Here is a 112,857-nt window from a genome sequence, read left to right on the forward strand (position 1 = left end):
GTTTCGCCCCTCTGCCCGGCCGGCCGGCCCCGGCCCCCGTGTCCCTCCCCCCCCCCCCGGGGCCCCCCCCGGGGGGGGGGCCCCGGGGGGGGCCCCGCGGGGGCCGGGGGGTGCTACGTGACGCCGTGTGGCAGCGCCTGTGCCTACAGCGGGCCGGCGCCACCCGTGTGCCCGTAGTACGAAGCCACCTGATCGCGGTAGGCGACCTCGTCGAGGTGCTTCTCGCGGTGGAACTCGGGGGCGTTCTCGATCTGTTCCTTGGTGAGGTCCAGATGGATCCTCTCGGCCTCCGCGTCGATGCGCGAGATCGTGTTCGCGGGCAGGAGGACTTCCTTGCCGAAGATCCACACACCGGTGTCGACCACGACGTAGGCGTCGTCGACCTCCTCGGAGTGCTTGTCGACCTTGCCGATGCTCCCGTCGAGCGCCTCCACCTTGTAGCCGGTGAGGTCCGTGCCGACGGCGTAGTTGAAGGACGGCCGGTAATTCCACGCGTTCTCAGTCACGTACGAACAACTCCTGGTTCGGAATCGATGGCGGTCCGGTCCGACCGGGCCGGGGCGTGGTCTCCTGACCTTCTTCGTCCCGCCCCGGCCCTGCGGACCGACCGCTTCTTCCTTCGTATCGATCTCTGGCATTCGGGTGCCCCGTTCCGCTGCCCGTATGCCTGGCGCCCTGTGCACGCGGGCTCCCGTCGCCGGGTCCCGGGCGGGGCCGTCTCGTGGGCGACGCGGATTCCGTACAGGGCAAGGAGGTGTGAGTTCTCCGGTGCGGGTTACGCGGATCCCCGTAACCCGTCCCCGAACGAGAAAGGCATTCCCATGTCGAAGGTCGAGGAGTCCGTCGAGGTCGAGGTCCCGGTCCGCACCGCGTACGACCAGTGGACCCAGTTCGAGACGTTCCCGCGTTTCATGGACGGCGTGGAGAGGATCGAACAGCGTACGGACACGCTCATCCACTGGGTCACGGAGATCGGCGGGGTGCGCCGCGAGTTCGACGCCGTCGTCACCGAACAGATCCCGGACGAGCGCGTCGCCTGGACGACCGTCGAAGGTGAGGCACGGCAGGCCGGCGTCGTCACGTTCCATCGTCTCGACGAGACCCGGACGAAGGTCATGCTCCAGATGGACTTCGCCCCCGAGGGACTGACGGAGCAGGTCGGTGACAAGCTCGGGTTCGTCAAGCGGAAGGTCACGGGCGACCTCAAGAGGTTCAAGTCGTTCATCGAAGAGCGCGGCGGCCAGGAGACGGGCGCCTGGCGCGGCTCGGTGTGAGGGACCGGCGAACGGCGTCGTGCGCGGGCTCGAGGACGCCACCGTCGCCGCCCCACCCGGACGCACGTCACGTCGGCTCGGTCATTCACGTACACGTACGTGCGGCGACGGCACCGTCATGACAGCGCCCTCCCCTGCCGGACCACTGGCCGCCGGCAGGGGAGGCGTCCGAGGAAGCGCTCACGGACGCATACGGGCCCAGCCCCTCGCCCGTACCGGGGGTCGGACGGCTCCCGGAGCGGACCGTCGTCTAGCGGATGTGCTTCTTGACCTCTTCGTAGACCGCCTGGTCGGTGTGCAGCTCGCTGTGGCCCAGGCAGGTGGTCATGCTGTTGGCCGCTCCGGAGAGAGCCACGCTGTCCCTGGGGCTGATGACCACGTCGCACGGCGAGCGCCAGGTGGCGTAGCGGAGGGATCCGGGAGTCTCGTCACCGGCGTTGAGCACGTTCAGGAAGTCGGATCCCGGCCGCATCTCGACACAAGGGGCGCCTCCGCACAGGCGCGCGACGTCGGTTCCGTGGTTGGGCCCCGCCAGGGAGACCCATGCGTCGACCTTGGAGGTGCCGCCGAGGTTCTTGAGGTAGTGGCGGGAGGACAACGCGCCCATCGAGTGGGTGACGACGTCGACCTTGGCGGCGCCGGTGGTGTCCAGGACGCGCTCGATCTCCTCGGCGAGCTGTTCGGCGGTGGTGGCGTTGGACTGGGTGGCGTTGTAGGTCCACTGGTCGAGGTGGCCGGTCGGCCAGCCGTCCGCCCGGAAGCGGCCGACCATGGTCCGCCAGGTGGAGCCGTCGGAGTTCCAGCCGTGGACGAAGACGACGGGGTCGGGCTGGACGGCCTCGTGTCGGCCGTCGGCCGCGAACGCGGACTCGGGGGCGGAAAGAAGAGGCATGAGCGCGAGGAGGAGCGTGGACAAGCTCCGCGACAGGTTCCTGATCACGCTCGGTTTGTAGCGCGCCGGCCACAGGAACGGCAGGGCCTGACAGGCGCGCTCACCCGCCCGGAGGCAGCGTTTCACCGCAGAAACGTGACAGCACCGCTGTCGGGCACACAATCCGGCAGCGTTCGGGCCGTTGTTCATCCCGGCATCGGCGGACCGGCGGAAAGCATGGGGCGGAAGGCGTTGCCGCGTGGCGCGCACACCCAGCCGGTGAGGGCGGTGAGGGCCACGAGGAACAGGGGCGGGGGCGACCACTCGGCCATGTCGCCCAGGCGAGCGCCAGGGCGAGGGCGCCGGACAGCAGGAGCGCGAGGGCGGAGCCGTCAACCGGCGCCTCGTCCGCGGGGCGTACGGGCAGAGCACCGTCGACCGCGTCGGCGAAGACGGCACCGGAGGCCCGGCTCACGCCCTCGATCCGGCGCGGCGTGGACTCGGCACCGTCCGGGGCGGTCGGCTCCACGGCCGCCGAACCGCCCACCGACGTGGGCCCGACGGCAGGGGTCGGGGTTCCGGTCGGTGCTCCCGTGTCGTACGGTCCCCGCTGTGGACACGGTGATCGGAGTGCTCGGCCGTTTCGCCTCGCGGGTGGCGCGCCGCCCTTCTTCGACCTGATGCGGTGGGCGTGATGGGCATCGCCGCCGCGGTCGTGGCATTCGCGGCCGACTGCCTCCTCGACCGGACCCGCCCCTGGCGGCGGACGGGCCAAGCGGTTTCCGGTGCGGGCTGCCTGCCTGCCGGTAAGCGGTCCACACCTCGGAGCAGGACCGCCTGATCCCTGATCGTCGTCCGCGGTCCTTACCCGTCCGGCTCGCTCTGATGGCGGTGGGACCGGAGCCGGGCGAGGGTGGTGTTCGACGACCGCATCGGTCAAGCCCCTCCCACCACCCAGAAGGAGCACCATCATGTCCGACCGCAACACTTTCGTCCGCAGCCTGCACGATGTGGGTCTGGCCGCCTGGTTCGGTGGCTCGCTGATGGGTGCGATCGGCCTCAACGGCGCGGCCGCGGACGAAGGCGGCACGGCGACGGCCACGGACCGGATCGCGTCCGCCGGCTGGGCGAAGTGGACACCCGTCAACGCCGCCGCCATCGGCGCGCACCTGTTCGGCGGCGGCGGCCTGCTGGCTGTGAACGCCCACCGTGTCGCGACCCAGCAGGGCGTGGCCGCCTCCACCGCGGCCAAGACCGTCGTCACCGTCGCGGCTCTGGCCGCCACCGCCTACGCCCGTGTCCTGGGCAAGAAGGTCGAGTTGGCCTCCTCCTCCGATCCGCAGGACGCCGAGAAGGCGCGGGAGCACCCCGTCGACCTCGACAAGGCCCGGCGGCAGCTGGCCTGCGCGCAGTGGGCGGTTCCGGCGCTCACCGGATGCCTGGTGGTGCTCAACGCCCTGCACGGCGAACAGCAGCGTCCCGGCGAGCAGATCCCGGGCATGTGGGAGCGGGCCCAATCCGTGAACCCCTTCATGCACCGGTCGTGATGAACAGACGAGCAGTGCCTCCTCTCAGCGGTGAGGCTCTTCCGTAGCACCTGAGAGGGCCCTCGCCGAGGAGACACGTCGTCACCGCTTGGCTTCGTTCGCTTCTGAGGAGTTCGTGGACGGCGAGGCGCTGGTGCCGGCGTCCGGATCTCGCTGATGCCTTCGAGGTTCAGCCGACCGGAGGCCCGGCGGAGCGCTTCGTCGCCGGAGTGGTCGCGGCCTGTGCGTTCGGGCCCGGTCAGGGCGTGTGGTGAGCCGGGCCGGGTGCGCGTTCCGTACGGCACGAGCACGACGGGGATCACGCGGAGCGCGACATCAGGGCCGTTCCCGCCGCCCGGCGGCGAGGGCCGCGGCAAGCGGACGAGGAGCTGCGGGCAGCGGGGAAGAGTCCCTCCCGGGCTGTCGAGCGGGGGTGGGGCCGGGCGGCGCGACGGCCGCGGCTTCGGGAGGTCGTGGTGGGCGGTGCGGCCGGTCGGTGACAGTGCCGCTTCCGCCGTCGTTCAGTACTGTACGGAGCGGCCGTTCTGTGCCGTACAGAGCGCTGGAAGGGGGCTCGTGATGGCCGGGTTGAGGCTGGGACCACTCCTGCGGCACGTGGACTGGGACTCGGGCACGAGCGCGACGGTCTGGGTCGAGACCGACCGGGCGTGCACGGCGGAGGTCCGGTGCCCGGGCGGCGCCGGGGGCTCGGCTCCGACGTTCCGCGTCGCCGGCCACCACTACGCGCTGGTGGTCGTGACCGGACTCGTCCCAGGGTCCGCCACGGCGTACGAGGTGCTGCTCGACGGCGAGCGGGTGTGGCCCCTCGCGGACTCGCCCCAGCCGCCCAGCACCATCCACACGCCGCCGGTCCCGGCGACGGGCGCGGTGGTCGCCTTCGGCTCGTGCCGGTGGGCGGCGCCTGCCGTGGGCGAGCCCGATCCGGTGGGCCCCGACGTCCTCGACACCCTCTCCGCCCGGCTCGCCGCGGACCCGGAGGCCGAGCGTCCGGACGTTCTCCTCCTCCTCGGCGACCAGGTGTACGCGGACGAGACGTCCGACGACACCCGCGCCTGGATCGCCCGGCACCGGCGGGCCGCCGGCACCGGCTCCGCCGCCCCGCCGGACCAGGTCGCCGACTACGAGGAGTACACCCACCTCTACGACGAGTCCTGGGGCGACCCCGAACTGCGCTGGCTGCTCTCGACCGTGCCCAGCTGCATGATCTTCGACGACCACGACGTCATCGACGACTGGAACACCAGCGCCGCCTGGGCGGCCGACATCCGGGCGACGCCCTGGTGGCACGAGCGGATCACCGGCGGCCTGATGTCGTACTGGGTCTACCAGCACCTTGGGAACCTCTCCCCCGCCGAGCTCGCCGAGGACGAGCTGTACGCGGCGGTGCTGGCGGCCGACGACGGCACGGAGGTGCTGCGCGCGTTCGCCGAACGCGCCGACGCCGACCCTGCGACGGTGCGCTGGAGCTACCGCAGGGACTTCGGTCGCACCCGGCTGCTGATGGTCGACACCCGGGCCGCGCGGGTGCTGGAGGAGCAGCACCGGGCGATGCTGGACGCCCAGGAGGCGGACTGGCTGCGGACGCAGGCGTTCGACGATCCCGGCGGCGTCGACCACCTGCTGATCGGGACCTCGCTCCCGTGGCTGCTGCCTCCGATGGTCCACTTCGCGGAGGGCTGGCACGCGGCGCTCTGCCGGGGCGAACACGGGCCGCGCTGGGCGCGCTTCGGCGAGTGGCTGCGCCGACGGGCGGACCTGGAGCACTGGGCGGCGTTCCCCTCGTCGTTCGGGAGGCTGACGGAGACGGTCGCCGAAGTGGGGAGGGCCGACGCCGCCCCGGCGACGGTGTGCGTGCTCTCCGGGGACGTGCACCACGCGTATGTGGCGGAGCCCGTCTGGACCACCGGGCGGCAGCCGCACTCCCGCGTCTTCCAGTTCACCTGCTCGCCGCTGCACAACTCGGTGCCCCCGGCCATACGGGCCGGATTCCGTTTCGGCTGGAGCCGGTTCGCCAAAGGAATCGGGCATCTCCTCGCCCGCCACGGACGGGTCGCGATGCCGGCGGTCCGGTGGGAACGCACCGGCGGACCGTGGTTCGGCAACCAGCTGATGACGCTGACACTGCGTGGACGTACAGCGCGGCTGCGGCTGGAGAAGGCCTCGGCGGGTGCGAAGCGGGGGCGCCGCGGGACCGACCGCGCGGGAGCGCGGCTCATCGGCGTCCTCGACCGGATCCTGACGGACGGAAGGTGATGGATGGAAGATGGCGCCCCGCCGGACAGTGTCCGCCCCGCCCCCGCCGTCCGGACCCTCGCCACCCGGATCCGCGCCCTGATGACCTTCGGCCGTCACCGGCTGCTGATGAGCCGTCCGTCCGACCGACGGTCGGACGCGGGCACCTCGTACGGTCCACTCGGCGGACGATGCCTGTTCGACGGAGGACGTCGGCCCGTCGGCAGCGGGGGGCGTCTCAGGAGCGGGGCTCCAGTACCTCCAGGGCGCCGGTCTCGGTGTCGTAGCTGCGCAGGGTGATGAGCCGGGCCGACAGCGGCGGCGCCGGCAGCAGTTCGGGGACGCGCCGGCCGGCGAAGGCACCCGCCCGCCGGGTACGGCCGAGGGTGACGTGCGGACTCCATCGCCCAGGTTCATGAAAAGGGCTGAGGGTCCCGGGCGGGCTGTCCGAGGCCACCGCCTCCCACACCCGGCGGTGCAATCCGGTCAGCGCGGAGTCGAGGTCCAGCGCCCAGGCCAGCACCGAGGTGGGCCGCTCGAAGCGGACCACTCCGGTGAACCTCACCGGCAGCGGCAGGACGGCGGCCGCCTCGACGAGCTCCCAGCGGATCGGGGCGGTCAGCTCCGGGCAGGCGGCCAGGGTGAGGTGCGGGCTGTTGGTCGGTGAGCGGTGGCGCGCCCGACTGGGCAGCCCCGCGTCCGCGAGCCGCCGCCAGGCCTCCCGAACCGCCAGCTCCGCCGCCTCGTCCAACAAAAGCTCGACCGTGCGCACCGCCGCAGCCTACCGGCGAGACCGGCGGAACAGGAGATCCGGCCCTGTGCGGCAGCGCCACGTCGAAGCGGCTGGTCAGCGGGGTGGTGCGGCCTCGTTTCGGGATGCTCGTGGTGGTCGTGGGCGGCGGTCCGGGGTACAGATCGTCCGGCGGGGCGGTTCCGCCGATGAGTTCACCGTCCTCGAACGGTCCACCCGGTGACACGACCGTTCTCGACAGGAGTGCCATGTCCACCATCCAGCCAGTGATCGTGACTGCCGACCAGGACGTCCTGCTCGGCTTCTACACGGCGTTGTTCGGCGCTGAGGAGATCTTCCGGGTACCGGCGGAAGGCCCGGCCTTCTACCTCGGCCTGCGCATCGGAGACACCGACCTCGGGTTGGTGGCCAAGGCGGACCCGGGGGCCGGGGCGTCGCGGATCCTGCTCAGCATCGGTGTCGACGACGTCGACGAGACGCTCGGCCGGGTGGAGGCGCTGGGCGGCTCGGTCCGCGGCGGCCCCGCCGACATGCCGTGGGGACAGCGTGTCGCCCACATCCGGGACCCCGACGGCAACCCGGTGAACCTCACTCAGCCGATCCCGGCCCGGTGACGCTGTCAGCGGTAGGACTGCCTGTCCTCAACGGCCTGTCCTCGGCGGTTTCCGGACGGGCGGCCATGGGTCTCACCGTCGCGGGGGCCTGTGCCGGAGGGGTGGCCGGGGAGGTGGTCCGTCCGGTGCGGTCTCCGGGCGGTCCGTCCTGTCCGGAATCGCCCTTCCGGTGCGGTCCCGGGAAAGCGGCCCAGGAGGGCCGGGACGACCCGGGCGGCGGTACGAGCCCGACGTGGGCCCAGGCGGCGGGCGTCGCGACCCGCCCCCGGGGCGTCCGGGCCAGCAGCCCCTCCCGAACGAGGAACGGTTCTGCGACCTCCTCCACCGTCTCCCGCTCCTCCCCCACGGCGACCGCGAGGGTGGCCAGGCCCACCGGTCCGCCGCCGAACAGCTTCAGCAGGGCGTGCAGCACGGCCCGGTCCAAGCGGTCCAGGCCACGGCCGTCGACCTCGTAGACCCCCAGGGCCGCGGACGCGATCTCGCGGGTGACCACGCCGTCCGCGGTGACCTGGGCGTAGTCCCGCACCCGGCGCAGCAGGCGGTTGGCGATGCGGGGCGTGCCGCGGGAGCGGCGGGCGATCTCGGCGGCGCCGGCGGGATCGATCTCCACCTCCAGCAGCCGGGCGGAACGGTGGACGACGCGCTCCAGGTCGGCCGGGTCGTAGAACTCCATGTGGGCGGTGAAGCCGAAGCGGTCGCGCAGCGGCGGGACCAGCCTGCCGGCCCGGACGGTGGCGCCGACGAGGGTGAACGGCGGCAGCTCGAGGGACATGGCGGTCGCGTCGAGGCCGGTGCCGATGACGATGTCGACGCGGAAGTCCTCCATCGCCATGTAGAGCATCTCCTCGGCGGGCCGGGACATGCGGTGGATCTCGTCGAGGAAGAGGACCTCGCCCCCGGTGAGCGAGGCCAGGACCGCCGCCAGGGCCCCGGGGTGCTGGATGGCGGGGCCGGAGGTGATGCGCAGCGGGGCACCCATCTCCGCGGCGATGATCATCGCCAGGGTGGTCTTGCCGAGCCCCGGGGCACCGGAGAGCAGCACGTGCTCGGCGGTGGCGCTCCGCTGCCGCGCGGCCCTGAGGACGAGGTCGAGCTGCTCGCGGACCCGTTCCTGGCCGATGAACCCGTCCAGGTCCTTGGGGCGCAACGCCGCCTCGGTGGCCCGGTCCTCACCGTCGGCGGGGGCTGCGACCAGCCGGTGGGCCGGCTCCGCCGCGGTGGGCCGGCCTGCGGCGGTCCTGCCCGGGGCCGGCGTCTCGTCCCGGGGTGTGGCGGCGCCGGGGCGCATGGCACCGCCCCGGTTCACCGGCGTTCGGCTCGCTCCGGGGTGAGGGAGCGGCGGGCTGGTCTTCACGACCCGGCCGGGGTGCCGTCGAGGAGGACACGGGGGACCGGACCGCTCGGGGCCGATGAGGTCGGCCCGGTGGAGCGCCGACCGGCCGCGGCCGAGTCGAACGGCACGGTGCCGGGTGCGGCCACTCGGTTCGCCGTATCCGCCCAGGGCTCCGCCGGGGCCTCCGGCTTCGCCCCGATGCCCAGTTCCTCCCTGATCTTCTTCTCGATCTCGTCGGCGAGGTCGGGGTTGTCCTTCAGGAAGGCGCGGGCGTTCTCCTTGCCCTGGCCGAGCCGGTCGCCCTCGTACGTGTACCAGGCACCGGCCTTGCGCACGAAGCCGTGCTCCACGCCCATGTCGATCAGCTCGCCCTCGCGGCTGATGCCCCGGCCGTAGAGGATGTCGAACTCGGCCTGCCTGAACGGGGGCGCGACCTTGTTCTTGGCCACCTTGACGCGGGTGCGGTTGCCCACCGGCTCGGTGCCGTCCTTGAGGGTCTCGATACGGCGGATGTCGAGGCGGACCGAGGCGTAGAACTTCAGGGCGCGGCCACCGGTCGTGGTCTCCGGCGAGCCGAAGATCACGCCGATCTTCTCGCGCAGCTGGTTGATGAAGATCATCGTGGTTCCGGAGTGGCCCAGCGCTCCGGCGATCTTCCGGAGCGCCTGGCTCATCAGCCGGGCCTGGAGGCCGACGTGCGGGTCGCCCATCTCGCCCTCGATCTCCGCACGCGGCACCAGCGCGGCGACGGAGTCGACGACGATCAGGCCCAGGGCCCCGGAGTGGATGAGGGTGTCGGCGATCTGCAGGGCCTGTTCGCCGTTGTCCGGCTGGCAGACCAGCAGGGCGTCGACGTCGACGCCGAGCCGCCTGGCGTACTCGAGGTCGAGGCCGTACTCGGCGTCGATGAACGCCGCGGTCCTGCCTGCCTTCTGCGCGTTGGCCATGGCGTGCAGGGCCAGGGTCGTCTTGCCGGAGGACTCCGGGCCGTAGATCTCCACCACGCGGCCGCGCGGCAGGCCGCCGACACCGAGGGCGAGATCCAGGGCGATCGAGCCGGTGGGGATGACCTCGATCGGAACCCCCGGCTCATCGCCCAGGCGCATCACCGAGCCCGCGCCGAACCTTTTTTCGATCTGGGCGAGGGCGAGCTCGAGCGCTCCCTCGCGGTCCTGTTCCTTCATGGGGTCCGCCTCGGATGGGTGCGGTGTGTGGTCGCGGCCGGCGCACGGGTGCGCCGGCCCGTCAGAAGGGCTCCGTCTCCTCGCGGGGGGCACGTCGTCCGCCCCCGGCGGGGACCGGCTGCTCGCCGCCGTCGGACCGGTCGAGCAGGCCCTCGGCGGGAGGACGGGGGCCGCCGCGGGAACCGGCGGGGACGCCGGTGTGCGGGGGCTTGGAGATCGTCGCGGCGGCGAACCGCAGCGACGGGCCGATCTCGTCGGCCTCCAACTCGATGACGGTCCGCCTCTCGCCCTCCCGGGTCTCGTACGTCCGCTGACGCAGCCGCCCCTGGACGATGACGCGGGTGCCGCGGGTCAGGGACTCGGCGACGTGCTCCGCCTCCTGCCGCCAGACCGAGCAGCGCAGGAACAGCGTCTCGGCGTCCCGCCATTCGTTGCTCTGCCGGTCGAAGGTGCGGGGCGTGGACGCGACGGTGAAGTGCGCGACCGCGTCGCCGGACGAGGTGAGGCGCAGCTCGGGGTCGTCGGTCAGGTTGCCGACGACGGTGATGACGGTTTCACCGACCATGGCGGTTTTCCTCTCGTGCGACGGGTGATTCCTCACCCGTGCCTGTTCGAGTTCGACGGGCGGCCTCGTACCGGTGGTGATGGCGCCCGGAGGGAAGGCCGCGCCGCTCCGGCCGGGTGTGAGGGGTGAGTCGGGCGCCGCGGGTCTCCGGGGGAGTCGCGGTGGCGAGGGGCGGCAGGGCTCCGGTACGGCGGCCTTCTCGCGTCGGGGCGATCACCGGGGTCACCTCGCTTCGCCCTCCTGCCTCGGCCCGGGCTCGGCGATCCCGGCTGCGAGGAGCCGTGCCTGGTGGGCAGGGGCCCTCCTCAGCGGGATTCCGAGCCGGGGGACGGTGCAGGGACGGCCTACGGCAGCCCCGCACCAGGGACAGGGCACGCGGAGGGAGCGGACACGCGGGTCGCGCTTCGAGCCGGTGAGGCCGGTGGGGTGGGAGGGCGGACCGCCCGGGGCGGCGGGCACGCGCCGGCCTCCGGGTATGCGCTGAACCCGCTGTCCTGAGGCGATCGCGGTCACCAGCTCGAGGAGTTCCGCACGATAACGGCGCGGGTCGTCAGGGTCGCTGTCCGGGAGCGGCAGCGGGTTGCGGGCGAGCCGCTCCTCCCGGATCGCGCGCACCTCTGCGCGGATGTCGGCGGCGGCGATATGGGACCGCTGCCTGCCCAGCCGGGTCACGGCCGCCCGCACATCGGCGACGTCCAGGTCGGCGAGCAGCAGGTGCCAGGCGTCCGTCGTGGTGTCCTCCAGGTGCATCGACGGGCACATCGCCGCGACCAGGGCGACGAGTTGGGCCGTCTCGGCCGGCAGCATTCGCTCTTCCCTTCCGCGGGGGGACGTCCCGGCCGGCGCCGGTGCGCCGCTTCCCGCCGCATCCGCCGACTGCTGGTACACGTACAGGACGGCCCCGCAGGCGCACCGCAGCCGCTTGTCGTCCTCGAACGTCCAGCGTCCGCAATCGAGGTGACCGGCTTGGGAGACCAGGAACCACACCGTGCCGAGCGCGTCCCGGCCGGGGTGGGCGACGACAGTGGTCATGGATCCTCGCCACCTTTGAGGGGGAGCAGACGGCGCAGGTCGAGGGTGCCGGTGTACAAGGCGCGGGCGATCCGTTCCCGCCCGCCGGGCAGGGGGCGCAGGCTGAACGACCGTGGTTCGGAGACCGACAGCACCCCAAGCCCCGGGATCGCCTCGCCGGTGTACGGGTCGGCGACCGGGTCGAGGCAGGTCAGCCGGGCGAGGAACTGCCGCTGCCAGCTGGGGCGCACCCGGACCAGCGTCTCCACCTCGCCGGGGTGGTTCTCGGCCACCCAGGCGGTGAAGGCCTCCTCGTCGGCGACCACGACCGTCGGTCTGGGGTCGACGAGGGTGAGGGTGGCGACCGGTGTGTCGTCCGGCAGGGCCACCCGGACCGACTTCAGGTTCAGCTCGGCGCGGGCCTCGAGCAGCCCTTCGAGGACCTCGTGGCGTTCGGTCTGGTACTCGGCTTCGACGGCGTCGCGCAGCACCCGGAGCACGGCGACCCGGGTGGCGTGCTCCTTGAGGCTCATGCGGCCTTGTCCTTCCGCTCGGTCCCGTTCTCCCGCTTGGCCCCGGCCCCGGAACCGACGTCCTCGGCGACCCTGTTCCTCGCCGCCGCGGTGCCGTGACGCACTATCAGCTGGCCGAGCGTGCAGGTCTCCCCGGCGTCGTCCAGGACGGCGGCGCCGAGCAGGTTGTGCCGGCGGGCCTCCTCGTACAGGGCGCGCAGCTCGTCGTGGCTGGCGCCCGGCGCGGTGGCCGCCGTGACGTAGTCGGAGACGGAGAGGGCGGGCTTGCCGGCCTCCAGCCAGCTGAGGACGGCCTCGGCGAACTCCGGGCCCGGCTTGCGGAGCACCGTCCCGGACAGCGGCTTCGCCCGGGACTTGGAGATCACCAGGGTGTTCTCGTGGTCGAGATCGCCGACGATGTCGAATTCGTACTCGATGCCCTCCCGCTGCTCGGGCTTGAGCCCGATCTTGCGCGGTACCTTGCGGCCGCGCTCGTCGGCCTCCACGACGTACTCGGTCTTGGTGCGCATGGTGACGATGAGGTGGCCGGGGTAGGCGAGCAGGGCGTCGATCATCGCCCGCTCCTGGGGGCGGGCTTCCTTCCAGCCGGCGAAGCTGCCGCCCGATCCGAGGCGCTTGGCCGCGTTGTCGACCTGCTCCAGCATCCCGCCGGTGCCGGACCAGAAGTGACTCAAAGAATCGACGATCATGACGTCGTAGCCCTCGTGGGCGGCCACCGCGAGCGCGTCGACGAGGGTGGTGGGCTGGAACGTCGTGAGCGGAAGGGTGTCGAAGGCGAACTCGTCGGCGTACTTGGCGGCGCTGCCGTGCTCGGTGTCGATCAGGGCGACCCGCTCGCCGAGCCCGGCGGCGGTGACCAGGGCGGTGTAGGTCTTGCCCGACCCGGTGGGGCCCGCGAGCGCGATGCGGGCCTTGGCCTGTTCCTTGGTGGCGGTGGTGAAGGTGAGGTTCACGCCGTTCTCCTGGCGTCTGCGACGGCGGTTCCGGGTGGGCCTGACCGGCAGGGGACGCGGTCCTCGACCGGCAGGACGTGCTCCCGCGCAGCCGTCACTCGGATCGAATATGCATTCGAATTACTGTCTGCATCCACGTTAGGCGCACAAGAGGGAACAATCCAGCCTTTTTCGTCAGAAAAATACAACGAGGGAGGAAATGTCCGCAATAAGGCGTACAATGCCCTCCCGCATGTGCGGGTGTCGGACACTCCGGCCTCAGTCGGCGTCGGCGGCCGGGCGCTCGCCCTCCCCCGCGGCCGGGTCCGTGGCGACGGCCAGGGGATAAGGCGGCGGGGTGCCGCCCCAGGCAGGGCACAGCGCTCGATGGGGACACCAGTCGTACAGCCCGGCTCGGGCGCGGGAACCAGTCACCCGTCCGCGTCGCCTGCCCGATCGCGTCCCACAGCGCCAGCAGCTTGCGCTCCACGGTCCGCAGATCAGCCTCCGCCGGGTCGTAGGTGAGCACGTCCCCGCTGCCCAGGTAGACCAGCTGCAGGCGGCGCGGCACGGTGCCACGCAGCCGCCACAGCACCAGGGCGTAGAACTTCAGCCGGAACAGCGCGTCCGCCGCGTACTCGGGCCGGGGCGCCCGGCCGGTCTTGTAGTCGACGATCCGCACCTCGCCGGTCGGCGCCACGTCCACCCGGTCGATGATCCCGCGCAGCCTCAGCCCGGAGTCCAGCGTGGTCGTGACGGACAACTCTCGTTCCGCGGGCTCCAGCCGGGCCGGGTCCTCCAGGGTGAACCACCGCTCGACCACCTGCGGGGCGAGCCCGGACACGGTCCGCCGACGGCTCGGCCGGCTCTTCGCCGCCGGCATGCTCCAGACCCGCTGCGAGGTCGCACGCCCCCTGTCGGAGTGGCCGGTCACCGTGATCCAATGGGGGCGCGCGGCCGCGGGGGAGCTGGAACGCGTCTCACGCGGAGTCACCGGGGCCCGGGAGGTACGGCTGTGCGCCGGCGTCACCGGCCGGAACAACGTCCTCATCATCGCCTGGGTGAAGTCCCTCACCGACGTGCAGCGCTTCGAGGTACGACTCGCCCAGCGCGTTCCCGGCCTGGGGATCACCGACCGGGCCGTGGCCCTGTGGCCGCTGAAGCTCAGCGGCCATCTCCTCGACGAACAGGGCTACCGCATCGGCGGCGTCCCTCTGGATGTCCGCACCGCCGGAGCGAGCACCCGGCCCTAGTACTGCAACGGTCTTTGACCTGATGGTTCTGCGGTTTCGGGTGGTGTGTGGCCGCGTCGTTCGTAGTGGCTGACGCGTGCCTGGTGTTGTCGTCGGCGGCGCCAGTTCGACCGGTGCGGGACGTGGTCGAAGGGTGTGGGTCGGCGGCGGGTGAGGCGGTGGATCAAGCGTCGGAGTTCAAGAAGGCCGAGGGGGACGAGGTGGGAGGATCCGTTTCTGCTTTGCCGGCGTCGAGCTCGCGGGCCCGCAGGAGGGAAGTACGCGATGCTCCGCGCGCCGCGCTCCCTGCCGAGTCCGATCGTGGTCGCGCGCTGACCGGTCAAGGCGAGTTGGTCCCCAACTGGTCCGCCACTCATGTCCGGGCCGGGAGTACAGCACCACGACGCCGCTGCCGGGGGCCGCAGGCCGTCGTACCTGCGGCCCCCGCTCGGGGTGAGGGTCAGGACGGGTCGCCGTACTGGAGGCCACGTCCGTTGGTGCCGATGTAGACGCGCCCATAGGTGTCGGGGTCGCCGGTGACGACGCCACCGCCGCTGATGCTGCCCCACTGGTGGGCGTCGTCGTTGACGCGCACCCAGGTGGCGCCCTTGTCGCTGGAGCGGAAGACTCCGGTGACGTCCTTGACGGTGCCGATCAGGTACAGGGCCTGGTAGGAGGCGCCCGGCGCGGCCTTGCCGAAGCCGAGGGCGGAGGCGGACTGCACCGTCGTGAGCGCGGTGAAGGTGTGGCCTCCGTCGGTGGAGTGCAGCAGCCCCTTGGCGCCGCCGGCGATCCACAGGTCCCCGGCGATGCCGGGGACGGCCGTGAGCCGGCCGGCGGGCAGGTTGGTGGCGCGGGCGGTGAAGGTCGCGCCACCGTCGGTGCTGGCGTGGAGCGTGCCGCCGGCCAGTGAGTAGAAGGTCCTGGCCGAGGAGCGGTCGGCGACGACCACGGCGCCGGTGCCCAGGCCGCCGACCCTCGACCAGCTCGTTCCCTTGTCGGTCGAGCGGTACGGCGCCTGCCCTTCCTCGGTCCAGACGATGGCGGAGCCGTCCGCGGCGAGTGCGACCTGCCCGCTGTCGGCGCTGCCCACCGGCTCCGACCTGAAGCCGCTCCAGTTGCTGCCGCCGTCGGTGGAGTAGGCGCCGTCCTGCGCGCCGCCACGGCCGACGCGGACCATCACCGAGGGGTTGGACTGGGCGAAGTCGATGTCCGTACTGGTGATCATCAGCGGGTTCTTCAGCCGCCCTGCGGGCACCCTGGTCAGGGAGCTGGAGGAGCCGTAGTGGAAACCGCCCAGGTCACCCAAGGAGGAGATGACGGTGGCGCCGCCGGGCGGGGCGACCGCGTCCTGCACCGCGGTCTCCTCAAGACCTCGGGCCCCCACGGTCCAGTGGCTGGTGCCGCCGCTGTCGGTGGCGTGGGCGTCCTTGCTGCGCCAGATGCCGCTGCCGGTGCCGTACAGCACGTGTCCGGAGTCGAAGGGATCGATGGCGAGGGCGGTCATCCAGTGCCCGGTGCCGGTACCGACGTAAGGAGCGGCGGAGGCGTCCCGTACCGACTTGTCGGCCAGTGCCTTCCAGGTCGTGCCGCCGTCGGTGGTGCGGTAGATCTCGTCCTCGGGCCACCAGCGGTCGAGGGTGGTCACCATCACCGTGGACGGCTTCCGCGGGTCGACGGCCAGACCTGAGAACCCGTAACTGCCCTTGGAGGGCGAGACGTTCTTCCATGCCCCGCCGGCCGGCGTGTACTTCCACACCGAGCCCGCGGTCACGCCGTTGGGTCCGACGACGTCGGTGTACGTCAGGTACAGCGAGCCGTCACCGGAGAGCACTCCGTGCTGCGGCATCTGGCCGGTGGGCTGCCCGGAGACGGCCTGCCAGGTGGTGCCGCCGTCGGTGGAGCGGTAGAGGGAGCGGGACTCGTCGGCGACGCCGACGTAGACCGTCCTGCTGCCGGCCGGGCCGTACGTCACGAAGGAGATGCCCGCGCCGCTGCCCGCCCCGTCCTTGACGGGGAACGAGGAGACCTGGCTCCAGGTCACCCCGTGGTCGGTGCTGCGCCACAGTCCGTTCTTGCGGCTGCCGAGGAGCAGGGTGCCGTTGTTCGCGGGGTCGATCACCAGCCGCTCGCCCGCCCCGCGGCCGTCCTCGTTGGCGCCCAGCTTGAAGGGCAGATCGGTGCGCTTGAAGGTGCGGCCACGGTCGGTGGAGCGCAGGATCGCGCCGTTGCCCGCCCAGCTGTTGGTGTACGTGCCCGCCGTGAGGTAGAGCCGCTCGGGGTCGACGGGGTCGGTGGCCAGCGAATCGATGCCCAGCAGGTTCCAGTCCTTCTCGCCGACCCAGTCGGTCAACGGGATCCACTGCTCGGCCGCGACGTCCCAGCGGTAGGCGCCGCCCATGTCGGTGCGCGCGTACAGCAGGCCCTTCGCACGCGGGTTGAACACCAGCCCGGTGACGTAACCGCCGCCCACCACTTGGGCGTTGTTCCACACGTACGGTCCGGTTCCGGCCGCCTGGGACTCGGCCGTCTTCACCAGCTTCCACTGCTGGTTGGTGCTGCCCTTGCCGGGATACTGGATGACCAGCGCGCCGTCGGCCGTGGAGCCTCCGGAGACGTCCAGGACCTGGCCGCTCCTGCGGGAGGTGAAGGTGACGGCGTCGGAACCGCTCACCTCGTCGATCCGCCACTCCTGAGAGGTGGCGGAGCTGTCGGTCTGCTGCTCGGCGGCGGCCGCCTGGGCGGACGAACCGCCCGCTATGCCCAGCACTTTGCCGCTGTTGCGGTTCACCAGCTCGTAGTAGCCGTCCCCGGCGGGTCGCAGCCTCCACTGCTGGTTGGCGGTGTTCTGGTCGGTCCATTGCTGGATGCGGGTGCCGTCGGCCGTGGAGAAGGCGTTGACGTCCAGCGCCTTGCCGCTGCGTACGGAGACCAGCCGGTAGTAGGCATTGCCGTCGACCGTCGCGGCCTGCGAGTCGTCCTGTACGAACAGGAGATACGGCACGACAAGAGCGGGCGCTCCGAGCAGCAGTCCTGTCGCGGTCCAGCGACGGCGGTGACGCCCGCGGCGTCCACCGTTCGTGGGGTTCTTCATGGGGGGTTGTTTCTCCTTGCGAATCACCGTGGATCGGGCAGTCAGCGCTGCAGGGTGAGGACACCCGGCCGGTACGGCAGTCGGTCGTAGGGGCCGCCCGCGGTGGGGGACTTGCCCTGGTAGAGGAACTGCAGGTTGCAGGGGTCGATCGTCATGGTCTGGTCGGGATTGTTACGGACCAGGTCACCGTGGCTGATGTCGTTGGTCCAGGTGGCACCGCTGTTCGCCTTGCCTGCGAAGGGGCTGCTCTCGCTGCCGGCCTGCGGGGTCCACGAACCGCTCAGGCTGGAGGCCGTGAACGAGCGGAAGTAGCGCCCGTTCGCACCCTTCGCCTCGACGATCATGAGGTACTGCTGCCGGCCCTGGACCTTGTAGACCTGGGGGGCCTCGAACAGCTTGGCCTCCGTGTCGCTCATGACCGTCGTGTACGACGAGCCGAAGCTGCCCGGGAAGTTCCCGATCGGCATACTCGCCCGGTAGATCTTGCCGTTGTCACCGGCGAAGAACAGGTACATGTTCTGGTCGTCGGCGATCAGGGTCTGGTCGATCGGGCCGGTGGGGGAGCCGGTGATGCTGCCGGTGAACAGCGGCTGCGGCGCGGACCAGCCGTTGGGGTTGGTGGGGTCGCTCGACGTGCGGTAGACGAAGGGCCACGAACCCCACTGGTACGCGAGGACCCAGACCTTCTTGGGCGCGAAGTGGAACAGCGTGGGCGCGACCGCCGGCTGGCTCATCGCCCTCTGTCCGGCGGACGCCATGTCCGACCAGTTGGTGAAGGGGCTGAACGTCATCGAGCCGTACTTCGATCCGTTGAAGTTCGACCCGTAGACCAGGTGCTCGCCGTTGTGCACCACGTGGGTGAAGTCCTTCAGCGAGGCCCACCCGTTCGCAGGCTGCGCCAGGGCACCCGTCGAACTCCACTTGTACGTCGACGGAAGCGCGCACGTGCCGCCGCCCGACCCGGACGGGGCGGTCCACTTCTGGTTGCCGACGCCCCCACAGGCGTGCAGCTGGATCTTGGTGCCGTCGGCGGTGGCCGCGCCGACGGCGTCGAGGCACAGCCCGGACTGGACGCCGGTGATCGTGCCGTCGGTGTTGATGTTCCACTGCTGGTTGGTGCCGCCGTTGCAGTCCCAGATGACCACCGCGGTGCCGTTGGTGGTGCCCTTGCTCTTGGCGTCCAGGCACTTGTCGCCGTGGATCTTCAACTGCTTGGCGTCGGTGTGGGTCCAACGCTGGTTGGCCTGTCCGCCGCAGGTCCACAGCTGCGCCCGGGTGCCGTTGGCGGTGGTGGAGGCGGGAATGTCGACACAGCGGCCGGAGGCCACGCCCTTGATCTCCCCCGTACCGGTACTGGTACCAGTACCGGTACCGTCGGACGGCTTGCTCGGGGTGGTACCCAGGCCGGAGCTGAGGGCGTTCATGACGGCGGTGTACGCGGGCTTGGGCTTGCCGTTGTTGTCGAACAGCAGCGGGCTTTCGCCGCTTCGCCAGGAGTCGCTGTCACGGACGCCCCACACCGTGATGCCGGTGCACCGGGCCACGGACAGGCAGGCTTTGACCGCGTCGGCATAGTGGGTGGGCGATGCCTTGGCGATGTCCAGCTCGGTGATCTGGACGTCGACGCCCAGGGCGGCGAAGTTGGCCAGGGTGGTCTTGAAGCTCGCCGGCGGACCGCCCGCTCCGAAGTGGCTCTGGAGCCCGACGCAGTCGATGGGCACGCCGCGGGACTTGAAGTCCTTGACCATTCTGTAGACGCCCTGGGTCTTGGCGTCCGACCAGTTCTCGATGTTGTAGTCGTTGTAACAGAGCGTGGCCGAGGAGTCGGCCGCACGGGCGGTGCGGAACGCTTCCTCGATGAAGCCGTTGCCCAGGACCTTCTGGAACACCGAGCTGCGGAGCTGGCCGCCGGGGCCGTCGGCGAATGCCTCGTTGACCACGTCCCACGCGTAGATCTTGCCCTTGAAGTGGGTCATCGTGGTGGTGATGTGACCGTTCATCACACTGCGCAGCGTGTTCGCGTCGCCGATCGAGCCGACCCAGGACGGAAGCTGCGAGTGCCAGACCGTGGTGTGGCCGCGCACGCGCTGGCCGTTCTCCTTCGCACGGCTGACGATCCGGTCGGCGGGGCCGAAGTTGAAGGTGCCGCGGGACGGCTGGACGGCGTCCCACTTCATCTCGTTCTCCGGGGTGATCATGTTGAACTCCCGGTCGGCGATCGCGGTGTACGCCGAGTCGCCGAGCCTGCCGGCGGCCACGGCGGTGCCGAAGTACCTGCCCGAGGGGGACGCCTGCGTACCCAGGTTCGCGGCTCCGGCGGAGCTGGGGAGGAGCGTCACGACTCCGGCCACCACCGCCGCGGCCGACAGTCCTATCGTCACTGTTCGGCGACGCCGGCTGAGCCGGTGCAGGCCCTTCATGATTCTCCTCGGGGGTTGCGGGTCACCCTGGGTGCCGTCGTCGTGCGCGCGTCGGCCGGTGCGGCCTGACCTGCCGCGGGGTGGATGCGGTGCAGGACGTGCGGCCGTTCCTGCGTCCCGGTCGCCCGGGGTTCTTGGGTGTGTCGCGTCATGGGAGAGCTTTCTTCAGGGATACGTCACGGAAGTCGGGAACCTGCCACACCGGCACGTCATGGTGAGCGGCGGGAAGGGCACCCTGAAGTGGAGGCTTCCGAACCTGCGGTCGCGTAACAGAAAAGTCGCGCCGCCCGGAAGTTGGCTCAGTGATGCGTCTCGCAGGCAGAAAGCGTTATGCCGAGCCCCGCGGTCTGGTCGTCCCTGGGGGAAGGCGCGCCACACCGATCAGCGGTGACGGAGTTCGGAGTGGCACCGGTGGCGGATGCGGTGATCAGCCTTCAGGCCGGTCGGTCACGGCGAGGCCGTCGTCCATGGCATGCGGAGCAAAGCCGGCTTCGGCCCAGCACTCGGCTCACTGTCGGGTGGAGAGAGGCGTGAGCGGGTTCGTGCCGCGGGATCACCGCTGTCACTGAGCGGCCCGGTCCGGGATGCTCCAGGAGCCGTTCTCAGCCCCAGGCCCCGCGCATGATGAAGGTGGCCTGGCCGGCGAAGGTCCGAGTGCCGTCGGAGCCATCGAGCCAGATGCCATCGTCACGATGGCGGAGGGCCGATCCCGGATAGTTGTGCGCGTGCAGGGTCACCGACCCTGCGACCGCCCCGGGGCGCGGACAGAAGGTCGCGTCTTCACGAAACAGTTCGCTGCCGTCGTTGGCGCTCAGCCGCAGCCGAAGGTAGTGATGGCGAAGAAACCGGCCGTCCGCGGCGCGGAAGGTGACGCACCGAGTGTCGGCCAGCCCCTCGACGACCGTGAAGGTGCCCCGTTGCCGAGCCTGCGCGCTGCTGGACGCGGAGACTCGGCCGAGCGCCGCGAAGTCGCCGGCGTAGGTGACGAACAGGCCGGGTTGGTCCACGGACTCCAGCGACCGTGCGCCCAGCGGAACAGTGCCTGCGACGGCGGACGGACGCACCGGGGACGGTTTGTCCGGTGTGGTGGTGCGCGACGGGATCGGCGTGGGAGTGCCGACCGTGGGGGCGGCGATGACGCCGGGCACCCGAGGCGCCGGTTCGGGCCAGGTCGCGTAGGTGGCGGTCCCGGCGATGAGCACCGCGCCGGCGGCGAGGCTCACCAGCGGATGAGCGGTCACCGCGTGGAGTTTGCCGATCAGCGCGCTGTGCAGCATGCCTCCCCCCGTCGCCGTGCCGACGGCGACGGGTGCCGTGGCCAGCCCGGCGGCGCTCGCGGCGGTACCCGACAGCAGGCCCTTGGCGGCCAGCGCGGAGATCAGTCCGACCGGGACGGCCAGCGTCGTGAGGCTGAGGGGCAGCAGTTCGGCCGGAACCCGTTCTGTCGTCGTCGCCATGCAGACCGGGCAGCCACGGGTGTGCCGCGCTATCCGCTTACGCCACACCGATGCGCGGAGACCGTCCCAGCCGACGACGGCCTCGTCCAACTGCGGACAGCGCGGGTCGGCCTCCAGCGCGGCGACGATCGTCCGGCACAGTTCCAGCTGCTCGCGCATGCGTTGCAGGCGCACTCCGACGTGGGCGACCGTGAGCCCCGTCGCGGCGGCGATGTCGTCACGGCTCAGCAAACCGGCGCATTCCTGCCACCACAGTGACAGCAGCACCCGATGGTCCGGATCAAGCCACCGGCTGGCTTCGCCAACCCGGCGGCGCTCGTCCGAAACGTGCAGCCGCAGGATCGCCGCGTCCACGGGTTCGGCGCCTGCGTCCGGTATCTGGTGTGCTTCGTCGATGTTCGTGGTCCGCTCGGCGAAGGCGTGCTTCCGGTGCAGGTGGGTGTTGATCTGGCGGAGCGTGATCGACACAAGCCAGGACCGGAAGCTCTCCGGGGCACGCAGGGCAGGCAGGTCGCGCACGACACGCAGCAGGGTTTCCTGGACGACGTCGTCGACGTCGGCGTGTCCGCTCAACGCTCGGCCGACGATGTTGTAGACCAACGGCAGGTACGCGGCGATCAGCTCCTCGCGCGCCCGATCGTCACCGGCCTGCGCCGCGACAACCAGCCCCGCGTGGTCCACATCGATTAGCCCCATTCCCACCTTCTTCAGGGGAGCGATCCGCCGAGTACGACGGCATACCTTAGCGTCGGCAAAGACATACGGCCGAACTCTGTGCCTGAGGCGGCCTGGCCGGGCCGCCACCGGATGGTGGTCCTACCGCCTGACCGACCCGGACGGCACCGCCACGGGCCTGCGGGTGCCCCACCTCCCTGACTCCAGCGCCGGAGCGGCCCGTGTGCCGGTAGACGGCCGTGTACTTCTCAGAGGCCCGGGACCGAGTTCGCGGCGATGGCCCTGGAGTACCAGCGGGCACTGGCCTTCGGAGTGCGCAGCTGGGTGGCGTAGTCGACGTGGACGGCTCCGAAGCGCTTCTCGTATCCGTACGCCCACTCGAAGTTGTCGAGAAGGGACCACAGGAAGTAGCCGCGTACGTCGGCGCCGTCGGCGACGGCCCGGTGGACGGCGGCGAGGTGCCGGTGGAGGTAGTCGATCCGGTCATGGTCGCTGATCCAGCCGTCGGGAGTGGGGGTGTCGGGGAAGGCGCCGCCGTTCTCGGTGATCGCGAGCGGCAGGCCGGGGTGGGCCTTGGAGGTGGCCATGAGGAGGTCGTACAGGCCGGAGGGGTCGATGGGCCAGCCCATGTCGGTGGTGTCGCCGGGCGGCAGGTGGAAGTTGACGTCCTCGGAGCCGGGCCACGGGGAGTGGTCGCTGGCGCCGTGCGAGTGGTTGGCGGCGGCCGCTTGCGGAGTGGGGGCCGAGACGACCGTCGGCGTGTAGTAGTTGATGCCGAGGAGGTCGATCGGGGCGCCGATGGCGGCCTCGTCCCCGGGCTTGACGAGTTCCGTCCAGTCGACGAGGTGCTCGGTGTCGGCGATCAGGTCCGCCGGGTAGCCGCCGGAGAACATCGGACCGGTGAAGATCCGGTTGCCGACGGCGTCGATGCGGCGGGCCGCGTCGAGGTCGGCGGGGCTGTCGGTGAGCGAGCGGACCTGGTGCAGGTTGAGGGAGACCGCGATCCGGGCGTGGGCGGGCAGGGTGTCCCGCAGGGCGGCGGTGGCGCGGCCGTGGCCGAGGTTCAGGTGGTGGGCCGCGCGCAGGGCGAGTGCGGGATCGGTGCGGCCCGGGGCGTGGACGCCGGAGCCGTAACCGAGGAAGGCCGAGCACCAGGGCTCGTTGAGGGTGGTCCACAGGGCGACCCGGTCACCGAGGGCCTCGGCGGCCAGGGCCGCGTACTCGCCGAAGCGTTCGGCGGTGTCGCGCTCGGCCCAGCCGCCGCCGTCCTCCAGTTCCTGGGGCAGGTCCCAGTGGTAGAGGGTGGCGACGGGCTGGATGCCGGCGTCGAGGAGTTCGTCGACGAGCCGGCTGTAGAAGTCGAGGCCCGCGGCGTTGGCGGGGCCCCGGCCGCCGGGCTGGACACGCGGCCAGGAGAGGGAGAAGCGGTACGCCTGGAGACCGAGGTCGGCCATGAGCGTGACGTCGGTGCGGTAGCGGTGGTAGTGGTCGCAGGCGATGTCGCCGGTGTCGCCGTTGGCGACCTTGCCGGGGGTGTGGGAGAAGGTGTCCCAGACGGAGGGAGTGCGGCCGTCCTCGGCCGCGGCGCCCTCGATCTGATAGGCGGCGGTGGCCGCTCCCCACAGGAAGCCCGGCGGGAAGTCCAGCCGTTCGGTGCCCGCCGGGGCGGGCGCGGTGGCGCGGGCGGTGGGGGTGGACGAGGTGGTGACAGGGGTCGCGGGCATGACGGAGTGCTCCTTCGACAAGGGGTGTGGGACGAGGAGAGAGCGGGAGGGGAAAGGGATCAGCCCTTGATGGCGCCCTGGGTGATGCCGCCGACGATGTGACGGCCGAAGAGGGCGAAGACCAGGAGCAGGGGCACGGTGCCGATGAGCGCGCCGGCGGTGATGACGGACCAGTCGGTGGACCAGCCGGTGCCTAGTCCGGCGAGCGCGACCTGCACGGTGGGGTTGGTCGAGCCGTTCATGACGATGATCGGCCACAGGAAGTCGTTCCAGGACTGGACGAAGGTCAGCATGCCCAGGACGGCCATCGCCGGGCGGGCGATGGGGAAGACGACGTGCCAGATGACGCGCAGGGAGTTGGCACCGTCGACGCGGGCGGCTTCCAGGAGTTCGGTGGGCAGGGCCTGGGAGAGGAACTGCCGCATGAAGAAGACGCCGAAGGCGGTGACGAGCACGGGCAGGATCAGCGCCCCGAGGTGATTGCTCAGCCCCAGGTTCTTCGTGAGGATGAAGAGGGGTACGACGCTGAGCTGCGCCGGCACGGCCATGGTGGACAGGACCAGGCCGAGCATGACCTTCATGCCGCGGAAGCGGAGCTTGGCGAAGGCGAAGCCGGCGAGTACGGAGAAGGTCACCGTGCTGACGGTGACGGCACCGGCGACGAGCGTGGAGTTGAGCAGGGCGACGCCCATGCCGCGCCCGCCGGCGTTGTCCCACACGTAGCCGAGGTTCTTGAACAGGTTGCCGCCGGGCAGCAGCGGCGGCGGGCTGGAGACGACCGCGTGGCTGTCGGTGGAGGCGGCGACCAGCGTCCAGTACAGCGGGAAGAGGGACGCCAGGGCCGCGAGGCCCAGGACGACGTGGGCGAGCCGCCCGGCCCGGTGCTGGCCGCCGGCCGCGCCGGCCCGGGCGGACGGTCGCGGCGCCTTCGCCTGGCGGCGGTCGGGGGCGGCGGTGGGGGCGGTGGTGGTGGTCATGTCGTACTCCACGTCACTGGGAGGCGCGCAGGCGGCGGGTGATCAGCGCGTTGACGAGCCCGATGAGCAGCAGCAGGCCGAACATGGTCCAGGCGACCGCGCTGGCGCGCCCGAGCATGCTGGAGTGGAATCCCTGGTCGTACATGAGGATTCCGAGGGTCTCGTACTGGTGGTCGGTGCCGCCCTGGTGGCCGCTCTGGCCGCCGAACAGGTAGGGCTCGCCGAAGAGCTGCGTGGCGCCGATGGTCGAGACGATCACCGTGAAGAGGATCGTGGGGCGCAGCGCGGGGACGGTGACGTGCAGGAACTGCTTCCAGCGGTTCGCCCCGTCGAGGGCGGCGGCCTCGTACAGCTCGCGCGGCACGGCCTGCATGGCCGCCAGGAAGATCAGGGCGTTGTAGCCGGTCCAGCGCCAGGTGACGATCACGGAGATCGCGAACTGCGAGCTCCAGCGGCCGGCCTCCCAGTGGACAGGCCCGGCGCCGAAGAGGCCGAGGAACCAGTTCGCCATGCCTCCCTCGGGGCTGAAGATCAGCGCGAAGACGAGGGTCGCGGCGGCGACGGAGGTGGCGTACGGGGCGAGGAGCGCCGTGCGCAGGAAGCCGCGGGCGCGGAGCCGGTAGTTGAGCAGGTGGGCCAGGCCGAGCGCCATGAGCAGCTGCGGGACGGTCGAGAGGACGCCCAGGGTGAAGGTGTTGAGGAGGGCGTTCCAGAAGTAGTGGCTGACCTGGCCGGTGAACAGGTCCGTGTAGTTCCGCAGGCCGACCCATTCGGCGCGGTCGACGTTGTAGAGGCTCACCCGGTGGAAGGAGAGCCAGCCGGTGTAGAGCAGCGGGAAGAGGCCGAAGGCGGCGAAGACGAGGAAGAACGGCGCGACGAGGGCGTACGGCGTGCCTTTGGTGTCCCAGCGGTGCAGGCGGCTGCGCCAGGCGGACGGTCCGGCGGGGCGGGCCGGAGGCGGCTGGGGGTCCTGCCGGGCTGCGGGGCCGGTGCGGCTGGGTGCGGTCGTGGAGGCCACGGGCGGGTTCCTTCGGTGGTCACGGCGGGTCGCGTCGGTACGGGGAGGGGGCGGCCGGCTCCCCGGTGGCCGGCCGCCCCCTCTCCCCGCGACGGCGGCCGGGGAGAGTCAGGGGAAGGACTACTGGATGGAGCTGTCGATCTGGCGGACGGTGGCGTTCCAGGCCTCTTCGGGGGTCTTGCCGTTCTGCTCCATGAGCTGGACGCCGGTGCCGAACGCCCCGGTCAGGTCACCGGCCTTCGGGCCGTTCTCGGCGGGCTTGATGGCCTTGGCGGCGGTGGAGAAGATCTGGCCGGTGGCGGCGTCGGGGCCGATGAAGGGGTTCTTGTAGTCGACGACGCCCGGCAGGGCGTAGGCGGCCTGGTTGGCGGGGATGTTTCCGACCTTCTGGAAGACCTTCGCCTGCTGCTCGGGCGCGGTGAGCCAGGCCACGAGCTTCTTGGCCTCGTCGACGTTCTTGCCGGACGTGGGCACGGCGAGGAAGGAGCCGCCCCAGTTGCCGGCGGCCGGCGGCTGGGCAATGTTCCACTTGCCCTTGTTGGCGGGGCCGGAGAACTGCTGGATGTTGGACTGCTGCCAGGAGGGGCAGACGGTGGTGGCGAAGGAGGACTTGGAGAACGCGGTCTGCCAGGGGGTGTCGAACATCTTCAGGCCCTGACTGGTCTTGCCCTGGACGGCCTTGACGGCCAGGTCCCAGCCGTTCTTGACGCTGGGCGAGTCCTTGTAGGCGAGCTTGCCGTCCTTGTAGTACTGGACGGTGCTGCTGGAGACGACGGCGTTGAACAGTCCGGTGGCGCTGTCCATGAAGTAGGTGCCCTTGGGCGCCTTGGCCTGGTACCGCTCGGCCACGTCGACGAACTTCGCCCAGTCGCCCGCCCACAGCTTGCCGACCGCGTCGGGGTCGGAGGGCAGGCCGGCGGCCTTGAACAGGTCCTGGCGGTAGCAGATCGCCATCGGGCCGACGTCGGTGCCGAGTCCGATCGTCCGGCCGTCCTTGGTGGTGGCCTGGTCCCACTTCCAGGGCAGGTGGTCCTTCTTGTCGACGCCGGGGGCGTCGGACAGGTCGACGAAGGCGTCGGCGAGGTCCTCAGAGGTGGCCAGGGATATGCGGCCGACCTCCAGGGCCTGGACGTCGTCGAGACCGCCGCCGGACAGCCGGGTCTGGAGGGCGGTCCAGTAGTTGCCCTCGACGGTCGTCGGGTTCTCCTTGATGGTGATCCCGGGGTGCGCCTTCATGTAAGCGTCGTACAGCCCGGCTTCCTTGTAACCGAAGGTCCCGAAGGTGCCGACGGTCAGGGTGACCTTGCCGCCGGCGGACGTGGAGCCGTCGTCGTCGGAGGAGCCGCAGCCGGTGAGGGCGAGCGCGAGGGCGAGGGTGGCGGAGGCGACCGCGGCGGATCGCGTACGGGCACGGGCACGCGGCATGGACAAGCGGGACATGACATCTCCTCGATGCTTCAAGGGGGTTGAGGTGTTCGCCGGGCGGGGCCGGTGCCCGGCTCGCGGGCTGTCGGCGGTGGGCCGGTCGGCGGTGTGCGCGGGGGGCCTTCGGGGCCGGGGTGAGAGCGGGTCCCGGGCTTCGCTCCGAAGGCTGGGAGCGCTCCCAAAAAGCTGGTAGCGAAACCCTGCCGCCCCGTTTGACGGCCTGTCAAGTGTGGGGGCGGGGACGGTCGAGCGGGTGGGGAACCGCTCGCGGGCAGCCGTGCGGGCGCACGCGCGAGGGCCCCGCGGGGTTCGTCGCGCAGGCCCCACGGGGCTCGCCGGGGCGGGCCCCGGCGGGTGTTCCGTCAGGCGCTGGCGCGGGCGACCAGGCGGGTGGGGAGGATCAGCGGGGTGGGATCCTGTCCGTTGATGAGCGCCACGAGCATGCGCGCCATCTCCTGCCCGAGAGCCTTTATGGGCTGATGAACGGTGGTCAGCGGCGGATCGGCGATCTGGGCCACCGCCAGATCGTCGAAGCCGACCACGGCGACGTCGTCGGGGACCGGCCGGCCGGCGTTGCGGAGTGTGCGCAGCGCCCCGGCCCCCATGTTGTCGTTCGCGGCGAACACCCCGTCCAGTTCCGGGTGGTTCGCCAGTAGCACGGTCATGGCGGCGGCTCCGGTGGACTCGGTGAAGTCCCCGGCCTCCGGCGGGTACGGTTCGAGGCCCGCCGCCAGCATGGCGTCCCGGTAGCCGCGGTACCGGGCGCGCCCGACCTCGGTGTCCAGGCGCCCGGAGATCGTGGCGACCCGGGTCCGGCCGGCCGCGATCAGGTACTCCGTCGCCTGGCGCGCTCCGCCGACGTTGTCGACGTCCACGTACCACCGGGGGTCTAAACCGACCGGCCGTCCGCCGAACACGACGGGCAGATCGGCCTCTTCGGCGAGGCGGGCCAGGGGATCGTCCTCGCGGAGCGCCATCAGCATCACTCCGTCGGCGCCCTTGGCCCGAATCAGCTGCTCCACTCGCATACGACCCCGGTCGGAGGCGGCGAGGCAGAGCATCAGATGCAGGTCGGCGTCCTCCAGGGCGGCCGAGGCCCCCACGATCACCTGGGCGAAGAACGGATCCGCGAAGATCGACGGATCCTCGCCCGAGACGACCAGGGCGGCCGCCCCCGTCTGGCGGGTGGCCAGTGCGCGGGCGGTCGGATTCGGTATGTAGCCGAGCCGGTGGACGGCCTGCTCGACCGCCTCCCGCTTGGCCCTGCTGACGTGGGGGGCGTTGTTGAGCACACGGGAGGCCACCGACCGCGAGACGCCGGCCAGTTCGGCCACCTCGTCGAGCGTCGACTGCCGGCGTGGCACGCCTTCCGTCATGGAACTGCCCCATTCTCTAGCGGCTGACGGTCGCGCTCCCGGGCCCTGTCCCACCGCGCCCGGCCCGGCCTGCGGGGCGGGGGGGTGACCGGGCGGGGATCCCCAGGACCAGAAAACTGGGAGCGCTTCCAGTTCCAGGACTGTAAACCCTTCCTGCCGCCATGTGAAGTGCGGGTTACGTGGTGGTACTTGACAGGCCGAGTGGGGCGTCGACACGATACCGCCGACACCCCAGGCAGCCGAAGCGCAGACTGGGACCGCTTCCAGTGGGAGCGCTTCCACGCCAGTGCCACCCTCGTACACCGCACTTCCTCCGTGCGCCGCCCGCTCAGGACGTGAGCGGGCGGCCCATCCGCCGCCAGGAAACCGAGGTACAGCCATGCGCCGCAGACTCCACGCCCTCGCCGCAGCCCTCCTCTCGCTGCCGATGGCACTCGCCGTCGCACCGTCCGCACACGCGGCCGACCCGACCGGCATGACCAGCGGGTTCTACACGGACCCGAACTCCAGCGCCAAGCAGTGGGTCGCCGCCAACCCCGCCGACGGCCGGGCACCCGCCATCAACTCGTCGCTCGCCAACACCCCGATGGCCCGCTGGTTCGGCTCCTGGAGCGGCACCATCGGCACCGCCACCGGCGCGTACGTGGGGGCCGCGGACCACGCGGACAAACTGCCGATCCTGGTCGCGTACAACATCTACAACCGCGACACCTGCGGCGGGCATTCCTCGGGCGGCGCCGCCTCGCCGTCCGCCTACGCGACCTGGATCGCGCAGTTCGCGGGCGGGATCGCCGCCCGTCCGGCCGTCGTCGTCCTCGAACCCGACGCCATCGCGGACTACGGCTGTCTGAACCCTACGCAGATCCGCGAACGCCAAGGCATGATCAACGGAGCCGTCGCCGAGTTCGGCCGCCAGGCGCCCAACACCTGGGTCTACCTCGACGCCGGCAACCCCGGCTGGGTCAACGCGGCGACGATGGCGCAGCGCCTCCACGAGGCCGGTCTCCGGCAGGCCCACGGCTTCTCCCTCAACATCTCCAACTACTTCACCACCGCGCAGAACACCGCCTACGGCAACGCCGTCAACAGCGAACTCGGCGCCCGGTACGGCTACACCAAGCCGTTCGTCGTCGACACCAGCCGCAACGGCAACGGCTCCAGCGGCGAGTGGTGCAACGCGGCGGGCCGCCGCATCGGCACGCCCACCCAGCTGGGCGGCGGCGCCGAGATGCTCCTGTGGATCAAGGCCCCGGGCGAGTCCGACGGCAACTGCGGTGTCGGAGCGGGCTCCACGGCCGGCCAGTTCCTTCCCGAGGCCGCGTACAAGATGATCTACGGTTACTGACCCCCCGACTCCTGTGGCCCGGTCCTCCCTGCCCCGTCGGCCGGGCCACAGGGACCCACCCCCTGACCGCTTTCTCCGCCTCTCCCCCTTTCGACCAGGAGCATTCATGAAGCCACGCAGCCTCAGGCGCCGCGTGACCGCCGTCGTCGCGGCGGTCGCCGCCTGCGCCGCACTGACCGCGACGCAGGCGCAGGCCGCGCCGGCCGGGACCGCGTCCACGGGGGCCACGCCCGTGGAGGACCCGGTCACCCCGGCCACGAAGTTCTACGTGGACCCCGTCAGCAAGGCCGCCAAGCAGGCCCTCGTCGACCTGCGCGCCGGCGACTTCGTGAACGCCGCCAACATGGCCAAGCTCGCGAGCCATCCGCAGGCCGAGTGGTTCACCGAGGGCACGCCCGACGAGGTCCGCGCCAAGGTGAAGCAGCTCGTCCGCGAGGCCCGGACGGTCGGCCGGACCCCGATCCTGGTCGCCTACAACGTGCCCGGCCGGGACTGCACCCAGTACTCCAGCGGCGGGGCCGCCTCCTCCGCCGCGTACCGGCAGTGGATCGACGCCTTCGCCGCCGGGATCGGCGACAGCAAGGCTGTGGTCGTGGTCGAGCCCGACGGCCTGGCCCTCCTTCCCAAGGACTGCGGACCCGCCGTCGACCCGACCGGCGAACTCACCGCCACCCGGATCGCCGACCTCGAGTACGCCGTGAAGACCATCAAGGCCCGACCGCGCACCGCCGCCTACCTGGACGCGGGCAACGTCCTGTGGCGCGGTGTCGGCGACATGGCGCAGCGGCTCCTCGACGCCGGTGTCCAGTACGGCGACGGCTTCGCCCTCAACGTGTCCAACACCCACCCCACCGACCACAACACCCGGTACGGCACGTGGATAGCCAAGTGCATGTGGTTCGCCACCGAGGGACCCGAGTACGCGCGCGGTCACGCCGACTGGTGCGCCACCCAGTACTACTCGCCCGCCGCGCCCGCCGACGGGACGCCCGGCAGCGTCGTCGACTCCGCCGATCCCACGACCTGGCGCTGGACCGACGCCTGGTTCGACCAGAACGTGGGCACCCCGCCGAGCGAGGCGCTGCACCACTTCGTCATCGACACCAGCCGCAACGGCCTCGGCGCCTGGGCCCCGGAGCCCGGCAAGTACAGCGGTGACCCGGAGATCTGGTGCAACGCGCCCGGCCGCGGCCTCGGCGCCCGCCCGACCGCGAACACCGGTGTCCCGCTCGTCGACGCCTACCTGTGGGTCAAGATCCCCGGTGAATCCGACGGCAGCTGTACGCGCAACACCGGCGGCACGATCGATCCCGAGTACGGCATCGTCGACCCGCCCGCCGGCACCTGGTGGGCCGACCAGGCCCACACGCTCGCCCGCAACGCGGCTCCGCGGCTGACCTTCAACCACTGAGCCCCACGCACGGCCACGCACGGCCACGCACGGAAACGCCCGGTCACGAGCAGCGGTTCGCTCGTGACCGGGCGTCGTCGGTCGCGTCTGTCGCGTCGGCCGCTCGTCAGCAGGCCTTGGGGGGAGCCGTACTCTCCCTGACCGTGAGGGTGGTCGCGATCTCCAGTCCGAGGGTCGTCACGCTCTCGCCCCGGCCGAGCGCGAGGGCCAGTTCGGTGGCCGCGGTCGCACTCCGCCAACGGCCACCTCAGCCCCAACGAATACGAACACCGACACCACGCCGCTAAACTCACGCTCGCCGCGTGATCAATAACCGCGTGCCCACCTTCACGGGGGAAGGCCCGGCTTCCCCCCGAAGGAGTTCCGCCATCCTCAGTGCGGCCCACCAGGCCTCGTACCGGTTCCCGCCTTGTCGGCCGCTCCGCCCGAAAGCCCCATTGCGCATCACTTCCCCAGAACACGCCAGCAGACTCCTCACCCACGGGAGCCAACAGCTGAAAACCCTATCCCCCGCACTCGCCCGTGATGCGACATGCGAAAGCGCACCATGCGGCTCATCGGCGAGAGCAGCGCAGGCAGTACGGCGAGCCCAAGGACGTCACCGCGCTGAAGCAGAACCCTCGGCTCGCCGGCTCCATCCTGCTCGACCAGGGCTGGGGCAACGCCTGACGCCGAGCCGAGCAGGCCGGCCGGCCGGCCGGAACAGACGTACCACCACGCCCCGCCAGGCCATGGCCATGGCCACGCAGGCCACGGTGCCGAGCCCGGCGTGCCGCCACTGCCTGCGCCACACCGTCAGGGCACCTGATGAACCGTCAGCAAAGTCGGCAAAAGGTCGGCGTTCAGCTGACCAGACCTGCTCGCACCCGAGCACACTCCGGAAGTGCACCCACCGACCGCACGACTGCGGAAGGAGCTGCGATACGCGCCCTCCCGCAGTCGCGACGACAGCCACGGCGGAGCCAAGCATCCCTCGACCTTGGATTGACGCAGAAGAGGAAAACCCAGGTCAGCGCACCCGCCCCCGCGCCTTCAGCTGCGTCGTCGGGACCTCCGGGGCGTCCAGGCGGTCGCCGTCGTAGCCCTTGACCTCGCCGAAGCGGTCGCTCGTCATCCATTCTTCGCGCGCCTTGCGGATCTCCTCGTCCGTGCGGCCGACGAAGTTCCACCACATGACGATCTCCTCCTCGAAGGGTTCCCCGCCGAGGAGCATCAGGCCGGCGTCGGAGGCCGCGCGGAGGGGGAGTTCGGTGCGGCCGCAGCCCAGGTAGAGCATCGAGCCGGGGAGGACCGGGACGCCGTCGACGTGGGCCTCGCCGGACATCGCCAGGACCGCGTACTCGAAGTCGGGGTCCAGGGGGAGGTTCGTCTCCGTGCCGGCGGTGAGGGCGAGGTCGGCCCCGACGAGCGGGGTGTACGTGGTGCCGGGCGAGGCGGCGCCATCGAGTTCGCCGAGGATCACCGTGGCCGTGAGGCCCGGGGCCGTGACCCGCGGCAGGTCGGCGTGGTGCTGGAAGTGCGGCTCCACGTGGCGGTGGGCGTCGGGGAGGGCGACCCAGAGCTGGGCGCCGTGCAGAAGGCGGGCGTGCCGCTTGGGGCTCTCCTCCGAGTGGGAGATGGCCCGCCCCGAGGTCATCAGGCCCAGTTCGCGCGGCCGGATGGTCTGGAGGCTGCCGGTGGAGTCGCGGTGCAGGACCTCGCCGTCGTGGAGCCAGCTGACGGTCTGGAGTCCCATGTGCGGGTGCGGCGGGACCTGCATCCCCGGTTCGTCGGCGATGTCGTCGGGGCCGTAGTGGTCGACGAAGGCCCAGGCCCCGACCATCCGCCGGCCCAGGTTGGGGAGCAGCCGGCGGACCTCGGTCGACTCTCCGAGCCGGACGCGCCGGGGGCTGAGGAGTTCCCGTACCGGCTCGGCGACGACGAAGCCGCGGCCGCCGCACACGGTCAGCGTGGCCTGGCGATCAAGATTGCTCATGCTCAACCTGTTCCTGTCCGGGTTCGCGGGAGGCGTGGTGCCTCCGTGGAGACGCGAATCATCGTAGTGGAATGTTCAACCATCTCGGCTTGTTGACCTGGTCGTCCACCTCCCAGGGTGGCAGATCGGGGCCCCCGGAAAGGCAGAGGCAAGTGAGCGACACGTACTACGAGTTCGGAACGGCCGGAGAACGCTGGGACCGCGCGCGGTTCTTCTTCGACGCGAAGGAGTACGGAACCGCCGTCCGCATCCTGCGCGGCCTGGTCGCCGAGCACCCTGAGCAGACGGCCCAGCGGCTCCTCCTCGCCCGTGCCTACTACCACTCCGCCCAGCTCTCCCGGGCCGAGACCGAACTGAAGGCCGTCCTGGAGCGCGACCCGGTCGAGCACTACGCCCGGCTGATGCTCGGGCGCACGCTGGAACGCCTGGGGCGCGCGGACGAGGCCGCGCCGCACCTGCGGATGGCCGCCGCCATGGCGGGCGAGACGCCGCCGTCCTGACGCGACCCCGATACCCCCGCACGGTATATTCGTCAGCCAGGAGGTCCTGGCTGTGCGGCCACACCGAGCAGAACACGGCAGTCGAGCGGAAGGTGCCCTGGCGCACCTTCTGCTCGTCGTCGTGCTCGCGCTCGGTGTGTTCCTGATGCACGCCGTCGGCCACCCCGAGGGCTCGGGCGGAGGTACGGAGACCACCGCGGCCGCCTCCACCGGTCCCGCCCATGACGGTGGCGGCGAAGGCCACGGCGGCGAGGGCTCCGGCACCGGGCACGAGCCGGGCACCGCGATGGACATGACCACCCTGTGCGTCGCCGTCCTGACCGGCTGGCTGCTCACGGGGCTCGTCCGGGCCGCCCTCCGGCGGCGCCCCGACCGGCCGGCGCTCCTCCTCGCGCGGCTCACACCCGTGCTCGGACCGCACGCGCCGCCGTTCCGGCCTCCCGACCTCGCTCAGTTGTCCGTCCTGCGGATCTAGGCCGTACCGCCGCCGCGGGCGCCCCGCGCTGCCCGTGAACGTCTTCGGCCTGCCCTTTTCCGTCCGCACGAACAGCACACGAGGTATCACCCACATGCATGCCCTCACCCCTCGCACCATCCGGACGTCCGCCCTCGTCGGCGCCGCCGTCGCGACCGGACTCCTGCTCTCCGCCTGTGGCACGGACAGCGGCCCGAGCGGAACGCACCACGCCGGCCCGTCCGCCGCCACCTCCGCGTCCCCGTCCGCCGCGCCCGGAGCCTTCAACGACGCGGACGTCATGTTCGCGCAGATGATGATCCCCCACCACGAGCAGGCCCTGGAGATGGCGAAGCTCGCCGAGGGCCGGGCCCAGGACCCGGAGGTCAAGAAGCTCGTCACCGCGATCGAGCAGGCCCAGGACCCCGAGATCCAGAAGATGAAGGCCTGGCTGAAGGGCTGGGGCGAGCCCGAGTCCGCCGGTCACGGCTCCGGTGGCGGACACGGCATGGCCGGAATGATGTCCGAGCAGGACATGAAGGACCTGGCCGCCGTCAAGGGCGGGGACTTCGACCGCAAGTTCGCCGAGCTGATGATCGCCCATCACGAAGGCGCCGTCGACATGGCGAAGGACGAGCAGGAGAACGGCGGCAACGCCACGGCCAAGGCGCTCGCCGACGACGTCGTACGGACCCAGTCCGCCGAGGTCGCCGCCCTGCGGAAGATCCTCGACCGACTCTGACCCGCCGGCTGGTGCGTGGACGTCGGCGCGCACGCGCTTCCCGCGCCACGCGCCGGCCACGTACGGCCTTCTCGTACGACCCCGCTCGTACGCGCGCCACGGGCGGCCCGTCCCCACCGGGTCGGGCCGTCCGGTCCGCCCGCCCTCAGCGCTCCACCACGACCTGCCCGCCCACCACGACCGTCTCCGCCACCGTGCCCGGGATCTCCTCCGGGTCGACCCGGAGGATGTCGCGGGAGAGGACGACGAAGTCGGCCAGCTTGCCGACCGTCAGCGAACCCCGTTCGTCCTCGAGGAAATTGGCGTACGCCGAGCCCATCGTGTAGCCCTCGACCGCCGTGACGACGTCGATCGTCTCGCCCGCCGTCCAGGCCTCCCCGCCGCCGGGCGGGCGGCGGGTGACGGCGGCGTGGATGCCGACCATGGGGTCCATCTCGGCGACGTTCCAGTCGCTGGAGAGGGCGAGGACGGCGCCGGCCGTGCTGAGACTGCGCAGGGGCCAGGCCTTGTGCCAGCGGTCGGGGCCGACGTTCTCGGCCCAGTCCTGGCCGGGGCCGGCGATGTCGGGGGCGGCGTGCCGGGGCTGCATGCAGGCGACGACGCCGAGTTCGGCGAAGCGCGGGGTGTCGGCCGGATCGAGGCACTCGACGTGCACGATCTGGTGGCGCGCGTCGCGCGGACCGTTGGCGGCGCGGGCCCGTTCGACGGCGTCGAGGACGGTACGGATGCCCCGGTCGCCGGTGGCGTGGACGAAGCACTGGAAGCCCCGCGCGTCGAGGCGGGTGAGCAGGTCGGCGAACTCCTCGGGCGGGTAGAAGGTGTCGCCGCGGTGGTGGGAGCAGCCCGCGTACGGTTCCAGGAGGGCGGCGGTACGGGGTTCCACGACGTCGTCGATGTACAGCTTGAGCGGGCCGACCCGCAGGCGGTCGTCCGCGAACTCGTCCGCAGCGGCGGCGAATGCGTCGAGGTCGGCGTCGGTCGTGCCGCGCGGGTGGAAGAGCGCGGCGACGATCCGGGAGCGCAGGCGGCCCTCGGCCCGGGCGCGCTGGAAGAGGGCGAGGTCGTCGAGGGAGTTCTGGGGTTCGACGACGGTGGTGATGCCGAAGCCGATGGCGTCGTCGAGGCTCTTGGCGAGCCGCCCGTACTGCCGGTCCGGCGACGCCCACGGGACGCCGAGTTCGCGCAGGGCGCGGTGGCCGTCGCGGGAGAGTCCCTTGACGGCGAAGTCCTTGACGAATCCGGTCGGTTCGCCGGTCGCCGGGTCGGTGACCGCCCGCCCGAAGGGGAGGTCGGTGTGGTCGCGGTCGACGCCGAGCCGTCGGAGGGCTGCGGTGTTGAGCCAGGCGGTGTGGACGTCGTAGCTGAGGACGAGGGCGGGGGTGTCGCCGGTGGCCGGGTCGAGGTCGGCGGCGGTGGGCATGCGTCCGCCGGGGATCGCGGAGTAGTCGAAGGCCTCGGCCTCGATCCACTCGGCGTCCGGGTGCGTGGTGTGCCAGGCGCGGATACGGGCGTGGATCGCGTCGAGGCCGCGGGCGCCGGCGAGCTGGACGCACGCGTCGTCGGAGCCGAGGCGGACGTGGTTGTGGGCGTCGACGAAGCCGGGGAGGACGAGCCGGCCGCCGGCGTCGAGGACCCGGGTGCCGGGGCCGGTCCAGGCGGCGGCTCCGGCGTCGGAGCCGATCCAGACGATGCGCCCGGCACGGACGGCGAGGGCCTGCGCCTCGGGGAGCACGGGGTCGACGGTGTGGATCCGGGCCCCGGTGAGGACGAGGTCGGCGGGCGCGGGGACTCGGGCGGGGGCGGGGGTCGTGCTGTTCATACGGGGTGGCTCCGTGACGTGCGTACGGGGGGAACGGGTGACGAGGGCGGGGGTGAGGGTGAGAGCGCGGGAACTCGGGCGGGGGCCGGCGAGGAGGGCGGGAGTACGGGGCGGGCTCAGTCGCGGACCGGGGTCACGCGCCCGCGTGCGAGGAGCACGTACACCAGGGCCGAGACTCCCGCGCCGAGCAGGGTGAGGTCCGCGCCGCCGAGCGGGGCGACGAGCGGGCCGGTCCAGAGTGCGGAGTCGCAGGTGAGCGCGGAGAAGAGGAGCCCGGAGAGGAGCGCCGTCACGCCGGCCGGGTGCCAGCCGGAGCGGTACCAGTAGGCGCCGCCGGTGGTCGTGTGCAGTCCGGCGGAGTCGTACGTGCAGCGGCGGAGCACCATGTCGGCGAGGAAGACCCCGCCCCAGGGGGCGAAGACGATGATCAGGAGGGAGAGGAAGGAGAGGAGCGAGGTGGTGAAGTCGGTGAGGAAGAGGGCGCCGAGGGAGCCGAGGGCCGTCACGGCGGCGCTGATGAGGATGGCGCGGGCCCGGCTCCAGGGGATGCCGAGGACCTGGAGGTTCAGGCTCGACGAGTAGAGCGTGATGATCGAGTTGGTGACGGAGCCGCCGAGGACCAGGGCGAGGAAGAGCGGCTGGAACCAGCCGGGGAGCAGGCTCTCGGTGCCCGCGACGGCGTCGGTCATGTCGGTCTGGGTCGCGGCGGCCACGCCCGCGACACCGAGGGCGACGGAGGAGACGAAGCCGCCGAGGGCTCCGCTCCAGGTGACGGCCTTGAGCGAGGTCGTGCGGGGCAGATAGCGGGTGTAGTCGGCGGGCATCGGGAGGTACGAGAAGGGGCCCGCGAGCATGACGACGAAGGCGAGGCTCCAGCCGGCGGCGCCGGGCGAGGCGGCGGGGGCCGAGGTGTCGGCGCCGGGCAGGACGAGGACGAGCAGGGCGGCGAAGCCTGCGGCCAGGACGTAGGCCATCCACCGTTCGGCGAACTGGACGGTGGCGTGGCCCCAGAGGGCGACGGCGAAGGTCAGCGCGAGGGTGACGCCGAGGGCGAGGGCGCGGGCGGTGTGGCCGCCGTTCCAGCCGAGGTCGGCGAAGAAGGCTTCGAGGGCGAGGGTGCCCACCACGGTGTTGACGATGGTGTAGCCGATGCTGACGATCCAGTTGAGGAGCCCGGCCGGCCAGTTGCCGCGCGGGCCGAAGGCCGCGCGGGAGAGGACGAGGGTCGCGGTGCCGGTGCGCACGCCGCCGAGTCCCGCCGCGCCGATGGCGAGGAAGGAGAGGCCGCCGATCACGACGACGGCGGTGGCCTGCCAGAAGGAGAGCCCGAAGGCGACGGCGAGGGCGCCGTTGATGACGTACGTGAAGGTGAGGTTCGAGCCGAACCAGAGCCAGAAGACGTCTTTGGCGCTTCCGTGCCGTTCGGCGTCGGGTATGGGGTCGATTCCGTGCTCCTCGACCTGGAACACCTCGTCCCGGCCCGTGGTCACGGGCGCCGTCTCGTGTCCGAGCACACCGCACTCCTGTCTTGAATGCCGTTCTAACACTTAGAACGGCATTCAAGATGTGCGATGGGTTCGGGCCACGTCAAGACCTTCGGAGGTTGCGGTTAGGGTCGACCCCGTACGAGCGGCGCGAGCGAGCGGCGCGAGCGGTGGCGGAACGGCAGGACGGGGACAGCGGCGGTGGCAGGGGCGGCACGACGGCGGGACGGACACGTCACCCAGGAACGGATGCTGGAGGAGGCCATGGCGGCGATCGCCGAGGACGGCCTCTCCGCCCTCACCATGTCGGCGCTCGCCGAGCGGCTCGGCACGAGCGGCGGCCACATCCTGTACTACTTCGGCAGCAAGGACCTGCTGCTGCTCGCCGCCCTGCGGTGGAGCGAGGCCGCGCTCGCCGAGGAGCGCCGCGCGCTGCTCGCCCGGCGGATCACGGCCGAGCGCAAACTCGACCACTTCCTGCGGCTCTACCTGCCGCGCGGCCCTCGCGACCCTCGCTGGACCCTGTGGATCGAACTCTGGGCCCGCACCCCCGGCAACGACGCGCTCCGCGAGGCCCAGGAGGAGCTCGACCGGGGCTGGCAGGAGGACCTGGAGGCACTGCTCGCCGCGGGCGTCGCGCGGCGGCGGTTCGCGCCGCTCGACACGGGCGCCCGCGCCTCCGAACTCCTGGCCCTGCTCGACGGGTTGAGCACCCGGGTCGTCCTGGGCCAGGAGTCCGGCCGCGATCCGCGTCCCGCCCTGGAGGCGGCCCGCTCGGCCGCCCGGGCACTCGTCCCGCCGTACGCGACCGCGGACGACAACACCACGGCCGGTCGGACGAACTGAGGACCCGTCAGCCTCGGTAGGCCTCCAGGAGCCGCAGCCACGCCTCGCTCAGCGTCGGGTAGGAGGGAACGGCGTGCCACAGACGGGCGATGGGGACCTCGCCGACCACCGCGACCGTCGCCGAGTGGACGAGCTCGCCGATCCCCGGGCCGACGAAGGAGGCACCGACGACGACCTCACGGTCGAGGTCGACGACCATCCGGGCGTGGCCGCGGTAGCCCTGGGCGTAGAGCCCGGCCCCGGCGACCTGCCGCATGTCGAGGTCCACGGCCCGGACCCGGTGGCCCGCCCGCTCGGCCTCGGCCAGGCTGAGGCCGACGGCGGCGGCCTCGGGATCGCTGAACACCACCTGCGGTACGGCGGCGTGGTCGGCGGTGGCCGCGTGCGCGCCCCACCTCCCGTCGTCCAGGGGCTCGCTCCCCCGCGCGCGGGCGGCGATGGCGGCGCCGGCGATCCGGGCCTGGTACTTGCCCTGGTGGGTCAGGAGCGCCCGGTGGTTGACGTCTCCGACGGCGTACAGCCAGTCGCTGCCGGTGACCTTGAGGCTGTCGTCGACGTCGAGCCAGGAGCCCGGCTCCAGGCCGACCTTCTCCAGGCCGATGTCCTCGGTGCGCGGGGCCCGGCCGGTCGCGAAGAGGACCTCGTCGCCGTCGACGTGGTCGCCGCCCTCCAGGACCACGGTGACCGGTCCCGTACCGCCGTCGCGCACCACCGCGCTGACCGTGGCGCCGGTACGGATGTCCGCGCCGCGCATGGTGAGGGCGTCGGCCACGTGCTCACCGACGAAGGGCTCCATACGGGGCAGCAGGCCCCCGCCCCGTACGAGCATCGTCACCTTCGCGCCGAGGGCCTGCCAGGCGGTGGCCATCTCCACGCCCACCACTCCCCCGCCGACGACCACCAGCCGCTCGGGCACCCGGTCGGCGCTGGTCGCCTCACGGCTGGTCCAGGGCCGGGACCCGGCGAGACCGGGCAGCTCCGGCAGGACGGCGCGGCTGCCCGTGCAGACGGCGACCGCGTGCCGGGCGGCGAGCACGTGGCGCTCGCCCTCGGGGCCGGTGACCTCGACCCGGCGGGGACCGAGGAGACGGCCGTGCCCCCGGAACACCCGTACGCCGACGGAGTCGAGCCAGTCCACCTGGCCCTCGTCCTTCCAGTGGCCGACGACCTGGTCCCGGTGGGCCAGGACCTCGAGGGCGTCCAGCGGACCGTAGACCGACTCCCGAAGGCCCGCGACCTTCCGGGCGTCGGAGCGGGCGATCGCGGGACGCAGCAGCGCCTTGCTGGGCATGCAGGCCCAGTACGAGCACTCGCCGCCGATCAGCTCGCTCTCGACGATCGCGGCGCTGAGGCCGGCGGCCCGCACCCGGTCGACGACGTTCTCCCCCACCGGACCCGCCCCGAGAACCACCACGTCGTACTCGTGTCCGTCTTCCACCGTTCGCGTCATGGGTCCCAGTCTGGCGCAGCACCCCGGAATAGCACGGCTCGATACGCGGTTGTGCCGGGCGAGTCCCCAGGGGACCGTGAGGAAACCCGCCAGGAGACCCCGAAAGGTAGGAACATGAGCACCGTAGAGCTCACCAAGGACAACTTCGACGAGATCGTGAGCGGCAACGAATTCGTCCTCATCGACTTCTGGGCTTCCTGGTGCGGTCCCTGCCGTCAGTTCGGTCCGGTCTTCGAGGCGGCCTCGGAGCGTCACCAGGACCTGGTCTTCGCCAAGGTGGACACCGAGGCGCAGCAGGAGCTGGCCGCCGCGTTCGAGATCCGCTCGATCCCGACGCTGATGATCGTGCGCGACAACGTGGCCGTGTTCGCGCAGCCCGGCGCGCTGCCGGAGACCGCCCTCGAGGACGTCATCGGGCAGGCCCGTCAGCTGGACATGGACGAGGTCCGCAAGTCCATCGAGGACGCCAAGGCGAAGTGAGCCGTCACGAGGGGGGTACGGGAGGGCCTCTCCCGTACCCCCCTCGTGTGTCGTGCGGGGCCCCGGTGTTCCAGGGGCGAGCCCGCCGCCGATGCCGATGCCGATGGCTCCGCCGCACGGATGCGCGATCTCGGGGGCGAGTTCCCGCCATGCGGGGAGGCAGTCGGGCGGCTGGACGGCGGAGACCGGTCCAGGGCCCGATGTCGACGGCCGGCGACCGAGGCCCGGTGGCCGTGGCCCGGTGGCCGTGGCCCGGCGATCGAAGCCCGGCGGCCGGGACCCGGCGGCCAGGGCCCGGTGCCGATGGCCTCCGTAGGTCAGTCGCGTGCCAGGGGCCGTACGAGAGCCGTCAGGCCGTAGTCCAGCTCGCGCCCGTCGACGAGCAGCGCCTCGACCGTCCGGGTCTCCGGGTCGATGTCGGCCATGACGCCGTGCCCTTCGTAGATCGGATAGCCCGACGCGCCGCGTCGCCCGGTCGCCTCGACGACGGCCGACCGGACGGCACTGTCCGTGACGGAGGCGCCGCCCCGGTCCTCGACGTGCGCGGGCACCAGCAGGATCTCGAAACGCTTCGGAACTGTGCTCATGGACCGACGCTAAACGTTCAGCTGGACTCCCGCCGGACGACCCGCGAGGCAAGGAGCGCGCGGGTGCGGGGCGGGGCCTCCGGCTCCCGTACGGCCCGGTCGACGAGCTCGGCCAGCTCGCGGCCGAGCACCATGTCGATGCGTACGGTGCTGAGCCGGGGCCGCAGCAGCCGGCCGAGGAGCAGGTCGTCGGCGCCGATGACGGCGGTCTCGGCCGGCACGGCGACGCCCGCGTCCTGGAGCGCCCGCATCAGGAGCATCGCGTACTCGTCGTTGTAGGCGAAGACACCGTCGAGCCCCAGCTCGCGCCAGCGCCCGGCGAGCGCGTTCGCCGACTCCTCCTCGTACCTCAGCGGCAGGGGTACGACGGTGGCGTCCGTGCCCTCGACGGCGCGCCGGGCGCCTTCGAGGCGGGGGCCGGAGAACATCGCGAGTCCCGGTTCCTCGGGCATGACGACGCCGATCCGGCGCCGGCCGGTCTCCACCAGGTGCGCGGCGGCCACCTCGCCCACCCGCCCCTGGTCCATGACGAGGGCGTGGGTGCCCTCGACGCCCTCGGTGCCGAGGGTGATGACGGCCCGCGCTCCGGAGCGCTTGAGGATCTCGACCCCCTGCCCGCTGAGCCGGATCTCGCCGAGCGAGACCACGGCCACCGGCCGGAGCTCGGCCCAGGCGCGGGCTGCCTCCTCGGCCTCCAGACCGACGCTGCCGTACTGGACCACCGTGTAGTCGAGGCGCCGCAGCGCCCACTGGAACTCGTTGAAGAACTGGCTGTACAGCGGCCCGACCGGAACGTGGGAGGTCGGCAGCAGCACCATCCTGCTGTGGCCGGCGCGCAGGCTGCGGGCGGCGGCGTGCGGCACGTACCCCAGCTCCTCGGCCGCTTCGCGCACCCGGCGGCGGGTGGGCTCGCTGATGCGGACGGCCGAGGTGTTGTTCAGGACGTACGAGACGGTGGCCCGGGAGACGCCCGCGAGGCGGGCGACATCGGCGCTGGTCGGGACCGTGCGTCCGGCGGGGCGCTCGGAGGACTGTTCGGTTGGCTGGCTCATCGCCTCGGCATCTTTCCAGAACGATCCGGCACAGGGTCTGGCGGATGGCCGGAATCGGGTGCTACACAATGCCCACACACGTTACTTACACGTGTCACCACTCCCGTTCGACTCCGCTCTCGCCCCTTCTCCGGGCGATCTCCCCAGGAGGGCACCGTGGCCCTTTCCTCCCCTTCCGCAGGCACCGACGCGTCCGGCTCCCCGTCCGCCGGCCGGCCGACACGTGGTCTGCTCCCCCTGCTCCTCGCCGGGAACACCGCGATGTACGCCCTGTACGTCGGCGTCCCCGGCATGCTCCTCGCGCTCCAGATCGAGGACATCGACCCGGCCGACAAGGTGGCGAACTTCGGCCTCGTCTCCGGCATATCCGCGATCTTCGCCACCGTCTTCAACCCGGTCGCGGGCGCCCTCTCCGACCGTTCGGGCCGCCGCAACCCGTGGATCCTCGCCGGCGGGCTCCTCGCCCTGCCGGTGATGCTGCTGCTCGGCAACGTCCACACGATCCTGCTCGTCACCATCGCCTGGTGTCTGGGCCAGGCCGTCATGAACGTCTACCAGGCCGCCCTGACCTCCGTGGTGCCCGACCGGACACCCCTGGCCGCCCGGGGCAAGGCCTCGGCGGCCGTCGGCCTCGGACTTCCCGTCGGCTCGACGATCGGCGCCCTCGTCGGCGCGGCCTTCTCGGAGGACTACCGCACCGGCTACCTCGTGTTCGGCGCGGTCGTCGCGGCCACCGCCGTGCTCTTCACCGCCTGCGCCCGCGAGGAGCGCATGCCGGCCAGGGCCCCGCTGCCGGTGCGGGAGCAGATCGCCGCCTTCGGCGGCGCGCTCAAGGACCACGACTTCCGCTGGGCCTTCATCGGCCGCGCCCTCCTGGTCCTCGGCTACTTCGCCGTGGCCGGATTCCAGCTGTACATCCTCAAGGACCACACCGTCCTGCCCGCCGGGCTGAGCCCCGAGCAGGCCGTGGCGGTCCTCGCGCCGCTCACCGCCGTCGCCATGGTGGTCTCCACGGTGCTCGGCGGCTGGCTCTCGGACCGGTTCGACCGGCGCAAGCTCTTCGTGGGCGCCTCCGCCGCGCTCGCCGCCGTGGCCCTGCTCATCCCCGCGGTCTCCACGAGCTGGACGGCGATGCTGGCCTTCTCCGTCGTCAACGGACTCGGCTTCGGCTGCTACATGGCCGTCGACACCGCCCTGGTGACCCTGGTGCTCCCGAAGGCCGAGGACGCGGCCCGTGACATGGGGGTCCTCAACGTCGCCAACGCGGGCCCGCAGATCGTCGCCCCCTTCGTGGCCTCGCTCGTCGTCTCGCTGAGCGGTGGGTACACGGCGCTGTTCCTGATCGCCGCCGTACTGTCGGTACTCGGCGCGCTCGCCGTGCACCCCATCCGCAGCGTGCGCTGACCCCGTCGGCGTCCGCGGAACTCCGTCAGGAAGGGCCGAACCGTGCTTCTGCACACGACCACCTGGGGATCCGGTGACCGGATCGCCCTGCTCGTCCACGGCCTCATGGCCGACCACCGCACCTGGCGGCGGGTCGGACCGGCGCTCGCGGAGCGCGGTTACCGGGTGATCGCGGTGGACCTGCGGGGGCACGGGCTGAGCGGGCGGGCCGCGGGACCGGAGGAGTACCGTCCTGAGGACTACGCCGGCGACCTCGTCGAAACCCTCCCGGCCGGTGCGGAGCTGGCCGTCGGGCACTCGCTGGGCGGCCTCGTCCTGGCCCGTGCCCTGGAAGGGCTGGGGCCGGCCCGTGCGGTCTACTCCGATCCCGCCTGGCACCTCGGGGCGGGTCTCGGCGGCTACCAGGCCGAGATCTTCGTCCGGGGCAGGTCGATGACCCGCGAGCAGATCCGGGGGTTCAACCCGCACTGGTCGGACGAGGACCTCGACACCGAGATGGCGTCGGTACGGCTCTGGGACGAGCGGTCGGCGTACGGTCTGGTGGACTTCGTGGGCGCGGACCTGTGGCCTGCCCGCGCCGCCGTCCCCTCCCTGGTCGCCCTCGCCGACCCGAGCATGCTGGTCTCCCCCGGCGCCGCCCGGATGCTGGAGGAGCGCGGATTCACCGTCCGTACCGTGGCGAAGACGGGACACACCGTCCACCGGGACGACTTCGACGGGTTCATGTCCGCTCTGGACGGCTGGATCTGACGTACCGTTCAGGCATGGACGACGCGTCGATGGACTCCTCGATTGTGGGACTGCTCGGCCGGGTGACCGGCACCGTCGGGCCCGGTCTCGTCGGCGAGGTGATCGTCCGGATCCGGGGCGGTGCCGAGCACTTCCTCGCCCATCCGGCCTCCCCGAAGGAGCGGATCGGCGTCGGGACGGTCGTGATGGTCATGGAACATCTCCCTCCACGCACCGTCTATGTCACAGCCGCGTACGACAGTTGACGGAACCGTTGAGTGGCGCCCGTCACAGGTGCACACTCCTTTCACCGGGTCCGTGTCGGCTCCGGTGAAGGGGGACCCAGTCCATGGGCATCGGCATTGTGGCGGGCGTCGTCGTCGGCGCCTTCGCCGTTCTCATCGGTGTGTTCAAAATGATGTGGCGCGTCGCCGAACCCAACGAGGCGCTGATCATCTCCGGTTCCAACCACAAGAACGAGGGCCTCGGCGCGGGCATGGGGTTCCGCATCGTCACCGGCCGCGGCACGCTCGTGCTGCCCGGTGTACAGGCGGTGCGCAAGCTCTCCCTCGACCTCAACGAGACCCAGCTGTCCGTCGAGTGCGTCACCCACCAGGGCATTCCGCTCAAGGTCCGCGGTGTGGTGATCTTCAAGGTCGGTGACGACTTCGTGTCGATCGCCAACGCCGCCCGCCGCTTCCTCGACCAGCAGAAGCTCATGAGCGAGCGGGTGCACATCGTCTTCGCCGGTCATCTCCGCGCCATCGTCGGCGGGTTGACCGTGGAGGACATGATCCGTGACCGGGAGAAGCTGACCGGGCAGGCCCGTTCGGCCTGTGGCACGGAGATGGAGAAGCTCGGACTGATCGTCGACTCGCTGCAGATCCACGAGATCGAGGATCCGACCGGTTACATCAAGAACCTGGCCGCACCGCACGCGGCCGCCGTCCAGCGGGACGCGCGGATCGCGCAGGCCGAGGCGAACCGGCGGGCCACCGAGGCCGAACAGCAGGCCGCGGCGCGCATGTCGGAGGCGACCCGCGACAGCGAGATCCTCCAGGCCGGCTACCAGGCGGAACGGGACGAGGCCACGGCCAAGGCCCGGCAGGCCGGTCCGCTGGCCGACGCGGCCTCCCGCCAGGAGGTCGTCGTCCAGGAGACCCGGGTCGCCGAGCTGGAGGGGCACCGCAAGGAGCAGCAGCTCCAGGCGGAGGTCCGCAAGCCGGCCGACGCGCTGGCGTACGAGACCCGGACGCTGGCCGCGGCCGAACGCGACGCCCGGATCTCGGCGGCCGAGGCCGACGCGAAGGAGACCGAGCTGGCGAGCGCGGCCAAGGCCACGGCGACCCGGCTCACGGGTGAGGCCGAGGCGGCGGCGCAGCACGCGAAGGGGCTCGCGGTCGCCGAGGCGACCCGGGCGAAGGGTCTTGCGGAAGCCGAGTCGATCAAGGCGCGTGCGGCGGCGCTCGCCGAGAACCAGGAGGCCGTGGTCGCCCAGCAGCTGGCCGAGAAGTGGCCGGAGATCGTCTCCGCGGGCGCGTCCGCGTTCGGGAACGTGGACCAGATGGTGCTGCTGAACGGTGCCGACGGCATGGCGGACGTGTTCGCGAAGGCGCTGACCATGGGCGGTACCGGGCTCGGTCTGGCCCGGCAGCTGCTCTCCACGATGAACCCGGGCGCTCAGGACCGGCTGGGGGCCGTTCCCTCGCCCCGCGCGTCGGAGGAGAGCGTGGAGATCACGGTCGGCGACGGGGAGTAACCGGCCCCGGTGGGTGTACGGGAGAGGGGCCCGGAGCCGTCACGGCTCCGGGCCCCTCTCCGTCACCCCGCCGTGCTCTGCCTAGTTGTGGCCGAACTTGCGGTCCTTACGGTGGGAGGCGTGCTCCACGAGGGGCATCGTGGTCTCCCTCTTCGGGGCCGCCGAGCTCCGTTCGGCGGTGGCCGCCTCGGTGCGGTGCTCGTGGCCGCCGGTACGGGCTCCCCGGTTCGTCCGGGTCTGTTTCTTGCCCACGATCGTGCCTCCTGTGAGGAGTTTCGGACAAACGGTCCGTATCCCCTCAGCGTGGCACGGGGCCGCGGGGGCCGCACGTCAGACGGCCGCCGCGACGACCCGGGCGAAGGCGGCGAGCGTCGGCGTGCCCGGGGCCCGGTCCAGGATCGCGAAGACGATCTCCTCGAAGTGGCCGGCGAAGCGGCCGTCGCCGGTGAGCAGCGCCTTGAACGCGCCCGCGACCTGCTCCGGGTCGTTCTGGAAGACCCCGCAGCCCCAGGCGCCGAGCACGAGCCGCCGGTAGCCCGTCGCGGCGGCCGTCTCCAGGACGCGCTCGGCACGGCTGGCGATGGCGGCGGGCAGGCGGCCGGCGAGTTCGGGGGTGCGGCGGCGTACGACGCCCGCGTTGGGCGCGGGCGAGGTGAGGAAGCCGACGGTGATGGGGTCGTCGAGGAGGGCCCCGCGGTCGTCGCGGAAGACGGGCACCCGGGGCGAGTGGATGACCCGGTCGGTGTAGAAGGCGTCCCGTTCCTCCCGGTGGTGGGCGTAGTAGGCGGGGGCGCGCAGCAGCGTGGCGTGGAGGGCGGAGGAGCGGCAGAGCGCCTCTTCCTGGGCCTGGGCGCCGTTGAGGTAGCCGCCGCCGGGATTGCGGGCGGAGGCGAAGTTGAGGACGGCCACCGGGCGGGTGGCGTCGGCGGCGGTCATCCTGCGGGCGGCGGCCAGGCTGCTCTCACCGGTGACGTCGATGACGGGGGTGCGGTCGGTGTCGGGGGTGACCGTGACGGGGTCGGGGCCGTACAGGCGGGTTCCGGCCAGGGCGGCGGTCAGGTCGTCGGTGAGGGAGACGGTCCGGCCGTCGGGGGCGCGGTAGTGACCGGCGGCCACGATCTCCTCGGTCTGCCGCGCGATCGCGCGCAGTCGTGCACTCATGACGCTCAGCATGATCGTTTCGTCCCGGCCTTCACAACGGGATTTCCCGGGGTGGCCGTCCCGGGGCGCCGGGGCCGCGGGCGGTTCCGGACGGGCGGGGGCACCGGGTGGAGGTGACAGGCTCGCCGAAGGCGCTCTTGCACGCCGCTCGGCAGTGGCTTTAGGTGGAGTCAGCGACTCTCCGGGACCAGTCCCGATGACCAGGAGGTGTACGGATGTCGTCGAGCGGCATACCGCGTGGCGGGCCCCCTCTCACCGAGCGGGAGGCGGAGGACCTGCTGCGATGTATCTGCTTCAAGACCGGCCCGCCCCGTACCGTGGGGGTGGAGCTGGAGTGGCTCGTGCACGAGCTGCGTGACCCCCGGCTCCCCGTACCGCCGCCGAGGCTCGCGGCGGCCCACGACGCCGTGCGGTCCCTGCCCCTGGTGTCGGCCCTCACCTTCGAACCCGGCGGGCAGCTGGAGCTCAGCTCGCGCCCGGCCGGGTCGCTCATGGAATGTCTCGACTCCCTCGCCGCCGATCTGCGGTCGGTGCGGTCGGCGCTCGGCTCCCTGGGTCTGACCCTCAGCGGTTACGGGGTCGACCCCTGGAACGCGCCGCGCGGCCGGGTGCTGCACGAGCCCCGGTACGACGCCATGGAGGCCGCGCTCGACCGCACAGGACCGGCCGGGCGGGCGATGATGTGCGAATCGGCCTCGGTGCAGATCTGCCTCGACGCGGGCGTCGAGGAGCCGGGGCCGCTCGGCTACCACCGGAGGTGGCGGCTCGCCCACCTCGTGGGTGCCGTGCTCGTGGCCGCGTTCGCCAACTCCCCGCTGCACGGCGGCCGTCGCACCGGCTGGCGCTCGACGCGGCAGGCGCTGTGGACGGACCTCGACCCGCTGCGGGCGCTCGCGCCCCCGCCGGACGGGGAACCCCGGGCGGAGTGGGCGACGCACGTCCTGGACACCCCGGTGATGTGCGTACGGGCCGACGAGGGGCCGTGGGACGTGCCGGAGGGGCTGACCTTCCGCGACTGGCTGCGCACGGGCCTGCCCCGGCCGGCCGATGCCGACGACCTGCGCTACCACATGACGACCCTCTTCCCGCCGGTGCGGCCGCGCGGCCATCTGGAGCTGCGGATGGTCGACGCGCAGCCCGGCCGGGACGGCTGGATGGTCCCGGTGGCCGTGACGACGGCCGTGTTCGACGACCCGGAGGCGGCGGAGACCGTGTACCGGGCGGTGAAGCCGCTCGCGGAGCGGGCCGGCGCCGGTCCCGCCCCGCGCAATCCGCTCTGGCTGGCGGCGGCCCGCGACGGGCTCGCCGATCCCGAGCTGCACGCCGCCGCCCGCGCGGTGTTCGCCGCCGCCCTGGAGGCGCTGCCCCGGATCGGGGCGAGCGAGGAGCTGCGGCGGTCGGTCGCCGCCTTCCACGAGCGGTACGTGATCCCCGGGAGCTGCCCGGCCGACGACTTCGAGGCGGTGACGTCATGACGGCGACAGAGGCGGGGTTCGATACGGAGGCCCTGCGCCGGCGGGCGCTGGACGCCCTGACCGTGGCGCGGGCCCGAACGGCACTGCTCACCTCCTGTGTCGAGGACGGCGAACTGACCTCCCAGCACTCGCCGTTGATGTCTCCGCTGGTCTGGGACCTGGCGCACATCGGCAACCAGGAGGAGCAGTGGCTGTGGCGGGCCGTGGCGGGCCGGGAGGCGCTGCGGCCCGAGATCGACTCGCTCTACGACGCCTTCGAGCACCCGCGCGCCACCCGTCCTTCGCTGCCGCTGCTCGCACCGGCCGAGGCCCGCGCCTACGCGGCGGACGTCAGGCTCCGCGTCCTCGACGTCCTGGAGCGCAGTCCGTTCGAGGGGCGGCCGCTGCTCGACGCCGCCTTCGCCTTCGGCATGGTCGCCCAGCACGAACAGCAGCACGACGAGACGATGCTGATCACCCATCAACTGCGGCGTGGTCCCGCCGTGCTGACCGCTCCCCCGCCGCCGGTCCGGACGGGCGGTCCACTGCCTCCCGAAGTCCTCGTCCCCGGCGGCCCGTTCACCATGGGCACCTCGGACGAGCCGTGGGCGCTCGACAACGAGCGTCCGGCGCACCCCCGGTCCGTTCCCGCCTTCCACATCGACACCACCCCGGTCACCAACGGCGCCTACCTGGCCTTCATGGCCGACGGCGGGTACACGGACCGGCGCTGGTGGCGGCCGGAGGGCTGGGCGCAGATCAGGGAGCACGGCATCGCGGCTCCGCTCTTCTGGCGCCGGGACGGCGGTCAGTGGCTGCGCCGCCGGTTCGGGGTGACGGAACCGGTGCCGGAGGAGGAGCCCGTCCTGCACGTGAGCTGGTACGAGGCGGACGCCTACGCGCGCTGGGCGGGACGGCGGCTGCCGACCGAGGCCGAGTGGGAGAAGGCCGCCCGGTGGGACCCGGTCTCCGGGCGTTCGCGGCGCTACCCGTGGGGGGACGCGGACCCGGGCCCCGGGCACGCCAACCTCGGGCAGCGGCACCTGCGGCCCGCGGCGGCGGGCAGCTACCCGGAGGGCGCCTCGCCGCTCGGCGTACGGCAGCTGATCGGGGACGTGTGGGAGTGGACGGCGAGCGACTTCCTGCCGTACCCGGGGTTCAGGTCCTTCCCGTACAAGGAGTACTCGGAGGTGTTCTTCGGACCGGAGCACAAGGTGCTGCGCGGCGGGTCGTTCGCCGTGGACCCGGTCGCCTGCCGGGGCACCTTCCGCAACTGGGACCTGCCGGTGCGGCGTCAGATCTTCGCCGGCTTCCGGACCGCCCGCAGCGCGGAGCTCGACTGATGTGCCGTCATATCTCCTATGTGGGCGAGCCGGTGGCGCTCGGGGAGCTGATCGTCCGGCCGGCGCACGGTCTGCTGCGCCAGTCCTGGGAGCCCCGTACGCAGAGCAGCGGTGTGGTGAACGCCGACGGCTTCGGGGTGGGCTGGTACGCCGAGGGGGACCCGGTGCCCGCCCGGTACCGGCGCGCGGCCCCCATCTGGGGCGACCTGTCCTTCGCCGACCTCGCCCGGGTGGTGCGCTCCGGGGCGCTGCTCGCGGCGGTCCGCGGGGCGACGCTGCCGGGCGCCGACGGGGAGGCCGCGGCTGCCCCGTTCGCCGGCGGGCCGTGGCTGTTCAGCCACAACGGCGCCGTCGAGGGCTGGCCCGACTCCCTGGCGGCGCTCGCCGGGACGCTGCCGGCCGGCGAACTGCTCCGGGTCGAGGCGCGCACCGACTCGGCGCTGCTCTGGGCGCTCGTGCTGCACCGGCTGCGGGCCGGTGACGCGCCGGGTGACGCCCTCGCCGACATCGTGCGGGAGGTCGCCGCCGCGGCCCCGGGCTCCCGGCTGAACCTGCTGCTCACCGACGGTGTCCGGATCGCCGCGACCACCTGGGGGAACGGCCTCTGGTACCTGAAGGGCACCGACCGGGTGGTCGTGGCCTCCGAACCGTACGACGACGATCCGCGCTGGCGTGAGGTTCCCGAGCGCACGCTCGTGACCGCGACCCGCGCCGATGTCACCCTCACCCCGCTCAAGGAGCCCTCCGCGTGAGCCCGTTCCAGCTGACCCGTACCCTCGCCCCGGACGCCGCCGGCGCCGATCTGCGCGCCGACGTCCTCCACGGCCTGACCCGCTCCCCCAAGGAGCTGCCGCCGAAGTGGTTCTACGACGCCCGGGGCAGCGAGCTGTTCGAGGAGATCACCCGGCTGCCCGAGTACTACCCCACGCGGGCCGAGCGGGAGATCCTGAAGCAGCGGGCGCCGGAGATCGCCGCCGCGACCGGGGCCAGGACCCTGGTGGAGCTGGGTTCCGGCTCCTCCGAGAAGACCCGGTTCCTGATCGACGCCCTCCTTCCCGGCCTGGACGGCTACGTGCCCGTGGACGTGAGCGAGTCGGCGCTGACCGGGGCGGCCGAGTCGCTGCTCGCCGAGCGGCCGGAGCTGCGGGTGCACGCGCTCGTCGCGGACTTCACCCGGGGGCTCGCGCTGCCCGGGATGCCGGGGCCGCGTCTGGTGGCCTTCCTCGGCGGCACCGTCGGCAATCTGCTGCCCGGCGAGCGGCGGACCTTCCTGCGCTCGGTGCGGTCGATGCTCACGCCGGGCGACGCCCTGCTGCTCGGCACGGACCTGGTGAAGGACGAGCCGACGCTCGTGGCCGCCTACGACGACGCGGCCGGGGTGACGGCCGCCTTCAACAAGAACGTGCTGTCCGTGCTGGACCGGGAGCTGGGCGCCGACTTCGACCCGGACGCGTTCGACCACGTGGCCGTGTGGGACCCCGAGCGGGAGTGGATCGAGATGCGGCTGCGGGCCCGCCGCGCGCTCACCGTGAAGATCCCCGAACTGGACCTCGTGGTGCCCTTCGCGGCGGGCGAGGAGATGCGGACGGAGGTGTCCGCGAAGTTCCGTCAGGCGGGCGTACGGGCGGAACTCGCGGAGGCGGGCCTCGATCTGGCGCGCTGGTGGACCGACGGCGAGGACAGGTTCGCGCTGTCGCTGGCGACGGCCCGCTGAGCGACGGCAGACTCGACGACGGCCCGCTGGTCGACGCCCGGCTGGCGGACGGCCCGCTGGTCGACGCCCGACTGATGGACGGCCCGCTGAGCGGCCGCCGCGAGGGTACGGCGGTTCGGGTGCCGGAGGCCCTGAAGGGGCTCCGGCACCCGGACGACGGCGGTGAGACGGCGGGCGGAGACGACCCTCCACAGGGAAGAGCCGAGGGGGTCGTCCGCGACGTAGGCGGCGGCGCCGGCGGGCCGGTAGTCGATCCGTACCGGCTGTACGGCGCACCCGGCGTCCAGAGCCGCCTGGAACGCGGCCGGCCGGAACCGCCCGCCGGCCCGCCCGCACCAGGTGGAGCCCTCGGGGAAGACGATCACCCTGCCACCGCCCGCGAGCACCCCGGTCATCGCGCGCACGGTGCCGGGCAGCGCCCTGAGGCCGTCCCGGTCGATGAAGAGGGTGCCGCCGAGCGCGGCGATCGTGCCGAGGACGGGCCAGCGGCGCACCTCCGACTTGGCGACCATGCGGCCGGGCAGGACGGCCGCGATCAGCGGTATGTCGAGCCAGGAGACATGGTTGGCGACGACGAGGAGCGGGCCGGTGGCGGGGGGCGTTCCCTCGTACCGGACGCGTACCCCGAAGGCGCGGGCCACCGCCCGCAGCCAGTGCCGGACGAGGGCGAGCCGGACGGCGGCCGGGAGGAGGACGGTGGCGGGGGCGAGCAGGACGCCGAGGAGGACGGTGCCGAGACCGGCGGTCAGCCGTACCGAGGCACGGACGGCTCCGGCCCTGGCCGCATCCGCGGGGTGGGCGGATTCCGGGTGGGCGGATTCCGGGTGGGCGGATTCCGGGTGGGCGGCGCAGTGGCCCGGGGTGCAGGGCGCCGTGGGGAGCCACGGCGAGAGGGCCGTGGTCCCGTTCACCGTGCCGGGGCGAGCGAGAGGAAGTGCTTGAGGTAGCGCGGGTTGGTCCGGCGCAGCGAGAGCAGGACGTAGAGGTCGGCGACGCCGAAGTCGGGGTCGTGCGCGGGGGCCCCGCAGACCCAGGCGCCGAGCCGGAGGTAGCCGCGCAGCAGCGGGGGGAGTTCGGTGCGGCCCTCGGGGCGGGCGATGCCGTCGGGGCTCCAGAGCTTGTGCGGGGTGACCCAGTACTCCTCGGGCGCGAGGTGCTTGGCCTTGACCGTGTCCCAGGTGGCGGCGGCGAGGGAACCGCCGTCGGCGAGCGGGAGGGAGCAGCAGCCGGCGAGCCAGTTGTGGCCGGTGCGGGTCATGTAGCGGGCGAGACCGGCCCAGATGAGGGCGATGACGGCGCCGTTGCGGTGGGCGGGGTGGACGCAGGAGCGGCCGACCTCCACCAGGTCGTGCCGGACGGGGGCGAGGCGGGTGAGGTCGAACTCGCTCTCGGAGTAGAGGCGTCCGGCGACGGCGGCGCGGTCGGGCGGCAGGATGCGGTAGGTGCCGACGACCTCGCCGGTGCTCTCCTCCCGTACGAGGAGGTGGTCGCAGTACGCGTCGAAGGCGTCGGTGTCGAGGCCGGGCTCGGGACCGTCGAGCCGGGCGCCGAGCTCCCCGGCGAACACCTGGTGGCGCAGCCGCTGGGCGGCGCGGACGTCCTCCTGGTCGCGGGCGAGCCCGACCACGTACCGGGGTGTGGGCGCTTCGACGAGGGGGGCCGGCCGCTGCTCGGCGGCCTGCGGCTGGAGGGGGACGGCGAGTGACCGGGGCTGGGCCTGGGTGTGGACGGCGAGCGTGGGGGTCGGTGCGGACATGTCGGGCTCCTCCGGCGTACGGAAGGGGAAGGGGCGGGGCCGGACCGTGTGAGCGGTGGCCCGGCTCCTTACTTCTTCCGTGACCGGCTGGATTCGACATGTCCGTCCGGGGGATCGCGGATGTGGACACGCTGAATGCTATTCGGCGAGGGTGTCCGTGATCTCGGCCGAGGCCTTCCGGGCCGCCTCCAGCGGGTCCTTGCCCTGAAGGACGGCCGTCATGTACGGCTTGATGGGGTTGTCGGCCTCGACGTTCGCCCACTGCGGGGAGTTGGGGGTCGCCCGGCCGCGCGCGGCGCCCCTGGCCATGACGGCGGTGGCCTCCTGGCCCGCGACGACGGAGGCGAGCCCCTTCTTGTTGGGTACGTAGCCCATGGCGCGGGCGAGTTCGGTCTGCCACTTCTCGCCCGCCAGCGCCTTGACGACGTCGAGGGCGGCACCGCGCTCGGGCGCGTTCTCCGGGATGATGAGGTCGGAGCCGCCGGTGAAGACGGCGCAGGGCTGACCGGCCTTCTTGCCGGGTATCGGGAAGTAGCCGAGCTTGTCCTTGAGCCCCGGATTGGCCTTGAGGATCGCGGCGACGGCGCTGGGCGTGGCGATGAGCTGGGCCACGTCCCCCTTGGCGAAGACGTCGGCCTGGGGCGGGTTCTGCTCGTCGGCGTCCTTGGGGCCGGAGCCGAGGGACTGGAGGTCCTTGTAGAAGGCCATGCCGCGCTGCGCCGCGGGGCTGGCGAGGGCGCCGGTCCACTCGCCGCCCTTGTCGGTGGCGAGTTCGCCGCCCTCGTCCCAGATGAATCCGGCGAGGGTGTACCAGTCCTGTCCGGCGAGGTAGATGCCCTGGGAGCCCTCGCGGTTGAGCTTCTCGGTGTCGGCGAGCCACTCGGCGCGGGTGGCGGGCGGCTTGTCGATCCCGGCGTCCGCGAACAGGTCCTTGTTGTAGATGACGATGCGGTTGGCCGCGTACCAGGGGATGCCGAACTGGGACCCGCTGATGCTGCCGGGTTCGGCGAGACCGGGCAGCCAGTCCTCGCTGCCGAGGTCGCGGACCGACTCCAGGGTGAGGTCGAACAGCTTCTCGGTGTCGGCGTACTGGGCGACCTGGGTGTTGCCGACCTCGATGACGTCGGGACCGCCGGGACCCTGGATGGCCTCGGTGACCTTCTTGCCGATGCCGGTCCACTCCTGGATGGTGACCTGGAGTTCGATGCCGGCGTGCTCCTCCTCGTACGCCTCGGTGAAGCGGTTGAGGAAGTCCTCGCTGACGCTGTCCCGCATGAGCCAGAGGTTGACGGTCTTCGTCCCGCCGTCACCCGGCAGCATCCCGCAGCCGGCGAGGGAGAGCGCGGTGGCGACTGCCAGGGGGCAGGCGAGATGGCGGTTCTTCACGTAGGTCACCTTCTGCGGTTCAGCACAGGGTCGTGCGCATGAGGGGCTGACCCGGCATGGGGGGACCGAACGGGGTGTTCGCGCGGGTATACGGCCTGGATTCTGGTCTGGACCAACGGGATGGTCAAGTCCTTGACCATCCCGTCGACCGTCCCGGACATCCCGTCCGTTCCTTTACCCTCGGTAATGACCCGTCGGTCACCCGTGGTCGGCGCGCGCGGTGACGCGCCCTGGGGCACGGTGGAGGGAACGCACCGAGAGGAGCCCTGCCCCCATGTCGAATCACACCTACCGCGTCACCGAGATCGTCGGCACGTCCACCGAGGGCGTCGACGAGGCCATCCGCAACGGCATCGACCGCGCCTCACAGACGCTGCGCGGCCTCGACTGGTTCGAGGTGACGCAGGTCCGCGGCCATATCGTCGACGGCTCGATCGAGCACTACCAGGTGGGGCTCAAGGTCGGATTCCGCCTGGAGGACGAGGCCTGAGGGACCGCCACGGGGGAGGAACGGGGAAAAGCGGGGATGGCCGCCGGGGCCTGCGCGGCCCAGCGGCCGCCGAGAGGTGAGGGCCGCCGGGGCGCGCGGCCCGAACGGCCGATCGGTCACGGCCCTTCGAGCACAGGCCGGCCACGGCCCTTCGGACAGATGCCGCCGTCCGGTCAGGTACGGCCGTCCGGTCAGGTGCGGCCGTCCGGTCAGGTGCGGCCCTCCTTCTCCTGGGCGTCCCTCAGCTCCCGCGACGGGGGCGCCCAGTGGGCGCGTACGACACGGAAGCCGGCCGCCTCCGCCGCGTCACAGACCAGCGGGTCGTCGTCGACGAGCATCCTGACCGCCCGGTCGGCGCCGAGCCGGCGCAGGATCTCCACCTTGGTCACCCGGGCGGGCCTGAAGTCGCGGTTGCGGCGCATGTGCACCGGCCCCTCCGGAAGCCCCTGCGCGGCCAGCCAGGCCAGGGTGTCCCGGCGACAGCGCTCCGGCCGCCCGGTCAGGTACACGATGTCGCACTCCTCCGCCGCCTCGCGGCACAGCGCGATCCCCTCGTCGAGCGGCGGATCGTCGGGCGCCGCCGCGAAGAAGGCGTCCCAGTCCTTGGGACGCCGCTCCAGGAACTGCTGACGGTGGGCGGTCGCGGCAAGCGTGTTGTCGAGGTCGAAGACGGCCAGAGGCCGGTTGTCGGATGTCACGCGCCCAGCCTAGGAGCCGGACGACGGCCTGCCGACCGAGATCCTTCCGTTAGCCGAACGTCCTTGACACGGATAGTTGACTGCTTGACGATCAACGCGGCCAATGTTGTGTCTTCTCGGCCGATTCCTTCCTTCCTTCGGTCGGTGCCGCGGCGTGGGCACCGACCGAGGGTTGTTCAAGAGCGGAAAACTCTTATGTCTGCAGCAGTTGTGGCGCGGCGCGCCGTTGTCGGTGGCGCGGCCGCCGTGTGTCTGGTCGTTGCCGGTGGTTCCGGCGCCTGGGCCCAGGGGACACCGGGTGGTGACGGCTGGGAGGGGCAGGGCGCTCGGGCGTACAAGGCCGAGGAGGCGGTGCCGGCGCAGGACCTGAGCGGTGACTGCGAGTTCTCCCTGGACGGTGGGACGTGGGCGGCCGCCGTGAAGGTGGACGACATGACGCTCAAGCCGGGTGCCGACGGCAAGGTGCACGTCCAGGTCCGGCCGGCCAAGGACAGCGCCGGCTGCACCGTGTCCCTCGCCTCCTACCTCACCCACGGGGCCACGTGGAACACCTCCGGGCTGCAGGTCTTCCACGACTTCGACACCGTGTCGGTCAAGGGCGGTGAGACCGGCTCCCTCGACATCGCCGTCCCCGACGCCGGGTGCTACGCCCAGGTGGACCTCTACCGCGGCAGTGTGAAGTACGACGGGCTGCGGGACGCGAACGACGGCCTGGTCCACGGTGACCTGCCGGAGGGCCCGGGCCGGCCGGTCATCAAGGAGAAGAACATCAGCTGGTGGAACGGCGGCACCCGCGACTGCACCGTCGAGAGCGAGCCGTCCCCGAGCGCGACCGGGTCGACCCCCGCCGGGCAGGAGTCCACCCCGGCGACGACTCCCGAGGCGTCCACCTCCACCCCGGCCTCCTCGACCGCGCCGTCCGAGTCGGCCGCTCCGTCGGCATCGGCCACCACGTCGGGCGGCCCGGCCGCTTCGGGCAGCCCGTCCGCGTCGGACGGCCCGGCCGGATCCGAGGCGCCGTCCTCGTCGCCCACGACGGACGCGCCGACGGGCGACGGCGACCTGGCCGAGACGGGCGGCGGAAACGTCACCGTGATCGCGGGCGTCGCCGCGGCCCTGCTGGCCCTCGGCGGCGGACTGCTCGTCGTTCGCCGTCGGAACGCGAACAGCCGCGCCTGATCGCCCGATCGCACGTCATAAGGAACACCGCGTGACAGACCGCCCCGACGAGACTCCCACCGATCTTTCCCCCGCGGGGGAGCTTGTCGGGGCGGATCCGGCCGATGACGCGTTGGTCCGGCCCTACGTGACCACGGTCGCGGCACCCGCCGCCGGCACGACCACGCCGAGCGACATGGCCCTGCTCGACGGACTCGGTCCCCCGGGCGGCCGGCCGGAACCACAGGACGTGAACGAGCTCCGGCGTCACCGCCGTTCCCGTCCCCGGCTCGGGCGGCACCTGGGAACGGCCGGCGCTCTCCTCGCCCTCGGCGTCGGTGTCGGCGGTGCCCTGTACGCCATGGGGGGCGGCGAGGCGCCGAACCCCGACCGGCCTCAGGCCGGCCGCACCCTGCCGGTCGTGAACGTACCCGCGGACACCGCCCCCACCCCGGCCGAACCGATCCCCGCCACCGCGGCACCGGACAGGTCCGGCCGAACACCGGAGAGCCCCGCTCCGTCCACCGTCGCCCCGGCGACGGACGGGCCTGACCGGACATCCGCCGGATCCGCCGCGCCCACCGTGGAAACCGACGTGCTCCATGACGGTCCCGCGGAGGAGGACGGCCAGGGGCAGGACGACGCCGACGAGCCCGATGACGGCCCCGCCGGAGCGAGTGACCCGTCCCCGAGCGGGTCCCGGGAGACCGCCGATCCGCATGCCACGGCCGAGCCGCGGACGCTCTCCATGGGTGACACCGGGTCCGATGTGACGCGGCTGCAGCAACTGCTCCACGCACAGGGGTTCACCTACGTCACCGTCAACGGCACCTACGACGGGGCGACCCGTCGTGGCGTGGCGCAGCTCCAGAGGGACCGTGACCTCTCAGGGGACCCGGAAGGGGTGTACGGCCCCGTCAGCCGCGCGTCCCTGGAAGGAACCTGACTCCGGCCGCCCGACGAAATGCGCACCGTGTTCCCGTCGGAACGACTGGACAGCATCCGCACCGTCGACGGACGGTGCGGGGTCGACCGGCCTCCCCCGCGGTCGACGTACGGTAGGAGGGCCGCCCCGGTCGCCCCCCGCAGTCCCTGACCAGGACAGAAACGGACCAACGGATGCACCACCGCCCCCACGATCCGTACGTCCGTGTCCGCGGCGCCCGCGAGCACAACCTCACCGGGGTGGACGTCGACATCCCCCGGGACGCGCTCGTCGTCTTCACCGGGGTCTCCGGCTCCGGCAAGTCGTCCCTCGCCTTCGGAACGATCTACGCGGAGGCCCAGCGGCGCTACTTCGAGTCGGTGGCCCCGTACGCGCGACGGCTGATCCACCAGGTGGGGGCGCCCTCGGTCGGCGAGATCACCGGGCTGCCGCCGGCGGTCTCCCTCGAACAGCGCAGGTCATCGCCGAACGCCCGTTCCTCCGTCGGTACGGTGACCACCCTCTCCAACTCCCTGCGCATGCTGTTCTCCCGGGCGGGCCGCTACCCGGAGGGCGCGGAGCGGCTCGACTCCGACGCCTTCTCCCCCAACACGCCGGCGGGCGCCTGCCCCTCCTGCCACGGCCTCGGCCGGATCCACGAGACCAGCGAGGAACTCCTCGTACCCGACCCTGAGCTGTCGATCCGCCAGGGCGCCGTCGCCGCCTGGCCGGGTGCCTGGCAGGGCAAGAACCTGCGGGACGTCCTCGACACCCTCGGGTACGACGTCGACCGGCCCTGGCGCGAGCTCGACGCGAAGGACCGGGAGTGGATCCTGTTCACCGACGAGCAGCCGGTCGTCACCGTCCACCCGGTACGGGAGGCCGACCGCATCCAGCGCCCCTACCAGGGCACCTACATGAGCGCCCGACGCTATGTGATGCGGACCTTCTCCGACTCGAAGAGCCCGACCCTGCGCACCAAGGCGGAACGCTTCCTCACCAGCGCCCCCTGCCCGGTCTGCGGCGGCGGCCGGCTGCGGCCCGAGGCGCTGGCGGTGACCTTCGCGGGCCGGACCGTCGCGGACCTGGCCGCGTTGCCGCTCACGGCCCTGTCGGAGCTCCTCTCCGCCGGCGCCGCGTCACCGGCGGACGACACCGAGACCGCGCGCGTCCTCACCGAGGACCTCGTCGCCCGGATCGCGACGGTGACCGAGCTCGGCCTGGGCTACCTCAGCCTGGACCGCGCCACCCCCACCCTCTCCAACGGCGAACTCCAGCGGCTGCGGCTCGCCACCCAGCTCCGCTCCGGGCTCTTCGGCGTCGTGTACGTCCTCGACGAACCGTCCGCCGGGCTGCACCCGGCCGACACCGAGGCCCTGCTCGTGGTCCTCGACCGGCTCAAGGCCGCCGGGAACTCCGTCTTCGTCGTCGAGCACCACCTCGACGTCGTCCGGCACGCCGACTGGCTGGTGGACGTCGGTCCGCGGGCCGGTGTCCACGGCGGCCGGGTGCTGCACAGCGGCCCGCCGGAAGGGCTCGCGGACGTCGAGGCGTCCGCGACCCGGCGTTTCCTCTTCGACCGGACGCCGGCGCCCGCGCGGGAGGTACGGGAGCCGGCCGGGTGGCTGCGGACCGGCCCGGTCACCCGGCACAACCTGCGGGCGGTCGACGCGGCCTTCCCCGTCGGTGTCCTGACCGCCGTCACGGGCGTCTCCGGCTCGGGCAAGTCCACGCTCGTCGGCGCACTCACCGAGGAACTCCCCGGTGTACGACGGCTGGTGACCGTCGATCAGCGACCGATCGGCCGGACGCCCCGCTCCAACCTCGCCACGTACACGGGTCTGTTCGACGTCGTGCGCAAGCTGTTCACGGAGACCGAGGAGGCACGGGCGCGCGGATACAAGGCGGGCCGCTTCTCCTTCAACGTGTCCGGAGGCCGCTGCGAGACCTGCCAGGGCGAGGGGTTCGTGTCGGTGGAACTCCTCTTCCTGCCGAGCACGTACGCACCGTGCCCCGACTGCCACGGCGCCCGCTACAACCCGGAGACCCTCCAGGTGCGGCTGCGGGGCCTCACCATCGCCGAGGTCCTCGACCTGACCATCGAGTCCGCCGCCGCCTTCTTCGACGACACCCCGGCCGCCGCCCGGAGCCTGCGCACCCTCCTCGACGTCGGCCTCGGCTATCTGCGGCTCGGGCAGCCCGCCACCGAACTGTCCGGCGGCGAGGCCCAGCGCATCAAGCTCGCGTCCGAACTCCAGCGGCCGCACCGCTCCCCCACCCTGTACGTGCTCGACGAGCCGACGACCGGGCTGCACCCGGCGGACGTCGAGGTCCTGATGCTCCAGCTCCACGGCCTCGTGGACGCCGGCCACTCGGTGATCGTCGTCGAACACGACATGGACGTCGTCGCCACCGCCGACTGGGTCGTCGACCTCGGGCCGGGCGGCGGCGACGAGGGCGGCCGGGTGGTGGCCGCGGGACCACCGGCCGAGGTCGCCGCCTCGCCGGCGAGCCGGACGGCTCCGTACCTGGCCAGAGCCCTTGGCGGCTGAGGCCCGGTGCCTCCCGCGCCCGATCCGTGCGCCACGCCCCCGCGACGCGTCCCTACCCCTTCACCTTCCTCCGCGCCCGCAGCCACTCCTTGTTCATGGCCGCGATCGACGGCAGCGGGATGCCCTTCGGGCACGCCGTCGCGCACTCGCCCGTCAGGGTGCAGCCGCCGAAGCCCTCCGCGTCCATCTGGGCCACCATGTCGAGGACCCTGGTCTCGCGCTCGGGAGAGCCCTGGGGGAGGACGTTCAGGTGGTTGATCTTGGCGGAGGTGAAGAGCATCGCCGAGCCGTTCGGGCAGGCCGCCACGCACGCGCCGCAGCCGATGCACTCCGCGTGCTCGAAGGCGGAGTCCGCGTCCGCCTTGGGGACGGGGGTCGCGTGGGCCTCGGGGGCCGCTCCGGTGGGCGCGGTGATGTAGCCGCCGGCCTGGATGACGCGGTCGAAGGCGGAGCGGTCGACGACGAGGTCCTTGACGACGGGGAACGCGGAGGCCCGCCAGGGTTCGACGTCGATGGTGTCGCCGTCGCGGAACGCGCGCATGTGGAGCTGGCAGGTGGTGGTCCGCTCGGGCCCGTGCGCGTCGCCGTTGATGACGAGGCTGCACGCGCCGCAGATGCCCTCGCGGCAGTCGTGGTCGAAGGCCACGGGGTCCTCGCCGCGCAGGATGAGGGCCTCGTTGAGGGTGTCGAGCATCTCCAGGAACGACATGTCGGCGGATATGCCGTCCACGTCGTAGGTGGACATGGCGCCGGGGGCGTCGGCGTTCCGCTGGCGCCAGACGCGCAGGGTGAGCCTCATGCGTAGCTCCGCTGGGTGGGGTGGACGTACTCGAAGGTGAGGTCCTCCTTGTGGAGGACGGGGGCGGCGCCGCCGTTGAACTCCCAGGCCGCCGCGTACGCGAACTCCTCGTCGCGGCGGGCGGCCTCGCCGTCCGGGGTCTGGGACTCCACGCGGAAGTGGCCGCCGCAGGACTCGGCGCGGTGGAGCGCGTCGAGGCACATGAGCTCGGCGAGTTCGAGGTAGTCGACGACGCGGTTGGCCTTCTCCAGGGACTGGTTGAACTCCGCTCCCGTGCCGGGGACCTTGACGCGGTTCCAGAACTCCTCGCGGATCTCGGGGATGCGCCGCAGCGCCTTGTGGAGTCCCTCCTCCGTGCGTGCCATTCCGCAGTACTCCCACATGAGTTCGCCGAGTTCGCGGTGGAAGGAGTCGGGGGTGCGGTCGCCGTCGACGGCGAGGAGGAGGTTCAGCCGGTCCTCGGTCTCGGCGAGCACCTCCCGTACGGCCGGGTGGTCGTCGGTGACGGGCTCGGTGTGGGGGTGGCGGGCCAGGTAGTCGTTGATGGTGGCGGGGAGGACGAAGTAGCCGTCGGCGAGGCCCTGCATGAGGGCGGAGGCGCCGAGGCGGTTGGCCCCGTGGTCGGAGAAGTTGGCCTCGCCGACGGCGAAGAGGCCGGGGACGGTGGTCTGGAGGTCGTAGTCGACCCAGAGTCCGCCCATCGTGTAGTGCACGGCGGGGTAGATCCGCATGGGGACCTCGTACGGGTTCTCCGCGGTGATCCGCTCGTACATGTCGAAGAGGTTGCCGTACCTCTCCTCGACGGCCTTGCGGCCGAGGCGGCGGATCGCGTCGGCGAAGTCGAGGTAGACGCCCTGGCCGCCGGGGCCGACGCCGCGGCCCTCGTCGCAGACGTTCTTCGCGGCGCGGGAGGCGATGTCGCGGGGGACGAGGTTGCCGAAGGAGGGGTAGATCCGCTCCAGGTAGTAGTCGCGCTCGTCCTCGGGGATGTCGGCGGCGGGGCGGGTGTCGCCCTTGGCCCTGGGGACCCAGATGCGTCCGTCGTTGCGGAGGGACTCGCTCATCAGGGTCAGCTTGGACTGGTGGTCGCCGGTGCGCGGGATGCAGGTGGGGTGGATCTGGGTGAAGCAGGGGTTGGCGAAGTACGCGCCGCGCCGGTGGGCCCGCCAGACGGCGGTGGCGTTGGAGTTCATGGCGTTCGTCGACAGGTAGAAGACGTTGCCGTAGCCGCCGCTGGCGAGGACCACCGCGTCCGCGTAGTGGGTGGAGATCTCGCCGGTGATCAGGTCGCGGGCGACGATCCCGCGGGCGCGCCCGTCGACCACGACGAGGTCGAGCATCTCCGTGCGGGCGTGCATCTCGACGTTTCCGGCGGCGATCTGCCGGGAGAGCGCCTGGTAGGCGCCGAGGAGGAGCTGCTGGCCGGTCTGGCCGCGGGCGTAGAAGGTGCGGGAGACCTGGACGCCGCCGAAGGAGCGGGTGTCGAGGAGTCCGCCGTACTCGCGGGCGAAGGGGACGCCCTGGGCGACGCACTGGTCGATGATCTCGACGGAGATCTGGGCGAGGCGGTGGACGTTGGACTCGCGGGCGCGGAAGTCGCCGCCCTTGACGGTGTCGTAGAAGAGGCGGTGGATGGAGTCGCCGTCGTTGCGGTAGTTCTTGGCGGCGTTGATGCCGCCCTGGGCGGCGATGGAGTGGGCGCGGCGCGGGGAGTCCTGGAAGCAGAACTGGACGACGTGGTAGCCCTGTTCGGCGAGGGTGGCGCCGGCGGAGCCGCCGGCGAGGCCGGTGCCGACGACGATGATCCGGTGCTTGCGGCGGTTGGCGGGGTTGACCAGCCTGGCCTGGAAGCGGCGGGTGTCCCAGCGTTCGGCGACGGGTCCCGCGGGGGCCTTGGTGTCGGCGAGCGGGTCGCCGGTGGTGTAGGCCGCGAATTCGGTGAAGTTCATGGTCAGTTCACCACTCCGGTCATGACGGCGACGGGGACGGAGACGAAGCCCGCGGTCAGGACGAGCGCGAGGCCGTCGGCCAGGGTCCGCAGGAGGCGCTCACGGCGGGCGTTGCCGACGCCGAGGGTCTGGGCGGCGCTCCAGAAGCCGTGGCGGACGTGGAGGCCGACGGCGAGCATGGCGACGATGTAGATGACGTTGCCGTACCAGGTGGAGAAGGTGTCGACGACGTTCTGGTAGGGCTTGCCCTCCTCGAAGCCGCCGGGGTGGACGGTGCCGGTGGTCAGGTCGAGGACGTGCCAGACGATGAAGAGGGCGAGGATGATCCCGCCCCAGCGCATGGTGCGGGTGGCGTACGAGGAGCGCTTGCGGCGGTGGACGTACGCGGTGGGGCGGGCCTTCAGGTCGCGGCGGCTGAGCTGGTACGCGCAGACGGCGTGGGCGGCGACGGCGGCGAGGAGCACGATCCGGACGAGCCAGAGGGCCCACTCGTGGTGGAGCACGGGGGCGCCCATGACCCGCAGCCAGTGGCCGTAGGCGTTGAACTCCTCGGGGCCGAAGAAGACCTTGAGGTTGCCGGCGACGTGCGCGACGAGGTAGCCGAGCATGAGGAGCCCGCTGACGGCCATGACCGTCTTCTTGCCGAGGGTCGATGACAGGAAACCGCGTGACGGTGTGGGGGACGGCGGGCGGCCCGTCGTCCGGTCCCTCGTGGGTGCCAGAGCCATGGGTACGACGCTAGGGCCGAAGGACCCGAGAGGTCCAAGACATGGTCCGGCTCATCTCGATAGGCAGTATCTATCGATGTCGCCTACGCTGGGGTCATGCAGTTCCAGCAGCTCCTCTACTTCGTCGCCGTGGCCGAGACCCGTCACTTCACCCGGGCGGCGGAGCGCGTGCACGTCTCGCAGCCCTCGCTCTCGCAGCAGATCAAGGCCCTGGAGCAGGAGTTGGGCGCCGAGCTGTTCAGCCGGGCCCGGGGCAACATCACGCTCACCGACGCGGGCGAGGCCCTGCTGCCGCTCGCGCGCCGGATCCTCGCCGACACGGAGACGGCACGGATCGAGGTGCAGGAGCTGGCCCGGCTCAAGCGGGGCCGGGTGCGGCTCGGCGCGACCCCGAGCCTGTGCACCGGACTGCTTCCGGACGTGCTGCGGTCCTTCCACGACCTGCACCCGGGGATCGAGCTGCTCATCGAGGAGGGCGGCTCGCACGATCTCGTACGGGAGCTGGCACGCGGAGCCCTCGACCTGGCGCTCGTGGTCCTGCCGTTGCCGACCCCGTCCCCGGCCCTGACGACGGTCGAGCTGCTCCGGGAGGACCTGGTGGTCGTCTCGTCCGCCTCGGCGCCGGCGCCGCGTCGCCCGGTGCGGATCACGGACCTGCGTGACCAGCCGCTGGTGATGTTCCGGCACGGCTACGACCTGCGGGAACTGACCGTGGCGGCCTGCCGGGCGGAGGGGTTCGAGCCGACGTTCACGGTCGAGGGCGGCGAGCTGGACGCGGTCCTCGGTTTCGTACGGGCCGGGCTCGGGCTCGCGGTCGTCCCCGCGATGGTGGCGGCGCGCGCGGGCCGGGACCTGCGGGTGACCGCCCTCGCCCGGCCGGGCCTGCGCCGGACCATCGCCCTGGCCCACCGCAGCGACGTGGCTCCCCCGCGGGCGGCGCGTGAACTCCAGCGGATGCTGCTCGCCTCGCGGCGGGGCACGGCGGGCCGGGCCGGGCCGGAGGGGACCACGGCAGGGCCGGCCGGACCGGGCCGGGCCGGGGCCCCCGCCTGAAGGGTGTGCGAGGGGCCCGTCACCGGCGGGCCCGCCGCGAAATCCGCGTGCGGCGGACGGTGGGCGGCTGCCAGCATGCCCCCATGGCCCACGCTCTCGAACACCTGGTCGTCCGGCACACCCGCCGTCTCCCCCTTCCCGCCGGCCCCGCCGGAGACGGGAGCGCCGCCGCGCGCCGGTTCGACGCGGCCCTGATGACGGCCGGGTTCAAGCTGTCGGCCGAGCTGACCGCACGCCTCTCGGCCCTCGCGGAGCCCGTGGTCGCCGAGACCGCCGTCCGCACCCTGGCCTCCGTCCGCGAACTCGCCGGCGACCACGTCCGCCACAACGTCTACTTCGTCGACTTCCCGGCCAACGTCCCCGACACCCTCGACTTCTGGACGGAGTGCTTCGCCCGGGCGGTCGGCGAGCGCGGCGCCCGCGCCGGCCTGCTCGGGCGGCTGCGCGCGGGCCTCCTCGACCTGCTGAGCCTCCCCTCGTACGGCCGCTACCCGCACACGTACGAGGAGATGATCGCGCGCCACGACGAGCTGATCGCGGCGGCCGGTGACCGACTGACCGTGCTCCACCCGGGCGGCGACGCCGAGGAGGAGGTCGCGGCGCTCTACCGGGCGCTGGCCGGCAGCACGACCCCGCTGGGCGAGGAGCATCTGAAGGATCTGACGCTCCTCGCCGAGCACCACGCGCACAGCGCCGAGCCCGGGGCCGTCCCGGTCCGCGAGAACCGCGCCGTGGTCAACCGGGGCCGGCTCCGCGCGGGCGCGGCCCCGCTCCTGGACACCGTCACCGATGTCCTGCGGCTCGCCTGCGCGCTCGTGGACGGCGACGTCACCCTGCGCGAGGCCACCCGGTTCCGCGCCCTGTCCCGCCCGCACCGCCGGGCCCTGCTCGCGGGCCTCGACGCGCTCGTCGCCGCCTCCCCCGGCAAGCTCGCGGACGTCTCCGCGCACCGGGAGACGTGGAAACGGCTCGGGGAGCGGCTGCACCCCCACGAGTACCCGCACTGGCCGCACGCGGCCGAGGTGTTCGCCGTGGCCAGGGGTGAGCGGAAGGCGCCGTCCCTCGACGGCCGCGTGGAGGAACTGCTCGTACGGGGTGATCTCACCGGCGCGGCGGACCTGCTGGCCTCGCACGCCCCGGGCCGGCTCTTCCGCGCCCTGGACCGGTTCCTGCGCACCGCGAAGGAGGGCGCGGAGCGGGAGGCGGTCCTCGCCGCCGCGGAACGGGCCGCGCCAGAGGTGTCGGGCCGGGTGGTCCTGTCGCTGCGCGAGCACGTCCACAACCGGGCCGGCCTGCCGGGGGCGGACACTCCCGCGCGCCGGGTCTTCGTGAACCGCGAGGGCCGGGCCTGGGTAACCGCCGACACGCGTCCGCCGCTGCCGGACGACGTCCGCGAGCGGCTCGTGCACGTGCTCGACGCGGAGACCCGGAGCCGGCTGCCGGACCCGGGTCCCCTGTTGGTCGATCCTCACATCCTCGACGTGGCGCTGCCGTTGAGCGGGCGGGCGGTCCCGGCGGGGCTCGGTACGCTGCCGCGCGGCTCGGTCTCGCCGGTCGAGGGCGAGCTGCTGCGGTTCTTCACGTATTGGAGGGAGGAGCGGCACACCACCGACCACGACCTGTCGGCCCTCGTCCTGGACGGGGAGTACAGGGCCGTCACCTGGCTGTCGTACACGGCGCTCTCCGACGTCGAGGGCGTGCACTCGGGCGACATCACCGAAGCGCCGGACGGGGCCTCGGAGTTCATCGACCTGCGGCTGGGCGCGGTGCGCGGCACGTTCGTCGTGCCGCAGGTGCACGTCTACGCGGGCGAGGGCTTCGACGAGGCGGCCGAGTCCTTCTTCGGTTTCATGCTGCGCGAGTCGGCGCGGGAGGGGCGTCCGTTCGAGCCGCGCACCGTGCGGATGAAATCGGATCTGCGCGGCCCCGGCCGGGTGGCGCTGCCACTGGCGTTCCGCCGTGACGAAGAGGGCCACTGGCACGCGCACTGGCTCCACCTCTACCTGCGGGGGAGGCCGTCGGCCAACCAGGTCGAGGAGCACCGGGTGTCGATCGCGGTCCTGCTGCGCGGTCTGCTCGGTCGGGAGTCGTTGACGGTCCGCCATCTGGTCGCGCTGATGGAGGAGTCGGGGGCCTCGGTGACGCGGTGGGACGGCCGTTCGGTGCCGGAGGCGCCGGTCACGTACCTCGGTCTGGAGCGTCCCGAGGGGCTGCCCGAGGGCTCGCGGGTGATCACCCCGGAAAATCTGCGCGACCTGCTGCCCGCCTGAGTGTTACGGTCGTTCCGGGGCGAGGCCATGGAGAGGCTTCCTTCTCAGAAATCATCTGCCGATATAGCCTCTCCGCTTTCCTCCCCCGTCTCTCTTCCCGGCCTCCCCGCTTCCGGCGGGGAGGCCGGTTTCGTCGGTCCGGGTCTCAGACCGCGTCCGCCAGGAGCAGCGAGTGGATGCGGTCCGGGGCACCGGGGCGTGCGTAGTACCAGCCCTGGGCCGTGTCGCAGCCGAGGTCGCGGAGCTGGCGGGCCTGGGCGCCGGTCTCCACGCCCTCGACGGTGACGGCGAGTTCCAGGCTGTGCGCCAGGGAGACGATCCCCTCGACGATCTTGAGGTCGACCGGGTCCACCGGGTGCTGCTGCATGCCCCGGGTGAAGGAGCGGTCGAGCTTGAGGACGCTCACCGGCAGCCGGCGCAGGTTGGCCAGGTTCGAGTAGCCGGTGCCGAAGTCGTCGAGGGCGATGTCGACGCCCATCTCGGCGAGCTGCCGCAGCGGCTTGAGCAGGTCCTCGTCGGCGCCGATGAGCGCCGATTCGGTCACCTCCAGGCAGAGCGCGCCCGGGTCGAGCCCCGACCGTTCCAGGACGTCGACGGTGTCGGCGACCAGGCGCGGGTGGTGGAGCTGGGTCGGGGAGAGGTTGACGTTGATCCGCAGCGGTCCGCCGTCGGAGTGCCGGGCCTGCCAGAAGCGGGCCTGGCGCACGGCCTCCTGGAGGACCCAGCGGCCGAGCGGCACGATGAGCCCGGTGTCCTCGGCGAGCGGGATGAAGCGGTCGGGGCCGAGCACCCCGTGCTGCGGGTGGCACCAGCGGACGAGCGCTTCGGCGCCGTGCACGCTGCCGTCGCCGAGGTGGACGAGCGGCTGGTACTCGATGAAGAACTCGCCGCGTTCCAGGGCGGCCGGGAGGGCCGTGGTGAGTCCGTGCCGGGTGATGGCGCGGGCGTCGGCCTCCGGGTCGGCGAGCTCGAAGCGGTTGCCGCCCGCCGACTTGGCCCGGTACATCGTGATGTCGGCGCTCCGCAGCACCTCGGCGGGGGTGCGCTCGCCGGCCGGGCCCTCGACGACGCCGAGGCTGCCGCGGACGGTGAGTTCGCGGCCGTCGATGCTGAGGGGGGTGGCGAGGGCCGCGAGGATGCGGTCGGCGAGTTCGGTGACGTCCCGTTCGCCGCCGGCACCGGTGGTGAGGGCGACGAACTCGTCGCCGCCGAGCCGGGCCACCATCTCGCCGGCGCCGGTGACGCAGCTCTGGAGCCGGTCGGCGACCTCGACGAGGAGCCGGTCGCCGGTGGAGTGGCCGAGGCTGTCGTTGATGACCTTGAAGCCGTCGAGGTCGAGGTAGCAGAGGCCGAAGCGGGCGTTGTCGCCGGGCGCGAGGGCCTTCTCCAGGCGTTCGAAGAACAGGGTCCTGTTGGGCAGCCCGGTGAGCGCGTCGTGGGTGGCCTCGTACCGCAGGCGCAGATGGAGCAGGCGCCGTTCGGTGGTGTCCTCCATGAGGGCCAGCTGGTACTGGGGGTTGCCGTGGGCGTCCCGGAGGAGTGAGACGGTGAGGTTGGTCCAGAGAACCGTTCCGTCACCGCGGTAGTACGGCTTCTCGACCCGGTAGTGTTCGCGGTCGCCGCGGACCAGCTCGTCGTACAGCTTCCAGACGTGCGGGCCGTCCTCGGGGTGGACCCACTCGCTGACGTTACGGCTGCGGACCTGGCCCTCCATCCCGCCGAACATGCGGGTGAGGGTCTCGTTGACCTCCAGGACGTTGCCGTCGAGGTCGGCGATGCCGATCCCTATGGCCGCCCCGTCGAAGACCGCGCGGAAGCGGCTCTCGGTGGCGTGCAGGGCGATCTCGGCGGCGCTGCGGGCGGTGAGCGCCGAGCGGGCGATGGCCTCCTGCTCCGCGCGGGTCCGCTCGCGCAGGGCTCCCGCGTAGCCGGTGGCCATCGCGTGCTGGAGCCGGGCGCAGCGGGCCCGGAGCTCCTCGGCCGGGAGGTCCGACTCCGTACCGGTGCCGCAGTAGAGCACCAGGTAGGAGTCGACGACGCCGAGGCTGCGGCCGAGCGCGTCCGGGTCGGTGCAGTGGGCGGCGACGAGGGCCGCGCCGGTGCGCTGGGCCGGGGTCGTGTCGAAGGGCCGGGCGTGCAGCGCGTCGCACAGGGTGCGGGCCAGCGGCAGCAGATGCCCTTCGAATTCGGCGCGCGTCAGGGAGGTGGCGGTCACCGGGAAGATCGCACGGCTCCAGATGGTGACGAACCGCCTGAGTCTGTCCTCCGGACCGTCGGCTTCGGCGACGGCGCCGGACGGCTGCGACGGGACCTTCACGCCTTGCGCCCCACCCCTGCGAAACCGGAGAAGGCGAAGGGATCCTCCTCCTCGACCGGGCTGTCCGGTCGCCAGAGGGGCATCGGGACGAGGCCGGGCTCGACCAGTTCGGTGCCCTCGAAGAAGCGGGTGATCTCGGCGCCGGACCGCATCACCAGGGGGTTGCGGATGTTCCGGTAGACGCCCACGGTGCCGCCCGCCTGTTCCTCGGAGAGCGGGATGCCCTCGTACGAGGCGTGGGTGAGGACCACGAGACTGCCGGGCGCGAGGGCGGCGATCAGTTCGGTCACGGCCTCGTGCGGCCGGTCCTCGTCCTCCAGGAAGTGCAGGACGGCGACGAGGAGCAGCGCCACCGGCCGGTCCAGGTCCAGGAGTCGGGACACCTCGGGGCTGTGCAGGATGTCGGCCGGCTTGCGCAGGTCGGCGGCGACGACCGCGGCGCCTTCGTCGTCACCCAGGACGGCGCGGCTGTGGGCCACGGCGACCGGGTCGTGATCGACGTAGACGACGCGTGCGGAGGGGTCGGCGGCCCGGGCGACCTCGTGCACGTTGCCGAACGTGGGTATGCCGGAGCCGATGTCCAGGAACTGGGTGACGTCGTTGTCAACGGCGTGGCGGACGGCACGCCGCATGAAGGCACGGTTCGCCTGCATGATCTTGGGCAGGCCAGGCATGAACTCCATGGCCTTGCGCGCCGCTTCCCTGTCCACCTCGAAATTGTGCGAGCCGCCCAGATAGAAGTCGTACATACGGGACACGCTCGGCACCGAAATGTCGATGCCCGGCGGAGCCCAGGCGGGACGCTCCATCAATGTCTCCAACAAGTCGCCATGGGGGATGCGGCCATGTGTTCGCGGCCGGTGTTCGAGGTGAGGCTACTGATCGCCCGCCTGGAGAGCGAGTAGAAACGGAAATTCGCGGTCCGTTCTTGGTCACACGCCATTGGCACGTGCTCCCGGAACGAAGAGTTCACGCCTTCAGACCGTGCAAATTCACGTGCATATGACGGTGCGTCGCCTCTGCGGCCGACGGTGGTCCTCTCCCGCGGACGCCCAGGTCCCGCCCGTACCTCGGACGTTACCGTGGACGAGCCCGGTCGACGGTGCAGGATGCCCCGGCCGGCCTCCCCCGCGACAGGGCGACAACCGGACAGATATCCCTCCGGAGGCCGGAACGCACGGACTCGGCCGCCTTCCGGAATCGTGGCGCGCGCCGTGCCGCGCGCCGATATCCGGGCATCGCGCCGCATCCGCCTCCGGCGCGGAGAAACGTCACGGGTGTCTCCGAAGATCCCCACCATCCGGCGAATCCCGCCGGATTCCGCCCCGGCGCGGCATGTCCGTGATCAAGCTCGACGGCGTGTCTCTGTACGGATCACTCCTCGCGCGGCCGCTGGCGGCCCTGGCACTGGTGTGGCTGCTCTCCACACCCGTGCCCGCCGCCGCCGATTCCTGCGCCTACGCCACCACCGGACCCGGCGGGTCGAACACCTCGGTGGCGGTCATCGGGCCGGGCGCCTGTTCGCCCAGGCCCAGCCCGCCGTCGTCGCCACCGCCGCCGCAGCCGTCGCCCCCGCGTCCCACGACACCCACGACACCCGCGCCCCGGCCGACACCCGAGCCGCCGCCCCCGCCGGTCCCGGCGCCGCCCCCGCCTCCCGTACGGACGACGACGCCGCCGCCTCCCCCGGCCACCGCCCCGGCCCCGCGCCCCGAGCCCGCGTCCCCCGCACCGCCCATCACAAAGTCGCCGGGGCGCACCCCGGCGACCGCTCCGCCTCCAGCGCCGGCGCCCGCGCCCACGTCCAGCGCGCGACCACGGCCGCCGGCCGCGGGACCCGTCGCGCTCCCCCACTACCGCCGCACGTCACGGCCCCAGCCGAAGAACAGCACGTCCGTCGTCACCATGACGCTGGTGATCACCGCCCCCGCGGTCCTCGCGACCGCCATCCTGCGCCCCCGCTCCCGCTGACCCCCGCCGGAGGAATCCATGTCTGAATGGCTTGTTCTCACCCTTGCGATGGTTGCCGCCTGTGCCGTCGTACTCACGATCGTCGTCATCAACAACCGTCGGATCACCGAGGACGACGATCCCAGCGAAACCCCGGACGTCATCGAGTACATGACGATGATGATCGGCGTGATCTACGCGATCGTCCTCGGTCTGGCCATCGCCGGCGTCTGGGAGGCCCGCGGGGCCGCCCAGGAGACGGTGCGGCAGGAGGCCCAGGCGATGCACGAGATCTCGGCCCGCGTCGAGGTCTACCCGGAGGACGTCCGCGCCCGCATCCGCGCCGACGTCGACGCGTACGTCGACTACGTGGTCAACGACGAGTGGACGTACATGGCCGAGGAGGGCCAGCTGAGCGAGAAGGGCACCGCCCTCCTGGACCGGGTCCGCCGCAGCGTCACCGACTACCAGCCGGCCAACGACTTCGAGGGCCAGGCCTACCAGCCCCTGGTCGACCAGGTGGCGGTGGCCGACGACGCCCGCGGGGCGCGGGGGCAGAGCGCGGGGGCGACCATGCCGGGAGTCGTGTGGTTCGGCCTGATCATCGGAGCGCTCGTGACGGTCGGCCTGATCTTCACCCTGCAGATCCGCAGGACCGGACGGGAACTGCTGCTCGCCGGCCTCTTCAGCGTGCTGATCGCGTTCCTGCTGTTCCTCATCTGGGACTTCGACGCGCCGTTCGGCCGGGGCATCTCGGCCACCGCCGCGCCGTTCACCGATCTGTTCCCGCAGCTCACCGGGTGAGGCGAGACGTCCGAATGGGCCGCACGGGGGACATGGGTGCCCCATTCGCACGTCTGGGATCGCGGTTGTGGTAGGGCGCTCCTAGCGTTTCGGACATCGAGGTGCACGCAAGGTCTTCGGCGGAAACCCCCTTCCGCGGCTGCCCCTCGGGACCCGGAGGATTCACCATGCGCGCGATACGTGCCGCGACCACTGCCCTGCTGGGGGCGGCCGCCCTCGCCCTGGCCGCCCCCGCCGCCGTCGCGGCGGACGGTGCCCCCGCAAGCGACCCGCGGGCACTGCGGGCCAAGGCACCGGGCGACTTCGTCGTGTCGCCCTCGCTCGTCGCCCCGGGCGGCCGGGTGACGCTGAGCGCGCCCGGCTGCGCCAGCACGGCGACGGCCTCGGCAGGCATCTTCGACACCGTCACCATCGCACCGAACTCGGCGGCGACCGCCACCGTGGACTGGGACGCCCGGCGCGGCGCCGTGTACACGGTGGCGTTCAACTGCACGGGCGGAGTGCGGGACACCGTCGATCTGACGATCAGCGGCATTCCCACCGCCAGCCCGACGATCAGCTCCACCGTGCTCACTCCCCCTCGTGGGGTGCAGGGCGGTGTGGGCGGCTCGGTGGGCGGGCTCGAACCGGTCGAAGTGGCCGCCGGCGCCGCACTCGTCCTGGCCGCGACCGCCGGTGGTGTGTACGTGGTCCGTCGCCGTTCCGCCGCGAGCCGTCGCCACTGAGCGGCGGCCGTGGACCGGAGCGGTGCCGTGCGTTCCCACCACGCCCGTCGCCCCCGGGTCCCGGCAAGGGGACTCGGGGGCGACGGCATGGCGGGCCGACCGGGAGGTTCGGCCGGTCAGACCCCCACACCGGTCATACGGCGACGGCGGGCGATGAAGAGTCCGCCGCCGAGCGCGGCCGCGGCGACCAGGCTGCCGCCGATCGCCATCTCGGTGGAGCTGGGCGTCAGCGAGCCGCCGATGCCGCCCTGCGCGCCGCGGCCCGGGAGGACCCGGAACGGCTGCGTGACCACGGAGGAGCCGCCGTGGCACCTGACGGCCAGGTTGTAGTTGCCGGGAGTGGCGTGGTTGTGGACACGGGCGACCGCGGTGGAGACCCCGTTGGTGTTCTCCGAGAGGGTGGCGTCGGGGAAGGCGTTGGACGTGACCGTGCCGCCACGGTTGCACCCCCTGGCGGTGATCGTGAGCGTCGACCCGGGGTGGACCTCGAAGGGGCTGACGGTGACGTTCCTCGGGGTGTTGTCCGAGCCACCGCTGAGGACGTTGCCCGGACCGTAGGTGGCAGCGGCGATGGGGGCCGCGAGCCCGACCGCCGCGATCGCGGTGGCGGTCACCGCCAGAGTGCGTGCAGCACGCATGGTTGAACCTCCAGTGGAAGACGCCCCAAAGCGGTGCTCCGGGAGTTTCGACGAGTACGCCTTCCATGACGAACCATCACAAACCGTGGCGAGCTCTGCATTTCGACACTAGTCCACCCCGGTGAGGCGACACGCCGGGGACGACCCCGTCGGACACGGGAAAACCGCAGGTCGAGGCGGATCAGACCGCTTATCTGACGATTACTCGGATGGGTCAGCCTCCCGTCACCCGCCTGCCGTCTCCGGCCCGTTCGCCGTGTGGCCCGGGGCGCGCTCCGCGCCGCCCGCCTCCGAGGGCGGTCCCGGTACGGCGTCCGCTGCCCTCCGGACACCCGTCCGGCGGTGACACCCACCCGTTCGCGCCGTCCGGCGCGACGGCCCGGCCGGTCGCCCTTACCGTTCTGACGACGCCACGAAGGGAGAACCATGCCCCCGAAGGACTTCCGCGTCTTCGAGCGCAGGAGACGCCAACCCTGGGGCGTCCTGGCCCTCGCCATGCTGTCCGGGATCGCGATGATGCGCAACGGAGTGGACGCCGCGGCCGGGCCCCCACAGCCCGCCGCGGCGGCCCGGCCGGTGGTCCGCCCCGTCACCCCGCCGCCGGACTCGGCGACCGAGGGGCTCGAACCGCTGCCCTTCGCCCCGGCCTCCCGGATCAGGATCCCGGCGATCCGGGTGGCGGCCCCGGTCATGGACGTGGGCCTGGACGCCGACGGCTGGGTCGCGGCCCCTCCGCCACAGGACGCCAACCTCGCCGGCTGGTACCAGAACGGCATCTCCCCCGGCCAGCGCGGCACCGCCGTGGTCGTCGGCCACGTCGACAACGCGCAGGGCCCTGCGGTCTTCTACGGCCTGGGCTCGCTGGAGAAGGGCCAGCACGTCGAGGTCGAGCGGTACGACGGTCGCGTCGCGGTCTTCGAGATCTACGGGGTCGAGGTGTACGCGAAGGACAACTTCCCCGGCGTGCAGGTCTACGCCGACACCGGTGAGCCCGAGCTGCGGGTCATCACCTGCGGCGGCGGCTACACGCGCGCGCGTGGCTACGACGGCAACGTCGTCGTGTACGCCCGCATGGTCGGCTCCCGCTGAGGCCTGTCCGGCGGATCAGGGTCCGCCGGACAGGCGAAGGGCCCCGGCGCCTCGAGGTGCCGGGGCCCTTCGTCGTGTCGTGTCGGTCAGCGCCGGGGCACGGTGACGTGGTAGCCGGCGTCGAGGAGTTCCGGGAGGTAGCGGCGGAGCGCGGCCACGCTCTGCGCCCGGTCGCCGCCCGCGTCGTGGGAGAGCACGACCGCGCCGGGGGCGGCGCCGTCGAGGACCCGGCGGACGATGGCGTCGGTGCCGGGTTCCTTCCAGTCCAGGGTGTCGACGGTCCAGGCGAGCGGCTCCATGCCGAGCTCGGCGCCGATCTCGAAGGAGTGCCGGTTCCAGGCCCCGTAGGGGGCGCGGTACCAGAGCGGGGCCGTGCCGAGGGTCCGTTCGACGACCTCGCTGGTGGAGCCGAGCTCGTCGCGGATGCGGGAGGGCCGCAGCTTGGGGATGAGGGGGTGGGACCAGGAGTGGTTGCCGACGACGTGCCCGTCCGCGGCCATCTCCCGCAGCAGGTCCGGGTTCTCGACGGCCATCTCGCCGCAGACGAAGAACATCGCCCGGCAGTCGTACCGGCGCAGGGTCTTCAGGATGCCGGGGGTGTAGCGGGGGTCCGGGCCGTCGTCGAAGGACAGGACGATCGAGCGGCCGGCCCCGGACACGCTGAGGAAGGGCCGCTGCCGCACCGGCGGCATCGCGCGGCGGAAGGCCGGGGGCGCGTACGCGGTCATCGGCTGGAGCCGGTACGCGCTGGGGTGCGGCCGGGCGGCCTGGGCCTGGGAGCCCGCGGCCGGTCCCGCGGTGGCGCTTCCCCGTCCCGTCCGGTCCCCGGGCGGGGCCGGGGGCACGGCGCGGCCGGTCCGCTCGGGGGCGGCGAGCCGGTCCGCCGCGAGGACGCCGACGGTGGCGGTGGCCCCGAGGGCGGCGGCGAGCCGCAGCACCGCACGCCGCCCACTGGCAATCTGATCCTTTTTCATGACTAATGGTTCGTACGGATGACGGTCCGGGCGGCTCATCGACACCGGCCGCCCGTCCGAAAACACCCGATGAGCCGATAGCCACCGGGCGGACTACCTCCCCATCACCAGGCCGTCCCGTCCGGCGCCGCGGCTGAGCACCACCTGCCGGATCGTGTCGCGGATGCCCGCGCGATGCGGGTCACCGCCGTCGGCGGCGAGGTTGACGACCCGGCCGCTCGCGGTGTCGAACCACTGGGGGACGAACTCGGCCTTGGTCACCTCCCAGCGCCCGCCGGGGTTCCGGGGAGGGGCGAAGGTGAAGCGGCCGATGCTGCCCTGGTTGCCCCGGGGGTCGTAGGCGCCCTGGTGGTTGATCATGTCCCCGGCGATCTGGTCACCCATCCCGTAGACGATCCAGGTGCCGTTGACCTTCTCGTACGCCTGCGGCACGTGCGCGTGGGTGCCGATGATCAGGTCGATGTCGGGGCGGCCGCCGGTCCGCGAGGCGGTGAGGGCGCGGCCGAGGGAGAGCTGCCGCTCGTCGGGCGCGGTCTGCCACTCGGTGCCCCAGTGGACGCTGACCACGACCACGTCGGCGCCGGCCGCGCGGGCGGCGCGGGCGTCGGCGATCACCTTCCGTTCGTCGAGCAGTTGGACCGCCCAGGGCTGCCCCTCCGGCAGCGGATAGCCGTTGGTGTCATAGGTGTAGGCGAGCTGGGCGACCGTCGCGCCGCCGGCCTTGAGCAGGGTGGGGGTCGCCGCCTCCGCCGCCGTACGGGCCGATCCGGCGTGCCGGACACCGACCCGGTCGAGGGCGTCGAGGGTGCGGCCGAGGCCCGCCGCGCCGTCGTCCAGCGTGTGGTTGGAGGCGGTGGAGCAGGAGTCGTACCCGGTGTCCCTGAGCGCGGTGGCGACCTCGGGCGGCGACTTGAAGGCGGGGTATCCGGTGTAGGGGCCGCCGTCCTTCCCGTACACGGTCTCCATGTGGCAGATGGCGAGGTCGGCCCGGGAGACGACGGACTTCACCCCGGAGAGCATGGGGGCGAAGTCGTAGCCGCCGCCTGCGGCGTCCGCGGCCGCCCGGCGGATGATCGAGTCGTGCGGGAGGACGTCGCCGGAGGCGACGAGGGTGAACCCGGCGGACGCGGAGGCCCCGCCGGGGGCGGCGGACGGGACGGCGGGCCGCACGTTCCCCGGTCGCCCGGCCGTGGCCTCGGGGCTGGGCGCGCCGCCGGCCGGGCCGCTCCCGACGCTGCAGCCGGTCGCCGCCGCGAGCAGGACGGCGGCGAGCGCCGCCGTTCCCGCGGGTCTGGTGCGTGAGGTCATGACGGCACTCCACCCAACTCGTGTGATGAACATCTGTTCTGACGAATTGATCTCGTGGGAATGCCGCAGTCAAGGGTCAAGGCCGCATCGGGGCAGGAACCCCGCTGAAACGGACGCAGCACCTCCGGTCGGTCACCTTCCGACCGCTCGCCGTACCATTCACCGCTCGGTGCGACCGTTCGTCGCACACCGATGTCCGTTCCCTGTCCCTCGCCGTCCGGATGCGCTCGTATACGGCCCGGACGACGAGCCGCGGAGAGGCGGGCAGCATGACGACGGCGACCACCGACGAACGGACCCTTGAGGAGCTGCAGCGGGACCACGGCCCCGCGCTGCTCTCCTTCCTGCTCGGCCTCACCTACGGGGACCGCCAGCGGGCCGAGGACCTCGTCCAGGAGACCCTGGTACGGGCCTGGCTCCACCCCGAGGCCTTCGACGGCCCCTACGAGTCGATGCGGCCCTGGCTCTTCACCGTGGCCCGCCGCCTCGCCATCGACGCCCGGCGCTCACGCCTCGCCCGGCCGGCCGAGATCGGCGACGGCGTTCTCGCGGTGACGCCCGACCCCGCCGACGCCACCGCGTCGGCCGAGGCCGCGCTCGACGTACGGGCGGCCGTCCGGGAACTGAGCCCCGAGCACCGCGCGGTGCTCGTCCGGCTCTACTTCCACGGTCTCACCGTCAACGAGGCCGCCGTCGAGCTCGGCATCCCCGCCGGGACCGTCAAGTCCCGCTCCCACTACGCGCTGCGGCAGCTCGGCCGGTCCCTGCCCGGCTACCGGCCGCGCCGCACGGCCGTTGCCCGGCCCCTCGCCGGGGCCCCACAATGACGCCGTGACACTGACACTCGCCGCCGCCGAACAGGTCCTCGCCGACAACTTCGCCCCCTGGGTGCTCGATCTCGGACTCACCGTCGAATCCGTGGACGGTGACCAGGCCGTGCTCCGGCTGCCGTGGTCGGACCGGCTCGCCCGGGAGGGCGGCGGCCTCTCCGGCCAGGCCCTGATGGCCGCCGCCGACACGGCCACGGTGATCGCGGTCTCCGCCGCCCGGGGCGGCTTCGTGCCGATGACCACCGTCCAGCAGTCCATCAGCTTCCAGCGGGCGGTCGTCGGCTCCGACGTCCTGGTGCGGGCCCGGCTCACCAAGGCGGGGAAGCGGATGGCCTTCGCCGACATCACCATGACGGCCGAGGGCACGGAGGAGACCGCGGCCCACGCGACCGCGGTGTACGCGATCCTGGGCTGAGCCGCCCTGCCGGAGACGCCTCCCACGCCCCGTACGCCTCCCGTGGCATCAGCAATCCCACCGGCACCGATCCGGCCGGAAAACGTATCCGAAACCACACGGGCCAGTTGAGCAAAGCGGGACCCGCGGGCGCCCTTCGCGGAGGAAGCTCTCCCCCGGGCCCCACACGTCCGGGTCCTCCATGTCCGGGAGAAGGTGGGAGCGTTGCTGCCCGAGAGCACGAACGGCGCCGGTGGCACCAGTGGCGGCGGCCTCGCCGTCCCGATGGCCTGGCTGTGCGCCGAGTACCTGGCCGACGAGGTGCTGCGGGCCGCCGCCCTCGTGGCGCCCGGCTCACTGGAGTACCGGGCGGGCCTCCAGGCGCTCGCCCTCACCGTCCACCTCTCGGAGGGACCGGACGGGCCCGCCGGCGGCCGGCCCGCCGGCCGGATCGACGAGTGGCTGCGCCACACGGCGTACGACCGGCCCTGGCCCCCCTGGGTCGAGGAGCGCCTCGCCGCCCGGCGCGCGTCCGGCGGCGACGGCCCCGACCTGGCGCTCGCGGAGAGCGCGTGGCGGCGGCTGCGGGACACCTGGGTGCGCGCCGCCGACCTCGACGGCCGGACGGGTGACGACCCGGAGTGCCCCGTCGACGAGGACGAGCAGATCTGGCTGCCCGCCTGGAAGCTCGGGCTGCCGCTGGCCCATCTCTCGCTGCACCTGCGCTGACCGGGGGCAGGCGGGGCGCGGCCGGGGACCTCAGGTCGTCACGGCGGCGAACGGTGCACTCCTGGACGGTACTTGGGTATGCGCACCGTCACCTTCATCCCGGCGCCGACCCCGGTCTCGATGACGAGCCCGTACTCCGCCCCGTACACCTGGCGCAGCCGCTCGTCCACGTTCGAGAGGCCGATGCCGGAGCCGGCCGGGTGCTCTCCGCGCAGCACCGCGCGCAGGAGTTCCGGGTCCATGCCGATGCCGTCGTCCTCGACGGTCACCACGGCCTCCGTGCCCGCGTCCCGGGCGGCGATGGTGACCCGGCAGCCCCGCTCCCGGTCCTGGAGGCCGTGCTTCACCGCGTTCTCCACCAGCGGCTGGAGGCAGAGGAAGGGGAGGGTCACCGGCAGCACCTCGGGGGCGATCTGCAGCGTCACCTCGAGCCGGTTCCCGAACCGCGCCCCGGCGAGCGCCAGGTACTGCTCGATGGACCGCAGTTCGTCGGCCAGCTGGGCGAACTCGCCGTGCTTGCGGAAGGAGTACCGGGTGAAGTCGGCGAACTCCAGGAGGAGTTCTCTGGCCTGTTCCGGGTCGGTCCGGACGAACGAGGCGATGGCCGCGAGGGAGTTGAAGATGAAGTGCGGGGAGATCTGGGCGCGCAGCGCGCGGATCTCGGCTTCCACGATCCGGGTGCGGGAACGGTCCAGCTCGGCCAGTTCGAGCTGGACGGAGGCCCAGCGGGCCACCTCGGTCGCGGCTCGCACCAGGACGGCCGACTCCCGCGAACCGTAGGCGACGAGCGCGCCGAGGACCCCGTCCTCCCCGGTGAGCGGGGCGATGACCGCCCAGCGCAGCGGGCAGGCCGGATCGTCGCAGCCGGTGGGCGCGGACCTGCTGCGGCCGGTCTCCAGGGTCTCGGCCGCCTGCGCCGGGACGTGGGCGCGGTGATGGTCCTCGCCCGGTCCGTCCCAGGCGAGGACGGCGCCCCGGTCGGTGAGGCAGAGCGCCTCCGTGCCGAGCAGCGAGCGGAGCGTGCCGGCCGCCTTGTGGGCCGTCTCCTCGGTGAGCCCGGCGCGCAGCGGCGGGGCGGCGAGCGAAGCGGTGTGCAGGGTGTGGAAGGTGGCCCGCTCGACGGGTGTGCCGAGGTCGGGATCGGCGGCGGGGCCGCCGCGCCGGGCGGTGAACCGCCCCAGGACGAAGCCGACGGCGAGCAGCACGGCCCCGGCGGCGGCCGCGGCGGCCAGGGCGATGCCGGTCATCGGCGTGCCTTCCGGGCGGGCACGGTGCCGGTGGTCCCCTCCGGCGGGTTGTTCCGCTCCGGCGAGGAGGTCCCCTCCGGCAGGTCGATCCGCTCCGACGAGGAGATCTCCTCCGGCAGGTGGAGGCGCGCGAGGAGCGCCGGCGTGCCGGGCGGGACCCGGCGGGGCGTCGCGAGCGAGACGAGGACCATGGTGAGGAAGCCGAGCGGGACCGACCAGACGGCCGGCCACGCCATCAGGGTGTGCGGCCAGCCCTCGGGGGCGAGCCCGGCGCGGGTCGCCATCACGGCCGCGAGCGCGGAGCCGCCGCCGAGCAGCAGCCCCGCCATGGCGCCGGGCGGGGTCAGCCGCCGCCACCAGATGCCGAGGACGAGGAGGGGACAGAAGGAGGACGCGGAGACGGCGAAGGCGAGACCGACGGCGTCGGCGACCGGCACCTTGGAGGCGACCGCTCCGACGGCGAGCGGGACGGCGGTGGCCAGCAGGGTCGCGAGGCGGAAGTGCCGTACGCCCCGGGAGGGCAGCACGTCCTGGGTGAGGACCCCGGCGACGGACATGGTGAGGCCGGAGGCGGTGGAGAGGAAGGCGGCGAAGGCGCCGCCCGCGAGGAGCGCCCCGAGGAGGTCGCCGAGCAGTCCGCCGAGGATCCGGTCGGGCAGGACGAGCACGGCTGCGTCGGCGGAGCCGGTGAGGGCGAGTTCGGGGGCGTAGATCCGGCCGAGGGCGCCGTAGAGGGGTGGCAGCAGGTAGAAGGCGCCGACGAGACCGAGCACGACGAGGGTGGTGCGGCGGGCGGCCCGGCCGTGCGGGCTGGTGTAGAAGCGGACGGCGACGTGCGGCAGGCCCATGGTGCCGAGGAAGGTCGCCAGGATCAGCCCGTACGTGGCGTACAGCTGGTGTCCGTCGCGTCCGCCGGCCAGCGGCTGGGACCAGCCGAGGGGGTCGGTGCCGCTGGCGACCCTCTCCGGAAGGTCCGTGCCCGGCGCGAAGGCGAGCGTGGTGCCGCCGAGGACGTGGTGGGTACCGGGGGCGAGGGTCACGGTCCGCCGCTCGTACGGGACGGAGTCGACGCTGCCGGTGACGGTCAGGGTGAGAGGGGCGTCGAGTCCGATGCGTACGGTGTCGGCGACCTTGACCACGGTGTGGCCGCGCAAAACGGCGGGGGCGTCGAAGCGAGCCCTGGGCGCCCCGTCGCCGTACCAGGCGGCGAGCAGGAAAAGCACGGGGACGAGCAGGGCGGTGAGTTTCAGCCAGTACTGGAAGGCCTGTACGAAGGTGATGCTGCGCATGCCGCCGGCGGCGACCGTCCCCGTGACGACGAGGGCGACGAGCAGTCCGCCGACCCAGTCGGGCGCCCCGGTGAGGATCTCAAGGGTGAGGCCCGCGCCCTGGAGCTGCGGCAGCAGGTAGAGCCAGCCGATGCCGACGACGAAGAGGCTGGCGAGCCGGCGGGCCTGCGGTGATTCGAGGCGGGCCTCGGCGAAGTCGGAGAGGGTGTAGGCCCCCGAGCGGCGGAGCGGGGCGGCGACGAGCACGAGCAGCACGAGGTACCCGGCGGTGTAGCCGACCGGGTACCAGAGCATGGCGGGGCCCTGGACCAGGACGAGGCCCGCGATGCCGAGGAAGGAGGCGGCGGAGAGGTACTCGCCGCTGATGGCGGCGGCGTTGAGGCCCGGCCGTACCGTGCGCGAGGCGACGTAGAAGTCGGAGGTGGTGCGGGAGATCCGCAGCCCGAGGGCGCCGATGAGGACGGTGGCGAGGACGACGGCGGTGACGGCCGCCACGGCGTAGGTCTGGTTCACGCGGGGTGCTTCACCGTTCGACGAGGCCGGTGAAGTCGCGCTCGTTGCGTTCGGCGCGGCGCACGTACCAGTGGGCGATCCCCCAGACGACGGGGTACACCCCGACGCCGAGGGCGATCCAGACGAAGGCCTCGGGGGCGGGCAGCGCGAGCAGCAGCGGCAGCGGGCCGACGAGCAGGGCAAGCGCACCGAGGGCGGTGAGGGCCGCGCGCAGCTGGCTGCGCATCAGGGAGCGGACGTAGGTGTGGCCGAGGGTGGTCTGCTCGTCGATCTCCGAGCGGGCCGGGGGGTGGACGGGCCGCCGCCGGGCGGGGCCCGGCACGGCTCCGGCGCCGTGGGCGGAGGCGTACGTGACGGTCTCGCGGCGGGGCCTGCGCTGGGGGTCCCCCCGACCGGGGGCCGGGGAAGGATGGTGCTCGGACATCGGGGTCCGCTCCGGCATCGGGGTCCTCCCCGGCCTCTCTCGACGGCTTGCGGCGGCTCGTCCGGGCGGTGGGCCCGGGACGCGTGGAGTCTACGCAGCGCTCCCCGGCCGCGACAGAGCGGCCGCCACGGACGTACGGGGTTCAGCCGCCGGCCCGCCGCATCAGCAGGTCCCGCAGGTCGCGGGCGTGCCGGCGGCTGACCGCCAGGTCGGTGTCGCCGACCCGCACGGAGGTGGCGCCGCCGTCGAGCCGTAGCTCGTCGATCCGGGCGAGGGCCACGAGATGGCTGCGGTGGATGCGGACGAAGCCGCGGGCCGCCCACCGCTCCTCCAGGGTGGAGAGCGGGATGCGGACGAGATGGCTGCCGTGGTCGGTGTGGAGGCGGGCGTAGTCGCCGTGGGCCTCGACGTACGCGATGTCGTCGACGGAGACGAAACGGGTGACCCCGCCCAGCTCCACGGGAATCTGCTCGGGCGCGGCCGGGGAGGCGGGGGCGGCGGTGGCGTCCACCAGGTCGTGGACCCGGCGGACGGCCTCGGCGAGCCGCTCGCGGCGGACCGGCTTGAGGACGTAGTCGACGGCCTTCAGGTCGAAGGCCTGGAGCGCGAAGCCCTCGTGGGCGGTGACGAAGACGACGAGCGGCGGCCGGGCGAAGCCGGCGAGCAGCCGGGCCACGTCGAGTCCGGTGAGACCGGGCATGTGGATGTCGAGGAAGACGACGTCGACGGCCCCGTCGCCGTCGGGCCCGGCCTCCAGGGCGCGGCCGATCCTGCGGAGGGCGGCGGTGGCGCCGGCCGCTCCTTCGGCGCTCCGGACGCGGGGGTCGGCGCGCAGCAGGTAGAGCAGCTCCCCGAGGGCGGGTTCCTCGTCGTCGACGGCCAGTACGCGCAGCATGCGGCGGAGTGTAACGGCCGGTGCGGAGCAGGAGGCTCCCGGCGGTGGTGCCGCTCTCCCCGAGCGGGGCGACCCGCTTGTCGACCCGCTCGCCGGGGCCGTTTGCCGGGACCGGGGGGCGAGGACGAGCCGAGAGAGGTGAGCGTGGTGCCGGAACCAGGAAACAAGAAGGACGACACGCGGCGGGCCCGGCTCCGCAAGGACGCCGAGCAGTCCGGGGTACCGGACGAGAAGGCGAACGACGAGGCCGACGAGACGCTGCGGGAAGAGGAGGGGTGGCGTGCCCGTGGGCCCCGGACCGAGCGCGGGCGGGGACCGAAGGGAGAACGGACCGAGCGGTCCGAGTGACCGGCGTGGCCCGGCCACCCGCCCGGCCCGCTGTGGATCACCCGCCGGACCGGCCCCTCAGGGGGTCCCCGGCGGGTCCAGGAGGTCGAGTTCGGCCGTGAGCGCGGCGGCCAGCGCGTCGAGGTCGGGGACCGCCTCGCCGTCGGCGACGAGACCGATGTGGACCTGGCCGCCGTACGGGGACATGGCGACGGCGAGGGACTGGCCGCGGGCGAGCGGGGCCATCGGGAAGAGCGCCCGCAGCGGGGCCCCGCCGAGGGAGAGCGCCGAGCGGGGCAGCGGCACCTGGGTGACCAGGAGGTCGAAGAGGAGCCGGGCGGCGCCGGCCGCGAGGGGGGCACCGAAGCGGTGGGCGAGCGGGTGCAGCTGGTCGGCGAGGAGGGCGACGGCGCCGGCGCCCCTGAAGGGCCCGGCGGCCTTGTTGCGGTCCATGGCGTGCCGGACGGCGGCGAGCCGGGCAGCCGGGTCGGCTTCGGTGACGGGCAGGTCGAGGAGGTAGCCGGAGAGGCTGTTGCCGGGGCCGGGCGGGGCGCCGGGCCGGCGGCGGGAGACGGGGACGAGGGCCCGGGGGTCGGTTTCGGGGAGGGGCACGTCGCGTCCGTCGAACCAGCGGCGCAGGGCGCCGGCGACGACGGCGAGGAGAACGTCGTTGGCGGTGCCGCCCGTGCCGCGGCGGACCCGGTGGACGCGGTCGAGGGACAGGGTCACGGTGGCGACGCGGCGGGTTCCGCTGGATTCGGCGGCGAGCGCGGCGGTGGGGCGTCCGTCGAGGCGGCCGGCGCGGACGACGGACGAACCGACGACCGAGGCGCCGACCTCGACGGCCCGGCCGAGGTCGCCGAGCCGGTCCCTGGCCATGTCGAGGAGCCGGCCGGGACCCGGGAACCAGGAGCGCGGCGGTACGGGGCGGGGGCGGCGCGCGGGGCGGCGTCCCGCGGCGATCTCGTCGAAGATCCCGGCGCCGATGGCGACGGCCCGCATGCCGTCGGCGAGCGCGTGGTGGAGTTTGACGAGGACGGCGAAGGAGCCGTCGGGTGCGCCGCTCAGCAGGTACATCTCCCAGGGCGGGAGGCCCCGGGCGACGGGACGTTCCATGAGTTCGGCGGCGAGCCGGGCGGTCTCGGCGGGGAAGTCGGCGCCGGGCAGGACGACCTGGTGGACGTGGCGGCGTACGTCGAAGTCCGGGTCGGCGCTCCAGGCGGCGCCGCCGACGGGAAGCAGGACGTCGCGGACGCGCATGCGGAGCCGGGGGACGGCGGCGGCGCGGCTCGCGAGCAGGTCGAGGACGTCCAGGGGGTCCCGGCCGGGGGGCCCGTCGGGGGGCACGGGACCGAAGTGGGCGAGTGCTCCGAGGTGCAGGGGGTGGGCGGTGGATTCGAGATGCCAGAAGGCCAGGTCTAGCGGTGCCAGTAGCTCGCTGCTCACGGTGTCCTCATGTCCTGCGCGGAGAGGCGGGAGAGCGAAGTCAATCGCGTACCGACAGTTACGGTCAAGTACGATCAGTTCACGCTCGGTTAACAGTCTCCGCCCTCCAGGGCGAAATCGCACCACACGCACTTGCCGCCACCCCGTGACTCGACGCCCCACACGTCGGAGAGCTGGTCGACCAGGAAAAGCCCCCGCCCCGACACGCCCGCCTCCCCCGCCTCGCGGCGCCGGGGCAGCGCGCTGGACCGGTCCTCCACCTCCACCCGGAGCCGCCGCGGCATCCCGACGAGGATCCGCAGGGTCACGATCGCCCCGCCGTCGGTGTGCATCAGCGCGTTGGTCATGAGCTCGTCGGCGGCCAGTTCGATCTCGTCCGCGCGCTCCTCCGCCCCCCAGGCCCGTACGGCGGCCCTGATCATGTGCCGGGCCGAGCTCAGCGCCTCGGGGTCGTTCTGGGCCACGTGCTGCCGGAACCGGCCGGCTCCGGGCGCGGCGGCCACGCCGTGCCGGCGCAGCAGCAGGATGGCGACGTCGTCCTCGCCGCCCCGGTCGGCGACCACGTCGCACAGGTGATCGGCGAGTTCCTGGAGGTCGGCGGGCCCGCGCCGGACGAGGGCGGAGAGCCATTCGAGGCCCTCGTCGAGGTCGGCGCCCGGCTTCTCGACCAGACCGTCGGTGTAGAGCATCAGGGTCTGCCCCGGGTCCAGTTCCAGGGTGGTCACCGGATAGTCGAGGCGGCCGAACTCCGCGGAGAGGCCGAGCGGCAGTCCGCCCTCCACCGGGAGCCTGCGGCTGCCGCCGCCGATCTCCCTGAGCAGCGGGTCGACATGGCCGGCGCGGACCACCTGGACGACCCCGGTGCCGAGGTCGACCTCGGCGTAGGTGCAGGTCGCGAAGCGTTCGGTGTCGAGCTCGTGCAGGAAGACGGAGGCGCGGGCCATCACCGTGGCCGGGGGGTGGCCCTCGGCGGCGTACGCGCGCAGCACGATCCGCAGCTGGCCCATGACGGCCGCCGCGTGGGTGTCGTGTCCCTGTACGTCGCCGATGACGGCGCCGACCCGCCCGCCGGGCAGTGCGATGACGTCGTACCAGTCGCCGCCGATGTCCCGGCCGAGCCGGGCCGAGCGGTAGCGGACGGCGGTCTGGGCACCGGGCACCTCGGGGATCCGGCGCGGCAGCATCGCCTGCTGGAGCCCCTCGGCGAGGTCGTGCTCCTGCTCGTAGAGCATGGCCCGCTGGAGGCTCTGGGCGATGCTGCTGCCGAGGGCGACGAGCAGGGTCCGCTCGTCCTCGCTGAAGCTGGTCCTGTCGCTGTAGAGCAGGCCGAGCGCGCCGATCGGCCGGGCCTGGGCGATGAGCGGCAGATAGGCGGCGGCGGTGATGCCGAGCCCGCTGATGTGGGGCCAGAGGACCGGGAAGGAGCGGGCGAAGTCCTCGGCCGAGTCGATGAAGCGCGGGCGCAGGGTGCGGATCACCTCGCTCATCGGGTACGGCTCGTCCACCCGGGTGAAGCGCGTGCCCGGCACGAAGGCGCCCGCGGGACCCTCGGCGACGAGGTGGATGCGGCCGGCCTCGAGAAGGCCCATGACGAGACTCGCGGCGCCGAAGTGTTCGAGCGCGTGCGAGTCGTTGAGCAGGTCGATGACGTCCTGCACGGTCCGCGCGTAGGCGAGGGCCGCGGTGGTGCCCTCGATGACGCCCGCGCGCTTGCGCCGCCCCTCGTCGAGGCCGAGCCGGGCGGCGGACTCGGTGAGTTCGTGGGTGGCGTCGCGGATGACGCCGATGATGCGCACCGGGCGGCCGGTGTCGTCGCGGTGGACGATTCCCTGGGTGTGGGTCCACTGGTGGCCGCCGTCACGGCGGCGGATGCGGAAGTAGGCGCCGTACTGCTCGCTGCCGTCCTTGAGCGCCTGGGCGACCAGGGTGTCGAGGCGGATGCCCTCGTCGGGCAGGACCCGCGAGCCGAGGGACTCGGGTCGGTCGTCGTACTCGGCGCGGTCCATGTCGAAGACGTCGAGGGCGGAATCGTCCATGAGCATCGTGCCGGCGAGGAGGTCCCAGTCGAAGCCGCCCATCCGGAAGGCGGAGCCGTACTCGGCCAGGATTCCGGCTCCCGGGGTCCGCTCCTCCGGGGCGCGGGGGAGCCGTTCGGCCGACTCCCCGCCCCCGCTGCCCTCGTTCATGGGGCCACGCTAGGCGCAGCCCCGCCCGTGCGCACCACGAAGATCCGCTTCATCCCTCGAAGGTCTCGGGCTGCTCCGGGACCGGTCCGGCGGGGAAGAGCTCCTCGGGCGGCAGCTCGCCGTCCGGCACGGTGGGCGGCTCGCCCGGCGGCTCGGCGTTCGGGTCGGGGAAGGGCGGGACGTCGGGGTCCGCGTTCGGGTCGGGGTACGGCTCCGTGTCGGGGTCGGGGTACGGCGGGGCGTCGGGGTACGGGTCCGCCTCGCCGTCGGGGTACGGCGGGGCGTCGGGGTACGGGTCCGCCTCACGGTCGGGGTACGGCGGGATGTCGGGGGCCGTGGGGGTCGGCGCGGTGTCCGTGCCGCCGGTTCCGGAGGCGTCGGGGCTCGCGGGGCTCTCCGGGGCGGGGGGAACGGGCGTCCCGGGCGGGGTGTCCGGGGAGGCGGGGCGGTCCGGGGCGCTGGGGTCGGGCGTGGTTGGGTCGGGGCTGCCGGAGCCGGTCAGGCGGCATTCGTCGGGATCGCAGGCCGGTTCCACCTCGGGCTTGCGGTCCTTGTCCCCGTGGCTGCCGATGAGCCGCTCGATCCAGCTGCGGTCGGCGGCGTTCACGATGACCAGGCTGGTGACCACGGTGGTCGTCGGCCGGACGGTGATCACGCGGTCGGGGTCGAAGCCGTCCCAGGGGTCGCCCTGGTGGACGGCGCCCGGCGCCGTGGCCGGGGAGCGGAGCGGGTTGCCGCAGGCGCAGCGGACGCGGGGGGAGCCGTACTGGTCGACGAGGACCGCCGTGCCGGTCTGCAGGACGGACTGGAAGGCGTGGGGCCGGCGCTCGCGGTAACCGTGGTTGGTGACCCGGACGTCCGCGCGGAGGACGACCGGGGTGAGCCCGCGCAGCCAGCCGGTGACGTTGGTCTCGGGGATCCCGGCGGCCTCGGCGAAGGCGCGGGTTTTGTCCTGGTCGGCGGCGAGGAGGGAGACCTGCCGTTCGACGTCGCAGCTGCCCTCCGCGCGCGTGCCGCCGTAGAGGCCGGGGGTGGAGCCGGTGACCTCGCGGACCTGTTCGGCCCCGGGGTTCGGGTCCTGGCCCCGGCCGGAGGAGGGCTGCGTCGCGGTGTGCCGGGCGGTGGACGCGGTGAAGGGGTCGGGGCCCCGTTCGGCGAGGGGCTGGAGGAAGACGTCCTGGGCGTCCTCCGCGGCCGGCTGGGCGCCGCCCCGGGAGCCTTCCCAGGCGGCGGAGCAGCCCGCGAGCAGCAGGGAGGCGGTGAGGGCCGCGAGCGCGGAGCGGGCGGCGGGGCGAGGGGTCGCGTGAGGAGCTGTGGGGATCCGCCGCGTCCGGCGGGGGACTGAGCGCACCTGGTTCTCCCGTTTTCTCTCCCCCGGGCCACGGCGCCCGGTTCCGGCCAGTCCCTCATGTCTGTCGCAGTGCGCGGGCCGCCGCAAGCGGAGGGCGGCCGACCGGGTCCACGGTCGCGACACATCACTTGAACGCGTTCAAGAAACGCTCTACGCTCGGAGTCGCAGTTGAACACGTTCAAGTCGGGGTGGTGGCACATGACCGCACTGTCGGTCCTGGTGGGAACGGTCGTGACGATCGGCATGCTCTGGGTGGTCCCGACCGGGCTCGCCCTCCTCGACGGCCCCCACCCACCGGGATGGGACGCGCTCCGGCGCGCCTGGCCCCTGTTCGCCGTCCCCGGAGCGCTCAGCCTCTGGCTGCCCCGGTCCGGACCGACGACCGCGCTCGCCGTCGTCTACGCCCTCGCCACCCTGGCGCTCGCGCTCCAGGCCCCGGCCCGACTGCTCCTGACCCGCTCCCTCAGGCCGGGCGAGGTGGCCGTCCTCACCGCCCTGATCGCCCCGTCCGTCGCCGGGCTCGCGCTCGTCGCCGAGCGGGCCTCGTACCCGCTGTTCGGCTTCGACCTCGACATCCTGGCGCTCACCGTCCCGCACTTCCACTTCGCGGGCTTCGCCGCCGCCCTGGTCGCCGGCCTGCTCTGCCGCGTCTGTGACGGCCCCGCCGCCCGGTTCGCCGCGCTCAGCGTCCCCGCGGGCACCCTGCTCGTCCTGCTCGGCTACTTCGTCGACGACTGGGCCGAGCTCGCCGGAGCCGTCGTCCTGACGGCCGGCATGACGACGATCGCGGCGCTGACCCTCCGCGAGCGCCGTGCGACCGCGGCCGACCGCCTCACCCGCGCGCTCCTCGCCGTCTCCGCCCTGGTCCTCCTCGTCACGATGCTCCTCGCCCTGAGCTGGGCGCTCGGCGAGGCGACCGGACTCCCCCACCTCGACCTGACCTGGACCGCCGCGACCCACGGCCTGGGCAACGCCCTCGGCTTCACCGTCTGCGCGCTGCTCGCCCGCCGCCGCCTCACGACGGTCCGCGGCACCACCCCTCCCCCGTCCCCCACCACCCGCCCCCGAACGGAGCTTCCGGCATGACCCGCCTCCTGAACAGCCTGTCCCGGCGCGAACGCCCCCGCCCGGCCCTCACCTACCCCGAGGTCGGCGCCACCCGCACCCCCGAGGCGCTCCCCGAGGGCTACCACCACCTCCGGCACACCGAGACCGTCGGCCACGGCCGCGCCGCCTACGAGGCAGCGGGCGCCGCCGTCACCACCTGGCGGATGCACCGCGCCTCCGGGGCGCGGGTCCGCTCCGACGCCGACCGCGCCGAACCGGGCGCCGCCGTCGAGATCTCGGCGGGCATCGGCCCGCTCCGGCTCGGCGTCCCCTGCTCGGTGATCTGGACGGCGTACGAGAAGCGGCGCACCGGCTTCGCCTACGGAACCCTCACCGGGCACCCGGAGTGCGGCGAGGAATCCTTCGTGATCGACCTCGACCCCGACGGCACCGTCCGGTTCACCGTCACCGCGTTCAGCCGCCCCGCCACCTGGTACACCCGGCTCGGCGGCCCGGTGGTCCCGCTGCTCCAGCGCGCGTACGCGCGTCACCTCGGCCGGACGCTCCGGCGCCTCGTCAGGAGGTGACCGGGGGCCGATACTGGAGGCGATGGAGTGGTTCACCGCACCCGACCACTGGCTGAGCCGGATCGTCTTCCAGCGGGGGCTCGCCGGTCTTTACTGCGTCGCGTTCCTCTCGGCCGCGCTCCAGTTCCGGGCGCTGATCGGGGAACACGGCATGCTCCCCGTACCGGAGTACGTGCGCGGGACCCGGCCCCGGCACACCCCGTCGCTCTTCCACTGGCGCTACTCGGACCGCCTCTTCGCGACCGTCTCCTGGACCGGGGTCGCGCTCTCCCTCGCGCTCGTGGCCGGCGCCGGGGACGCGGTGCCGCTGCCGGTGTCGATGCTGCTGTGGCTGCTGCTGTGGGGCATGTACCTGTCGATCGTGAACGTGGGCCAGACCTGGTACTCCTTCGGCTGGGAGTCGCTGCTCCTGGAGACCGGGTTCCTGGCGGTCTTCCTCGGCAACGACGACACGGGCCCGCCCGTCCTCGTGCTGTTCCTGCTGAGCTGGCTGCTCTTCCGGGTCGAGTTCGGCGCCGGCCTGATCAAGATCCGGGGCGATCCCTGCTGGCGGAACCTGACCTGCCTGTACCACCACCACGAGACCCAGCCGATGCCCGGCCCGCTGAGCTGGTTCTTCCACCACCTCCCGCGCCCCCTGCACCGGGTGGAGGTGGCGGCCAACCACGTCGTCCAGCTGGTCGTGCCGTTCCTGCTGTTCGCCCCACAGCCGGTCGCCACGATCGCGGCCGGACTGATGATCGTGACGCAGCTGTGGCTGGTGCTCTCCGGGAACTTCGCCTGGCTGAACTGGATCACCATCGTGATCGCCGTCTCCGCCGTGGACGCCTCCCCGCTCACCGGCGACCACCCGCAGCCGGATCCACCGCTCTGGTACGTGGTCGTGGTCGTCGCGGTGACCGCGTTCGTCCTGGTACGGAGCTACCGCCCGGTGCGCAACCTGCTCTCCCGGCACCAGGCGATGAACCGCTCGTACGACCCGTTCCACCTGGTCAACACGTACGGGGCCTTCGGCACGGTCGGCCGGGTCAGGGACGAGATCATCGTCGAGGGCACCGACGACCCGGCGCCGCACGCGGGCACGGTGTGGCGGGAGTACGGCTTCAAGGGCAAGCCGGGTGATCCGCGCCGGATGCCCCGGCAGTACGCCCCGTACCATCTGCGGCTCGACTGGCTGATGTGGTTCGCGGCGCTCAGCCCCGGGTACGCGCGCGCGTGGTTCGGTCCGTTCGTCGAGCGGCTGCTCGACGGCGACCGGGACACCCTGAGGCTGCTCGCCCACAACCCCTTCCCCGAGGCGCCGCCGGCCTTCGTCCGCGCCCGGCTGTACCGCTACCGGTACACGACCTGGCGCGAACTCCGCGAGACCGGCGCCTGGTGGCACCGGACGCTGCTGCGGGAGTACCTGCCGCCGGCCCGGCTGCGGGAGCGGGCGGGCGGGTCCCTCCGGACGTCCCGGTGCCCCCGGCCTCGAAAGGCCGGGGGCACCGGGAGGTGAAGCGAGGACTCAGTCGATGCCGGGCAGGATGTGGGGCTCGGCGAGGTCGTCCTCGTAGCCCGCGAGCCGGATCGGGGCCGCGTGGGCCCAGACTTCCAGGCTCCCCAGCTCGCCGTTCTTGCGCGGCCGGTCGTTGCGTTCGGCCGGTCGCGGTTCCTGCTTCGTCAGTTCGGGTGTCACCGCGCACTCCTTTGTGTCGCGTACCTGTGGGACAAGTGCCGGTCGGTCGCGGTGGCGCCGTTCGTCGGGCGGGACCGCGGCCTTGGTGGAAGGCCAGTCCCTGGTCGACCGTGAGGACGGTGTGTCTCCCCGGTGGCCGACCGTGAACATCAGAGTAACCAAATGAGCACGTCCGCGCTCTACCGGGCTCCGAAGTGTGACGCGATCGGGTGAAGAGAACCGAAAGAGCGCCCCACCGGCCGGTGGGGCGCCCTTGTCAGGACGGCGGGAACCGCTTGCCTGCGGTTCGGGAAACGACTTCCTACCAGTTGGCGGGGGCGTAGTCCTTCAGGAAGCAGCCGTACAGGTCCTCGCCCTCCTCGCCGCGCACGATCGGGTCGTACACCCGGGCCGCGCCGTCGACCAGGTCGAGCGGGGCGTGGAAGCCCGCCTCGGCGAGGCGCAGCTTGTCGAAGTGCGGGCGCTCGTCGGTGATCCAGCCGGTGTCGACGGAGGTCATGAGGATGCCGTCGGTCTCGAACATCTCCTGGCCGCTGGTCCGCGTCACCATGTTCATCGCGGCCTTCGCGGCGTTGGTGTTCGGGTGACCCGCGCCCTTGTAGCCGCGGCTGAAGACGCCCTCCATCGCGGAGACGTTCACGACGTAGGAACGCCCGCTGGACGCCTTCTTCGCGGCCGCGGCCATCACCGGCCGCAACTTGCTGATCAGGATGAACGGCGCCGTGTAGTTGCACAGCTGGGTCTCGAGCAGCTCCACCGGGGAGATCTGCTCGATGCTCTGCACCCAGGTGTTGCTGTCGACGACGTCCGGCACCAGGCCGCCCGCGTCGATGGCGGTGCCGTCGAGGTGCCGGGCGATGCTGGCGTTCCCCGCGACCAGGGCGAGGTCGGCGACCTGCTGTGCGTCGAGGCCGCTCACGCCGGCGGGCAGCGCGGACGACGACCCGAGCTCGGCGACGGCGCCGGAGTTGAAGGCGCCGATGACGTGCCGCTCGGGAAGGTCCCCGGCCGGCAGCGGGGCCTTCTCGCCCTCGACAAGCGCGGCGTACGCGGACGGCAGCCGGCGCACGGTCTGCGTCGCGTTGTTGATGAGGATGTCCAGCGGCCCGTCCTCGGCCATCCGGTCGGCGAGCGCCACGGCCTGGGCCGGGTCGCGCAGGTCGATGCCGACGACCTCCAGGCGGTGGATCCAGTCCGCGGAGTCCTCCATCGCCTTGAAGCGGCGGACGGCGTCCTTGGGGAAGCGGGTCGTGATGGTGGTGTGGGCGCCGTCGCGCAGCAGCCGCAGCGCGATGTACATGCCGATCTTGGCCCGGCCGCCGGTGAGCAGGGCGCGCTTGCCGGTGAGGTCGGCGCTCGCGTCGCGCTTGGCCCGGTTCAGCGCCGCGCACGGCTGGCAGAGCTGGTGGTAGAAGTAGTCGACCTCGACGAACCGCGTCTTGCACACGTAGCAGGAGCGCGGGCGCTGGAGTATCCCGGCGATCCGGCCCTCCTCGGTGACGGAGGACGGGAGGATGCCCTCGGTCTCGTCGTCGATGCGCTGCGCGGAACCGGTGGCGGTGGCCTCGGTGACCGCCTTGTCGTTGGCGGTCTTGGCGGCCCGGCGCTCCTGTCGGCGGCGCTGCTTCACGGTCCGGTAGATCCCGGCGGTGGCGCGCCGGACGCGGATGGCGTCCGGGTGGTCGACGTCCAGCTTGTCGAGCTCGTCGAGGACGCTGAGGCAGACGGCCAGGCGATCGGGGTCGACGCCCGGCCCGTAGTCCTGGTTTTCTTCGGTCACCGTCATGGCCTTCGGGTTCCTCGTTCGCTCGTACGTCGCTGTTCACGGGCTTTCAAAAGCCCAACTTTACGGAGCGGGGGGCCGCGCATCCAAACCCGTTCGGGGAGCGTGGTCGAAGACACAGTCGCCGCAGAGCCCGGCGCCGGGGCAGCGGTAGTAGAGGCAGCAGCTGGCGCGGCGCAGCCGGGGGCCCCGGACCGTACCGGCGAGGTCGGGGTGGTCGAGCAGTCCGGAGACCAGGGCGGCGGCCCGTTCGGCCACGTCCGGGCGGTCATGGGCGCGCGCCCAGCGGGTCAGTTCGCGCAGGGCCCCGGCGAGGGCGGAGCCGGCGTTGCCCCACAACAGGCGCGGGGAGACGCGGCCGTCGCGGCGCAGCGCCGCGTGGAGCGGTACGAGGTGGGCCTCCTGGACGGCCGCGCGGAGCTCGTCGACGGTGGCGGGGCGGGTGGTGCCGCCCGCCCACCACAGGTCGTCGGGCGCGGTCAGCGCTCCGTCCCAGTACAGCTCGGCGGGGGCGAGGTCGGGGAAGCGGCCGTGCAGCGCGGCGGGGCCGAGGGCGGTCGACCAGAGCCGGGCCGCGAGCCCGAGGTGGGCGACGGAGGCCCCGACGCGGCGTTCGGGGGCGCCGAGCCGGGCGGTGACCCGGTCCACGCGCGCGTGGAGGGGGCCGTCCTCCCCCGCGTACAGGAGGGCGAGCGGGCGGTGCGCCCCGCCGCTCCGCGGCGCGGAGGTCCGCAGGGCGAAGAACCCTCCCACCGCCTCTCCTCCGGTCTCCGGCCGGGGATGCCCCCGTCCCGCTCCGCTCTCGACGGGCTCCACCCGCGTCCCCCTGGTTCTGTCGGTTCCGTCGGTTCCGTCGGTTCCGTCGGTTCCGTATGACGGTTTCCGCCCACCGTAGCTGCCCCGCACAGCTCGCCGACAGGGTTCGAAAAGGACCCTTTACACCTGTTCTGACCTGCACCGGTGTACATCTGCAGGCGTACGCGGCGGCCTCGTACTGCGTCGGTGGTATCCCCGAAGACGTCCCCTGGGACGACGACGCGATCCGCCCGGAAGGAGGATCGTGGAAAGCATGAGTCCCCTCCTGCTGTCCGTCCTCCTGGCCCTGGTCTCCGCGGTCGCCTACGCGGCCGCGGCGATCGTGCAGGAGCGGGTCGCGGCCTCCGCCGCCGGCCCGCGCTACGCGCCCCTGCGCAGCCCGGCCTGGTGGGGGTCCGTCCTGCTCAACGGCGTCGGCGCGGCTCTGCACGTCGCCGCCCTCGCGTACGGACCACTCAGCCTGGTCCAGCCCCTCGGCGCCCTCACGATCGTGTTCGCGCTGCCCATGGCGGCCCTCTTCGTCGGCCGCCGGGCCGGACAGCGGGCCTGGCGGGGCGCCCTGATGGCCACGGTCGGCCTGGCCGGGCTGCTCAGCCTCACCAGCGGCGCCCCGGCGCGGCCCCTGGCCGACGGGGACCGGTGGCTCCTCACGGCCTGCACCTTCGGCGTGGTGGCCGTCCTCTTCACCCTCGCGCACCTGGTGGGCAGGTCCGTGCTGCGCAGTGTCGTCCTCGCCGCCGCGGCGGGCGTCTCCTTCGGCATCGCCTCGGTCTTCACGAAGGCGGTGGCGGAGGTGTGGACGTCCGGCGCGCCGCTCGCCGAGTGGACAGGACTGCTCGTGCTCTCGGCCCTCGCGGTGACCGGCCTGCTCCTCTCGCAGGCCTCGTACCGGGGTGCGGGGCTCGCGGCCCCGCTGGCCACCGTCACGGTGGTCAACCCGGTGGTGGCCGCCGCCGTGGGCCTGACCCTGTTCGGCGAGAGCTTCCGCTACGGCGCGGCGGGCACCGTCGCCGCGCTGATCTGCGGCGCGGTCGCCGCGGGCGGCCTGGTCCAGCTCACGCTCGACCGGATGACGGTGCCGGCCGTGCCGCCGTCGGAGTCGGCTCCGGCCCCGGATCCGAGGACCGGGTCGGGGCCGGACCGGGGGCCGTCGGGGTCAGAGGGTGACGCCCCGGGCCCTGAGGTAGGCCAGGGGGTCGATGTCGGAGCCGTACCCGGGACCCGTCCGTACCTCGAAGTGCAGGTGCGGTCCCGAGCTGTTGCCGGTCGATCCTGAGCGCCCGATGCGCTGACCGGGCTGGACCCGCTGGCCCTCGCGGACGGTGAGCGCGGAGAGATGGGCGTACTGGCTGTAGCGGCCGTCGTCGTGGCGGAGCACGATCTGGTAGCCGTACGCGCCGGCCCACCCGGCGGAGACGATCCGTCCGGCGGCCACGGCCTTGACCGAGGTGCCGGTGGGCACGGGGAAGTCGACGCCGGTGTGGTAGCCGCTGGACCAGGAGGAGCCGCGAGTGCCGTAGCGGGTGCCGACGCCCGCGGAGACGGGGGCGGAGTAGTGGTCCTCCCGCGCGGCGGGCGGCTTCGGCTTGGAGGACGGCCGGGGGGCGGGCTTGGTGCTGGGCCTGCTGCTGGGTCTGCTGCTCGGCTTCGCCTCGGGCCGGGTGGTGGGCTTGGTGCTCGGCTTCGTGGTCTGCCCTGCCCCGGGTCGGCTCACGGGCTTCGTGGCCGGCTTCGCGGCCGGCTTCGTCGACGGGTGCGCGGCGGGCCGGGTCCCGGGGGCCGGAGCCTGAGCGGCGGGCTTCGTCGGCGGTTTCGTGGCCGAAGGTGCCTTCGGAGGAGTGGTCTTGGGCGGAGTGACCTTGGGCGGGTTGGCCGTGGGCAGGGTGGCCCCGGGAGGGGCCGTCCTCGTCGGTCCGGCCGCCTTCGCGCCTTCCGCCTTCCTCGGCGCGGCGATGCGCAGGGTCAGGCGCTGGCCGGGGTGGATGAGGTCGGGATCGTCGCCGACGACGGGCCGGTTCGTCTCGTACAGACGCTTCCAGCCGCCCTGGACCCGTTCCTCACGGGCGATCTTCGACAGGGAGTCGCCGGGCGTCACCGTGTACATCTCGCGGACGGTCGGCACGGCGGTCGGGCCGACGTTCCTGACCGGCTGCTCGGGTAAGGCGCGCTGTCCCGGCAGGGAGGCGGTCCTGACGGCGTTCCCGCCGGTCGCCGCGGCCGCCGTACCGCCGGGGGCGATGTCCGGCGCGTCCCCGCCCCGGGCGAGCCCCGCCCGGGGGCCGCAGGACGGCCAGGCGCCGGGCCCCTGGCCCTTCAGGACGCGTTCGGCGATCGCGATCTGCTGGTCCTTGGAGGCGAGGTCGGCGCGCGGCGCGTAGTGCGTGCCGCCGTACCGCTCCCAGGTGGACTGGCTGAACTGCAGTCCGCCGAAGTAGCCGTTGCCCGCGTTGATGCTCCAGTGGGAGGTCGACTCGCAGGCCGCGACCTTCTCCCAGACGTCGAGCGAGGCCGCCTGCGCGGTGCCCGCGCCGATGAGCGGCAGCGCCATTCCGGCGCCCCCCGCGGTGACGGTGAGCGAAGCACGGTTGATCCGGCTCGGCTGGTGGCGGCGGTGACGTCCGCGTACGGCCATGGGCCCCCCTTGAACACAGCAGCAGTCGCCCAAGTTAGGGGTGGCGCACGCTCCGTGACAAGGGATACGCGGAAGTCCAAGCGCCTTCTGTCACCTTCCTGTTGACCCGAGAGGCCGACCGGCGGGGCCGGGCTGGGGCTGAGGCTCGGGTTCCGGTACGGGCCCGCCGGGCTGCGGCGCCGGGCCGGGCTCGGGGGCCGGAGGCACCGGCACCGGATTCGGCGGGGGCACGGGCGGCGGTCCCGGCGGCGGGACGGGCGGGGGCGGAACCGGACCGGGATAGGGCGGGCGGGTCATGACGGGCCTCTCTGTCGACGGGGTCGTCCGTCTCCAGGGTGGCCCGGCGGGCCTTGTCACGCGCGCCGGATCCCGCCCTCCGGGTCAGCGCCCGGCCGCTGCGGCACGCGCGGCGGCCACCGCCGCGGCCGCGGCGGCGAGCCCGGGGCGAGGGCTGGCCAGAACGGGCCGCCGGGTGGTCATCCGCTCGACGGCGTCCGCCATGGACGCCTGGGCGAGCACGACGACGCCGCCGTCCGTCGGGGGCGCGCGGTCCACGGTCGCCGCCACGGCGTCGAGGTACCCGTCCCGGTCCCCCGCCTCGAACAGCTCCCAGGCCTCCTCGACCACGACGGTGGTGATGACCGAGGTGTCCGGCCCCGACTCCTCGGCGATGAGGGCGACGGTCGGCTCCAGAGTGGAGCGCAGGGCGGCCACCACGATGATCCGGCGGAAGCGGGCGGCCTCGGCGGCCATCGGCCGGTCCACGCGGAGCACGGGCACGCCGACGGCGCCCGCCTGCCGCTCGGCGACCCCGCCGATCGTGGAACAGGTGCAGAGCACCGCGTCGGCGCCGTCCGCGACGGCCGCCGCGAGCACGTCGGCCACCGGCTCCGCGACCGCCTCGGGCCCCGCCTCCCTGGCCCGGACCAGCAGCTCCTCGTCGACGAGGTGGCGCAGGGCGAGCCCGGGGTGGTGCCGGTCCCGCAGCCCGTCGAAGACGGGGACGTGGACCGGCGAGGTGTGCAGCAGGGCCAGGGTGCCGGCCGCGGTCACCACAGGTCCGGCGTGGCCTTCAGCTGGAGCTTGGCCGCGCGGACCACCTCGGCCGGAGGGGCCGGGGCCTCGTCGGGGTGCCGCTCGGCCCACTTGGCGGCGTACGGGCAGAGCGGCACGACGGGCACGCCCTCGCCGGCGGCGATCGTGTAGAACTCGCGCACGAGCGCTCCGGCGATCCCCTTCCCCTCGTGGCCGTCCTCGACGATCGTGTGCACCGCGACGAGCGCGTGGGGTGCGGCGTCCAGGACGAAGTAGACGACGACGCCGACGAAGGTGTCGTCCTCGAACGCCTCGAGGCGTCCGTTCGCCCGGTCGTCACGGATCTTCAGCTCGGTCATGCGGCGGTTCTCCCTCGGCTCGGAACGCGTCAGCTCTGTACGGGCACGGCCACCGGCGCCGCCCCGGGGACGGCGTGCGGGCCGCGCACCGTGTCACTCCCGGGAACGGGAGCGGACGCGTCGGTCCCCAGCTCCACGATGCGGTTGTCACCGTCGACGTGCACGACGCGCGGGACGAACGCCCTGGCCTCCGCGTCCTCGACCTGCGCGTAACTGATGAGGATCACGAGATCGCCGGGGTGCACCAGGTGCGCGGCGGCGCCGTTGATCCCGATGACGCCGGAACCGCGCTCGCCCTCGATGACATAGGTCTCGAGACGGGCACCGTTGTCGATGTCGACGATGTGCACCAGCTCACCGGGGAGGAGGTCGGCGGCCTCCATCAGATCGGCGTCGACGGTGACCGAACCGACGTAGTGCAGGTCCGCCTGGGTCACGGTCGCCCGGTGGATCTTGGACTTGAACAGAGTGCGCAGCACTGTGGACTCCTCTAAGACGGCTCCCTGCCTGCTTTGTGCAGGTCAAGGGCGGCTTCGACTTTACACCGGCACCCGCGTCCGATGTTTGTGAGGAACATCGCTCCGGTCGGGCTGGACGGCTTCCTACCTGGGCTTTCCCTAAGCACCGGCGCCGGTTGGGAACCACTGCCCCGGAACGCTCGGGGACTCATGCTGACCGAATGCCGACTTACCTGATGAGCCATCAGGCATATGGGAGACCTCTCGGCAGCGCGGAACTCGCGAACAAGGCGCCGACACCAGCCCGCCCAGGCCAAGGTCCAGGTCACGCGCCCCTGCGCACTTGCGTGCGCCGCTCCTCCCTTCCGTACGGTCCAGCCCGATGGCGAACCGCCCGCGCACACCGTCAAGGAGAGCTGTTGAAGCCGACCGAGGAAGTGCTCCAGAACCTGACCCAGCCATCGAACATCTCCGTCCACTCCGACGACGCGCTCGTCGGCAAGGTGAAGGCCGCCATCGCGGCGGACGACAAGAAGCGGAAGGAGAACGAGGACGAGCCCCTCCGCAGGAAGCCCGCCCTCAACCCGATCCCTCCGACGGAGCTGCCCCGGCAGTTCGAAGTGACCCTCTGGGACGTCCTCCACACCCTCGCCCGAGCCACCGCCCTGTCGTGGCGCGGTGCGGGCCGGGGGCTGGCGGAACACTGGAGCGCGCTCAAGTACACCCAGGCCCTGGCCGGCGGTCGCGACTCCTTCCTCGGCCTCACCGACGAAGGCCACCGCATCGCGGACCACTACAAGTCGCTACAGTCCGGCGAGCTCGGCATCGGCTTCGCCCTCACGCTCGCCGAGCACATGCTGGGCAGCCGCTTCCCCGACCACTCGGTGACGATCGTCCCCGCAGACACGGCGTTACGCGCGGGCTGGGCCCTCACCACCAGGGACAAGGGCGAGAAGGTGAAATACCGCTACCGCCCCCAGTACTTTGCCGAGGTTTGGCGGCCGGAAGAGCCGTCCCTCGTCATCCCCCTCGCATGCAAGGGCAACCACAGCGACGCCACCACCTCCGCCGAGCAGCTGGCCTCCGCCTCGGCCCACGCCGAAGCGGTCCACATCGGAGCGTGGAACGAGACCCCTGGCCTGCTGTTCAGCACGCAGCTCCCGACGGACGGCGGCACGATGACCGTCCACGCCCTCCAGGCACTCGGCAGCGGAGGTCGACTGTCCCCGGCGGAAGGCCGGGAGGCGAACCTGAACGCCCCGCCATTCCAGGCGAACGTGATACCTGACATCCACCCGCCGACCGAGGGCCTGGTGGCACCGGAGCCCGTACGGGGCTGCCACGTGCAGGCGCAGGACTACGCCTGGTTCCAGGAGTCACCGGCCCACACCACGGCGGCCGGGCTCATGGCCTTCACGGGATCCGGCCACGCCACCGCCCGGCACCTGACCGATCGGCAGGGCCGCAAACGGTTCACCGGCCTCGAGCACGCGGCCGGCATGAGCATCCAGGACGCCGCCCACGCTCTCTTCGGCAACGAGTACGTCGGCACCGATCACGTCTTCCGTCTGAACGGCCCTCGCGTCGAGGCGTTCTCCGGCGTGGACGCGGAGGTCTTCCGTCTGCTCGCCCGGGGCGACGTCGAGCGAGTACCGCGCCCTCGTCCACGCGAGCCGCCACGTCCGCCCCCGCCACACCTTCGACAAGGATTGGGGCGGCCCCGTCTCCGTCCATGCCGACGGATCGGTCCTCGCCCTGCGGCTGCTGCCGGGGCAGGACGAGGAGCCGCCTCCGGGCTGCCCGCGCTGACCTCGGAAGGCCGCAGGGACCGGCTCTTGTCAGAGCCGGTCCCTGCGGCAGGACGACGTACACGCCGGCTCAGAGCGACGCCTCGACTCCGAGGCTTCCGGCGCCGACGGCTTCCCTCAGGACGTGGGCGATCTCCTCGGGCTTGAGATCGATGCCGTCGAGCCCCTCCAAGGTCAGCGGGACCTCCTCCAGCGCGTACTCGCCGCGGCCCTCGGCACTGAACTCGGGACCGGTGCGGTCGTCGAAGGACCAGGTCGCGATGCGGGCGAGGTAGAAGAGCTGGCGCTCGTCGTCGGTCTCCATCGTGTGGAGGAGGCGGACGATGTCGGCCTTTCCCGCGATCTCCTCGTGGATCTCCCGGTGGAGGGCGGCCTCCCGGGACTCGTCACCGGGTTCGACGCCGCCGCCGGGCAGGACCCAGTACTCGGGGATGCCGGGCCTGGTGCGGCGGATGACCAGCATCGTGTCGTCGGCGGTGACGAGGACGGCGCGGACTCGTTCGATCATTTCGGTTCGTCTCCTTGCTTGTTGACAGTCTCAGTGGAGCAGCCGGCCGTCGTCGACGTGGACGGACCGCCCCGTGATGAACGAGGCGGAGGGGCCCACGAGGAACGCCACCAAGGCTGCGACGTCCCGTGGCCTCTTCTGGCACCCGCCCCCGGTACTGCCCTCGCCGAGGACATCTGAGTCCACTACGGCTTCACTGGCACGGGCATGTGGATCGGCCCGGCGCAGACCACTGCGTACGCCCGGCTGTGCAGGAATGGTGTGTTGGTGCAGAGTAGCTCCCTCGCGACGGTGAACGTGGACGGCACCGCCGCGCGGTACCGCATCGAGCGCGGCGACGACTCAAAGAGCGTCTTCCCGATGGGCGGCCGGGTCTTCACCACGTGGACGACCGACCGAGCCCGTCGGGGCGTCCGGCACCACCGCGGTGAACCTGCCGCTGCTCAACCTCGGGTGGCACGGCCGTGACCTGGACCCGGCCAACCGGCCACCGTCGACGGTGGCCCCACCTGGACGCCGGTCGACGTGCGGACGTCCGGTACGCCCGACGCGTTCACGTTCTCGGTCCCGGGCGGCGCGCTGACCTCCGGCACCTGGGTCGGCCTGCGCTGCGCCGCCGAGGACGCGGCCGGGAACTCCGTCGAGCAGACCCTGCTCCGCCTTCCAGGTCTCCTGACCCCCGCCGCGAGGCGGCACGCCCCGTAGGGAAGAGCCCCGTCGGCACGGCTCGCGCCGTGTCGGCGGGGCTCTTCGCGCACCCGCCGCCGGGCTCCCCCGGACTCCGGGCGCGCGTGCTCGGAGAGCAGTCACTAACGGACGGGACACGGCCGCGACACGTGGCGGAAACGGGCCGTCCCTAATTTCTGTCAACCGACAGGAATTCGCAGGGACGACTCACCTCCGCGACAGGGGACCGCCATGACCGTGACCACCGATCCCGCACCGCCGACACCCCCTCCGCCCGGCGGCGGGGACGCTCTCGCCCCGTTCGGCTATCCCCAGGAGCTGCGGAGGCGGATGGGCGGATACGCCTCCTTCGCCGCCGGGTTCTCCTTCATCTCCGTGCTGACCACCGTCTTCCAGTTCTTCTCCCTGGGCTACTCGTTCGGAGGGCCGCTCTTCTTCTGGACCTGGCCCGCGGTCCTCGTCGGACAGCTCCTCGTCGCCGCCTGCTTCGCCGAACTCGCCGCCCGGCTGCCCATCGCCGGGGCGATCTACCAGTGGGCGAGCCGGCTCGGCAGCCCCGCCTTCGGGTGGTACGCGGGCTGGATCATGGTCACCGGACGGATCGTGGTGGTGGCGGCCGCCGCGCTCGCCCTCCAGGTCGTCCTGCCCGCCGTCTGGCCCGGCTTCCAGATCGTCGGCGGCGACCCGTCGCCCACGACGACCAGCGGAGCCGCCAACGCCGCCCTCCTCGGCCTGGTCCTGCTGGCACTCACCACCCTGCTCAACGTCCTGGACAACCGCGCGCTGTCGGCCGTCAACACGATCGGCGTCACCGCCGAGATCGCCGGTGTCGCGCTGATCGTCACCCTCCTGGCCACCCACGCGGAGCGCGATCCCGGGATCACCCTGCACGCGGGCGGTCACGGCAGCCTGATCACGGCGCTTCTGGTGGGCTCGTTCACCGCCGCGTACGTCCTGATCGGTTTCGAGAGCGCGAGCGAGATGAGCGAGGAGACCGTCAACCCCCGGCGCACCGCGCCGCGTACGACGCTCACCGCACTCACCACCTCCGGCGTCTGCGGCGGGCTGCTGCTCCTCGGCGGCCTGCTCGCCGCGCCCAGCCTCACCGACGGACGCCTGGCCGCGGAGGGCCTCGGATACGTGCTCACCAGCACCCTCGGCGACGGCCTCGGCAGGATCCTCCTCGCCGACGTGGCCGTGGCGATCTGCGCGGCGACCCTCGCGATCCAGACCTCCGCGACCCGCATGCTCTTCTCCATGGCCCGTGACGGCGTCCTCCCCCGGTCGGCGGCGTTGGCGCGGGTGCCCCGGAGGACCGGAATGCCCGGCACGGCGGCGGTGGTGGTCGGCGTCGGCGCGGGACTGCTGCTCCTGCTCAACCTCGCCTCCCCGCAGGCTTTCCTCGCCATCGGCACCACCTGTATCGCCATGGTCTACCTGGCCTACGCCATGGTCACCGGTCCGATGCTGGTCCGGCGGCTGCGGGGCGAGTGGCGGCCGGACGACGGTGGGCGCGACGAACTCGGGCGTCCGCTGTTCTCCCTCGGCCGCTGGGGACTTCCGGTCAACGCGCTCGCGGTCGCCTACGGCCTCTTCATGACGGTCAACCTCGCCTGGCCGCGTGCCGAGGTGTACGACCCCGAGGGCGGCCACTGGTACTTCCGGTGGTTCACCGTCCTGGTCCTCGCGGCCACGGTCGCGTCGGGTGCGACGTACCGCTGGTACCGCGGCCGGGAGGGCTCCGAGGGGCGGCCGGACGGGACTGGACACGGAGGCCCCGCGGCGCCGCAGCCGGAGGCCGTACGCGCCTGAGGCGGGACGGCGTCCGGAAGCCGTGGATCAGACCTGTGCCGCGAGGAGCTCCCGCCCCTCGCGGCGCAGTCGTGTCAGGGAGCGCTGCGGCACGCCGGCCACCCGCAGCGCGGCGTCGGCCGTCGCCGCCGCGAGGGCCGCGGGATCGCGGGCGGGGTCGGCGCGCCGGATGAGGATCACGCTCTCGGTGAGACCGAAGAGGAGGTCGGCGCGGAGCGCGCGCTCCTCGGGGCCGAGGGCCGCACCGGGCTCCGTGGCGGCGAGCAACCCCGCGTAGGAGTCCTTGAGTTCGGCCCTGAGCCGATGGAAGACGGCGAAGCGCTCCGTCTGCACCTCGGGCAGCAGGTAGAGCGCGCCGAGGTTGTACGGACCTGCGCACAGCAGCGCCGCGTCGGAGTGGCACAGCGCCCACAGGCGCGCCTCCGGGGACGCCTCCGCGCGTGAGACGAGCCGGGCCGCCACCTCCAGGGAGGGGCGCACGGTCCCTTCCAGCAGCTCCGCGAGGATCGCTTCCTTGCCGTCGACGTAGTGGTAGAGGGACGCCTGCCGCAGCCCGGCGCGCTCGGCGATGGACCGGGTGGAGGTCGCGGTGTAGCCGCGGGTGGTGAACAACTCGGCCGCCACGGCGATGACTTCGTCGCGCGGCTCCGGGCCGCCGGCCGGGCGCTCCTGGGCCCGCGGGCGGCCGACTCTCCTGCTGGTGGGCGTGTTCGGCGTGCTCACTCCGTGATCCTCGCACAGCGCCCGCGGTTCCTCCGGACCGAGCGGTCGGGGTGAGTTTCCGGTAACCGACCGGAAACGCGCGGGCAATGGGAAGGAAGCGGCCGCTGCCTAATTTCTGTCGAGCGACAGAAATTAGATCCGAGATGAGCCCCGGACCGGAGGTCGAGCCATGGGGACACCCTCAGCGCCACCGTCAGCGACCGCGTCGACGCACGGCGCACGCGAGCACGCCCGTGCCCAGGAGGGCACGACGGCCGACGCCATGCCGGTCGTCCCCGCGAGCGACTGGCCGGAGCCTCCCGAGGGCGTGGCCGCCGGAGACGTCGTGTGGGCCGAGACCGTGGCGGGCGGCGGCTACACCCACAAGGTCCTCGCCCGCGGTACCGAGCTGCGACTGACCGACCTCACGGGCGACGCCTGCGCGCACCTGCTGCTCCACAGCGCCGACCGCCCCTGGGAGCGGCTGAACACGGCCGACACGGTGAAGGTGCTCTGGAAGGCCTACCTCGGCGAGGGACACCTGCTCCTCTCCGACCAGGGCCGGGTGCTCGCCTCCGTCACCGAGGACACCTCCGGTCGGCACGACGCCCTGACCGGCACGTCCACCCTCGCGCGCAACACCGCCCGGTACGGCGACGGCACTCCGCAGTCCGCCTCGCCGGCGGGGCGCGAGCTGTTCAAGCTGGCCGCGCTCAAGAACGGCCTCGCCCCGCGCGACCTCCCGCCGTCCGTCTCCTTCTTCCAGGGCGTGCGGATCGCCGAGGACGGCACCACCGAGTTCATCGGATCGGCCGACGCCGGCGCGTCCGTCACGCTGCGCGCCGAACAGGACGTCACCGTCCTCCTCGCCAACGTTCCGCACCCGCTGGACCCGCGTCCGGAGTACACGTGCGGAAACCTCCGGGTGCTGGCGTACCGGTCCCGTCCGACCGCTCCGGGCGACGCCCTGTGGGACGCCGCCCCCGAAGGCCGCCGGGCCTTCCTCAACACCGTCGACCACCTCACCGCCCGGGGGCTCGCATGACCGTCACCGGCCTTCCCGGCCGCGTCGTCTCCGACGAGACCGTCCCCGCCCGCGCCGCCTGGTCCGGGTTCGTCCGCAGGGGACAGCTGCTGACCGTCACCGACCTGTACGGCAACCAGGCCGCCGACTTCCTCGTCTACGGCGCGCACGACACCTCCGTGCGCTACAGCGCCCCCGACACCGTCCAGGCCCAGGGCAACGTCTTCCTGACCACCGGCTCGGTCCTGCTCTCCAACGAGCACACCCCGCTGATGACCGTCGTCGAGGACACCTGCGGACGGCACGACACCCTCGGCGGCGCCTGCTCCAAGGAGTCCAACACCCTCCGCTACGGCCACCACACCTGGTCGCAGCACGCCTGCGTGGAAAACTTCCTCGCCGAGGGCGCCCGGCACGGCCTCGGCAAGCGCGACCTCGTCTCCAACATCAACTGGTTCATGAACGTGCCGGTCGAGAAGGACGGCACGCTCGGCATCGTCGACGGCATCTCCGCCCCCGGCCTGAAGGTCGTGCTCCGCGCCGAGACCGACGTCCTCGCGCTGCTCTCCAACTGCCCCCAGATCAACAACCCCTGCAACGGGTTCGACCCGACGGCCGTCCGGATGACGATCACCGACGCGGCCGGAAGCGAAGAGGACGGCACCCGATGACGTTCGACACCCTGCTGGTCGCCAACCGCGGCGAGATCGCGGCCCGCGTCATCCGCACCGCCCGGACACTCGGGCTGCGGACCGTCGCGGTGTACTCCGACGCCGACCGGGGCACCGAGCACGTCCGGCTGGCCGACGAAGCCGTCCGGCTCGGCCCCGCGCCCGCCAAGGAGTCCTACCTCGACGCCGACCTGGTCCTGAAGGCCGCCAAGGACACCGGCGCGGGGGCCGTTCACCCGGGCTACGGCTTCCTCTCGGAGGATGCCGACTTCGCACGCCGCTGCGCCGACGCCGGCATCGTCTTCGTCGGCCCCACCCCCGAACAGCTGGAGCTCTTCGGGGCCAAACACACCGCCCGAGCCGCCGCCGAGGAGGCGGGCGTCCCGCTCGCCCCCGGCACCGGCCTCCTCCCGGACGTGGCCGCGGCCCTCACCGCCGCCGACGAGATCGGGTACCCGGTGATGCTCAAGGCGACCGGCGGCGGGGGCGGCATCGGCATGCGGGCCTGCCACGGCCCCGCCGAACTCGCCGACGCCTGGGACCGGGTGCAGCGGGTGGCCGCGGCCTCCTTCTCCTCCGCCGGGGTCTTCCTGGAACGCCTGGTGGAACGCGCCCGCCACGTCGAGGTGCAGGTCTTCGGCGACGGGCAGGGCAAGGTCGTCACCTTCGGCGACCGGGACTGCTCGCTCCAGCGCCGCAACCAGAAGGTCCTGGAGGAGGCTCCGGCCCCCGGCCTCCCCGAGCACGTCCGGCGTCGGCTCGCCGAGGCCGCCCGCGACCTGTGCGCGTCGGTGGACTACCGCTCCGCCGGCACGGTCGAGTTCGTGTACGACGCCGCCCGCGAGGAGGCGTACTTCCTTGAGGTCAACACCCGCCTCCAGGTCGAGCACCCGGTCACCGAGGCGATCTACGGCGTCGACCTCGTCGCCTGGATGCTGCGCCTCGCCCAGGGCGACACCGCCGTCGTCACCGAGCCCCCGACACCCCGGGGACACGCCGTCGAGGCCCGCCTCTACGCGGAGGACCCCTCCCGCGACCACCGCCCCAGCGCCGGCCTGCTGACCCGGGTCGCCTTCCCGGAGGACGTCCGCGTGGACGCCTGGGTGGAGACCGGCACCGAGGTCACCACCGCCTACGACCCGATGCTCGCCAAGGTCGTCGCGCACGGTGCCGACCGCGCCGAGGCGCTCGACCGGCTGGACGCGGCGCTCGCCGCGACCCGCGTCGACGGCATCGAGACCAACCTCGGCCTGGTGCGCGCCGCCCTCCGGGACGCCGACCTCCGCGCCGCCGGCCACTCCACCGCGACCCTCGCCGGAGTCACCGATCCGACCCCGCGCGTCGAGGTCGTCACGGCGGGCACCCTGACCACCGTGCAGGACTGGCCGGGACGCACCGGCTACTGGCAGGTCGGCGTCCCCCCGGGCGGACCGATGGACGACCTCTCCTTCCGATTGGGCAACACCGCCCTCGGCAACGACGAGGGCGCCCCCGGCCTGGAGTGCACCCTCCAGGGCCCCTCCCTGCGGTTCACCCGTCCCACGACGGTCTGTGTCACCGGCGCCCCGGCCCGCGTGACGATCGACGGCACCGCCGTGCCGCAGTGGGAACCGGTGACCGTCGACGCCGGACAGACCCTCGCCGTCGACGCGCCCGCCGAACACGGCCTGCGCACCTACGTCCTGTTCGCGGGCGGCCTCGACGTGCCGGAGTTCCTGGGCAGCGCCGCCACCTTCACCCTCGGCCGGTTCGGCGGGCACGGTGGCCGCGCCCTGCGCTCCGGTGACGTCCTGCACGGCGGCGAGGTCCGTACGGACACCCCCGTCGTCCCCCTCGACGAACGTCCGGCCTTCGGCTCCTCGTGGCAGGTCGGCGCCGTGGAGGGTCCGCACGCGGCACCCGAGTTCTTCACCGAGGACGACATACGCGACTTCTACGCCGCGGACTGGAAGGTGCACTTCAACTCGGCCCGCACCGGGGTCCGCCTCGTCGGCCCCAAGCCGCGCTGGGCACGGACCGACGGCGGCGAGGCGGGGCTGCACCCGTCCAACATCCACGACACGCCGTACTCCGTCGGCGCCGTCGACTACACCGGCGACATGCCGGTCCTCCTGGGTCCCGACGGGCCCTCGCTCGGCGGCTTCGTCTGCCCGGCGACGGTCGTCACCGGGCAGCGCTGGAAGCTGGGCCAGCTCCGGCCCGGCGACAGCGTCCGCTTCGTGCCGGTGACCGCCGGGGCGGCCGCCGCACTGCGCCGCGCACCGGCCGCCGAGCCGCGCGCCGACCGCCCGCCGCTCGTCGACGGGGGCGTCCTCGCCCGCCTGGAGGAGACCGGCGACCGGCCGTCGGTCACGTACCGGCGCAGCGGCGACGACAACCTCCTCGTCGAGTACGGGCCGATGCAGCTGGACCTGGCGCTCCGCATGCGCGTGCACGCGCTCGCGGAGGCGCTGGCCGCACGCGGGCTCCCCGGCGTCCTCGACCTCACCCCGGGGATCCGCTCGCTCCAGATCCAGACCGACCCGGACGTGCTGCCCCAGCGCGACCTGCTCGACGCCGTCCTGCGCGTGGAGGAGGAACTGCCACCCACCGACGACCTGGTGGTGCCCAGCCGGGTCGTGCACCTGCCGCTGTCCTGGGACGACCCGGCGACCCGGGAGGCCATCGACCGCTACGTCGCGGGCGTGCGCGACGACGCCCCCTGGTGCCCGTCGAACATCGAGTTCATCCGCCGCGTCAACGGCCTGGACACGGTCGCCGACGTGTACCGCACGGTCTTCGACGCCGAGTACCTGGTCCTCGGCCTCGGTGACGTCTACCTCGGCGCGCCCGTCGCCACTCCGCTGGACCCCCGGCACCGCCTCGTCACCACCAAGTACAACCCGGCCCGCACCTGGACGGCGGAGAACTCGGTCGGCATCGGCGGAGCGTACCTGTGCGTCTACGGCATGGAGGGCCCCGGCGGCTACCAGTTCGTCGGCCGCACGACCCAGGTGTGGTCGCCCTGGCGGCAGCGCGGCGCATTCGAACCGGGGAAGCCCTGGCTCATGCGCTTCTTCGACCGGATCAAGTGGTACCCGGTCGGGGCCGAGGAGCTCCTGGAACTGCGCGCCGACATCGTCTCGGGCCGGTTCGTCCCGAGGACCGAGGAAGGCACCTTCTCACTCGCCGCGTATCAGGACTTCCTTCAGGCGAATGCCGCGTCGATGGCCGCCTTCCGGGCCCGGCAGAGCGCGGCCTTCGGGGCCGAGCGCGACGCCTGGGAGGCGGCCGGCGAGTTCGCCCGCGCCGAGGCGGCGGCGGAGACCGTCCCGCCGGTCACCGACATCGAGGTGCCCGAGGGCGGCCGACTCGTCGAGGCCGACTTCACCGCCTGCGTCTGGCAGGTCAACGTCGAGGTCGGCGACCGTGTCTCGGCGGGTCAGCAGCTGGTCGCCCTGGAGGCGATGAAGATGGAGTCACCCGTGACGGCCCCCGCCGAAGGCGTCGTCGCAAAGATCCTGATCAGGCCGGGAAGCCAGGTCGAGGCGGGAACCGCCCTCGTCGTCCTCGCTCCCGTCGAGACCGCGGAGGCGGCCGTATGAGCACCGCGCTGGAACGGGTGCGCGCCGCGTACGCCCGCATCGCCCGGGTGGACCGGCCCGAGGTCTGGATCGACCTCCGTCCGCGGGAGGGCACGGAGGCCGAGGCCGCCGCGATCGACGCACGGACCGCCGCCGGTGAACGGCTGCCCCTGGCCGGAACGGTCTTCGCCGTCAAGGGGAACATCGACGTCGCCGGGCTCCCGACCACCGCCGGCTGCCCCTCGTACGCGTACCGGCCCGAGGCCGACGCTCCGGCGGTGGCGCGCCTGCGGGCGGCCGGGTCCGTGGTCCTCGGCACGGCCAACCTGGACCAGTTCGCGACCGGCCTGGTCGGCACGCGCAGTCCGTACGGAGCGGTCCGGAACGCGGTCGACCCGGCGTACGTCTCAGGCGGTTCCTCGTCCGGCTCGGCGGTCGCGGTCGCCCTCGGCCTCGTGGACCTCGCCCTCGGCACGGACACCGCGGGCTCCGGCCGGGTGCCCGCCGCCTTCAACGGCGTCGTCGGACTCAAGCCGACCCCCGGCCTGGTGCCGGCCGAAGGCGTCGTCCCCGCCTGCGCGTCGCTCGACTGCGTGACGGTCTTCGCCCGCACGCTCCCCGAGGCCGAGCAGGCGCTGTCCGTCATGGCGGCACCGGCGGGACGCGTGCTCCAGCCTCTGGAACAGCGCCGCCCCGGCCCGTGGCGGATCGCGGTCCCCGACGCCGCGCGGCTCGGCGAGCTGGACGAGGGGTGGGCGGAGGCGTTCGGAGCCGCGGCGGCCCGACTCGCCGACGCGGGCGCCGAACTCCTGCCCGTGGACCTGGAGCCGTTCACCGAGGCGGCCGCGATGCTGTACGAGGGGGCGTTCGTCGCCGAGCGCTACACGGCCGTCGGCGCCTTCGTCGACAAGCACGCCGACTCACCGGACCTCGACCCGACGGTGGCCGGAATCATCTCCGGGGCACGCGACCTCCCGGCCCACCGCCTCTACGCGGACCGGGAGAAGCTGTCCGCCCTCCGCACCCGTGCCCTGGCCTCCCTCGGCGACGCGGACGCTCTGCTCCTGCCGACCACACCGGGGCACCCGACCCTCGCGGAGGTCGCGGCCGACCCCCTGGGCGCGAACGCCCGGCTCGGCCGGTTCACCAACTCCACGAACCTGTTCGGCCTCGCGGCGGTCGCCGTACCGGCGGGCGCGGTGGCCGGGCGGCCCTTCGGCGTCATGCTGATCGGTCCGGCCTTCACCGACGACCGGCTCGCCCGCGTCGCCGCCCTGCTCACCTGCCCGCCGCTGCACGTCGCGGTGGTCGGCGCGCACCTGTCCGGGCAGCCGCTCAATGGACAGCTGCTCGCCCTCGGCGGCCGTTTCGTCCGCACGACCACGACGGCGCCCGTCTACCGGCTGTACGCACTGGACACGACGCCCCCGAAACCCGGTCTGGTCCGGGCCCGCGCGGGCGGTGCGGCGATCGAGGCCGAGATGTGGCGGCTCCCCGCCGAAGGACTGGGCGCGCTGGTGGCCGCCCTCCCCCGCCCGATGGCCCTCGGGAGCGTGGAACTCGCGGACGGCAGCTCCGTCCCCGGCTTCCTCTGCGAGCCCGAGGCCCTCGACGGCGCCCGCGAGATCACCGCGTACGGCGGCTGGCGCGCCGCCCTGCCCACGCTCGCCGGCCCTGATGCGCCCTCGTGATGCTCCTCGCCGCCCGGACCGGCCGGTGCCGGCGACGGACGAACAACCCGCTGTTCCTCGAAGCCGGAGATCAGGCTGCTGCCCAGAGGCCGGCGTCCAGGATCCGGGCGCTACGTCAGTTATGAGAAGTCGGACGTGCCGCGTGACGGTCAGGACCCCGATGAACGCCGTGACCACGCCGATCGCAGGTACGAGCGGGGAAACACCGGGCCGGACGGGCCGAGAGCCGCCTTGCCGAGGATGAGCAACGCCACCAGCGTGGCGGCGAGGTGATCGTCGACGGACAGTTGGCCACCAGCCGCGGCCCGGCCGACCTGCCCGCTTTCTGCACCGCCGTCGTGGAGCAGTTCGCCCGAACGCATCACCCCATGCCCGGCTGACCGGCGCCCTGGTCGCAGGCCGTGCACGGTGGAGGCGGGCCCGCTCTTCACACCACGGGCCGGTCAGCCTGGGCGGGCGCCTTCGTACGGCTGCCGTCCGTACATCGCCCAGCCGTCGAATGCCGGCACGCCCAAGTGAAGATCAAGATGCGTCACGTAGCCGAACGCATCGTGGAACGGGCCCCGACGGGACACATCGAGGGCATTGTCCACCACAAGCCGGAACGCGGCATGGCGACGCGCGCGACCCCGCGCCCCGAAGCCGGCCGACCGCCACTCAGCCGCTCGCACTGTTGTCAGGAGCGCGCCAGCCGGGCCGCGAGATAGGGCGCGGTGGCGCTGCGCCGGGCCCTCGCCACCTTGGCCGGCGGGCCCGCCGCGACCACCCGTCCGCCCGCGTCACCACCGCCCGGACCGAGGTCGATGACCCAGTCGGCGGTGGCGATCGTGTCCAGGTCGTGC

General features: G+C 72.7%; 100 protein-coding genes and 2 pseudogenes (1 of these 102 only partly in view). 45 read left to right on the forward strand and 57 right to left on the reverse strand.

Annotation, left to right across the window (positions count from 1 at the left end):
• Positions 1-143 precede the first annotated feature (143 nt).
• Positions 144-506, reverse strand: a complete 363-nt coding sequence (locus ACFWUY_RS15905) for a PRC-barrel domain-containing protein (protein ID WP_384107725.1) — start codon at positions 504-506, stop codon at positions 144-146.
• 315 nt (positions 507-821) lie between these two features.
• Between ACFWUY_RS15905 and ACFWUY_RS15910 the strand changes: the two genes are divergently transcribed.
• The gene (locus ACFWUY_RS15910; RefSeq protein WP_384107728.1) at positions 822-1,274 is read left to right on the forward strand and encodes an SRPBCC family protein; all 453 of its coding nucleotides are present in this window, start codon (positions 822-824) and stop codon (positions 1,272-1,274) included.
• 250 nt (positions 1,275-1,524) lie between these two features.
• On the opposite strand, the gene ACFWUY_RS15915 is transcribed toward ACFWUY_RS15910, so the two are convergent.
• Positions 1,525-2,214 (reverse strand): esterase/lipase family protein, encoded by a 690-nt coding sequence (locus ACFWUY_RS15915; protein ID WP_384107731.1) that lies wholly within the window; start codon positions 2,212-2,214, stop codon positions 1,525-1,527.
• Between the two features lie 137 nt (positions 2,215-2,351).
• Positions 2,352-2,477: a hypothetical protein gene (locus ACFWUY_RS15920; protein ID WP_384107734.1), complete on the reverse strand. Its 126-nt coding sequence runs from the start codon at positions 2,475-2,477 to the stop codon at positions 2,352-2,354.
• A gap of 639 nt (positions 2,478-3,116) precedes the next feature.
• On the opposite strand from ACFWUY_RS15920, the gene ACFWUY_RS15925 reads away from it, so the two are divergent.
• Positions 3,117-3,692: a hypothetical protein gene (locus ACFWUY_RS15925; RefSeq protein ID WP_384107736.1), complete on the forward strand. Its 576-nt coding sequence runs from the start codon at positions 3,117-3,119 to the stop codon at positions 3,690-3,692.
• 558 nt (positions 3,693-4,250) lie between these two features.
• The gene (locus ACFWUY_RS15930; RefSeq protein ID WP_384107738.1) at positions 4,251-5,945 is read left to right on the forward strand and encodes an alkaline phosphatase D family protein; all 1,695 of its coding nucleotides are present in this window, start codon (positions 4,251-4,253) and stop codon (positions 5,943-5,945) included.
• A 217-nt stretch (positions 5,946-6,162) separates the two neighbouring features.
• On the opposite strand, the gene ACFWUY_RS15935 is transcribed toward ACFWUY_RS15930, so the two are convergent.
• Positions 6,163-6,696, reverse strand: a complete 534-nt coding sequence (locus ACFWUY_RS15935) for a 2'-5' RNA ligase family protein (RefSeq protein WP_384107741.1) — start codon at positions 6,694-6,696, stop codon at positions 6,163-6,165.
• A gap of 227 nt (positions 6,697-6,923) precedes the next feature.
• Here ACFWUY_RS15935 and ACFWUY_RS15940 point away from each other — a divergent pair, with 227 nt between their 5' ends.
• Positions 6,924-7,289 (forward strand): VOC family protein, encoded by a 366-nt coding sequence (locus ACFWUY_RS15940; RefSeq protein WP_384107743.1) that lies wholly within the window; start codon positions 6,924-6,926, stop codon positions 7,287-7,289.
• Between the two features lie 172 nt (positions 7,290-7,461).
• On the opposite strand, the pseudogene ruvB reads toward ACFWUY_RS15940, so the two are convergent.
• The 7 genes and pseudogenes from ruvB to ACFWUY_RS15975 form a co-directional block, all read right to left on the reverse strand.
• Positions 7,462-8,577 (reverse strand): annotated as a pseudogene (ruvB, locus tag ACFWUY_RS15945) (Holliday junction branch migration DNA helicase RuvB); the annotation flags it as partial.
• Between the two features lie 62 nt (positions 8,578-8,639).
• A complete protein-coding gene (recA, locus tag ACFWUY_RS15950) occupies positions 8,640-9,806 on the reverse strand; it encodes a recombinase RecA (RefSeq protein WP_384107745.1) in 1,167 nt (388 codons plus the stop codon).
• Positions 9,807-9,867: 61 nt separating this feature from the next.
• Positions 9,868-10,371 (reverse strand): single-stranded DNA-binding protein, encoded by a 504-nt coding sequence (locus ACFWUY_RS15955; RefSeq protein ID WP_384107747.1) that lies wholly within the window; start codon positions 10,369-10,371, stop codon positions 9,868-9,870.
• 222 nt (positions 10,372-10,593) lie between these two features.
• Positions 10,594-11,403 (reverse strand): hypothetical protein, encoded by an 810-nt coding sequence (locus ACFWUY_RS15960; protein ID WP_384107749.1) that lies wholly within the window; start codon positions 11,401-11,403, stop codon positions 10,594-10,596.
• Positions 11,400-11,915 (reverse strand): hypothetical protein, encoded by a 516-nt coding sequence (locus tag ACFWUY_RS15965; protein ID WP_384107751.1) that lies wholly within the window; start codon positions 11,913-11,915, stop codon positions 11,400-11,402. The genes ACFWUY_RS15960 and ACFWUY_RS15965 overlap by 4 nt, the downstream gene beginning before the upstream one ends.
• Positions 11,912-12,868: an ATP-binding protein gene (locus ACFWUY_RS15970; protein ID WP_384107753.1), complete on the reverse strand. Its 957-nt coding sequence runs from the start codon at positions 12,866-12,868 to the stop codon at positions 11,912-11,914. Before ACFWUY_RS15970 ends, ACFWUY_RS15965 begins: the two co-directional genes overlap by 4 nt.
• 258 nt (positions 12,869-13,126) lie before the next feature.
• Positions 13,127-13,976, reverse strand: a pseudogene (locus tag ACFWUY_RS15975) (RecB family exonuclease).
• Here ACFWUY_RS15975 and ACFWUY_RS15980 point away from each other — a divergent pair.
• Entirely contained in the window at positions 13,861-14,100 is a 240-nt protein-coding gene (locus ACFWUY_RS15980) for a hypothetical protein (protein WP_384107980.1), read from the forward strand. The pseudogene ACFWUY_RS15975 and the gene ACFWUY_RS15980 overlap by 116 nt on opposite strands.
• A 439-nt stretch (positions 14,101-14,539) precedes the next feature.
• On the opposite strand, the gene ACFWUY_RS15985 is transcribed toward ACFWUY_RS15980, so the two are convergent.
• From ACFWUY_RS15985 to ACFWUY_RS16020, 8 genes are all read right to left on the reverse strand, one after another.
• Positions 14,540-17,173 (reverse strand): RICIN domain-containing protein, encoded by a 2,634-nt coding sequence (locus tag ACFWUY_RS15985; protein ID WP_384107756.1) that lies wholly within the window; start codon positions 17,171-17,173, stop codon positions 14,540-14,542.
• Between the two features lie 41 nt (positions 17,174-17,214).
• Positions 17,215-19,593 (reverse strand): non-reducing end alpha-L-arabinofuranosidase family hydrolase, encoded by a 2,379-nt coding sequence (locus tag ACFWUY_RS15990; RefSeq protein ID WP_384107759.1) that lies wholly within the window; start codon positions 19,591-19,593, stop codon positions 17,215-17,217.
• 602 nt (positions 19,594-20,195) lie between these two features.
• Positions 20,196-21,746, reverse strand: coding sequence for a sigma-70 family RNA polymerase sigma factor (locus ACFWUY_RS15995; protein ID WP_384107761.1), 1,551 nt, complete (start codon positions 21,744-21,746; stop codon positions 20,196-20,198).
• Between the two features lie 227 nt (positions 21,747-21,973).
• Positions 21,974-23,449, reverse strand: coding sequence for a GH1 family beta-glucosidase (locus ACFWUY_RS16000; RefSeq protein ID WP_384107763.1), 1,476 nt, complete (start codon positions 23,447-23,449; stop codon positions 21,974-21,976).
• 59 nt (positions 23,450-23,508) lie between these two features.
• Positions 23,509-24,426 (reverse strand): carbohydrate ABC transporter permease, encoded by a 918-nt coding sequence (locus tag ACFWUY_RS16005; protein ID WP_384107765.1) that lies wholly within the window; start codon positions 24,424-24,426, stop codon positions 23,509-23,511.
• Between the two features lie 13 nt (positions 24,427-24,439).
• Positions 24,440-25,444, reverse strand: coding sequence for a carbohydrate ABC transporter permease (locus ACFWUY_RS16010; RefSeq protein ID WP_384107767.1), 1,005 nt, complete (start codon positions 25,442-25,444; stop codon positions 24,440-24,442).
• A gap of 120 nt (positions 25,445-25,564) precedes the next feature.
• Complete coding sequence (locus ACFWUY_RS16015) at positions 25,565-26,884, reverse strand: extracellular solute-binding protein (RefSeq protein ID WP_384107769.1); 1,320 nt, start codon at positions 26,882-26,884, stop codon at positions 25,565-25,567.
• A 347-nt stretch (positions 26,885-27,231) separates the two neighbouring features.
• Positions 27,232-28,245 carry a LacI family DNA-binding transcriptional regulator gene (locus ACFWUY_RS16020; RefSeq protein WP_384107771.1) on the reverse strand — a complete coding sequence of 338 codons (1,014 nt, stop codon included), beginning with the start codon at positions 28,243-28,245 and terminating at the stop codon, positions 27,232-27,234.
• 379 nt (positions 28,246-28,624) lie between these two features.
• Here ACFWUY_RS16020 and ACFWUY_RS16025 point away from each other — a divergent pair, with 379 nt between their 5' ends.
• From ACFWUY_RS16025 to ACFWUY_RS16035, 3 genes are all read left to right on the forward strand, one after another.
• Positions 28,625-29,590, forward strand: a complete 966-nt coding sequence (locus ACFWUY_RS16025; protein WP_384107773.1) for a glycoside hydrolase family 6 protein — start codon at positions 28,625-28,627, stop codon at positions 29,588-29,590.
• A 106-nt stretch (positions 29,591-29,696) separates the two neighbouring features.
• The gene (locus tag ACFWUY_RS16030; protein WP_384107775.1) at positions 29,697-31,001 is read left to right on the forward strand and encodes a glycoside hydrolase family 6 protein; all 1,305 of its coding nucleotides are present in this window, start codon (positions 29,697-29,699) and stop codon (positions 30,999-31,001) included.
• A gap of 525 nt (positions 31,002-31,526) precedes the next feature.
• Positions 31,527-31,670, forward strand: coding sequence for a hypothetical protein (locus ACFWUY_RS16035; RefSeq protein ID WP_384107777.1), 144 nt, complete (start codon positions 31,527-31,529; stop codon positions 31,668-31,670).
• Between the two features lie 340 nt (positions 31,671-32,010).
• On the opposite strand, the gene ACFWUY_RS16040 is transcribed toward ACFWUY_RS16035, so the two are convergent.
• Positions 32,011-32,976: a pirin family protein gene (locus ACFWUY_RS16040; RefSeq protein WP_384107781.1), complete on the reverse strand. Its 966-nt coding sequence runs from the start codon at positions 32,974-32,976 to the stop codon at positions 32,011-32,013.
• A gap of 152 nt (positions 32,977-33,128) precedes the next feature.
• On the opposite strand from ACFWUY_RS16040, the gene ACFWUY_RS16045 reads away from it, so the two are divergent.
• The 3 genes from ACFWUY_RS16045 to ACFWUY_RS16055 all read left to right on the forward strand — a co-directional run bounded on the left by ACFWUY_RS16045 (position 33,129) and on the right by ACFWUY_RS16055 (position 34,672).
• Positions 33,129-33,476 carry a tetratricopeptide repeat protein gene (locus tag ACFWUY_RS16045; protein WP_384107783.1) on the forward strand — a complete coding sequence of 116 codons (348 nt, stop codon included), beginning with the start codon at positions 33,129-33,131 and terminating at the stop codon, positions 33,474-33,476.
• A 52-nt stretch (positions 33,477-33,528) separates the two neighbouring features.
• Positions 33,529-33,951 (forward strand): DUF6153 family protein, encoded by a 423-nt coding sequence (locus ACFWUY_RS16050; RefSeq protein ID WP_384107785.1) that lies wholly within the window; start codon positions 33,529-33,531, stop codon positions 33,949-33,951.
• A gap of 94 nt (positions 33,952-34,045) precedes the next feature.
• Complete coding sequence (locus tag ACFWUY_RS16055) at positions 34,046-34,672, forward strand: DUF305 domain-containing protein (protein ID WP_384107787.1); 627 nt, start codon at positions 34,046-34,048, stop codon at positions 34,670-34,672.
• A 145-nt stretch (positions 34,673-34,817) separates the two neighbouring features.
• On the opposite strand, the gene ACFWUY_RS16060 is transcribed toward ACFWUY_RS16055, so the two are convergent.
• Together ACFWUY_RS16060 and ACFWUY_RS16065 are read right to left on the reverse strand one after the other, a co-directional pair.
• Positions 34,818-36,491, reverse strand: coding sequence for an amidohydrolase (locus ACFWUY_RS16060; protein ID WP_384107789.1), 1,674 nt, complete (start codon positions 36,489-36,491; stop codon positions 34,818-34,820).
• Positions 36,492-36,607: 116 nt separating this feature from the next.
• Positions 36,608-38,005, reverse strand: a complete 1,398-nt coding sequence (locus tag ACFWUY_RS16065) for a purine-cytosine permease family protein (protein WP_384107791.1) — start codon at positions 38,003-38,005, stop codon at positions 36,608-36,610.
• Between the two features lie 171 nt (positions 38,006-38,176).
• Between ACFWUY_RS16065 and ACFWUY_RS16070 the strand changes: the two genes are divergently transcribed.
• Entirely contained in the window at positions 38,177-38,821 is a 645-nt protein-coding gene (locus tag ACFWUY_RS16070; RefSeq protein ID WP_384107793.1) for a TetR/AcrR family transcriptional regulator, read from the forward strand.
• Between the two features lie 7 nt (positions 38,822-38,828).
• Here the strand turns inward: ACFWUY_RS16070 and ACFWUY_RS16075 are convergent, their stop codons facing one another.
• The gene (locus ACFWUY_RS16075; RefSeq protein ID WP_384107795.1) at positions 38,829-40,271 is read right to left on the reverse strand and encodes a dihydrolipoyl dehydrogenase family protein; all 1,443 of its coding nucleotides are present in this window, start codon (positions 40,269-40,271) and stop codon (positions 38,829-38,831) included.
• A 114-nt stretch (positions 40,272-40,385) separates the two neighbouring features.
• Between ACFWUY_RS16075 and trxA the strand changes: the two genes are divergently transcribed.
• The gene (gene trxA, locus ACFWUY_RS16080; protein ID WP_384107797.1) at positions 40,386-40,751 is read left to right on the forward strand and encodes a thioredoxin; all 366 of its coding nucleotides are present in this window, start codon (positions 40,386-40,388) and stop codon (positions 40,749-40,751) included.
• A 317-nt stretch (positions 40,752-41,068) separates the two neighbouring features.
• Here the strand turns inward: trxA and ACFWUY_RS16085 are convergent, their stop codons facing one another.
• Entirely contained in the window at positions 41,069-41,338 is a 270-nt protein-coding gene (locus ACFWUY_RS16085; RefSeq protein ID WP_384107799.1) for a hypothetical protein, read from the reverse strand.
• Between the two features lie 17 nt (positions 41,339-41,355).
• Complete coding sequence (locus ACFWUY_RS16090) at positions 41,356-42,390, reverse strand: LacI family DNA-binding transcriptional regulator (RefSeq protein WP_384107801.1); 1,035 nt, start codon at positions 42,388-42,390, stop codon at positions 41,356-41,358.
• Between the two features lie 156 nt (positions 42,391-42,546).
• Between ACFWUY_RS16090 and ACFWUY_RS16095 the strand changes: the two genes are divergently transcribed.
• From ACFWUY_RS16095 to ACFWUY_RS16110, 4 genes are all read left to right on the forward strand, one after another.
• The gene (locus ACFWUY_RS16095; RefSeq protein ID WP_384107803.1) at positions 42,547-43,794 is read left to right on the forward strand and encodes an MFS transporter; all 1,248 of its coding nucleotides are present in this window, start codon (positions 42,547-42,549) and stop codon (positions 43,792-43,794) included.
• Positions 43,795-43,836: 42 nt separating this feature from the next.
• On the forward strand, positions 43,837-44,544 hold the full coding sequence (locus ACFWUY_RS16100; RefSeq protein ID WP_384107806.1) for an alpha/beta fold hydrolase: 708 nt from the start codon (positions 43,837-43,839) through the stop codon (positions 44,542-44,544).
• A gap of 14 nt (positions 44,545-44,558) precedes the next feature.
• Positions 44,559-44,789 carry a hypothetical protein gene (locus ACFWUY_RS16105; RefSeq protein ID WP_384107809.1) on the forward strand — a complete coding sequence of 77 codons (231 nt, stop codon included), beginning with the start codon at positions 44,559-44,561 and terminating at the stop codon, positions 44,787-44,789.
• A gap of 83 nt (positions 44,790-44,872) precedes the next feature.
• Entirely contained in the window at positions 44,873-46,282 is a 1,410-nt protein-coding gene (locus tag ACFWUY_RS16110) for a flotillin family protein (protein WP_384107810.1), read from the forward strand.
• A gap of 81 nt (positions 46,283-46,363) precedes the next feature.
• On the opposite strand, the gene ACFWUY_RS16115 is transcribed toward ACFWUY_RS16110, so the two are convergent.
• Together ACFWUY_RS16115 and ACFWUY_RS16120 are read right to left on the reverse strand one after the other, a co-directional pair.
• A complete protein-coding gene (locus ACFWUY_RS16115) occupies positions 46,364-46,534 on the reverse strand; it encodes a hypothetical protein (RefSeq protein WP_384107811.1) in 171 nt (56 codons plus the stop codon).
• Positions 46,535-46,612: 78 nt separating this feature from the next.
• Entirely contained in the window at positions 46,613-47,443 is an 831-nt protein-coding gene (locus ACFWUY_RS16120) for a TIGR02452 family protein (RefSeq protein ID WP_384107813.1), read from the reverse strand.
• A 215-nt stretch (positions 47,444-47,658) separates the two neighbouring features.
• Here ACFWUY_RS16120 and egtA point away from each other — a divergent pair, with 215 nt between their 5' ends.
• Genes egtA through egtD form a run of 4 tightly spaced genes read left to right on the forward strand, consistent with a single transcriptional unit; the run spans position 47,659 to position 51,954 of the window.
• The gene (gene egtA, locus ACFWUY_RS16125) at positions 47,659-48,918 is read left to right on the forward strand and encodes an ergothioneine biosynthesis glutamate--cysteine ligase EgtA (RefSeq protein ID WP_384107815.1); all 1,260 of its coding nucleotides are present in this window, start codon (positions 47,659-47,661) and stop codon (positions 48,916-48,918) included.
• Positions 48,915-50,240 (forward strand): ergothioneine biosynthesis protein EgtB, encoded by a 1,326-nt coding sequence (gene egtB, locus ACFWUY_RS16130; protein ID WP_384107817.1) that lies wholly within the window; start codon positions 48,915-48,917, stop codon positions 50,238-50,240. Before egtA ends, egtB begins: the two co-directional genes overlap by 4 nt.
• A complete protein-coding gene (gene egtC, locus ACFWUY_RS16135) occupies positions 50,240-50,992 on the forward strand; it encodes an ergothioneine biosynthesis protein EgtC (protein ID WP_384107819.1) in 753 nt (250 codons plus the stop codon). The genes egtB and egtC overlap by 1 nt, the downstream gene beginning before the upstream one ends.
• Positions 50,989-51,954 (forward strand): L-histidine N(alpha)-methyltransferase, encoded by a 966-nt coding sequence (gene egtD, locus ACFWUY_RS16140; protein ID WP_384107821.1) that lies wholly within the window; start codon positions 50,989-50,991, stop codon positions 51,952-51,954. Before egtC ends, egtD begins: the two co-directional genes overlap by 4 nt.
• Here the strand turns inward: egtD and ACFWUY_RS16145 are convergent.
• The 3 genes from ACFWUY_RS16145 to ACFWUY_RS16155 form a co-directional block, all read right to left on the reverse strand.
• Positions 51,849-52,865, reverse strand: coding sequence for a lysophospholipid acyltransferase family protein (locus tag ACFWUY_RS16145; protein WP_384107823.1), 1,017 nt, complete (start codon positions 52,863-52,865; stop codon positions 51,849-51,851). The two genes, egtD and ACFWUY_RS16145, sit on opposite strands and share 106 nt — an antisense overlap.
• Positions 52,862-53,710: a GNAT family N-acetyltransferase gene (locus ACFWUY_RS16150; RefSeq protein WP_384107825.1), complete on the reverse strand. Its 849-nt coding sequence runs from the start codon at positions 53,708-53,710 to the stop codon at positions 52,862-52,864. Before ACFWUY_RS16150 ends, ACFWUY_RS16145 begins: the two co-directional genes overlap by 4 nt.
• Before the next feature lie 138 nt (positions 53,711-53,848).
• Positions 53,849-55,096, reverse strand: coding sequence for an extracellular solute-binding protein (locus tag ACFWUY_RS16155; RefSeq protein ID WP_384107827.1), 1,248 nt, complete (start codon positions 55,094-55,096; stop codon positions 53,849-53,851).
• Positions 55,097-55,370: 274 nt separating this feature from the next.
• Between ACFWUY_RS16155 and ACFWUY_RS16160 the strand changes: the two genes are divergently transcribed.
• Positions 55,371-55,586, forward strand: coding sequence for a dodecin (locus ACFWUY_RS16160; protein WP_384107829.1), 216 nt, complete (start codon positions 55,371-55,373; stop codon positions 55,584-55,586).
• A 209-nt stretch (positions 55,587-55,795) separates the two neighbouring features.
• Here ACFWUY_RS16160 and ACFWUY_RS16165 read toward each other — a convergent pair whose 3' ends face one another.
• Positions 55,796-56,284 (reverse strand): hypothetical protein, encoded by a 489-nt coding sequence (locus ACFWUY_RS16165; protein WP_384107831.1) that lies wholly within the window; start codon positions 56,282-56,284, stop codon positions 55,796-55,798.
• Between the two features lie 195 nt (positions 56,285-56,479).
• Here ACFWUY_RS16165 and ACFWUY_RS16170 point away from each other — a divergent pair, with 195 nt between their 5' ends.
• The 3 genes from ACFWUY_RS16170 (at position 56,480) to ACFWUY_RS16180 (ending at position 60,919) form a co-directional block, all read left to right on the forward strand.
• Positions 56,480-57,463 carry an LAETG motif-containing sortase-dependent surface protein gene (locus tag ACFWUY_RS16170; protein WP_384107833.1) on the forward strand — a complete coding sequence of 328 codons (984 nt, stop codon included), beginning with the start codon at positions 56,480-56,482 and terminating at the stop codon, positions 57,461-57,463.
• A gap of 31 nt (positions 57,464-57,494) precedes the next feature.
• A complete protein-coding gene (locus ACFWUY_RS16175) occupies positions 57,495-58,388 on the forward strand; it encodes a peptidoglycan-binding protein (RefSeq protein ID WP_384107835.1) in 894 nt (297 codons plus the stop codon).
• A 173-nt stretch (positions 58,389-58,561) separates the two neighbouring features.
• Positions 58,562-60,919, forward strand: coding sequence for an ATP-binding cassette domain-containing protein (locus tag ACFWUY_RS16180; protein WP_384107837.1), 2,358 nt, complete (start codon positions 58,562-58,564; stop codon positions 60,917-60,919).
• Positions 60,920-60,971: 52 nt separating this feature from the next.
• Here ACFWUY_RS16180 and ACFWUY_RS16185 read toward each other — a convergent pair whose 3' ends face one another.
• From ACFWUY_RS16185 to ACFWUY_RS16195, 3 genes are read right to left on the reverse strand one after another with little or no spacing between them, the layout of a single operon-like run.
• Positions 60,972-61,718, reverse strand: coding sequence for a succinate dehydrogenase/fumarate reductase iron-sulfur subunit (locus ACFWUY_RS16185; protein ID WP_384107839.1), 747 nt, complete (start codon positions 61,716-61,718; stop codon positions 60,972-60,974).
• The gene (locus ACFWUY_RS16190; RefSeq protein WP_384107841.1) at positions 61,715-63,667 is read right to left on the reverse strand and encodes a fumarate reductase/succinate dehydrogenase flavoprotein subunit; all 1,953 of its coding nucleotides are present in this window, start codon (positions 63,665-63,667) and stop codon (positions 61,715-61,717) included. Before ACFWUY_RS16190 ends, ACFWUY_RS16185 begins: the two co-directional genes overlap by 4 nt.
• Before the next feature lie 2 nt (positions 63,668-63,669).
• Complete coding sequence (locus tag ACFWUY_RS16195) at positions 63,670-64,395, reverse strand: succinate dehydrogenase (protein WP_384107843.1); 726 nt, start codon at positions 64,393-64,395, stop codon at positions 63,670-63,672.
• Between the two features lie 96 nt (positions 64,396-64,491).
• Here ACFWUY_RS16195 and ACFWUY_RS16200 point away from each other — a divergent pair, with 96 nt between their 5' ends.
• The gene (locus ACFWUY_RS16200; RefSeq protein WP_384107845.1) at positions 64,492-65,448 is read left to right on the forward strand and encodes a LysR family transcriptional regulator; all 957 of its coding nucleotides are present in this window, start codon (positions 64,492-64,494) and stop codon (positions 65,446-65,448) included.
• An 83-nt stretch (positions 65,449-65,531) separates the two neighbouring features.
• On the forward strand, positions 65,532-67,718 hold the full coding sequence (locus ACFWUY_RS16205) for a hypothetical protein (protein WP_384107847.1): 2,187 nt from the start codon (positions 65,532-65,534) through the stop codon (positions 67,716-67,718).
• A 145-nt stretch (positions 67,719-67,863) separates the two neighbouring features.
• On the opposite strand, the gene ACFWUY_RS16210 is transcribed toward ACFWUY_RS16205, so the two are convergent.
• From ACFWUY_RS16210 to ACFWUY_RS16220, 3 genes are all read right to left on the reverse strand, one after another.
• Entirely contained in the window at positions 67,864-70,035 is a 2,172-nt protein-coding gene (locus ACFWUY_RS16210; RefSeq protein WP_384107849.1) for a putative bifunctional diguanylate cyclase/phosphodiesterase, read from the reverse strand.
• Positions 70,032-70,844 carry an SAM-dependent methyltransferase gene (locus tag ACFWUY_RS16215; RefSeq protein ID WP_384107851.1) on the reverse strand — a complete coding sequence of 271 codons (813 nt, stop codon included), beginning with the start codon at positions 70,842-70,844 and terminating at the stop codon, positions 70,032-70,034. Before ACFWUY_RS16215 ends, ACFWUY_RS16210 begins: the two co-directional genes overlap by 4 nt.
• Positions 70,845-71,492: 648 nt before the next feature.
• Positions 71,493-71,795 (reverse strand): hypothetical protein, encoded by a 303-nt coding sequence (locus ACFWUY_RS16220; protein ID WP_384107853.1) that lies wholly within the window; start codon positions 71,793-71,795, stop codon positions 71,493-71,495.
• A 229-nt stretch (positions 71,796-72,024) separates the two neighbouring features.
• On the opposite strand from ACFWUY_RS16220, the gene ACFWUY_RS16225 reads away from it, so the two are divergent.
• A complete protein-coding gene (locus tag ACFWUY_RS16225) occupies positions 72,025-72,789 on the forward strand; it encodes a hypothetical protein (RefSeq protein ID WP_384107855.1) in 765 nt (254 codons plus the stop codon).
• A gap of 167 nt (positions 72,790-72,956) precedes the next feature.
• The gene (locus tag ACFWUY_RS16230) at positions 72,957-73,514 is read left to right on the forward strand and encodes a hypothetical protein (RefSeq protein ID WP_384107857.1); all 558 of its coding nucleotides are present in this window, start codon (positions 72,957-72,959) and stop codon (positions 73,512-73,514) included.
• A gap of 116 nt (positions 73,515-73,630) precedes the next feature.
• On the opposite strand, the gene ACFWUY_RS16235 is transcribed toward ACFWUY_RS16230, so the two are convergent.
• Positions 73,631-74,152 carry a hypothetical protein gene (locus tag ACFWUY_RS16235; RefSeq protein ID WP_384107859.1) on the reverse strand — a complete coding sequence of 174 codons (522 nt, stop codon included), beginning with the start codon at positions 74,150-74,152 and terminating at the stop codon, positions 73,631-73,633.
• A gap of 426 nt (positions 74,153-74,578) precedes the next feature.
• Between ACFWUY_RS16235 and ACFWUY_RS16240 the strand changes: the two genes are divergently transcribed.
• Positions 74,579-75,241, forward strand: coding sequence for a class F sortase (locus tag ACFWUY_RS16240; RefSeq protein ID WP_384107861.1), 663 nt, complete (start codon positions 74,579-74,581; stop codon positions 75,239-75,241).
• 86 nt (positions 75,242-75,327) lie between these two features.
• On the opposite strand, the gene ACFWUY_RS16245 is transcribed toward ACFWUY_RS16240, so the two are convergent.
• Positions 75,328-76,215 (reverse strand): polysaccharide deacetylase family protein, encoded by an 888-nt coding sequence (locus tag ACFWUY_RS16245; protein ID WP_384107864.1) that lies wholly within the window; start codon positions 76,213-76,215, stop codon positions 75,328-75,330.
• 93 nt (positions 76,216-76,308) lie between these two features.
• Positions 76,309-77,523 (reverse strand): CapA family protein, encoded by a 1,215-nt coding sequence (locus tag ACFWUY_RS16250; RefSeq protein ID WP_384107867.1) that lies wholly within the window; start codon positions 77,521-77,523, stop codon positions 76,309-76,311.
• A 269-nt stretch (positions 77,524-77,792) separates the two neighbouring features.
• On the opposite strand from ACFWUY_RS16250, the gene ACFWUY_RS16255 reads away from it, so the two are divergent.
• From ACFWUY_RS16255 to ACFWUY_RS16265, 3 genes are all read left to right on the forward strand, one after another.
• Positions 77,793-78,350 (forward strand): sigma-70 family RNA polymerase sigma factor, encoded by a 558-nt coding sequence (locus ACFWUY_RS16255; protein WP_384107870.1) that lies wholly within the window; start codon positions 77,793-77,795, stop codon positions 78,348-78,350.
• A gap of 4 nt (positions 78,351-78,354) precedes the next feature.
• Positions 78,355-78,768, forward strand: a complete 414-nt coding sequence (locus ACFWUY_RS16260; protein ID WP_384107872.1) for a PaaI family thioesterase — start codon at positions 78,355-78,357, stop codon at positions 78,766-78,768.
• A 204-nt stretch (positions 78,769-78,972) separates the two neighbouring features.
• Positions 78,973-79,476, forward strand: a complete 504-nt coding sequence (locus tag ACFWUY_RS16265) for a hypothetical protein (protein ID WP_384107874.1) — start codon at positions 78,973-78,975, stop codon at positions 79,474-79,476.
• A gap of 38 nt (positions 79,477-79,514) precedes the next feature.
• Here the strand turns inward: ACFWUY_RS16265 and ACFWUY_RS16270 are convergent, their stop codons facing one another.
• From ACFWUY_RS16270 to ACFWUY_RS16285, 4 genes are all read right to left on the reverse strand, one after another.
• Entirely contained in the window at positions 79,515-80,723 is a 1,209-nt protein-coding gene (locus ACFWUY_RS16270; RefSeq protein WP_384107876.1) for a histidine kinase, read from the reverse strand.
• Entirely contained in the window at positions 80,720-82,525 is a 1,806-nt protein-coding gene (locus tag ACFWUY_RS16275; protein ID WP_384107878.1) for a cation acetate symporter, read from the reverse strand. Before ACFWUY_RS16275 ends, ACFWUY_RS16270 begins: the two co-directional genes overlap by 4 nt.
• A 10-nt stretch (positions 82,526-82,535) precedes the next feature.
• Positions 82,536-82,949: a hypothetical protein gene (locus ACFWUY_RS16280; RefSeq protein WP_384107982.1), complete on the reverse strand. Its 414-nt coding sequence runs from the start codon at positions 82,947-82,949 to the stop codon at positions 82,536-82,538.
• Between the two features lie 142 nt (positions 82,950-83,091).
• On the reverse strand, positions 83,092-83,844 hold the full coding sequence (locus tag ACFWUY_RS16285; RefSeq protein ID WP_384107880.1) for a LytR/AlgR family response regulator transcription factor: 753 nt from the start codon (positions 83,842-83,844) through the stop codon (positions 83,092-83,094).
• Positions 83,845-83,991: 147 nt separating this feature from the next.
• Between ACFWUY_RS16285 and ACFWUY_RS16290 the strand changes: the two genes are divergently transcribed.
• The gene (locus ACFWUY_RS16290; RefSeq protein ID WP_384107885.1) at positions 83,992-84,192 is read left to right on the forward strand and encodes a hypothetical protein; all 201 of its coding nucleotides are present in this window, start codon (positions 83,992-83,994) and stop codon (positions 84,190-84,192) included.
• Positions 84,193-84,249: 57 nt separating this feature from the next.
• Here the strand turns inward: ACFWUY_RS16290 and ACFWUY_RS16295 are convergent, their stop codons facing one another.
• From ACFWUY_RS16295 to ACFWUY_RS16305, 3 genes are all read right to left on the reverse strand, one after another.
• A complete protein-coding gene (locus tag ACFWUY_RS16295; protein ID WP_384107888.1) occupies positions 84,250-85,617 on the reverse strand; it encodes a wax ester/triacylglycerol synthase family O-acyltransferase in 1,368 nt (455 codons plus the stop codon).
• Between the two features lie 89 nt (positions 85,618-85,706).
• The gene (locus ACFWUY_RS16300; RefSeq protein ID WP_384107892.1) at positions 85,707-87,803 is read right to left on the reverse strand and encodes a SpoIIE family protein phosphatase; all 2,097 of its coding nucleotides are present in this window, start codon (positions 87,801-87,803) and stop codon (positions 85,707-85,709) included.
• Positions 87,804-87,852: 49 nt separating this feature from the next.
• Positions 87,853-89,154, reverse strand: a complete 1,302-nt coding sequence (locus ACFWUY_RS16305) for a DUF6777 domain-containing protein (RefSeq protein WP_384107894.1) — start codon at positions 89,152-89,154, stop codon at positions 87,853-87,855.
• A 207-nt stretch (positions 89,155-89,361) separates the two neighbouring features.
• On the opposite strand from ACFWUY_RS16305, the gene ACFWUY_RS16310 reads away from it, so the two are divergent.
• The 3 genes from ACFWUY_RS16310 to ACFWUY_RS16320 are packed head-to-tail and all read left to right on the forward strand — an operon-like array spanning position 89,362 to position 92,286.
• The gene (locus ACFWUY_RS16310; protein WP_384107984.1) at positions 89,362-90,240 is read left to right on the forward strand and encodes a YndJ family protein; all 879 of its coding nucleotides are present in this window, start codon (positions 89,362-89,364) and stop codon (positions 90,238-90,240) included.
• The gene (locus ACFWUY_RS16315; protein WP_384107896.1) at positions 90,237-90,788 is read left to right on the forward strand and encodes a DUF1990 family protein; all 552 of its coding nucleotides are present in this window, start codon (positions 90,237-90,239) and stop codon (positions 90,786-90,788) included. The genes ACFWUY_RS16310 and ACFWUY_RS16315 overlap by 4 nt, the downstream gene beginning before the upstream one ends.
• A 22-nt stretch (positions 90,789-90,810) precedes the next feature.
• Complete coding sequence (locus tag ACFWUY_RS16320) at positions 90,811-92,286, forward strand: lipase maturation factor family protein (protein WP_384107898.1); 1,476 nt, start codon at positions 90,811-90,813, stop codon at positions 92,284-92,286.
• Positions 92,287-92,295: 9 nt separating this feature from the next.
• Here ACFWUY_RS16320 and ACFWUY_RS16325 read toward each other — a convergent pair whose 3' ends face one another.
• The 3 genes from ACFWUY_RS16325 to ACFWUY_RS16335 all read right to left on the reverse strand — a co-directional run bounded on the left by ACFWUY_RS16325 (position 92,296) and on the right by ACFWUY_RS16335 (position 95,002).
• On the reverse strand, positions 92,296-92,466 hold the full coding sequence (locus ACFWUY_RS16325) for a hypothetical protein (protein ID WP_198942251.1): 171 nt from the start codon (positions 92,464-92,466) through the stop codon (positions 92,296-92,298).
• 301 nt (positions 92,467-92,767) lie between these two features.
• On the reverse strand, positions 92,768-94,252 hold the full coding sequence (locus ACFWUY_RS16330) for an SDR family NAD(P)-dependent oxidoreductase (protein ID WP_384107900.1): 1,485 nt from the start codon (positions 94,250-94,252) through the stop codon (positions 92,768-92,770).
• 60 nt (positions 94,253-94,312) lie between these two features.
• Positions 94,313-95,002 carry a (2Fe-2S)-binding protein gene (locus ACFWUY_RS16335; protein WP_384107902.1) on the reverse strand — a complete coding sequence of 230 codons (690 nt, stop codon included), beginning with the start codon at positions 95,000-95,002 and terminating at the stop codon, positions 94,313-94,315.
• 316 nt (positions 95,003-95,318) lie between these two features.
• Between ACFWUY_RS16335 and ACFWUY_RS16340 the strand changes: the two genes are divergently transcribed.
• Positions 95,319-96,341 (forward strand): DMT family transporter, encoded by a 1,023-nt coding sequence (locus ACFWUY_RS16340; protein WP_384107904.1) that lies wholly within the window; start codon positions 95,319-95,321, stop codon positions 96,339-96,341.
• On the opposite strand, the gene ACFWUY_RS16345 is transcribed toward ACFWUY_RS16340, so the two are convergent.
• The 4 genes from ACFWUY_RS16345 to panD form a co-directional block, all read right to left on the reverse strand.
• A complete protein-coding gene (locus tag ACFWUY_RS16345; protein ID WP_384107906.1) occupies positions 96,222-97,697 on the reverse strand; it encodes a peptidoglycan DD-metalloendopeptidase family protein in 1,476 nt (491 codons plus the stop codon). The two genes, ACFWUY_RS16340 and ACFWUY_RS16345, sit on opposite strands and share 120 nt — an antisense overlap.
• Positions 97,698-98,078: 381 nt before the next feature.
• Positions 98,079-98,750, reverse strand: coding sequence for an arylsulfatase (locus tag ACFWUY_RS16350; RefSeq protein ID WP_384107986.1), 672 nt, complete (start codon positions 98,748-98,750; stop codon positions 98,079-98,081).
• A complete protein-coding gene (locus tag ACFWUY_RS16355; protein ID WP_384107908.1) occupies positions 98,747-99,091 on the reverse strand; it encodes a GNAT family N-acetyltransferase in 345 nt (114 codons plus the stop codon). Before ACFWUY_RS16355 ends, ACFWUY_RS16350 begins: the two co-directional genes overlap by 4 nt.
• Before the next feature lie 29 nt (positions 99,092-99,120).
• The gene (panD, locus tag ACFWUY_RS16360; protein ID WP_384107910.1) at positions 99,121-99,570 is read right to left on the reverse strand and encodes an aspartate 1-decarboxylase; all 450 of its coding nucleotides are present in this window, start codon (positions 99,568-99,570) and stop codon (positions 99,121-99,123) included.
• Between the two features lie 398 nt (positions 99,571-99,968).
• On the opposite strand from panD, the gene ACFWUY_RS16365 reads away from it, so the two are divergent.
• Positions 99,969-101,504, forward strand: coding sequence for a hypothetical protein (locus ACFWUY_RS16365; RefSeq protein WP_384107912.1), 1,536 nt, complete (start codon positions 99,969-99,971; stop codon positions 101,502-101,504).
• Here the strand turns inward: ACFWUY_RS16365 and ACFWUY_RS16370 are convergent.
• A complete protein-coding gene (locus ACFWUY_RS16370) occupies positions 101,428-101,865 on the reverse strand; it encodes an NUDIX domain-containing protein (RefSeq protein ID WP_384107914.1) in 438 nt (145 codons plus the stop codon). The genes ACFWUY_RS16365 and ACFWUY_RS16370 overlap by 77 nt on opposite strands.
• A gap of 525 nt (positions 101,866-102,390) precedes the next feature.
• Here ACFWUY_RS16370 and ACFWUY_RS16375 point away from each other — a divergent pair.
• Together ACFWUY_RS16375 and ACFWUY_RS16380 are read left to right on the forward strand one after the other, a co-directional pair.
• Positions 102,391-102,570, forward strand: coding sequence for a hypothetical protein (locus ACFWUY_RS16375; RefSeq protein WP_384107916.1), 180 nt, complete (start codon positions 102,391-102,393; stop codon positions 102,568-102,570).
• 213 nt (positions 102,571-102,783) lie between these two features.
• Positions 102,784-104,364 carry an amino acid permease gene (locus tag ACFWUY_RS16380; RefSeq protein WP_384107918.1) on the forward strand — a complete coding sequence of 527 codons (1,581 nt, stop codon included), beginning with the start codon at positions 102,784-102,786 and terminating at the stop codon, positions 104,362-104,364.
• A 27-nt stretch (positions 104,365-104,391) separates the two neighbouring features.
• Here ACFWUY_RS16380 and ACFWUY_RS16385 read toward each other — a convergent pair whose 3' ends face one another.
• The gene (locus tag ACFWUY_RS16385) at positions 104,392-105,087 is read right to left on the reverse strand and encodes a TetR/AcrR family transcriptional regulator (RefSeq protein WP_384107920.1); all 696 of its coding nucleotides are present in this window, start codon (positions 105,085-105,087) and stop codon (positions 104,392-104,394) included.
• A 169-nt stretch (positions 105,088-105,256) separates the two neighbouring features.
• Here ACFWUY_RS16385 and ACFWUY_RS16390 point away from each other — a divergent pair, with 169 nt between their 5' ends.
• The 4 genes from ACFWUY_RS16390 to atzF are packed head-to-tail and all read left to right on the forward strand — an operon-like array spanning position 105,257 to position 112,015.
• Positions 105,257-106,111 (forward strand): urea amidolyase associated protein UAAP1, encoded by an 855-nt coding sequence (locus tag ACFWUY_RS16390; RefSeq protein ID WP_384107922.1) that lies wholly within the window; start codon positions 105,257-105,259, stop codon positions 106,109-106,111.
• Positions 106,108-106,761, forward strand: a complete 654-nt coding sequence (locus ACFWUY_RS16395; protein ID WP_384107924.1) for an urea amidolyase associated protein UAAP2 — start codon at positions 106,108-106,110, stop codon at positions 106,759-106,761. The genes ACFWUY_RS16390 and ACFWUY_RS16395 overlap by 4 nt, the downstream gene beginning before the upstream one ends.
• Entirely contained in the window at positions 106,758-110,345 is a 3,588-nt protein-coding gene (uca, locus tag ACFWUY_RS16400) for an urea carboxylase (RefSeq protein WP_384107926.1), read from the forward strand. Before ACFWUY_RS16395 ends, uca begins: the two co-directional genes overlap by 4 nt.
• A complete protein-coding gene (gene atzF, locus ACFWUY_RS16405; RefSeq protein ID WP_384107928.1) occupies positions 110,342-112,015 on the forward strand; it encodes an allophanate hydrolase in 1,674 nt (557 codons plus the stop codon). Before uca ends, atzF begins: the two co-directional genes overlap by 4 nt.
• A 676-nt stretch (positions 112,016-112,691) precedes the next feature.
• Here the strand turns inward: atzF and uvrA are convergent.
• Positions 112,692-112,857 carry the 3' portion of an excinuclease ABC subunit UvrA gene (uvrA, locus tag ACFWUY_RS16410; RefSeq protein WP_384107930.1) on the reverse strand. The gene runs 2,303 nt beyond the window's last position, so only the last 166 of its 2,469 coding nucleotides appear in the window; its start codon lies off the right edge, out of view; it ends in the stop codon at positions 112,692-112,694.

The sequence above is a fragment of the Streptomyces sp. NPDC058664 genome (assembly GCF_042716635.1).
Classification (GTDB): Bacteria; Actinomycetota; Actinomycetes; order Streptomycetales; family Streptomycetaceae; genus Streptomyces.

What these genes read in the sequence shown, in the direction of transcription:
- ACFWUY_RS16120 (WP_384107813.1), bottom strand. Translation starts at nt 47,443, where the DNA reads ATGAGTGCACGACTGCGCGCGATCGCGCGGCAGACCGAGGAGATCGTG.
- ACFWUY_RS16345 (WP_384107906.1), bottom strand. Translation starts at nt 97,697, where the DNA reads ATGGCCGTACGCGGACGTCACCGCCGCCACCAGCCGAGCCGGATCAAC.
- ACFWUY_RS16395 (WP_384107924.1), top strand. Translation starts at nt 106,108, where the DNA reads ATGACCGTCACCGGCCTTCCCGGCCGCGTCGTCTCCGACGAGACCGTC.
- ACFWUY_RS16075 (WP_384107795.1), bottom strand. Translation starts at nt 40,271, where the DNA reads ATGACGCGAACGGTGGAAGACGGACACGAGTACGACGTGGTGGTTCTC.
- atzF (WP_384107928.1), top strand. Translation starts at nt 110,342, where the DNA reads ATGAGCACCGCGCTGGAACGGGTGCGCGCCGCGTACGCCCGCATCGCC.
- ACFWUY_RS16190 (WP_384107841.1), bottom strand. Translation starts at nt 63,667, where the DNA reads ATGAACTTCACCGAATTCGCGGCCTACACCACCGGCGACCCGCTCGCC.
- ACFWUY_RS16225 (WP_384107855.1), top strand. Translation starts at nt 72,025, where the DNA reads ATGTCTGAATGGCTTGTTCTCACCCTTGCGATGGTTGCCGCCTGTGCC.
- ACFWUY_RS16185 (WP_384107839.1), bottom strand. Translation starts at nt 61,718, where the DNA reads ATGAGGCTCACCCTGCGCGTCTGGCGCCAGCGGAACGCCGACGCCCCC.
- ACFWUY_RS15995 (WP_384107761.1), bottom strand. Translation starts at nt 21,746, where the DNA reads ATGGGGCTAATCGATGTGGACCACGCGGGGCTGGTTGTCGCGGCGCAG.
- ACFWUY_RS15930 (WP_384107738.1), top strand. Translation starts at nt 4,251, where the DNA reads ATGGCCGGGTTGAGGCTGGGACCACTCCTGCGGCACGTGGACTGGGAC.
- ACFWUY_RS15920 (WP_384107734.1), bottom strand. Translation starts at nt 2,477, where the DNA reads ATGGCCGAGTGGTCGCCCCCGCCCCTGTTCCTCGTGGCCCTCACCGCC.
- ACFWUY_RS16150 (WP_384107825.1), bottom strand. Translation starts at nt 53,710, where the DNA reads ATGTCCGCACCGACCCCCACGCTCGCCGTCCACACCCAGGCCCAGCCC.
- ACFWUY_RS16240 (WP_384107861.1), top strand. Translation starts at nt 74,579, where the DNA reads ATGCCCCCGAAGGACTTCCGCGTCTTCGAGCGCAGGAGACGCCAACCC.
- ACFWUY_RS16055 (WP_384107787.1), top strand. Translation starts at nt 34,046, where the DNA reads ATGCATGCCCTCACCCCTCGCACCATCCGGACGTCCGCCCTCGTCGGC.
- ACFWUY_RS15965 (WP_384107751.1), bottom strand. Translation starts at nt 11,915, where the DNA reads ATGAGCCTCAAGGAGCACGCCACCCGGGTCGCCGTGCTCCGGGTGCTG.
- uca (WP_384107926.1), top strand. Translation starts at nt 106,758, where the DNA reads ATGACGTTCGACACCCTGCTGGTCGCCAACCGCGGCGAGATCGCGGCC.
- egtA (WP_384107815.1), top strand. Translation starts at nt 47,659, where the DNA reads ATGTCGTCGAGCGGCATACCGCGTGGCGGGCCCCCTCTCACCGAGCGG.
- ACFWUY_RS16205 (WP_384107847.1), top strand. Translation starts at nt 65,532, where the DNA reads ATGGCCCACGCTCTCGAACACCTGGTCGTCCGGCACACCCGCCGTCTC.
- ACFWUY_RS16025 (WP_384107773.1), top strand. Translation starts at nt 28,625, where the DNA reads ATGCGCCGCAGACTCCACGCCCTCGCCGCAGCCCTCCTCTCGCTGCCG.
- ACFWUY_RS15990 (WP_384107759.1), bottom strand. Translation starts at nt 19,593, where the DNA reads ATGAAGGGCCTGCACCGGCTCAGCCGGCGTCGCCGAACAGTGACGATA.
- ACFWUY_RS16005 (WP_384107765.1), bottom strand. Translation starts at nt 24,426, where the DNA reads ATGACCACCACCACCGCCCCCACCGCCGCCCCCGACCGCCGCCAGGCG.
- ACFWUY_RS15940 (WP_384107743.1), top strand. Translation starts at nt 6,924, where the DNA reads ATGTCCACCATCCAGCCAGTGATCGTGACTGCCGACCAGGACGTCCTG.
- ACFWUY_RS16250 (WP_384107867.1), bottom strand. Translation starts at nt 77,523, where the DNA reads ATGACCTCACGCACCAGACCCGCGGGAACGGCGGCGCTCGCCGCCGTC.
- ACFWUY_RS16060 (WP_384107789.1), bottom strand. Translation starts at nt 36,491, where the DNA reads ATGAACAGCACGACCCCCGCCCCCGCCCGAGTCCCCGCGCCCGCCGAC.
- ACFWUY_RS15955 (WP_384107747.1), bottom strand. Translation starts at nt 10,371, where the DNA reads ATGGTCGGTGAAACCGTCATCACCGTCGTCGGCAACCTGACCGACGAC.
- ACFWUY_RS16110 (WP_384107810.1), top strand. Translation starts at nt 44,873, where the DNA reads ATGGGCATCGGCATTGTGGCGGGCGTCGTCGTCGGCGCCTTCGCCGTT.
- ACFWUY_RS15985 (WP_384107756.1), bottom strand. Translation starts at nt 17,173, where the DNA reads ATGAAGAACCCCACGAACGGTGGACGCCGCGGGCGTCACCGCCGTCGC.
- ACFWUY_RS16235 (WP_384107859.1), bottom strand. Translation starts at nt 74,152, where the DNA reads ATGCGTGCTGCACGCACTCTGGCGGTGACCGCCACCGCGATCGCGGCG.
- ACFWUY_RS16020 (WP_384107771.1), bottom strand. Translation starts at nt 28,245, where the DNA reads ATGACGGAAGGCGTGCCACGCCGGCAGTCGACGCTCGACGAGGTGGCC.
- ACFWUY_RS16280 (WP_384107982.1), bottom strand. Translation starts at nt 82,949, where the DNA reads ATGTCCGAGCACCATCCTTCCCCGGCCCCCGGTCGGGGGGACCCCCAG.
- ACFWUY_RS16320 (WP_384107898.1), top strand. Translation starts at nt 90,811, where the DNA reads ATGGAGTGGTTCACCGCACCCGACCACTGGCTGAGCCGGATCGTCTTC.
- ACFWUY_RS16195 (WP_384107843.1), bottom strand. Translation starts at nt 64,395, where the DNA reads ATGGCTCTGGCACCCACGAGGGACCGGACGACGGGCCGCCCGCCGTCC.
- recA (WP_384107745.1), bottom strand. Translation starts at nt 9,806, where the DNA reads ATGAAGGAACAGGACCGCGAGGGAGCGCTCGAGCTCGCCCTCGCCCAG.
- ACFWUY_RS16105 (WP_384107809.1), top strand. Translation starts at nt 44,559, where the DNA reads ATGGACGACGCGTCGATGGACTCCTCGATTGTGGGACTGCTCGGCCGG.
- ACFWUY_RS16355 (WP_384107908.1), bottom strand. Translation starts at nt 99,091, where the DNA reads ATGACCGAGCTGAAGATCCGTGACGACCGGGCGAACGGACGCCTCGAG.
- ACFWUY_RS16000 (WP_384107763.1), bottom strand. Translation starts at nt 23,449, where the DNA reads ATGCCCGCGACCCCTGTCACCACCTCGTCCACCCCCACCGCCCGCGCC.
- ACFWUY_RS16200 (WP_384107845.1), top strand. Translation starts at nt 64,492, where the DNA reads ATGCAGTTCCAGCAGCTCCTCTACTTCGTCGCCGTGGCCGAGACCCGT.
- ACFWUY_RS16215 (WP_384107851.1), bottom strand. Translation starts at nt 70,844, where the DNA reads ATGGAGCGTCCCGCCTGGGCTCCGCCGGGCATCGACATTTCGGTGCCG.
- ACFWUY_RS16390 (WP_384107922.1), top strand. Translation starts at nt 105,257, where the DNA reads ATGGGGACACCCTCAGCGCCACCGTCAGCGACCGCGTCGACGCACGGC.
- ACFWUY_RS16340 (WP_384107904.1), top strand. Translation starts at nt 95,319, where the DNA reads ATGAGTCCCCTCCTGCTGTCCGTCCTCCTGGCCCTGGTCTCCGCGGTC.
- trxA (WP_384107797.1), top strand. Translation starts at nt 40,386, where the DNA reads ATGAGCACCGTAGAGCTCACCAAGGACAACTTCGACGAGATCGTGAGC.
- ACFWUY_RS15925 (WP_384107736.1), top strand. Translation starts at nt 3,117, where the DNA reads ATGTCCGACCGCAACACTTTCGTCCGCAGCCTGCACGATGTGGGTCTG.
- egtB (WP_384107817.1), top strand. Translation starts at nt 48,915, where the DNA reads ATGACGGCGACAGAGGCGGGGTTCGATACGGAGGCCCTGCGCCGGCGG.
- ACFWUY_RS16380 (WP_384107918.1), top strand. Translation starts at nt 102,784, where the DNA reads ATGACCGTGACCACCGATCCCGCACCGCCGACACCCCCTCCGCCCGGC.
- ACFWUY_RS16230 (WP_384107857.1), top strand. Translation starts at nt 72,957, where the DNA reads ATGCGCGCGATACGTGCCGCGACCACTGCCCTGCTGGGGGCGGCCGCC.
- ACFWUY_RS16315 (WP_384107896.1), top strand. Translation starts at nt 90,237, where the DNA reads ATGACCCGCCTCCTGAACAGCCTGTCCCGGCGCGAACGCCCCCGCCCG.
- ACFWUY_RS16285 (WP_384107880.1), bottom strand. Translation starts at nt 83,844, where the DNA reads ATGCTGCGCGTACTGGCCGTCGACGACGAGGAACCCGCCCTCGGGGAG.
- ACFWUY_RS16015 (WP_384107769.1), bottom strand. Translation starts at nt 26,884, where the DNA reads ATGTCCCGCTTGTCCATGCCGCGTGCCCGTGCCCGTACGCGATCCGCC.
- ACFWUY_RS16300 (WP_384107892.1), bottom strand. Translation starts at nt 87,803, where the DNA reads ATGAACGAGGGCAGCGGGGGCGGGGAGTCGGCCGAACGGCTCCCCCGC.
- ACFWUY_RS16035 (WP_384107777.1), top strand. Translation starts at nt 31,527, where the DNA reads ATGCGACATGCGAAAGCGCACCATGCGGCTCATCGGCGAGAGCAGCGC.
- egtC (WP_384107819.1), top strand. Translation starts at nt 50,240, where the DNA reads ATGTGCCGTCATATCTCCTATGTGGGCGAGCCGGTGGCGCTCGGGGAG.
- ACFWUY_RS16090 (WP_384107801.1), bottom strand. Translation starts at nt 42,390, where the DNA reads ATGAGCCAGCCAACCGAACAGTCCTCCGAGCGCCCCGCCGGACGCACG.
- ACFWUY_RS16330 (WP_384107900.1), bottom strand. Translation starts at nt 94,252, where the DNA reads ATGACGGTGACCGAAGAAAACCAGGACTACGGGCCGGGCGTCGACCCC.
- ACFWUY_RS15960 (WP_384107749.1), bottom strand. Translation starts at nt 11,403, where the DNA reads ATGACCACTGTCGTCGCCCACCCCGGCCGGGACGCGCTCGGCACGGTG.
- ACFWUY_RS16030 (WP_384107775.1), top strand. Translation starts at nt 29,697, where the DNA reads ATGAAGCCACGCAGCCTCAGGCGCCGCGTGACCGCCGTCGTCGCGGCG.
- ACFWUY_RS16245 (WP_384107864.1), bottom strand. Translation starts at nt 76,215, where the DNA reads ATGAAAAAGGATCAGATTGCCAGTGGGCGGCGTGCGGTGCTGCGGCTC.
- ACFWUY_RS16040 (WP_384107781.1), bottom strand. Translation starts at nt 32,976, where the DNA reads ATGAGCAATCTTGATCGCCAGGCCACGCTGACCGTGTGCGGCGGCCGC.
- ACFWUY_RS16170 (WP_384107833.1), top strand. Translation starts at nt 56,480, where the DNA reads ATGTCTGCAGCAGTTGTGGCGCGGCGCGCCGTTGTCGGTGGCGCGGCC.
- ACFWUY_RS16180 (WP_384107837.1), top strand. Translation starts at nt 58,562, where the DNA reads ATGCACCACCGCCCCCACGATCCGTACGTCCGTGTCCGCGGCGCCCGC.
- ACFWUY_RS16160 (WP_384107829.1), top strand. Translation starts at nt 55,371, where the DNA reads ATGTCGAATCACACCTACCGCGTCACCGAGATCGTCGGCACGTCCACC.
- ACFWUY_RS15910 (WP_384107728.1), top strand. Translation starts at nt 822, where the DNA reads ATGTCGAAGGTCGAGGAGTCCGTCGAGGTCGAGGTCCCGGTCCGCACC.
- ACFWUY_RS16370 (WP_384107914.1), bottom strand. Translation starts at nt 101,865, where the DNA reads ATGATCGAACGAGTCCGCGCCGTCCTCGTCACCGCCGACGACACGATG.
- ACFWUY_RS16255 (WP_384107870.1), top strand. Translation starts at nt 77,793, where the DNA reads ATGACGACGGCGACCACCGACGAACGGACCCTTGAGGAGCTGCAGCGG.
- ACFWUY_RS16085 (WP_384107799.1), bottom strand. Translation starts at nt 41,338, where the DNA reads ATGAGCACAGTTCCGAAGCGTTTCGAGATCCTGCTGGTGCCCGCGCAC.
- ACFWUY_RS16270 (WP_384107876.1), bottom strand. Translation starts at nt 80,723, where the DNA reads ATGACCGGCATCGCCCTGGCCGCCGCGGCCGCCGCCGGGGCCGTGCTG.